Annotated in this window: 115 protein-coding genes (1 of these 115 running past the window's edge); 42 read left to right on the top strand and 73 right to left on the bottom strand. The window is 35.3% G+C overall.

Going from position 1 to position 108724, the window contains the following annotated elements; translation table 11 throughout:
- The coding region (locus tag ACFQ1K_RS06515; protein WP_386133980.1) for a PKD domain-containing protein at positions 1 to 3408 on the bottom strand (3408 nt) is incomplete at its 3' end.
- 12 nt (positions 3409 to 3420) lie between these two features.
- Positions 3421 to 3882 carry a hypothetical protein gene (locus tag ACFQ1K_RS06510; RefSeq protein ID WP_320555921.1) on the bottom strand — a complete coding sequence of 154 codons (462 nt, stop codon included), beginning with the start codon at positions 3880 to 3882 and terminating at the stop codon, positions 3421 to 3423.
- Positions 3883 to 4077: 195 nt separating this feature from the next.
- On the opposite strand from ACFQ1K_RS06510, the gene folE reads away from it, so the two are divergent.
- The 6 genes from folE to ACFQ1K_RS06480 all read left to right on the top strand — a co-directional run bounded on the left by folE (position 4078) and on the right by ACFQ1K_RS06480 (position 8425).
- Positions 4078 to 4755 carry a GTP cyclohydrolase I FolE gene (gene folE, locus ACFQ1K_RS06505; protein ID WP_320555920.1) on the top strand — a complete coding sequence of 226 codons (678 nt, stop codon included), beginning with the start codon at positions 4078 to 4080 and terminating at the stop codon, positions 4753 to 4755.
- A 58-nt stretch (positions 4756 to 4813) separates the two neighbouring features.
- The gene (gene cysS / locus ACFQ1K_RS06500; protein ID WP_320555919.1) at positions 4814 to 6295 is read left to right on the top strand and encodes a cysteine--tRNA ligase; all 1482 of its coding nucleotides are present in this window, start codon (positions 4814 to 4816) and stop codon (positions 6293 to 6295) included.
- 2 nt (positions 6296 to 6297) lie between these two features.
- Positions 6298 to 6531, top strand: a complete 234-nt coding sequence (gene yidD, locus ACFQ1K_RS06495) for a membrane protein insertion efficiency factor YidD (protein WP_320555918.1) — start codon at positions 6298 to 6300, stop codon at positions 6529 to 6531.
- Between the two features lie 65 nt (positions 6532 to 6596).
- A complete protein-coding gene (lgt, locus tag ACFQ1K_RS06490) occupies positions 6597 to 7433 on the top strand; it encodes a prolipoprotein diacylglyceryl transferase (protein WP_320555917.1) in 837 nt (278 codons plus the stop codon).
- A complete protein-coding gene (locus ACFQ1K_RS06485; RefSeq protein WP_320555916.1) occupies positions 7433 to 7930 on the top strand; it encodes a DUF192 domain-containing protein in 498 nt (165 codons plus the stop codon). Before lgt ends, ACFQ1K_RS06485 begins: the two co-directional genes overlap by 1 nt.
- Positions 7931 to 7999: 69 nt before the next feature.
- A complete protein-coding gene (locus tag ACFQ1K_RS06480; protein ID WP_320555915.1) occupies positions 8000 to 8425 on the top strand; it encodes a hypothetical protein in 426 nt (141 codons plus the stop codon).
- A 72-nt stretch (positions 8426 to 8497) separates the two neighbouring features.
- Here ACFQ1K_RS06480 and secDF read toward each other — a convergent pair whose 3' ends face one another.
- The 12 genes from secDF to asnB all read right to left on the bottom strand — a co-directional run bounded on the left by secDF (position 8498) and on the right by asnB (position 23170).
- Complete coding sequence (secDF, locus tag ACFQ1K_RS06475; protein WP_320555914.1) at positions 8498 to 11545, bottom strand: protein translocase subunit SecDF; 3048 nt, start codon at positions 11543 to 11545, stop codon at positions 8498 to 8500.
- A gap of 152 nt (positions 11546 to 11697) precedes the next feature.
- Positions 11698 to 12309 (bottom strand): hypothetical protein, encoded by a 612-nt coding sequence (locus ACFQ1K_RS06470; RefSeq protein ID WP_320555913.1) that lies wholly within the window; start codon positions 12307 to 12309, stop codon positions 11698 to 11700.
- A 68-nt stretch (positions 12310 to 12377) separates the two neighbouring features.
- Positions 12378 to 13034: a DUF4412 domain-containing protein gene (locus tag ACFQ1K_RS06465; protein WP_320555912.1), complete on the bottom strand. Its 657-nt coding sequence runs from the start codon at positions 13032 to 13034 to the stop codon at positions 12378 to 12380.
- 84 nt (positions 13035 to 13118) lie between these two features.
- Positions 13119 to 14045, bottom strand: coding sequence for a malate dehydrogenase (gene mdh, locus ACFQ1K_RS06460; RefSeq protein ID WP_320555911.1), 927 nt, complete (start codon positions 14043 to 14045; stop codon positions 13119 to 13121).
- A 140-nt stretch (positions 14046 to 14185) separates the two neighbouring features.
- Positions 14186 to 15202 (bottom strand): DUF6588 family protein, encoded by a 1017-nt coding sequence (locus tag ACFQ1K_RS06455; protein ID WP_320555910.1) that lies wholly within the window; start codon positions 15200 to 15202, stop codon positions 14186 to 14188.
- A 153-nt stretch (positions 15203 to 15355) separates the two neighbouring features.
- Positions 15356 to 17293 (bottom strand): DNA topoisomerase (ATP-hydrolyzing) subunit B, encoded by a 1938-nt coding sequence (gene gyrB, locus ACFQ1K_RS06450; RefSeq protein WP_320555909.1) that lies wholly within the window; start codon positions 17291 to 17293, stop codon positions 15356 to 15358.
- Between the two features lie 324 nt (positions 17294 to 17617).
- On the bottom strand, positions 17618 to 18376 hold the full coding sequence (locus tag ACFQ1K_RS06445) for a DUF6090 family protein (protein ID WP_320555908.1): 759 nt from the start codon (positions 18374 to 18376) through the stop codon (positions 17618 to 17620).
- An 8-nt stretch (positions 18377 to 18384) separates the two neighbouring features.
- Positions 18385 to 19086 (bottom strand): DUF6090 family protein, encoded by a 702-nt coding sequence (locus ACFQ1K_RS06440; RefSeq protein WP_386133976.1) that lies wholly within the window; start codon positions 19084 to 19086, stop codon positions 18385 to 18387.
- 35 nt (positions 19087 to 19121) lie between these two features.
- Positions 19122 to 19814, bottom strand: a complete 693-nt coding sequence (locus tag ACFQ1K_RS06435) for a DUF6090 family protein (protein WP_320555906.1) — start codon at positions 19812 to 19814, stop codon at positions 19122 to 19124.
- Positions 19807 to 20598 carry a DUF6090 family protein gene (locus ACFQ1K_RS06430; protein WP_320555905.1) on the bottom strand — a complete coding sequence of 264 codons (792 nt, stop codon included), beginning with the start codon at positions 20596 to 20598 and terminating at the stop codon, positions 19807 to 19809. Before ACFQ1K_RS06430 ends, ACFQ1K_RS06435 begins: the two co-directional genes overlap by 8 nt.
- Complete coding sequence (locus ACFQ1K_RS06425; RefSeq protein ID WP_320555904.1) at positions 20591 to 21358, bottom strand: DUF6090 family protein; 768 nt, start codon at positions 21356 to 21358, stop codon at positions 20591 to 20593. Before ACFQ1K_RS06425 ends, ACFQ1K_RS06430 begins: the two co-directional genes overlap by 8 nt.
- A gap of 150 nt (positions 21359 to 21508) precedes the next feature.
- A complete protein-coding gene (asnB, locus tag ACFQ1K_RS06420) occupies positions 21509 to 23170 on the bottom strand; it encodes an asparagine synthase B (protein WP_320555903.1) in 1662 nt (553 codons plus the stop codon).
- A gap of 234 nt (positions 23171 to 23404) precedes the next feature.
- On the opposite strand from asnB, the gene ACFQ1K_RS06415 reads away from it, so the two are divergent.
- Entirely contained in the window at positions 23405 to 23953 is a 549-nt protein-coding gene (locus tag ACFQ1K_RS06415) for a DUF2911 domain-containing protein (RefSeq protein WP_320555902.1), read from the top strand.
- A gap of 51 nt (positions 23954 to 24004) precedes the next feature.
- On the opposite strand, the gene ACFQ1K_RS06410 is transcribed toward ACFQ1K_RS06415, so the two are convergent.
- Positions 24005 to 24637: a 7-carboxy-7-deazaguanine synthase QueE gene (locus ACFQ1K_RS06410; protein ID WP_320555901.1), complete on the bottom strand. Its 633-nt coding sequence runs from the start codon at positions 24635 to 24637 to the stop codon at positions 24005 to 24007.
- Positions 24638 to 24690: 53 nt separating this feature from the next.
- A complete protein-coding gene (locus tag ACFQ1K_RS06405; RefSeq protein WP_320555900.1) occupies positions 24691 to 25140 on the bottom strand; it encodes a Rid family detoxifying hydrolase in 450 nt (149 codons plus the stop codon).
- 55 nt (positions 25141 to 25195) lie between these two features.
- Here ACFQ1K_RS06405 and ACFQ1K_RS06400 point away from each other — a divergent pair, with 55 nt between their 5' ends.
- The 6 genes from ACFQ1K_RS06400 to ACFQ1K_RS06375 are packed head-to-tail and all read left to right on the top strand — an operon-like array spanning position 25196 to position 29741.
- Complete coding sequence (locus tag ACFQ1K_RS06400; RefSeq protein WP_320555899.1) at positions 25196 to 26734, top strand: helicase HerA-like domain-containing protein; 1539 nt, start codon at positions 25196 to 25198, stop codon at positions 26732 to 26734.
- An 18-nt stretch (positions 26735 to 26752) separates the two neighbouring features.
- Positions 26753 to 27310, top strand: a complete 558-nt coding sequence (locus tag ACFQ1K_RS06395; protein ID WP_320555898.1) for a hypothetical protein — start codon at positions 26753 to 26755, stop codon at positions 27308 to 27310.
- Positions 27311 to 27329: 19 nt separating this feature from the next.
- Entirely contained in the window at positions 27330 to 27698 is a 369-nt protein-coding gene (locus tag ACFQ1K_RS06390; RefSeq protein WP_320555897.1) for a cupin domain-containing protein, read from the top strand.
- A gap of 1 nt (position 27699) precedes the next feature.
- On the top strand, positions 27700 to 28530 hold the full coding sequence (locus ACFQ1K_RS06385) for an alpha/beta hydrolase (protein ID WP_320555896.1): 831 nt from the start codon (positions 27700 to 27702) through the stop codon (positions 28528 to 28530).
- 21 nt (positions 28531 to 28551) lie between these two features.
- Positions 28552 to 29313, top strand: a complete 762-nt coding sequence (gene rluF / locus ACFQ1K_RS06380; RefSeq protein ID WP_320555895.1) for a 23S rRNA pseudouridine(2604) synthase RluF — start codon at positions 28552 to 28554, stop codon at positions 29311 to 29313.
- A gap of 8 nt (positions 29314 to 29321) precedes the next feature.
- On the top strand, positions 29322 to 29741 hold the full coding sequence (locus ACFQ1K_RS06375) for a VOC family protein (RefSeq protein WP_320555894.1): 420 nt from the start codon (positions 29322 to 29324) through the stop codon (positions 29739 to 29741).
- A 12-nt stretch (positions 29742 to 29753) separates the two neighbouring features.
- On the opposite strand, the gene ACFQ1K_RS06370 is transcribed toward ACFQ1K_RS06375, so the two are convergent.
- From ACFQ1K_RS06370 to ACFQ1K_RS06360, 3 genes are all read right to left on the bottom strand, one after another.
- On the bottom strand, positions 29754 to 30638 hold the full coding sequence (locus ACFQ1K_RS06370; RefSeq protein ID WP_320555893.1) for a bifunctional 5,10-methylenetetrahydrofolate dehydrogenase/5,10-methenyltetrahydrofolate cyclohydrolase: 885 nt from the start codon (positions 30636 to 30638) through the stop codon (positions 29754 to 29756).
- A 22-nt stretch (positions 30639 to 30660) separates the two neighbouring features.
- Positions 30661 to 31992: a signal recognition particle protein gene (ffh, locus tag ACFQ1K_RS06365; RefSeq protein ID WP_320555892.1), complete on the bottom strand. Its 1332-nt coding sequence runs from the start codon at positions 31990 to 31992 to the stop codon at positions 30661 to 30663.
- Positions 31993 to 32198: 206 nt separating this feature from the next.
- Complete coding sequence (locus ACFQ1K_RS06360; protein WP_320555891.1) at positions 32199 to 34169, bottom strand: hypothetical protein; 1971 nt, start codon at positions 34167 to 34169, stop codon at positions 32199 to 32201.
- Between the two features lie 97 nt (positions 34170 to 34266).
- Here ACFQ1K_RS06360 and ACFQ1K_RS06355 point away from each other — a divergent pair, with 97 nt between their 5' ends.
- Genes ACFQ1K_RS06355 through ACFQ1K_RS06345 form a run of 3 tightly spaced genes read left to right on the top strand, consistent with a single transcriptional unit; the run spans position 34267 to position 38022 of the window.
- Positions 34267 to 34782: an RNA polymerase sigma factor gene (locus ACFQ1K_RS06355; RefSeq protein WP_320555890.1), complete on the top strand. Its 516-nt coding sequence runs from the start codon at positions 34267 to 34269 to the stop codon at positions 34780 to 34782.
- 56 nt (positions 34783 to 34838) lie between these two features.
- Positions 34839 to 35732, top strand: a complete 894-nt coding sequence (locus tag ACFQ1K_RS06350; protein ID WP_320555889.1) for a FecR family protein — start codon at positions 34839 to 34841, stop codon at positions 35730 to 35732.
- Positions 35725 to 38022 carry a TonB-dependent receptor plug domain-containing protein gene (locus tag ACFQ1K_RS06345; protein WP_320555888.1) on the top strand — a complete coding sequence of 766 codons (2298 nt, stop codon included), beginning with the start codon at positions 35725 to 35727 and terminating at the stop codon, positions 38020 to 38022. Before ACFQ1K_RS06350 ends, ACFQ1K_RS06345 begins: the two co-directional genes overlap by 8 nt.
- A gap of 11 nt (positions 38023 to 38033) precedes the next feature.
- On the opposite strand, the gene ACFQ1K_RS06340 is transcribed toward ACFQ1K_RS06345, so the two are convergent.
- Together ACFQ1K_RS06340 and argS are read right to left on the bottom strand one after the other, a co-directional pair.
- Entirely contained in the window at positions 38034 to 39329 is a 1296-nt protein-coding gene (locus ACFQ1K_RS06340; RefSeq protein ID WP_320555887.1) for a carboxypeptidase-like regulatory domain-containing protein, read from the bottom strand.
- Between the two features lie 121 nt (positions 39330 to 39450).
- Complete coding sequence (gene argS / locus ACFQ1K_RS06335; protein WP_320555886.1) at positions 39451 to 41232, bottom strand: arginine--tRNA ligase; 1782 nt, start codon at positions 41230 to 41232, stop codon at positions 39451 to 39453.
- 576 nt (positions 41233 to 41808) lie between these two features.
- Between argS and ACFQ1K_RS06330 the strand changes: the two genes are divergently transcribed.
- Positions 41809 to 43854: a tetratricopeptide repeat-containing sensor histidine kinase gene (locus ACFQ1K_RS06330; RefSeq protein WP_386133969.1), complete on the top strand. Its 2046-nt coding sequence runs from the start codon at positions 41809 to 41811 to the stop codon at positions 43852 to 43854.
- Here the strand turns inward: ACFQ1K_RS06330 and ctlX are convergent, their stop codons facing one another.
- Entirely contained in the window at positions 43855 to 44787 is a 933-nt protein-coding gene (gene ctlX / locus ACFQ1K_RS06325) for a citrulline utilization hydrolase CtlX (protein WP_320555884.1), read from the bottom strand.
- A gap of 110 nt (positions 44788 to 44897) precedes the next feature.
- Here ctlX and ACFQ1K_RS06320 point away from each other — a divergent pair, with 110 nt between their 5' ends.
- A complete protein-coding gene (locus tag ACFQ1K_RS06320; protein ID WP_320555883.1) occupies positions 44898 to 46637 on the top strand; it encodes a M14 family metallopeptidase in 1740 nt (579 codons plus the stop codon).
- On the opposite strand, the gene ACFQ1K_RS06315 is transcribed toward ACFQ1K_RS06320, so the two are convergent.
- Positions 46629 to 47210 (bottom strand): NUDIX hydrolase, encoded by a 582-nt coding sequence (locus ACFQ1K_RS06315; RefSeq protein WP_320555882.1) that lies wholly within the window; start codon positions 47208 to 47210, stop codon positions 46629 to 46631. The two genes, ACFQ1K_RS06320 and ACFQ1K_RS06315, sit on opposite strands and share 9 nt — an antisense overlap.
- A gap of 114 nt (positions 47211 to 47324) precedes the next feature.
- Between ACFQ1K_RS06315 and pyrE the strand changes: the two genes are divergently transcribed.
- Positions 47325 to 47969, top strand: a complete 645-nt coding sequence (pyrE, locus tag ACFQ1K_RS06310) for an orotate phosphoribosyltransferase (RefSeq protein ID WP_320555881.1) — start codon at positions 47325 to 47327, stop codon at positions 47967 to 47969.
- Positions 47970 to 47994: 25 nt separating this feature from the next.
- Positions 47995 to 48390, top strand: coding sequence for an SRPBCC family protein (locus ACFQ1K_RS06305; RefSeq protein ID WP_320555880.1), 396 nt, complete (start codon positions 47995 to 47997; stop codon positions 48388 to 48390).
- On the opposite strand, the gene ACFQ1K_RS06300 is transcribed toward ACFQ1K_RS06305, so the two are convergent.
- Complete coding sequence (locus ACFQ1K_RS06300; RefSeq protein WP_320555879.1) at positions 48387 to 49118, bottom strand: biotin--[acetyl-CoA-carboxylase] ligase; 732 nt, start codon at positions 49116 to 49118, stop codon at positions 48387 to 48389. The genes ACFQ1K_RS06305 and ACFQ1K_RS06300 overlap by 4 nt on opposite strands.
- A gap of 94 nt (positions 49119 to 49212) precedes the next feature.
- Between ACFQ1K_RS06300 and rsfS the strand changes: the two genes are divergently transcribed.
- From rsfS to ACFQ1K_RS06270, 6 genes are all read left to right on the top strand, one after another.
- On the top strand, positions 49213 to 49584 hold the full coding sequence (gene rsfS / locus ACFQ1K_RS06295) for a ribosome silencing factor (protein WP_243471111.1): 372 nt from the start codon (positions 49213 to 49215) through the stop codon (positions 49582 to 49584).
- Between the two features lie 16 nt (positions 49585 to 49600).
- Positions 49601 to 51544 (top strand): ATP-dependent zinc metalloprotease FtsH, encoded by a 1944-nt coding sequence (gene ftsH, locus ACFQ1K_RS06290; protein WP_320555878.1) that lies wholly within the window; start codon positions 49601 to 49603, stop codon positions 51542 to 51544.
- Positions 51545 to 51646: 102 nt separating this feature from the next.
- Positions 51647 to 52255: an LUD domain-containing protein gene (locus tag ACFQ1K_RS06285; protein ID WP_320555877.1), complete on the top strand. Its 609-nt coding sequence runs from the start codon at positions 51647 to 51649 to the stop codon at positions 52253 to 52255.
- A complete protein-coding gene (locus ACFQ1K_RS06280; RefSeq protein ID WP_320555876.1) occupies positions 52255 to 53076 on the top strand; it encodes a phosphatidate cytidylyltransferase in 822 nt (273 codons plus the stop codon). Before ACFQ1K_RS06285 ends, ACFQ1K_RS06280 begins: the two co-directional genes overlap by 1 nt.
- Positions 53066 to 53719 carry a phosphatidylserine decarboxylase family protein gene (locus ACFQ1K_RS06275; protein ID WP_320555875.1) on the top strand — a complete coding sequence of 218 codons (654 nt, stop codon included), beginning with the start codon at positions 53066 to 53068 and terminating at the stop codon, positions 53717 to 53719. Before ACFQ1K_RS06280 ends, ACFQ1K_RS06275 begins: the two co-directional genes overlap by 11 nt.
- Positions 53720 to 53986 carry an acyl-CoA-binding protein gene (locus ACFQ1K_RS06270; RefSeq protein ID WP_320555874.1) on the top strand — a complete coding sequence of 89 codons (267 nt, stop codon included), beginning with the start codon at positions 53720 to 53722 and terminating at the stop codon, positions 53984 to 53986.
- Here ACFQ1K_RS06270 and ACFQ1K_RS06265 read toward each other — a convergent pair whose 3' ends face one another.
- Positions 53987 to 55285 (bottom strand): hypothetical protein, encoded by a 1299-nt coding sequence (locus tag ACFQ1K_RS06265; protein ID WP_320555873.1) that lies wholly within the window; start codon positions 55283 to 55285, stop codon positions 53987 to 53989.
- Between the two features lie 202 nt (positions 55286 to 55487).
- The gene (locus ACFQ1K_RS06260) at positions 55488 to 56186 is read right to left on the bottom strand and encodes a hypothetical protein (protein WP_320555872.1); all 699 of its coding nucleotides are present in this window, start codon (positions 56184 to 56186) and stop codon (positions 55488 to 55490) included.
- A 143-nt stretch (positions 56187 to 56329) separates the two neighbouring features.
- On the opposite strand from ACFQ1K_RS06260, the gene ACFQ1K_RS06255 reads away from it, so the two are divergent.
- The 6 genes from ACFQ1K_RS06255 (at position 56330) to ACFQ1K_RS06230 (ending at position 61387) form a co-directional block, all read left to right on the top strand.
- Positions 56330 to 57343 carry a hypothetical protein gene (locus ACFQ1K_RS06255; protein WP_320555871.1) on the top strand — a complete coding sequence of 338 codons (1014 nt, stop codon included), beginning with the start codon at positions 56330 to 56332 and terminating at the stop codon, positions 57341 to 57343.
- Positions 57340 to 57801 (top strand): nucleoside-triphosphatase, encoded by a 462-nt coding sequence (locus ACFQ1K_RS06250; RefSeq protein ID WP_320555870.1) that lies wholly within the window; start codon positions 57340 to 57342, stop codon positions 57799 to 57801. Before ACFQ1K_RS06255 ends, ACFQ1K_RS06250 begins: the two co-directional genes overlap by 4 nt.
- Before the next feature lie 98 nt (positions 57802 to 57899).
- On the top strand, positions 57900 to 59120 hold the full coding sequence (locus ACFQ1K_RS06245; protein WP_320555869.1) for a sulfite oxidase: 1221 nt from the start codon (positions 57900 to 57902) through the stop codon (positions 59118 to 59120).
- A complete protein-coding gene (locus ACFQ1K_RS06240) occupies positions 59120 to 59587 on the top strand; it encodes a monoheme cytochrome C (protein ID WP_320555868.1) in 468 nt (155 codons plus the stop codon). The genes ACFQ1K_RS06245 and ACFQ1K_RS06240 overlap by 1 nt, the downstream gene beginning before the upstream one ends.
- Positions 59571 to 60497, top strand: coding sequence for a sulfurtransferase (locus ACFQ1K_RS06235; RefSeq protein ID WP_320555867.1), 927 nt, complete (start codon positions 59571 to 59573; stop codon positions 60495 to 60497). The genes ACFQ1K_RS06240 and ACFQ1K_RS06235 overlap by 17 nt, the downstream gene beginning before the upstream one ends.
- A gap of 14 nt (positions 60498 to 60511) precedes the next feature.
- Positions 60512 to 61387 (top strand): sterol desaturase family protein, encoded by an 876-nt coding sequence (locus ACFQ1K_RS06230; protein WP_320555866.1) that lies wholly within the window; start codon positions 60512 to 60514, stop codon positions 61385 to 61387.
- Between the two features lie 12 nt (positions 61388 to 61399).
- On the opposite strand, the gene ACFQ1K_RS06225 is transcribed toward ACFQ1K_RS06230, so the two are convergent.
- From ACFQ1K_RS06225 to rpsL, 36 genes are all read right to left on the bottom strand, one after another.
- Complete coding sequence (locus ACFQ1K_RS06225) at positions 61400 to 62311, bottom strand: dimethylarginine dimethylaminohydrolase family protein (RefSeq protein ID WP_320555865.1); 912 nt, start codon at positions 62309 to 62311, stop codon at positions 61400 to 61402.
- Between the two features lie 63 nt (positions 62312 to 62374).
- A complete protein-coding gene (locus ACFQ1K_RS06220) occupies positions 62375 to 63661 on the bottom strand; it encodes a citrate synthase (RefSeq protein WP_320555864.1) in 1287 nt (428 codons plus the stop codon).
- A 162-nt stretch (positions 63662 to 63823) separates the two neighbouring features.
- Positions 63824 to 65116 carry a phosphopyruvate hydratase gene (gene eno / locus ACFQ1K_RS06215; protein WP_320555863.1) on the bottom strand — a complete coding sequence of 431 codons (1293 nt, stop codon included), beginning with the start codon at positions 65114 to 65116 and terminating at the stop codon, positions 63824 to 63826.
- Positions 65117 to 65266: 150 nt separating this feature from the next.
- A complete protein-coding gene (gene carA, locus ACFQ1K_RS06210) occupies positions 65267 to 66370 on the bottom strand; it encodes a glutamine-hydrolyzing carbamoyl-phosphate synthase small subunit (protein ID WP_320555862.1) in 1104 nt (367 codons plus the stop codon).
- Positions 66371 to 66484: 114 nt separating this feature from the next.
- Positions 66485 to 66961: a 50S ribosomal protein L17 gene (gene rplQ, locus ACFQ1K_RS06205; protein WP_138434813.1), complete on the bottom strand. Its 477-nt coding sequence runs from the start codon at positions 66959 to 66961 to the stop codon at positions 66485 to 66487.
- 76 nt (positions 66962 to 67037) lie between these two features.
- Positions 67038 to 68030, bottom strand: a complete 993-nt coding sequence (locus ACFQ1K_RS06200; RefSeq protein WP_320555861.1) for a DNA-directed RNA polymerase subunit alpha — start codon at positions 68028 to 68030, stop codon at positions 67038 to 67040.
- Between the two features lie 95 nt (positions 68031 to 68125).
- Complete coding sequence (gene rpsD, locus ACFQ1K_RS06195; protein ID WP_320555860.1) at positions 68126 to 68731, bottom strand: 30S ribosomal protein S4; 606 nt, start codon at positions 68729 to 68731, stop codon at positions 68126 to 68128.
- 169 nt (positions 68732 to 68900) lie between these two features.
- Positions 68901 to 69284 (bottom strand): 30S ribosomal protein S11, encoded by a 384-nt coding sequence (rpsK, locus tag ACFQ1K_RS06190; RefSeq protein WP_294073563.1) that lies wholly within the window; start codon positions 69282 to 69284, stop codon positions 68901 to 68903.
- Positions 69285 to 69388: 104 nt separating this feature from the next.
- Positions 69389 to 69763, bottom strand: a complete 375-nt coding sequence (gene rpsM, locus ACFQ1K_RS06185; protein ID WP_320555859.1) for a 30S ribosomal protein S13 — start codon at positions 69761 to 69763, stop codon at positions 69389 to 69391.
- 96 nt (positions 69764 to 69859) lie between these two features.
- Positions 69860 to 69976 carry a type B 50S ribosomal protein L36 gene (ykgO, locus tag ACFQ1K_RS06180; RefSeq protein ID WP_008269159.1) on the bottom strand — a complete coding sequence of 39 codons (117 nt, stop codon included), beginning with the start codon at positions 69974 to 69976 and terminating at the stop codon, positions 69860 to 69862.
- Positions 69977 to 69999: 23 nt separating this feature from the next.
- A complete protein-coding gene (infA, locus tag ACFQ1K_RS06175) occupies positions 70000 to 70215 on the bottom strand; it encodes a translation initiation factor IF-1 (RefSeq protein WP_007094967.1) in 216 nt (71 codons plus the stop codon).
- Between the two features lie 72 nt (positions 70216 to 70287).
- Positions 70288 to 71652 carry a preprotein translocase subunit SecY gene (secY, locus tag ACFQ1K_RS06170; protein WP_320555858.1) on the bottom strand — a complete coding sequence of 455 codons (1365 nt, stop codon included), beginning with the start codon at positions 71650 to 71652 and terminating at the stop codon, positions 70288 to 70290.
- Positions 71653 to 71662: 10 nt separating this feature from the next.
- Entirely contained in the window at positions 71663 to 72115 is a 453-nt protein-coding gene (gene rplO / locus ACFQ1K_RS06165; RefSeq protein WP_320555857.1) for a 50S ribosomal protein L15, read from the bottom strand.
- 16 nt (positions 72116 to 72131) lie between these two features.
- Positions 72132 to 72311: a 50S ribosomal protein L30 gene (rpmD, locus tag ACFQ1K_RS06160; protein WP_320555856.1), complete on the bottom strand. Its 180-nt coding sequence runs from the start codon at positions 72309 to 72311 to the stop codon at positions 72132 to 72134.
- A gap of 11 nt (positions 72312 to 72322) precedes the next feature.
- Positions 72323 to 72847 carry a 30S ribosomal protein S5 gene (gene rpsE, locus ACFQ1K_RS06155; RefSeq protein ID WP_320555855.1) on the bottom strand — a complete coding sequence of 175 codons (525 nt, stop codon included), beginning with the start codon at positions 72845 to 72847 and terminating at the stop codon, positions 72323 to 72325.
- Positions 72848 to 72853: 6 nt separating this feature from the next.
- Positions 72854 to 73210 (bottom strand): 50S ribosomal protein L18, encoded by a 357-nt coding sequence (gene rplR, locus ACFQ1K_RS06150; protein WP_320555854.1) that lies wholly within the window; start codon positions 73208 to 73210, stop codon positions 72854 to 72856.
- A 10-nt stretch (positions 73211 to 73220) separates the two neighbouring features.
- The gene (gene rplF, locus ACFQ1K_RS06145) at positions 73221 to 73763 is read right to left on the bottom strand and encodes a 50S ribosomal protein L6 (RefSeq protein ID WP_320555853.1); all 543 of its coding nucleotides are present in this window, start codon (positions 73761 to 73763) and stop codon (positions 73221 to 73223) included.
- Positions 73764 to 73775: 12 nt separating this feature from the next.
- The gene (gene rpsH / locus ACFQ1K_RS06140; RefSeq protein ID WP_076620347.1) at positions 73776 to 74174 is read right to left on the bottom strand and encodes a 30S ribosomal protein S8; all 399 of its coding nucleotides are present in this window, start codon (positions 74172 to 74174) and stop codon (positions 73776 to 73778) included.
- 104 nt (positions 74175 to 74278) lie between these two features.
- The gene (gene rpsN / locus ACFQ1K_RS06135; RefSeq protein WP_076620346.1) at positions 74279 to 74548 is read right to left on the bottom strand and encodes a 30S ribosomal protein S14; all 270 of its coding nucleotides are present in this window, start codon (positions 74546 to 74548) and stop codon (positions 74279 to 74281) included.
- Between the two features lie 2 nt (positions 74549 to 74550).
- Positions 74551 to 75102 (bottom strand): 50S ribosomal protein L5, encoded by a 552-nt coding sequence (gene rplE, locus ACFQ1K_RS06130; RefSeq protein WP_320555852.1) that lies wholly within the window; start codon positions 75100 to 75102, stop codon positions 74551 to 74553.
- Between the two features lie 2 nt (positions 75103 to 75104).
- The gene (gene rplX / locus ACFQ1K_RS06125) at positions 75105 to 75416 is read right to left on the bottom strand and encodes a 50S ribosomal protein L24 (protein ID WP_320555851.1); all 312 of its coding nucleotides are present in this window, start codon (positions 75414 to 75416) and stop codon (positions 75105 to 75107) included.
- A 12-nt stretch (positions 75417 to 75428) separates the two neighbouring features.
- On the bottom strand, positions 75429 to 75797 hold the full coding sequence (rplN, locus tag ACFQ1K_RS06120; protein WP_173281854.1) for a 50S ribosomal protein L14: 369 nt from the start codon (positions 75795 to 75797) through the stop codon (positions 75429 to 75431).
- Between the two features lie 2 nt (positions 75798 to 75799).
- Complete coding sequence (rpsQ, locus tag ACFQ1K_RS06115) at positions 75800 to 76057, bottom strand: 30S ribosomal protein S17 (protein ID WP_076620340.1); 258 nt, start codon at positions 76055 to 76057, stop codon at positions 75800 to 75802.
- 17 nt (positions 76058 to 76074) lie between these two features.
- Entirely contained in the window at positions 76075 to 76266 is a 192-nt protein-coding gene (gene rpmC, locus ACFQ1K_RS06110) for a 50S ribosomal protein L29 (RefSeq protein ID WP_320555850.1), read from the bottom strand.
- A 12-nt stretch (positions 76267 to 76278) separates the two neighbouring features.
- The gene (gene rplP / locus ACFQ1K_RS06105; RefSeq protein ID WP_320555849.1) at positions 76279 to 76698 is read right to left on the bottom strand and encodes a 50S ribosomal protein L16; all 420 of its coding nucleotides are present in this window, start codon (positions 76696 to 76698) and stop codon (positions 76279 to 76281) included.
- 20 nt (positions 76699 to 76718) lie between these two features.
- On the bottom strand, positions 76719 to 77432 hold the full coding sequence (gene rpsC / locus ACFQ1K_RS06100) for a 30S ribosomal protein S3 (RefSeq protein WP_320555848.1): 714 nt from the start codon (positions 77430 to 77432) through the stop codon (positions 76719 to 76721).
- Positions 77433 to 77441: 9 nt separating this feature from the next.
- Positions 77442 to 77849 carry a 50S ribosomal protein L22 gene (rplV, locus tag ACFQ1K_RS06095; protein ID WP_294073528.1) on the bottom strand — a complete coding sequence of 136 codons (408 nt, stop codon included), beginning with the start codon at positions 77847 to 77849 and terminating at the stop codon, positions 77442 to 77444.
- Between the two features lie 5 nt (positions 77850 to 77854).
- Entirely contained in the window at positions 77855 to 78133 is a 279-nt protein-coding gene (gene rpsS, locus ACFQ1K_RS06090; RefSeq protein ID WP_008269180.1) for a 30S ribosomal protein S19, read from the bottom strand.
- Between the two features lie 10 nt (positions 78134 to 78143).
- Entirely contained in the window at positions 78144 to 78971 is an 828-nt protein-coding gene (gene rplB / locus ACFQ1K_RS06085; RefSeq protein WP_320555847.1) for a 50S ribosomal protein L2, read from the bottom strand.
- A 10-nt stretch (positions 78972 to 78981) separates the two neighbouring features.
- A complete protein-coding gene (gene rplW / locus ACFQ1K_RS06080) occupies positions 78982 to 79272 on the bottom strand; it encodes a 50S ribosomal protein L23 (protein ID WP_138434828.1) in 291 nt (96 codons plus the stop codon).
- A gap of 7 nt (positions 79273 to 79279) precedes the next feature.
- On the bottom strand, positions 79280 to 79909 hold the full coding sequence (gene rplD, locus ACFQ1K_RS06075) for a 50S ribosomal protein L4 (protein WP_320555846.1): 630 nt from the start codon (positions 79907 to 79909) through the stop codon (positions 79280 to 79282).
- A complete protein-coding gene (rplC, locus tag ACFQ1K_RS06070; RefSeq protein WP_320555845.1) occupies positions 79909 to 80526 on the bottom strand; it encodes a 50S ribosomal protein L3 in 618 nt (205 codons plus the stop codon). Before rplC ends, rplD begins: the two co-directional genes overlap by 1 nt.
- 139 nt (positions 80527 to 80665) lie before the next feature.
- The gene (gene rpsJ, locus ACFQ1K_RS06065; protein ID WP_007650482.1) at positions 80666 to 80971 is read right to left on the bottom strand and encodes a 30S ribosomal protein S10; all 306 of its coding nucleotides are present in this window, start codon (positions 80969 to 80971) and stop codon (positions 80666 to 80668) included.
- A gap of 12 nt (positions 80972 to 80983) precedes the next feature.
- Positions 80984 to 83113: an elongation factor G gene (gene fusA / locus ACFQ1K_RS06060; RefSeq protein ID WP_320555844.1), complete on the bottom strand. Its 2130-nt coding sequence runs from the start codon at positions 83111 to 83113 to the stop codon at positions 80984 to 80986.
- 5 nt (positions 83114 to 83118) lie between these two features.
- Positions 83119 to 83595, bottom strand: coding sequence for a 30S ribosomal protein S7 (gene rpsG, locus ACFQ1K_RS06055; RefSeq protein ID WP_320555843.1), 477 nt, complete (start codon positions 83593 to 83595; stop codon positions 83119 to 83121).
- A gap of 21 nt (positions 83596 to 83616) precedes the next feature.
- Complete coding sequence (gene rpsL / locus ACFQ1K_RS06050; RefSeq protein WP_008269190.1) at positions 83617 to 83991, bottom strand: 30S ribosomal protein S12; 375 nt, start codon at positions 83989 to 83991, stop codon at positions 83617 to 83619.
- Positions 83992 to 84169: 178 nt separating this feature from the next.
- Here rpsL and ACFQ1K_RS06045 point away from each other — a divergent pair, with 178 nt between their 5' ends.
- From ACFQ1K_RS06045 to rlmB, 3 genes are read left to right on the top strand one after another with little or no spacing between them, the layout of a single operon-like run.
- Positions 84170 to 85855 carry a POTRA domain-containing protein gene (locus ACFQ1K_RS06045; RefSeq protein ID WP_320555842.1) on the top strand — a complete coding sequence of 562 codons (1686 nt, stop codon included), beginning with the start codon at positions 84170 to 84172 and terminating at the stop codon, positions 85853 to 85855.
- Between the two features lie 48 nt (positions 85856 to 85903).
- A complete protein-coding gene (locus tag ACFQ1K_RS06040) occupies positions 85904 to 87535 on the top strand; it encodes an aryl-sulfate sulfotransferase (RefSeq protein WP_320555841.1) in 1632 nt (543 codons plus the stop codon).
- 60 nt (positions 87536 to 87595) lie between these two features.
- Complete coding sequence (rlmB, locus tag ACFQ1K_RS06035; protein ID WP_320555840.1) at positions 87596 to 88333, top strand: 23S rRNA (guanosine(2251)-2'-O)-methyltransferase RlmB; 738 nt, start codon at positions 87596 to 87598, stop codon at positions 88331 to 88333.
- Here rlmB and ACFQ1K_RS06030 read toward each other — a convergent pair.
- Positions 88330 to 89079 carry a rhomboid family intramembrane serine protease gene (locus ACFQ1K_RS06030; protein ID WP_320555839.1) on the bottom strand — a complete coding sequence of 250 codons (750 nt, stop codon included), beginning with the start codon at positions 89077 to 89079 and terminating at the stop codon, positions 88330 to 88332. The two genes, rlmB and ACFQ1K_RS06030, sit on opposite strands and share 4 nt — an antisense overlap.
- Positions 89080 to 89196: 117 nt before the next feature.
- Here ACFQ1K_RS06030 and ACFQ1K_RS06025 point away from each other — a divergent pair, with 117 nt between their 5' ends.
- Positions 89197 to 90474: a replication-associated recombination protein A gene (locus tag ACFQ1K_RS06025; protein ID WP_320555838.1), complete on the top strand. Its 1278-nt coding sequence runs from the start codon at positions 89197 to 89199 to the stop codon at positions 90472 to 90474.
- On the opposite strand, the gene ACFQ1K_RS06020 is transcribed toward ACFQ1K_RS06025, so the two are convergent.
- Genes ACFQ1K_RS06020 through radC form a run of 4 tightly spaced genes read right to left on the bottom strand, consistent with a single transcriptional unit; the run spans position 90471 to position 93963 of the window.
- On the bottom strand, positions 90471 to 91244 hold the full coding sequence (locus tag ACFQ1K_RS06020; protein ID WP_320555837.1) for a hypothetical protein: 774 nt from the start codon (positions 91242 to 91244) through the stop codon (positions 90471 to 90473). The two genes, ACFQ1K_RS06025 and ACFQ1K_RS06020, sit on opposite strands and share 4 nt — an antisense overlap.
- 4 nt (positions 91245 to 91248) lie before the next feature.
- The gene (locus ACFQ1K_RS06015) at positions 91249 to 91935 is read right to left on the bottom strand and encodes a YjjG family noncanonical pyrimidine nucleotidase (RefSeq protein ID WP_320555836.1); all 687 of its coding nucleotides are present in this window, start codon (positions 91933 to 91935) and stop codon (positions 91249 to 91251) included.
- The gene (locus tag ACFQ1K_RS06010; RefSeq protein WP_320555835.1) at positions 91925 to 93226 is read right to left on the bottom strand and encodes a polysaccharide deacetylase family protein; all 1302 of its coding nucleotides are present in this window, start codon (positions 93224 to 93226) and stop codon (positions 91925 to 91927) included. The genes ACFQ1K_RS06015 and ACFQ1K_RS06010 overlap by 11 nt, the downstream gene beginning before the upstream one ends.
- A 38-nt stretch (positions 93227 to 93264) precedes the next feature.
- On the bottom strand, positions 93265 to 93963 hold the full coding sequence (gene radC / locus ACFQ1K_RS06005; RefSeq protein ID WP_320555834.1) for a RadC family protein: 699 nt from the start codon (positions 93961 to 93963) through the stop codon (positions 93265 to 93267).
- Between the two features lie 61 nt (positions 93964 to 94024).
- On the opposite strand from radC, the gene ACFQ1K_RS06000 reads away from it, so the two are divergent.
- From ACFQ1K_RS06000 to ACFQ1K_RS05980, 5 genes are all read left to right on the top strand, one after another.
- The gene (locus ACFQ1K_RS06000) at positions 94025 to 94477 is read left to right on the top strand and encodes a DUF1569 domain-containing protein (protein ID WP_320555833.1); all 453 of its coding nucleotides are present in this window, start codon (positions 94025 to 94027) and stop codon (positions 94475 to 94477) included.
- Between the two features lie 78 nt (positions 94478 to 94555).
- On the top strand, positions 94556 to 95146 hold the full coding sequence (locus ACFQ1K_RS05995; RefSeq protein WP_320555832.1) for an FMN-binding negative transcriptional regulator: 591 nt from the start codon (positions 94556 to 94558) through the stop codon (positions 95144 to 95146).
- 39 nt (positions 95147 to 95185) lie between these two features.
- Positions 95186 to 96073: a dienelactone hydrolase family protein gene (locus ACFQ1K_RS05990; protein ID WP_320555831.1), complete on the top strand. Its 888-nt coding sequence runs from the start codon at positions 95186 to 95188 to the stop codon at positions 96071 to 96073.
- Positions 96074 to 96186: 113 nt separating this feature from the next.
- A complete protein-coding gene (locus ACFQ1K_RS05985; protein ID WP_320555830.1) occupies positions 96187 to 98031 on the top strand; it encodes a cystathionine beta-synthase in 1845 nt (614 codons plus the stop codon).
- 86 nt (positions 98032 to 98117) lie between these two features.
- Entirely contained in the window at positions 98118 to 98735 is a 618-nt protein-coding gene (locus ACFQ1K_RS05980; RefSeq protein ID WP_320555829.1) for a hypothetical protein, read from the top strand.
- Between the two features lie 151 nt (positions 98736 to 98886).
- Here ACFQ1K_RS05980 and ACFQ1K_RS05975 read toward each other — a convergent pair whose 3' ends face one another.
- The 6 genes from ACFQ1K_RS05975 to ACFQ1K_RS05950 all read right to left on the bottom strand — a co-directional run bounded on the left by ACFQ1K_RS05975 (position 98887) and on the right by ACFQ1K_RS05950 (position 106483).
- The gene (locus ACFQ1K_RS05975; protein ID WP_320555828.1) at positions 98887 to 100239 is read right to left on the bottom strand and encodes a UDP-N-acetylmuramate--L-alanine ligase; all 1353 of its coding nucleotides are present in this window, start codon (positions 100237 to 100239) and stop codon (positions 98887 to 98889) included.
- Between the two features lie 58 nt (positions 100240 to 100297).
- The gene (locus ACFQ1K_RS05970) at positions 100298 to 101701 is read right to left on the bottom strand and encodes a TolC family protein (protein WP_320555827.1); all 1404 of its coding nucleotides are present in this window, start codon (positions 101699 to 101701) and stop codon (positions 100298 to 100300) included.
- Between the two features lie 3 nt (positions 101702 to 101704).
- On the bottom strand, positions 101705 to 103060 hold the full coding sequence (locus ACFQ1K_RS05965) for an HlyD family secretion protein (protein WP_320555826.1): 1356 nt from the start codon (positions 103058 to 103060) through the stop codon (positions 101705 to 101707).
- 11 nt (positions 103061 to 103071) lie between these two features.
- Positions 103072 to 104733 carry a peptidase domain-containing ABC transporter gene (locus ACFQ1K_RS05960; protein WP_320555825.1) on the bottom strand — a complete coding sequence of 554 codons (1662 nt, stop codon included), beginning with the start codon at positions 104731 to 104733 and terminating at the stop codon, positions 103072 to 103074.
- A complete protein-coding gene (locus tag ACFQ1K_RS05955; protein ID WP_320555824.1) occupies positions 104720 to 105412 on the bottom strand; it encodes a TetR/AcrR family transcriptional regulator in 693 nt (230 codons plus the stop codon). The genes ACFQ1K_RS05960 and ACFQ1K_RS05955 overlap by 14 nt, the downstream gene beginning before the upstream one ends.
- A gap of 117 nt (positions 105413 to 105529) precedes the next feature.
- Positions 105530 to 106483: a tetratricopeptide repeat protein gene (locus tag ACFQ1K_RS05950; protein WP_320555823.1), complete on the bottom strand. Its 954-nt coding sequence runs from the start codon at positions 106481 to 106483 to the stop codon at positions 105530 to 105532.
- Positions 106484 to 106636: 153 nt separating this feature from the next.
- Here ACFQ1K_RS05950 and ACFQ1K_RS05945 point away from each other — a divergent pair, with 153 nt between their 5' ends.
- Positions 106637 to 108724: the start of an alpha-2-macroglobulin family protein gene (locus tag ACFQ1K_RS05945; RefSeq protein ID WP_320555822.1), read on the top strand. It continues 4029 nt past the right edge of the window; the window shows 2088 of its 6117 coding nt (coding positions 1-2088); the start codon lies at positions 106637 to 106639; its stop codon lies off the right edge, out of view.

Here is a 108724-nt window from a genome sequence, read left to right as displayed (position 1 = left end):
CGAATAGCCCGGGTTGTTGCCCGTTACCTCACCGTTCTTCAGGCTAAGGTCTATCTCCGTCAGTCCGTCAGGCGTGCCATCATCACATACCTCCAAGGCCGTCGGAGCCACCAATAAAGGTAAGGGGTTAGCCGTAAACGTAACGATGCTACTGCTAGGACAAACACCAGCAGTCACATATTCGATTGTATAGGTCTCACCTGGTGTTCCGTTTGTAACGTCACCTGTATTGATATCAATAACTGCTGCATCAATAGGAGCAATATTAAAACTAAACGTACCACCAACTGTTCCGGTAATCGTAACTTCACCACCATCGCAAGTCGGTACAACATCAAAACTAGCATCATCTTCTATTAACACATCAAATGTTTCTATTTGTGTATCCGAACAAACACCACCTGTTGTATAAGAAATGGAGTAAGTGCTTCCAGATGTACCTCCGGTAACCTCACCAGTTGCCGAATCAATGATAGCACCATCACCAGGGTCAGGGTTAAAACTGAAAGTACCTCCAACTGTCCCTGTAATTATAACTGTTCCACCATCACACGTTGGTGTAACTGTAAAACTGGCATCATCTGAATCTAAAACTGTAATATCTTGAGTTGCGGATTGCGGACAGTTACCGTTGGTGGTATATTCAACTGTGTATGTTGTCCCAGAAACTCCATTGGTTATCGTTCCTGTGTTTGCATCTATTACCGCACCATCTGTAGGTAATGGATTAAAACTAAAAGTACCTCCTGTATCACCGTTTATGGTAGCTGTTGCTCCATCACAAGTAGCTGTTAGTATAAAACTTGGATCATCTAAATTTAAAACCGTAAGATTTTGTGTACTTGAAGCTGGACATACTCCTGCAGTCATATATTCTATGGTGTATGTAGCTCCTGGTGTACCACCAGTTACTGTTCCATTAACAGGGTCTATTATGGCTGCATCTCCTGGAATTGGATTAAAACTAAAAACACCGCCTAAATCGCCTGTTACAGTGGCAGTACCACCATCACAGGTTGGAGTGACCGTAAAGCCAGGATCATCGGTTTCAATTACATCGAAGCTTTGACTACTTACAGTAAAACAAACTCCATTTGTTGTATACTCAATCGTATAAGTACCGCCTGGTGTAGCACCAGTTACTTCACCTGTAGTTGGATTGATTACAGCAGCATCTGTTGGCGCAGGGTTAAACGTGAAGGTGCCTCCTGGGACAGCAACATTAGTTATCGTCGCACCATCACAAGTTGGGGTTATGGTAAAAGATCCATCATCTCTTGGATCTACTACAAGATTAAAAACTGGATTAGCAGATGCATTATAACAAGTCGAATCACCCACACTTTCAATCCTAACATATATAGGTTGTGGGTTATTGACATTCGTATATGCTTCTGGCAAAACACCTGTTCCTGCATCAGCATCGGCAAAACTCAAATGGTAAGTCACATTAAAATCCGTTTCTGCCTGAGGTCCTAAAATACCCAAGGTTTGTGCACTAAGATTAAATTCTTCAAAACCATCATTGGATATATCATCACATAACACTAAATCTGGTACCGGATTAATGTTAGGTTGTCCTGAAACATTTAATGTAAATGGCAATACCTCATAACAACCAGAATTTAAGTATTCAACCCTTATATAAATTATTTCACCATCCGTACCTGTATAGGTATTTAAACCTGCAATAGCACCCACATCTGCATCTGCATCTGCTTGCGAATTATGATAGGTAACCTCTAAGTCTCCTGCATTTGTTGCACTTGCAAGAACAACCGCTGTATTAGTTTCCAAGTCAAATATGTAAGGTGGTGCACCTGTATCACATATAAATAAATTATTTGGTGCTTCTGTAACTATTTCCGGTAGAACGTCGATACATACCTCTTCAGTATATTCACAACCAAAATCATCCGTAGCTCTATAGGTGTAGCAATATTGACCTGAATCTGGTGGTGTCACTGTGATTACATTTCCAGTAGTATTGGTGATTGATGGATCCGCATCCCAAGCCTCTGATGTTATCATGGGTGTAAATGACAGTTCTGGTGGTTGAATAGCAGGATCGAAATTTAAAAACCACTCGAATATATAGCCATTGTCTATTGACAGGTTATCTACTATTCTTATACACCAATCACCATTTAATGGGCTTCCCACCAATCCGTTAAAACTCTCAAAAGGTAAGTATGTCCCTGGAACCCATGAATTATTAGGAGGATTTGTACCATTTATTTCTGTTGGGGCATCTTCTAATAAAATAGCGGCACTCATAGAGAAACAATACTGTTCTCCAGTACCTGGTGTATTTGAGTTGTCATCATTAGCACCTCCAAAATAAGTACCACCACCAGCTTGATCGAATAGCCTAATCTCTTGTCCGTTTGGACTTTGAATGAAAATATCCAAATCACCAGAATATGAATGTTCCATATTAACACAAACCTCTATCAATTGATTGGGGTCGGTTAGTGTCTGTGCAGAATCAAAACAATCTACAGTAATACAAGTTTCGTATTGGGCACCAGAACCATCAGGTAAAAAGGTTGTACCACTTACGGGTGGTGTACAATCGTTTATAAACTGTACTGAATTTACAACTCCTGTTATATCGGTACTCTCTCCATAACATATAGTAGTCTCTGCCGCACTAGTACCAGTAAAATCTGGTTCTGTTGCGACCTGAATGACCTGATTAATAAGGTTTGTATTAGGGCATCCTTCTGGATCTACCGTTGTATTAGCGTCTCTAATGTTTAAATTTACAATGTAAACCCCAGGGTCTGGATAAGAAAACACAGCAGTTTGTCCAGCAATTGTATTTCCATCTCCTAGATCCCATTCGTAAGTTGCGCCAATCCCATCAATTTCAAAATTTCCACTTCCAGTCAATGTAATTTCTTCATTTGGACAAACTCTAATATAACCATCACCATTAGGTGCCGGTGTTGCTGTATCAATTTGAGATGTGATTACCTGACATGGGGTAAGACATGAAATATTAGCAGCCCAACCGCTTCCGCTTCCCGAAGCATTAGACACAAATTCTATTGTTAAACACCCACTTGTATTTGCTTCAGTTGCCGTAACTAAACCAGGGGATGTCGCACCAGAAAACTGACCAAAGGCTTCTGCCGGATCATTAGTATCACTATTATATATTGTTAGGATATCTGCATTTAGTTGTGTACTAAACTCTGTGAAATCTAATTGCACTCTCTGGCCTGGGTTTTCAGGACAAATCGTTAGAATAAAACTTTCATCATTACCATAATTTCCAAATTCTCCCCCAGAGTCGTAAAAAACACCACCACACTGACTGACTGTACCATTTTGCATATTAACATCTTGAGCCAACAATACTGATGAAAATACTACTGTAATTAAAGTGAATAAATACTTCATGCGCTGTAATTTTTAGTGATATTGGGACTCTATGGTTATAAAATAATTGGTATTGTCGACTTGATAAATGGTCGATCCCTTAGAGTGGAAGGCGAAATTGTATTTCAAAGGATTAAAATTTTGAGGGTCAAAAGTCTTATCTCTTTTCAAATCAGGAACAAAACTGTTCAACACAGGAATTTCAGAGAGTTTTTGGCAATCTTTTTGATCTCTTTTATTAGTTATGAGTTTTATAACAACTCTGTTTCGTAAAATGTCCTTGATACAATTCAAACGAAACGCATTGCTATAAATATACTTTTCGGCATATGGACCATATACCTCATCAATCTGACGTCTTTCCTTTACTGTTAATGGTAAATCTACATTATCTTTAAATTCAATGACTTTGAGAGGAATTTTATTGCCTTTTTCCTGGCCAGAAGAACAAAATGGCAAGAGCAACAAAATGAAAATTGTAAGAAATTTATACATAGCTTAACCTAGTTTTAAAGTTTGGAAAATTAAGAAAATTTTATAAAAACCATTGTTAATTCGCCAATGATATTAACATTTTAACGGTTTTAAATATATAACAGTCATAATTGTAAAACTCCTACCATTATCATCCTATTTTTATTACGTATCTTTGCAACTTTCTTTTAAAGATTGATTAATAATTATTTAACTATGAAAATCGATAACGATTTTAACGATATAGATGCCTTAGGAGACAATCACATTGGATCTGCGAGTGATACTCCCATGAGAGCCGATGCCTTTGATTTGTCAAAAGAACAAAAGATTGATATCATAAAGGATGACGTTAGACATATCATGGAGACCTTAGGATTAGACCTCACTGATGACAGTTTACAAGGCACCCCAAACAGAGTAGCAAAAATGTTTGTAAATGAAATTTTTGGTGGGTTAGATCCTGCTAAAAAACCTAGTGCATCCACTTTTGAGAATAAATATAAATATGGCGAAATGCTTGTAGAAAAAAATATCACTGTTTATTCTACTTGCGAGCATCACTTGTTACCCATAGTTGGTAGAGCACACGTCGCCTACATTTCGAATGGCTCAGTGGTTGGTTTATCTAAAATGAACAGAATTGTTGACTATTTTGCAAAACGCCCACAGGTACAAGAACGTCTTACTATACAAATTGTGAAAGAACTTCAAAAGGTATTAAACACAGAAGATGTTGCCTGTGTCATAGACGCTAAGCACTTATGTGTTAATTCTAGAGGTATCAGGGATATAGAGAGCAGCACGGTGACCTCTGAATTTGGCGGAAAATTTAAAGAAAAGGAGACACGAAGAGAATTCTTGGATTACATTCAGTTAGACACACAATTTTAGTTTGTTTAGTCTTGCTCTGTTAATTAGTTTTGTTTAAACAATTTCTGAATTTTACAATATGCCTTTATACGATACCCAAACCATAAAAATTTATAACTCTTTATCTGGTGAAAAAGAAGTTTTCAAACCAATTAATGAGGGTTATGTTGGTATGTACGTTTGTGGTCCAACGGTTTACAGTAATGTGCATTTAGGCAATGTAAGAACTTTTATGTCTTTTGATATTATATTTAGATATCTAAAGCATTTGGGGTACAAGGTAAGATATGTCAGAAATATTACTGATGCAGGCCATTTGGAGAATGATGCAGATGAAGGTGAAGATCGCATTGCTAAAAAAGCCAGATTAGAGGCTATAGAACCCATGGAAGTTGTACAACGTTATACCGTAGACTTTCACAACATCTTAAATAGGTTTAACTTTTTACCACCTAGTATAGAGCCAACAGCAACGGGTCATATTATTGAACAAATAGAAATCATAAAATCCATTATTGATAATGGGTTGGCTTATGTCGTTAATGGTTCTGTTTATTTTGATGTCCATAAATACAACGAATCCAAACCTTATGGTATTTTAAGTAAGCGCAAACTTGAGGATTTAATTCATAATACAAGAGCACTTGACGGTCAATCGGACAAGAAAAACCCGCAAGACTTTGCACTTTGGAAAAAAGCTGAGCCACAGCACATTATGCGTTGGCCTTCACCTTGGAGTGATGGCTTTCCAGGATGGCATTTAGAATGTACCGCTATGAGCACCAAATATCTAGGAGAGCAGTTTGATATCCATGGAGGTGGAATGGATTTAAAATTTCCGCATCACGAATGTGAGATTGCTCAGGCAGAAGCTTGCAATAATCATTCACCTGTGAACTATTGGATGCACGCCAACATGCTTATCATGAACGGTAAAAAGATGGCTAAGTCTACTGGAAATTTCATTCTTCCAAATGAAATTTTTTCTGGACAAAATCCTCATATCACGAAAGCTTATGACCCTAGCGTTGCTAGATTTTTTATGCTTCAGGCACACTACAGAAGTATTTTAGATTTTACCAATAATGGTTTGCTGGCCAGTGAGAAAGGGTTTTTCCGATTAATGGATGCCATAAATTTACTGGATGATTTAAAAGCAAGTAGCGTTTCATCTGTTAACATCAATGAATGGAAACAGAAATGTTATGACGCTATGAATGACGACTTTAACACACCTATCTTAATAGCGAATTTATTTGATGCCGCAAAATTCATCAACCAAATTAAAGACGGTAGTGCTACAATCACCAAAGACGATCTGGAATTATTAAAAGAGACCTTAAAAGCTTTCACTTTTGACGTTTTAGGATTAGTTAATGTCTCAAAAGAAAGTACCGGTTCAGATAAGTTATCTGGTGCTGTTGAAATATTGATTAATCTTAGAAAGGAGGCTCGACAAAATAAAGATTTTGCACTGTCCGATAAGATAAGGGATGAACTCGCTGAAGTAGGTATTCAACTAAACGACAGTAGGGAAGGCACAACATTTACGACCAATTAATCGTGAAAAAAATACTTGCATATCCTTTTTTATTTTTGATTAAAATTTACCAGATTTTTATATCTCCAATTACACCTGCTACTTGCAGATATCAACCCACATGTTCAAACTATGCCAAGGAAGCCTTGGAAGTTCATGGCTTTTTTAAAGGTGGTAAATTGGCGTTGAAACGGATTTTTAGTTGTCATCCCTGGGGAGGAAAAGGTTATGATCCTGTACCACCAAAAGACCATTAATATTACGTTAATCCTATTTTCACTCTCTCACAAAATAGTATATTTACAGCGAAAAGATTAAAAATATGCACGCATTAAAAATATACTGGGATCCCATTAAATCTATCGATCTTGGTTTTTTTGAACTTCACTTCTATAGTGTTATGTGGATCATTGCCTTTATACTTGGCTTCTACATCACCAAAAAGATATGGAAAAATGAAAATCAATCGAACGAATCATTAGACTCTTTGTTTATATATTCTGTTTTGGGAATTATGATCGGTGCCAGGTTAGGTCATGTGATTTTTTATCAATCTGAATTAATCAGAGAGGATTTCTTTAGCATCTTTTTGCCTTTTAGTTTTAAAGATGGCATACGCTTTACAGGTTTTCAAGGTCTGGCGAGTCACGGTGCCGCTATAGGGATGATCATTTCCATGTACTTATTTAATAAGAAGGTTTTAAAGAAAACCATTCTTTGGATATTAGACCGCGTTGTTGTAGCTACCGCACTCGGTGCTGTATTTGTTAGAATTGGTAATTTTATTAATTCAGAAATTATTGGCAAGTTTACCAATAGTGATTTTGGTGTCGTATTTAGACAACTCAGTGAAACAGAACCAAGGCATCCCGCACAGTTGTATGAAGCGTTCTGTTATGTATTTGTATTTATAACCTTACTTTATTTCTATTGGAAAACCAATAAATCTAAACAAGAAGGATTCTTGTTTGGGCTATTCCTCGTATTTTTATGGACCATAAGATTCTTTGTTGAATTTGTTAAAGAACCCCAAGGAGATGAAGATTTAGCTGCTTTCTTTGGCAACGTTCTTAATAACGGCCAGCTTTTGAGCATCCCTTTTATTCTCATTGGTCTTTATTTTATGTTTGTTTACAAACCAAAAAATAAAGTTGCTTAATGTCCACAAAGCTATTTTTAAAAACCCTGGTTGTTTCACTGTTGTTACTCATTTTTTTCAATTGTAAAAATGAAAAAGATTCTTCTGCCAACGATAAGGTAGAAGTAAGATTTACAAAAGAAGGCATTTTGAATCTTAAAAAAGGAACTACGGATTCAATCATAAAAACACTGGATATAGAGTTGGCAGAAGATAGCTATGAAACCCAAACTGGATTAATGTATAGAACCCAACTCGGCACTAACCAAGGGATGTTGTTTATATTTCCAGATGAGCAAATGCGTAGTTTTTATATGAAAAACACTAAAATTCCTTTAGACATTGTTTACATTGATAAAAACTTACAAATAGTAAGCTTTCAAAAAAATGCCAAACCTTTTGATGAAACTTCGTTACCATCTGAAGCTCCTGCTAAATATGTTTTAGAAATCAATGCTGGACTGTCTGATGAATGGCAGCTTGAAGTGGGAGACAAAATCGATTACCTAAAAAACTAGGCTACCTATTTTTAAGCTTATAAAGTCTAAATGACATATATTGTGGGAATAATTTAAATTCCCAACCATATGAAGTTACTAAAACGGCTTTCCATTTTATTCTTATCGTTTATCCTATTCAGTGCTTTTACGCTATTTGAAACACCGGATTATGTTGGTAAATGGCGTGGTGAGGACAAAGGAGATATTGGCTATGTTACTTTTACTAAAGACGGTTATGCAATATTTGAATTCGACGGTCAAATAATGGGTGGCAAATCATTTGTACGTGATGGTGTTGAAGCTTCTATGCAGTATGAGGTTAATAAAAAGGAAGGTTTTTATAATGTAGACTTCATCGTTAAAGATTTAGCAACAGGTAAAACCAAGGGTAAACTTCTTGGCATTTTTAAAATGACCTCTGATACCGAAATGGTTTTAGCTATAGGATTTGATGAATCCTCAAGGCCTACAAATTTTGAAACCAACCAAATTATCCTAAGGAAAATCGATTAATAACATAATTGATAACATAAAAAAGCCTTTCTTATTAGAAAGGCTTTTTTTATTCTATAGCAAATTGACGTTTTATTCGTCGTCTTCTTCTTTTACTTTCTTCTTTAATGACTCTGCAGCATCACCTTTCTTAGCTGTATCGTACATTAATGGTGTAGCAATGAACATAGAAGAATAGGTACCAACTATGACACCTACTATCAATGCAAATAACAATCCTCTAAGAGATTCTGCACCAAAAATAAACATTGCCAATAATACTACTAAAGTCGTTACAGACGTGTTCAATGTTCTACTCAATGTACTATTTAGCGACGCATTAATGGTTTTACCAAATTCCCATGAGGTATGCTCATTTAAGAACTCTCTAATTCTATCAAACACTACCACGGTATCATTTAACGAGTAACCAATAACCGTTAAGATTGCTGCAATAAACGCTTGATCTATTTCCATGCTAAACGGCATGAACTTCCATGTTAAGGAGAAGATTCCCAATACAATTAAAACATCATGGAACACCGCAGCAACGGCACCCAATGAAAACTGCCATCTTTTAAATCTAAATAAGATGTATAGGAATACCACCACTAAAGACCCTAAAACTGCCCAGAAAGATGATTTCTTGATATCATCTGCAATCGTAGGACTCACTTTACTAGAGAGCATTTTACCAATTTTAGCTTCACCTGAACCATCTAAGAACTCCGCATAAGTCATTCCATCTGGTAAGTAAGGTTTAAGGGCTTCAAACAATCTAGATTGTACTTCTTCATCAGCTTCAACTGAGTTATTCTCCACTCTATATTTGGTCGAAATCTTTAATTGATTTGCTGCACCAATAGTTTTAACCTCAGCACTACCAAAAACATTAGGATCATTTAGTACACTTGTAATTTCTTCAGTACTTACTGGTTGCTCAAAACGTATCTGATAGGTTCTACCACCAACAAAGTCGATACCTTGGTCTAATCCTGTGGTAAACAGAGAACCTAAACTAGCTAAAATTAAAGCTCCAGATATCACATAAGCAATCTTACGTTTCTTTAAGAAGTTGATATTTACATTTTTAAAGAGGCCTTTGGTCATCACCGTAGCAAAATCCAAAGTTCCTCCTCTATTTGCCCACCAGTCGATCAACAAACGGGTGATAAAAATAGCTGTAAATAAAGATGTTAAGATACCAATGATTAAGGTGGTTGCGAAACCTTTTATTGGTCCCGTACCAAACACGAATAAAATCAATGCTGTTAAACCAGTAGTAATATTGGCATCTAATATAGATGATAAAGCATTTGAGAAACCATCCTTAATAGATTCCTTTTGCGATTTTCCTTTTGCTAATTCTTCCCTAATACGCTCAAAGATAAGTACATTGGCATCAACCGAAATACCTATTGTAAGTACAATACCTGCAATACCTGGCAAGGTTAACACAGCACCTAAACTCGCTAATACACCAAATATTAATAAGATATTCAGTAATAAAGCAATATCAGCAAAAATACCAGCTTTACCATAATAAAATACCATCCATAGGACCACAAAAGCTAATGCAATTAAGAAAGACATCATTCCGCTATCAATAGCCTCTTGCCCTAGAGATGGACCCACCTCATCTGCCTGAACAATCTCTGCAGATGCAGGTAATTTACCAGCTCTTAATACATTGGCTAAATCTACAGCTTCATTAAGCGTAAACGCCCCTGAGATCTGAGATCTACCTCCTGCAATTGGACCTGAAGTTACACTCGGTGCTGAATAGACTATATCATCTAAAACGATAGCAATAAATCCTCTTGTCTCATAAGCTACCTTGGTCATTTCCTCCCAAGTTTTAGAACCTTTAGCATTCATTTGCATGCTTACGGCTGGCCTACTTAGTTGGTCATAATCTTGTCTTGCGTCTGTAATAACAGCACCACTTAACTGAGGTATTCCATCTCTATTGCTTTTTATTGCATAAAGCTCTGAAAACTCTGAATCCTTAGCTTGTATACCCCAAACAAATTTTGCATAACGCATCTCTGCAGGTAATAAGGCTCTGTTTTTAGGGTCATTTAATGCTTCCATAACTTTCTTCTTGTCCTTCGCCAAGAAGCTAGCTATCATAGGTCCACTGCCTGGTCCTTGAATACCTAAAGGATTGATATTTGCGACATCTGTTGTATCACTTTCAATTTGACCAGTTAACTCATCAATAGTACTTGTAGTAGAATCTTGTTCAGTCTCAGTAATTTCAGCTACTTCATTAACATTCTCGTTATCTTTATTGGCTTCAACCATTGCTTGGTTAACTTGAAACACATAAGGTAGCATCTCTTCAGCCTTATATGTTTCCCAGAATTGTAATTGTGCCGTTTTAGTAATGATATCTACTACACGCTTTTTATCTCTTGCACCAGGTAATTCTATTAGAATACGACCTGAGTTTCCTAAACGCTGGATGTTTGGGGACGTAACACCAAAACCGTCAATACGATTTCTCAATACCTCAAAAGCCGAAACGATTGACTCATCTATCTTTCTTTCTAAAATACTTTTAACCTCGTCATCTGACATATCAAAATTTATATCATCCATGAGGTCTCTTGTTGCAAAAATATCTGGCGACGCTAACTTGGTATCACCTTTAATGGCATCAAACGCTCTAAAAAAGGACTCTAAATAGGATTCCTGAGCATCCTTCTGTAGCTCGTCTGCATCAGCCAAAGCCTTATTAAATACAACGTTTTTACTATTATTAGCCAAACCTTTCAAAATATCCTTTACAGATATTTGGATTATGGCATTAATACCACCTTTAAGGTCTAAACCTAGTTTCATGGCATTGTTTTCAACTTCTGTATACGTGTACTGAGAAACTCCTAAATCATACACTTCGATAGGCTCAAACTTATCTCCTACCTGAATCTTAGAAGTTTTTAAAGAATCCAAGTAATTGATCTCTGCTTGTGTTCTTAGGTCTTGATAACCTTCTACTGTTTCGTCATACTTTGCAATAGCAGCCTGTTGTGCTTCTTCTTCAATTTGATTTGCCTTAAATGTAAAAGACAATTGGTAGATACTCACCAAACCAAATAGTAGTGCAAACAGTTTAATTATTCCTTTGTTTTGCATTTTGTTTTGTTTTATGTCTAATTTTAACGCGCAAATATAGGATTTACCATAAAATCAGACAATTGAATTTTTATGTTATTAAATTATTTTGCGTCTTTTGATTGATTCAAAAGTAAAACGGTAAGTTGTTGGAATTATCTAATGTAAATTCCCTATACAGAAGGCCCTGCCCTTACTTCGGGAATTGTATGTGTGAGTTTATCCTCTAAACATAGTGGCCCTGAATGTATGATAAGAGCAACTTTAACCAAATTATTCGTAATCTCTGATTGGTAATGATAATTTGGAAAATCCTTTTTTAGACTGTTAAGTCTATCCCCTTTTTGAGCATATTCTACAATTTGGATACCGTCGAAGCCCCAATCATCATTCCCATTATTTTTTTGAATATCTGAAACATTGAGCTTGTAGTCCCTTAGTATATCTTTCTCAGAATTTCCTTTTGAATGATTATTAATCCCTAATGAATAGTTCACATCATCGTGCTGGGAAAGAAGTTTTTGTATTTGTGCAGCGTTGGTGTAAGAATAATAGGCTATTATAAGGTTGCCCTTTTTGTCTTGATCCACATGAAGATTCTCAGCTCCTATGTTCTGTAGCCTTAGTTGAATACCCTCAGCGATATGCGCTCTTTCAATTTCAGAAATATTAGCATCTGAAAACTGAATAATTATTTGCTGATTGGGTATGGCCGAATTATCTACAAACTTGCCGAGAAGGATAAGTAGTATTATTAAAAAACCAAAATGTAGTTTGGATCGCATCGCGCAAATATAACAAAATAAAGACCGCATTTCTGCAGTCTTTACCTTAAAATCAATATGATATTATTTTACATACCTTCCATCTTGGTATAGCCTTCCGGAGGTGTTAAACTAAAAAGGTCATCTGAAACTTCTGTTTTATCAATTTTAGTAACCTCATTAGTTATTGTCATTTGCATTCCCATTTGGTTCATCTCAATTTCTGTAAGCATTGGAAACCCATTAATTTTTTCATACAATACTAAATTATTGCTAGACATTACAGGTTCTATTTGATCAGTTACATACATAGACATTTTCATCTCGATACCATTCTGATTCATCGTCACGATATACTGTTTGCATTCATACCCTAAAATTATCTTTGTTTCACTACCCTCTTCAACAGTAATGTCTTTTAAAAGCTCATCTTCATTTTCAACTTTGGTTTTCATATACTTTTTTCCCATAGCACTGTCCATAAGAGTAAGTGAAGTCATACTCTCAGCATCGACTATAGCAACAATATCTCCTGACATTGGGTTACTCATCTCTGCTCTGGATTTTTTACCTTTTAAATAGGTTTTAGTTGTCATTTCACCCATGGCATCAAAGGTCGCCTGCATTTGTTCATTATCAGTAGACATTGTTTGCTTAGATATGAAGATACCTTCTGTAATCTTTTCTTGTGCTGTGACTATACAACTCAGTGTAAATAACACAACAAGCATTAGTGTTTTTTTCATTTTTGTTTAAATTTTGTGTTGTAAGATAAAAAAACCTCGCCAACTTATTTGCTGACGAGGAAATCTTTTAAATTTATTCATAAACTAAAGTTCTAAAAGACCGTTGGTCTTTTTTACACCTTCAGCACTTTCTGCCAAATGTTGCTTTTCAGCATCACTTAACGGCACATTTACTATTTTTTCTATACCATTTTTTCCTAGTATTACAGGAACACCAATACAAAGATCGCTTAATCCATACTCACCATCTAATAAGGTAGAACATGGAAACATTTTCTTTTGGTCGCAAGCAATGGCTTGAACTAGTCCACTCACAGCAGCACCAGGTGCATACCAAGCAGATGTTCCTAACAACTTAGTTAAAGTTGCACCCCCAACCTTGGTATCTTCTTTTACTTGATCTAAACGTTCCTCTGATAAATACTCTGACACTTTAATACTATTTCTTGTAGCATGAGAAGTTAACGGCACCATACCCTTATCGCTATGACCACCGATAACCATACCATCCACATCACTGATAGGAGCATCTAGTGCTTCCGCTAATCTGTACTTAAAACGAGCAGAATCTAAAGCACCACCCATTCCAATAATTCTATGTTTTGGTAATCCGGTAGTTTTATGAGCTAAATAAGTCATGGTATCCATTGGATTGCTGACCACAATTAATATGGTATTTGGTGAGTGCTCAACTAAATTAGCAGTAACCGTTTTTACGATTCCTGCGTTTATCCCAATAAGCTCTTCGCGTGTCATTCCCGGCTTTCTTGGTATACCAGAAGTCACAACACAAATATCACTATTAGCCGTTTTACTGTAATCGTTTGTACTTCCTGTTATTTTTGTGTCAAACCCGTTTAAAGATGCACATTGCATAAGGTCCATAGCTTTACCTTCTGCATATCCCTCTTTTATATCCAAAAGAACGACTTCTGAAGCAAAATTTTTAATTGCAATATATTCGGCACAACTTGCACCAACGGCACCAGCACCAACTACTGTAACTTTCATATGTGTATGTTTTTAAGATTTATTTAAGTGATGCAAATTTACGGTTTTACAATCTAAATTCCATGATTTATATCATCTATTGCCACTAATAAAAAAGCAGCCTTAACACGGCTGCTTTAATTATTTATTTTTTTCTGTGTTTATCTAAATCCAAAATTTACACCGACTGAAAAGGCATCGAATTCAGAAAGATGGTATTCTGCATTTAATCGAAAGAATCCAAGCTTCAACTTAGCTCCTACCGTACCTCTTACTGCTGAAACATCACTAGAAACCGAAAAAGGATCTACAATAGTCTGTGACGTTAATATACCATCGGTCACTCTATAAGTACCCAATAAATCAGATTCTGATTTACCACTTAAATAACCCAATCCACCATAAAGATTAAATACTGGTAATTTTGTAGAAACCAACAATTGAAACAACCAAGTATTCGTCTTGTTTTCCAGTCTTTGATTTTCGCCCTCAATACCCGAAGATTCTGTAAGATTATAGGAACCATCAATATGGCTATATGCTACTAAACCCGAAAGTGCTACAGGCCAAATTTTATCAGCGGGCAACCATTTCGTAAATTCCAGCTGTAATGCCGCACCATACATGTTAAAGGTTACTTCATCGGTATCTATTTTAGGAAGATAACGCGCTTTAACCTCTGCACCACTACCTAAACCCACTGCACCCTGTAATGTTGCAGAAGGAATTAAATTATAACTGTCCTCACCTATACCCTGAGGTAACTCTATTTCAGTGGTTTGAGAGCCAAAAATTGGATCGTCATAGCTTACTTCGACAAAAATTGATGGGTCGTTCTCCCCTAATACTGTTGCTACATTCTGTATACTAGGCCCTGTTACGAATTGTACATTGTTATAGTCTGCAGTATTTAAATTAAACATTTTATCTTCATCATTTATTAAAGCGGCATTAGCTATAACTGAAATTTCAAATCCACCTAATGGCTTTACTTTGGCTGAATTGAACCAGTTGGCGTTCATACTGTGCATTACCCCATTGGTTCCAGGAGCTAAATAATCTGAAGCAAACCGTTGAGCATCCTCAACACCTGCCGATAACAAGACATCTAAATCATTTTGGGCTTTTATTGAAAAAGCACAAAAAATAAAGGTTAGAAGTAAAAAGATCTTTTTCATAATAGGTTAAGTTTTGATATTGAAACAAATATATTAAAATAATACCAAGTGTGTATTTTAACGATATAAAACGCACTTTAACGACCTATTATTGCAAAAAAAAGCAATTACTTAAAATCGTAATTGCTTTAACTAAAATATTATTTGTTCTATCTACGCATCAATATTCGCATAAATAGCATTCTTTTCAATGAACTCTCGACGAGGTGGTACCTCATCTCCCATGAGCATAGAGAAAATTCGATCAGCCTCACCTCCATTATCAATATTTACTTGGCGTAATGTTCTAAACTCAGGGTTCATGGTTGTATCCCAAAGTTGTTCGGCATTCATCTCACCCAACCCTTTATAGCGCTGAATTTTAGAATTATCACCAAACTCTGCTACGATAGCATCTCGTTCTTTATCTGACCATGCATATTGCTTTTTAGCACCCTTCTTCACTAAGTATAAAGGTGGTGTTGCAATATAGACGTAACCATTTTCGATAAGCTCTCGCATATACCTAAAGAAAAATGTTAGAATCAACGTTGCAATATGGCTACCGTCAATATCGGCATCACACATGATAACCACTTTATGGTATCTTAACTTTGAGAGATTCAATGCTCTCGGATCCTCTTCAGTACCAATGGTTACCCCTAATGCCGTAAAGATATTTTTGATTTCCTCGTTTTCAAACACTTTGTGTTGCATAGCTTTTTCAACATTAAGAATCTTACCTCTTAATGGCAAAATAGCTTGAAACTTTCTGTCACGACCTTGTTTTGCAGTACCCCCTGCAGAATCACCCTCTACTAAGAATACTTCACATTGTGCAGGGTCTTGCTCAGAACAGTCTGATAATTTTCCCGGTAACCCACCAATACTCATTACCGTTTTTCGCTGTACCATTTCACGCGCTTTCTGAGCTGCATGGCGTGCTTGAGCCGCTAATATTACCTTTTGAACAATAGTTTTAGCATCATCTGGATGTTCCTCTAAGTAATCCGTTAACATTTCTGATACCGACTGGCTGACAGCTGCAGAAACTTCCCTATTACCTAGTTTTGTTTTAGTTTGACCTTCGAACTGAGGTTCCGCAACTTTTACGGAAACAATAGCCGTTAATCCTTCTCTAAAATCGTCTCCGGAAATATCAAACTTCAACTTGTCTAACATACCAGACTCATCAGCATACTTTTTTAGGGTATGTGTTAGTCCACGACGGAAACCTGTTAAATGTGTACCTCCTTCGTGAGTATTAATGTTATTAACATAAGAATGTAGATTCTCCGCATAAGATGTATTGTATACCATAGCAACTTCAACGGGAACCCCATTTTTCTCTCCTTCAAAAGATATTACATCATTCATTAAAGGCTCTCTATTACCATCTAAAAATTTCACGAATTCTGGAAGTCCATTTTCTGAAAAGAATGTTTCACCTTCAAAAGAACCATCTTCTTTTTTATGTCGTCGATCTACCAAATGAATTGTAATCCCTTTGTTAAGATAGGCAAGCTCTCGCATACGACTTGCTAAAGTGTCGTAGTTATATTCTAAGGTTTGCTGAAATATTTGTGGATCTGGCTTAAAGGTTACTATAGTCCCAGTTTTGTCAGACTCACCAACCACTTTAACTGGATACATGGTTTTACCGCGCTCATACTCTTGTTCCCATATTTTACCTTCGCGATAAACTGTAGCTTTTAAATGCTCAGAAAGCGCGTTGACACAACTTACACCAACACCATGTAAACCACCTGATACTTTGTAGGAGTCCTTGTCAAACTTACCACCTGCACCAATCTTAGTCATTACAACTTCTAATGCTGAGACCCCTTCTTTCTTATGAAGACCAACAGGAATACCACGACCATCATCCTCAGTGGTTATAGAGTTATCCTCATTTATGGTTACAGTAATGTTATCACAATGCCCTGCTAAAGCTTCATCAATAGAGTTATCAACTACTTCATAAACTAAGTGATGTAAACCTCTTACTCCGACATCACCAATATACATGGATGGACGCATACGAACGTGCTCCATACCCTCAAGGGCCTGAATACTATCCGCACCATACTGTTTTTTGTTTTCTTCGCTCATTTCTTATTAAAAAAATTTAGTTCTTGTTTTTACAGCAAAAAAGACGCCTTCTGCGTCTCTTTTGAGTACTTTCAAAGATACAAAAAATTGAGGCCAAATATTAGGATTTTACAGTCTAAAAGCAATAATTATCAACAATTGTTAAAAACACAAAAGTGGCTTAAAACGGCTAAAAAGTACCTTAAATTAGATTTTGATAATTTTTATACATGGTCTAAAATTGAATTTTACAAAAACCGCTTAGAAGTTAAATTTTGATAGATTTTAAACTTTAATATAATGCGTTTTGATTACATTATCCTGCTGATATTTGACCTTAAATAATTACTGAATGTTCTTTTCTAACTTTTCAATTTCTGCCACTATGGATTTAAAGATAATATCCATTCTTTTGAGTTCTATAGTATAACCAGATAACCGATAGAGAAAATCATCTAATAGATTTTCATATTGCATATCCCTAAATATTAAAGTTTTATCATTATCTAATTTTGACTTTTCTTTCCAGGCCAAACGCCCATAACTATCCACATCCCTTAATGGGTAGTTTAACGTAAGGTAAGGCACCAGATCGTCTTCAATTTTATCGTCTAATCCAGAAAATTGGTCCTCTGCCCCTTTTTTAGCCCTGGTCCATTGGTATAAAAGACTTTTGAGATACTCATCACTAATTAAATTTAAACGACCGGATTGTAATAAGTCTGCCAATGCGTTTTCGGAAGGATTAAATTGAGCATACTCAAATCCTTGAAAGAGTAAACTATCGGTATCTATTTCCCTGATTTTTTCGACATCATTGCCTATGAGGTTCATAATAAATCGACCGGTTTCCATGCATTTTTCATTCATTGTAATGGCACCAGAAAGCTCCTTTCTATTTTGTTGAAATTCACTTTTTAAATTGGCTAAAATCTTTCGTTCATCCTCTTTTGCAATACGCTTCTGGTTCCAAGTATTAATTTGAAGTGCTATTAAAATACCAATAACAACAAGTACGATTTCTCCAATAGCATATAACAGATATTTTCTGAACTGATTTTCAGTGATTAATCGTTGACGTATTTTTCTAAAGAATTTAATCATCTAAGCTATTATTGTTTTTGTTGATCAATTACCTTTATTAGAGATTCTATATGGCTTTTCGTATCCTCAAGAAATCCGTTCTGCATATTTATAAGATAACGAATACCAAATAGATCGGATAGTAGCTTTTGATCATGATGCAGAGCAAATTCTTTCAAAGTAGGAAGTTCCGTATCTAAGTTTAAGTTTTTCTTAGTGTATTCTCTTGTAAAGAATTTAGGAAAGTTCTCGTCTATTACCTTCCGGTTCATTGTTTTTATGCGCTCTTGTATGGATCCTTCATAATTAGGGTTGTAATATTCCATAAGTTTAATCCGCAAGTTTTTGTTCTTTATTAAATTGATATTCTCAGAAGCTATCAAGTTATCCCATGTTGTACTGTTGGGTGTAAAAAACTCATAAGATGTAAAGGGTGTACTATATTTTTCAATAAGCTCAAAACGCTGCTCATTATTTAATTCAGATTTAAATATACCCATAAGACCAAAGACGATACTGTCTTTTTTTATATTAAAAGCAAGAACATCATCAATCTTTTCTATGTCTTTTTTGAGACTGGTTTGCAGTTCTGACAGATAGGTCATTTCTTTTTTTCTATCCAAACGATTTTGATTCCAATTATTAATCTGAAGGGCAATTAAAATACCAATAACGACTAGGATGATTTCGCCAATGGCGTATTTAAAATAACGGCTAGTTTTATTTTCCATAACTAAAGATTGGCGGATGTGACGGAAGAATTTAATCATTTTAATTTTTTCAATAGTTTCATTATTTCAGTTTCAGTTTCATTTAGAAGGTTATAGTACCAATTCAATTGAATGTAGTGAAAGTGAAAATCATCCAACAACGAGATGTAATTTGAATTGTTGATATCCTCAAAAGAATTAACCCTACGATTATGAATGTACGTTTCACTCAACTTCCCCCAGCGTTCATCAATGATTTTTCCGTTATCAATAAGCCTATCGTAAAAACTCCCGTATAATTTTATAATGTCTTGAATCAGATTTTTTTGGCTGTAGGTATTGATTTCATTTCCAGCTAATGCCGATTTAAAAGAACCCGAAACGGGGTAAAATGTTCTCTGCCCAGAAAAGAGGTATATGCCCAGTAATGAATCTATTTTTGTTTTATTCTTGCCGTAGTCGTTAGGAAATTGTGTGTTCAACCTTTTAAAAACATTTAGCTTAGGTTCTGTATAGGATCTTACATAACGTATAAACTCTAGGTCTTGATTGAGGTCATATGCTATCCCTTTATAGAACTCCTTTTCGGATTTGTGGTGCTTTCTTTCTTCATTCCAATTATTTACTTGCAGAGCTAAAAGGATTCCAATCATTACCAAGATGATTTCTCCTATGGCATATTTAAAATATTTAGATGTTTTATTATTCATAATTAAGGATTGACGGATATGACGGAAGAATTTAATCATTGTTCAATTCACTTTGTATTAAAGACAATATCTTTTCTATTCGGTCTCTAAGCGCAACGGACTGACCATTGGTTATTTTATTAAAAAGAATACATGAACTTGCAGCACCCTGCAATTCCTTTGAACTATCGTTTAATGCGTGAACTAAATCCACATTGTTAGGTGTAATATGATAATTTAGTTGCGTACTTTTATTAAATGCATGATCTGGTGTATAGCCATTATTCAATAAATAGGCGATGGTATTTCTTGCAAAGTCCTTCTCAATAAAGATGGGTATAACAACATCGTTTCTTACTTGTTGCCAGCTTGCTTCTAATTCCTGAACTTGATAAGCATCGGATGTCCAGTTTGATAATAAAATTTTGAGACTATCGTTTTTAATCATCCTGAGTTTTCCTGACACAGCAAGATCATTTTCAATAGGGTCAAACGTTGGTTCTTGGGTAAGTCTAAATATGTAATATAGCAGACTGTCTTTAACAATGATTTCTGGATTATCTATATAATTCAAAAGCCCTTCACTTGCCAAGGTCATTTTATTTCGCATATAGATTTTCTCATTGAGTTGATCTAAATTTTTCTCAAACTCATTTTTAAGCTGTACCAATATTTTCTGTTCTTCATAACTATCTTTTCTCTCCTCATTCCAATTATTGATTTGTAGAGCTATTAAGATTCCTATTACAACAAGAATTATCTCGCCAATAGCGTATTTAAAGTATTTTCCCATTTTGTTTTGTTCCAAAAGTGATTTGCGGATATGTCTGAAGAATTTAATCATACTCTATGTTTTCTTCTAATAAGTTTAAAACTTTAAGAATGTAAGCCTCAATTGATGCTTCATTGATGGTCACAAATTTTTGATTGACATATAAATCGTATATGACCCCATCAACTTCTAATGAGTTTAAAAAGATATTATAATTTTTTGCAGGTACTTCAATCCTTTCGATTATAACATCACTATGATAATCTGATCTATATTGGGCTTCGTTCATGTTTCTTAAGGGAATATATTTTCTAAATAGTGTTGATGCATTGTGTATCCAGTAATCACGTCTAATGACAACATCTTCTTGTAAATCATTTAGTTCCCCCGTCCATTGACTTAAATGATTTTTTAGTTCGTCACTTTTAATTAAAGCGAGTTTACCAGATGCAATGGCTTCGCTAATAATCCCTATACGAGCATCAAAGGTTGCAAAGTTTAAAGCTTTTCCTACAAGGCTATCTAATTGCTTAGGACTATAATTAACTCTATTTTCTTGCAGTAAAGCTAAAGCTGCGCTTTGAGAGGCAACATTTATTTTATGGTCTCTTTGCAACTCCTTTAAATTAAGTTTAAACTCTTGCTTTAAACTCAAAAGCAAGTTCTGCTCTTGCTGGTTTTCTATTCGTTTAGTATTCCAATTATTGATTTGTAATGCGATGAGAATACCTATGACCACCAGCACAATTTCACCAATAGCATAGAGTAAATACTTTGAAATTCGGTTTTCGCCAAGAAGCCGTTGGCGCATTCTTCTAAAGAATTTAAACATTAACTTAGAGTAATTGCAAGCAGGAAATTATAAAGTAGAGATGGTTGGTTATAGCTATTGGTTTATAAATGTAATGAATTGTTACAAATTAAAACACAAAAAAGCCAGCTTAAAAACTGGCTTTCAATCCTTTGAATTCTAAATAATATCTCAGTATGCATCATCATGAACTTTAGCTACAGCCCTGCCACTCGGATCATTCATATTTTTAAAGGCCTCATCCCATTCTAAAGCAATTTTTGTGCTACAGGCTACACTTGGCTCTTGCGGAACGCTCATGGCAGCTGCATCACTTGGAAAATGTCCTTCAAAAATAGTTCTGTAGTAATATTCTTCTTTGTTTTGCGGTGTCTGTATAGGAAAACGGAAATGCGCATTTGCCATTTGTTCATCAGTTACTTCTTCATTAACCAACGCTTTTAAAGTATCTATCCAACTATAGCCTACGCCATCACTAAACTGTTCCTTTTGTCTCCAAGCTACACTTTCTGGTAGCATATCTTCAAATGCTTTACGTACCACCCATTTTTCTATTCTGCCATCCTTAATCATTTTATCTTCTGGGTTTAGTCGCATGGCTACATCCATAAATTCTTTATCCAAAAACGGTACGCGTCCTTCAATGCCCCAAGCCGCTAGACTCTTGTTTGCTCTTAAACAATCATACATGTGTAGTTTACTCAACTTACGCACTGTTTCTTCGTGAAACTCTTTTGCATTTGGCGCTTTATGAAAGTATAGATACCCACCAAATAATTCATCTGCACCTTCACCTGATAGTACCATTTTTATGCCCATCGATTTTATAACACGCGCCATTAAGTACATAGGTGTGCTTGCTCTAATGGTTGTAATGTCATAAGTTTCTAATTGGTAGATGACATCTTTGATAGCATCCAAGCCTTCTTGAATGGTGAATTTAATTTCGTGATGCACTGTTCCTATATGATCTGCTACCTTTCTTGCTGCAACTAAATCTGGTGAGCCTTCCAAACCTACAGAGAAACTGTGCAATTGTGGCCACCAAGCTTGTTCTTTATCATCGGCTTCTATACGACGTTTTGAATATTTTTTTGCTATAGCCGAAGTTACTGAAGAATCCAATCCACCAGACAACAACACTCCATAAGGAACATCACTCATCAATTGTCGGTGTACGGCATCTTCTAAAGCTTGTCTTACTTGTGCAACACTAGTTTCGTTATCTTTTACAGCATCAAAATCTTCCCAATCACGCTTGTACCATTGTACCAATTCACCATCTCGACTGCTCATATAATGTCCAGGTGGAAACAACTCAATCTTGGTACAAACACCTTCCAAGACTTTTAATTCTGAACCAACATAGAACGTACCATGTTTATCCCAACCCATATATAATGGAATAATCCCCATATGGTCTCTTGCAATGAAATACTCATCTTTCTCCACATCATAAATCGCAAAACCAAAAATACCATTCATTTCATCCACAAAGTCGTGACCCTTTTCCTTATACAATGCTAAAATGACCTCACAATCACTTTCAGTTTGAAACTTATAATCTGGAAATTGTGCTCGTAAGGTTTTATGGTTATAGATTTCTCCGTTTGCTGCGAGAATCAATTTTTTATCCTCACTAAATAATGGTTGTTTTCCTGAGGCAGGATCGACTATGGCTAAGCGCTCATGAGCCATAATCACTTTTTCATCACTATAAATACCACTCCAATCTGGCCCTCTATGTCTAATTGACTTTGCCATTTCTAATACTTGAGGTCTTAGGTCTTCTGGTTTCTGTTTTATATCAAATGCACATACTATACCGCACATAACTTATAATTTTTATTATTAATTTGATACAAATATGAAATTAAACTTTCATTTATTAAATACAAAAGCTCTTAATGCCATTATATTGTAACTTTATAATTTTATTTTATTATTATTTGTAAGTCAAAATACTCTATTCCTTCTGTTTACCTTTTAATCTGTAAATTTTAGGATAATTTTTCGACCACTTGAAGGATTAAAACCTAATTTTAACCAAACCAAAAACCGAAAAACATGAAAACAATACGACTAATTTCAACAATGGCCTTTGCCGTAGCACTCCTTTTATCATTTAATGCAGAAGCTCAAAAATTTTCTGACTTGGACAAAAGTCCAATGGATGCGGCATCTTTTCCTAGCAGCTATAAAGAATCGAACAAACTTATAAAGATAGTATACAGTAGACCTCAGTTAAAAGACAGAGAAGTTTACGATTTAGCTGAGCCTGGAAAGGTTTGGAGATTTGGTGCAAACGAAGCAGCTGAACTCCATGTTTATACTGATATGGAACTAAACGGGACAAAAATTAAAGAAGGTACCTATACCGTTTATGCCATTCCTGGCAAAGAAAAATGGACAATTATTATAAGTAGCGACCTTAATGTTTGGGGCAGTTATTTCTACGATGAAAAAAATGATGTGGCCAGAATAACCGTTCCTACGAGCACAGATGAAACCTCTCTAGAAGCTTTTTCTATTGCTTTTGAGGAATCTGACAAAGGTGTAGACATGCATTTAGGTTGGGGAACCGTGAGAGTTGCCGTTCCTTTTTATAAATCTTAATTTAATTAGAAAGCAAACAAAAAACACCTTGAAGTCTCAAGGTGTTTTTTCTTATGGAATATTCAAATATTTATGCGTTTGCAAGGATACTTTCCATTTAGGATTGGCCATAACATAATCTACAATCTGTGGCATCATTTTTTCGCGCTTGCTCCACTCAGGCTGCAAGTATAAAATGCAATCCTTATTTACCTTTGAAGCTTGTTCTTCGGCAAACCTAAAATCGTCTTTATTATAAATAATACATTTTAGCTCGTGCGCCTTTAAATATATTTCTTCCGTTGGTAATTTTACTTTTTTAGGGGATAAACAAATCCAATCCCAGACACCTGTTAGTTTATAAGCTCCAGAAGTTTCTATATGTGTTTGCACACCTTTGGCCTTCAATTGCTCTGTTAATGGTCCCATATCCCAAGTTAATGGTTCGCCGCCAGTAACTACAATGGTCTTACTATATTTTATGGCGTTGGCAACAATCTTTACGGTCTCGGTCGGTGGATGCAATTCTGCCAGCCAGCTCTCCTTTACATCGCACCAATGACAACCCACATCACAACCACCAATTCTTACAAAATAAGCTGCTGTCCCTTTATGATAACCTTCACCCTGAATCGTATAAAACTCTTCCATTAAAGGTAACAATAGACCTTTGTCTATCAATTCTTGTCGTTCTCTTCTCGTCATAGTGCGCAAAGATAGTTTTAAAAGTTAGAAGTACGAAGCTAGAAACATTAAAGCTATTTGGCAGCAATAACATCAATCTCAATACTTGCACCTCCTGCCAATCCTGATGCAGCAAAAGTTGTGCGCGCTGGTTTATTGGTAAAATAAGTAGTATAAACTGAATTAAAAGCTTCAAAATCATTGATATCCTTCAAAATGACTGTACACTTAACCACGTTGTGCAAAGAAAGATTGTGGTACTCCAAAACGTCCTTAATATTTTCAATAACCTGCATGGTTTCGGCCCCTATACCACCTGATACTAATTCGCCTTTCTCGTGATTTTTTCCAATCTGTCCTGTGAGAAACAATAAATCTTTAGTTTCAACAGCATCACTAAAAGGCACATTAGCACGATTTGGCTCGTGTGATTTATGAAATGTAATTTTCGATGTTCCTTCGGCGCAGGACTGAAAACCAATAAAAACCCAAAAGCATATAAGTATAAATAAAAGTCTCATCATATCTTGTTTTAAACTTGTATAAAATTACAGTATTTTTATGCAAACTTTTTGATTGATGAGTGCTACTGACAAATTCATAAAAGACATTACGGACGGCAATACATTTAAAGGTGATTTTATAACGCTAGGAGCGGCAATGCTAGAAGGTGAAACCAAAACCAATGCCTTTGTAAATGTGCCTTTAAAAACTATGAATCGCCACGGATTGATTGCTGGTGCAACAGGAACAGGAAAAACAAAAACCTTACAAGTCTTGGCAGAAAACCTTTCTGAAAAAGGTGTACCTGTTTTACTTATGGACATTAAAGGTGACTTAAGTGGATTGGCAAAACCAAGTCCGGGGCATCCTAAAATTGACGAACGCCACGAAAAAATAGGACTACCATTTGAGCCAAAATCATTCCCTGTTGAAATACTAACCTTATCTGAGCAAGATGGTGTCCGACTTCGAGCAACAATTAGCGAGTTTGGACCTGTTCTCATCTCAAGAATTTTAGGTGTTACAGAAACACAAGCTGGTATCATTTCCGTCATTTTTAAATATTGTGACGATCACAAACTTCCACTATTAGACTTAAAGGATTTCAAGAAAATTTTACAATATGCCACAAATGAAGGCAAAGAGGAGTTCGAAGAAGCCTACGGTAGAATTTCTACGGCCTCAACAGGCGCAATTTTAAGAAAAATAATAGAGATTGAGCAACAAGGTGGTGATTTGTTCTTCGGTGAAACTTCATTTGACACTCAAGATTTATTAAGAATAGACGAAAATGGCCGAGGTTATATTAATATCATAAGACTTACGGATATTCAAGACAAGCCAAAACTATTTTCAACGTTTATGTTAAGCTTGTTGGCTGAAATTTACTCAACCTTCCCAGAACAAGGAGATAGTGGAAGACCAGAACTCATCATGTTTATAGATGAAGCCCATTTAATTTTTAATGAAGCTTCAGATGCGCTTTTAAATCAAATTGAAAGTATTGTTAAACTTATTAGAAGTAAAGGTGTAGGCCTTTATTTTGTTACTCAAAACCCAACCGATGTCCCTGAGGCTGTTCTTGGGCAACTTGGTTTAAAAGTACAGCATGCCTTAAGGGCATTTACTGCCAAGGATAGAAAAGCCATCAAACTAACGGCTCAAAACTATCCAGATACCGAATATTATGACACGGCCGAAGTACTAACATCTTTAGGTATTGGTGAGGCCTTAGTGTCTGCTTTGGACGAAAAAGGAAAGCCAACCCCATTGGCTGCGACCATGATGCGTGCCCCTATGAGCAGAATGGACATTTTAACCGAAAGCGAACTTGGACAACTATTGGCACAATCTCAACTCGCAAAAAAATACAATAACGAAATTGACAGGGATAGTGCATACGAAATGCTAAATGAAAAAATAAAACAAGCTGAAGCAGAAGAAGCCAAAAGAAAAGCCGAAGAAGAGAAGGCCGCTTTGAAAAAAGCAGAAAGTAGCAGAAAAACAAGTTCTAGCAGAAGTCGCAGCAGTAGACAAAACCCAATAGTTAAAGTACTCTCAAGTCCAACGGTCATTAGAAGTGTGTTGGGAATACTAACTAAAATGCTTAAATAATACCCCTAAATCATAGATATGAAAAACACGATCTTTACAATTTTAATTGTAATTATGCTCATAACGAGTTGCTCAAAAGAAAAACCAACAGACCCGTTTTTAATTAAAAAGCACCATATTGGATTACTTACCGATTCTACCACCGTAAAAGAATTAGATGCCGTTTTTAGCAATGATTCCGTTGTGAGATATGTTGCAGGTGATGAATTTACGGGCTCGGTCAATATCATTGAAATATTTGATAAAAGTGGCAAAAAACTTTTAGACCTATCACCAAAAGAAGCTTTGGACTCTACTTCAGTAATCTCTAGTGTACGTATTAATGATGAACGTTACAAAACGGAAAAAAATGTTTCTTTACTAAGTACCTTTAAGGACATTAAGGACAACTATAAAATTTCAAAAATTGATAATCTCATCAATACAGTCGTTGTTTCGGTTAATGAAATAAATGCCTCATTTACCATTGACAAGAAAGAATTACCAAGCAGTTTAAGGTTTGATATGGAAGCCACCATAGATCCCATACAAATACCAGAGAAGGCAAAGATTAAATATTTTATGATTCATTGGTAAAGCACAACTAAAACAGTAAATGAAAAAGAAATATACTATCCAAAACGCACCATTTGTTGTACCGACAGATGATGGCAAAGTCATTAAAGAACATTTTGGTAATGCATCAGATGGTAACTCGGAAATAAGTATCGCCCACATGGTTGCGCCTCCAGGATGGAGCGAACCCTTTCAGACACCTGAATTTGATGAATACACCTTTATCATTAAAGGTAAAAAACAATTCATAATTGAAGATGAAACCATTATTTTAGAGGCAGGACAATCTATTAAAGTTGAAAAAAACACAAGACTGCAATACTCTAATCCGTTCAACGAGCCTTGTGAATATATCGCCATTTGTCTCCCCGCATTTTCTATGGAAGCTGTAAACAGAGAAAATAAATAACATGAGTAGTTTTGTTATAAAATCTATTGGAAACGCATTAAATGCCACAAGCTTAATTTCTTCAAAATATGCGTCAAAAAAAGCATTGCATTTGTTCGCTTCACCTCGCAAAGGTCGATATACTGAAGATCAGAAAAAAATAGTGGATTCTGCTGAATTTGAACTCCTTTCTTATCATGGCCATAACATTGCCACCTACCGTTGGGCTGGAAGCGGTAAGACTGTATTATTAGCCCATGGATGGGAAAGCAATGCTTCTCGTTGGAGCTATATCCTCAACACTTTAAAAGCTCAAGATTACAACATTATAGCATTAGATGCACCTGCACATGGTCACTCGGACGGAAGACAATTTAATGCTATACTATATTCAGAATTTATTAATATAGTTGCAGAAAAACACCTACCAGAAGTCGTTATTGGGCATTCCGTAGGTGGTATGGCCACTGTATTTTTTATGCACAAATACCATTTACCTTCTGTTAAAAAGTTAGTATTATTGGGAGCACCTGCGCATTTCACTGGAGTTTTCTCAAGGTACAAATCCATGATGGGCTATAATGAACGAATTTCAAAAGGCCTAGATACTATTGTTTATGAACGCTTTGGTAAACCTGTAGATTATTTTTCGGCAGCGAATTTTACTAAATCCATCGAGGCCAAAGGTTTGATTATTCATGACAAAAAAGATAAAATTATTCCGTTTGAAGATGCCTTGTTATTTGCTAATCGTTATCAAAATTCCAAACTAATAGAGACTCAAGGATTTGGACATGGGTTAAAGGACAAGTCTTTAACACCAAAGATTATTGAGTTTATTAATAATAGTTGACCTTTGTTGTAATTTTGTAATATGTCTGATAATCTCACAAGATTAAATAAATACCTCAGCGAAGCTGGTTACTGCTCACGTCGGGAAGCCGATCGCTTAATTGATGCTGGTAGAGTAACCATAAATGATGCCGTTCCTGAAATGGGCACTAAAGTTGCACCTGAGGATGTGGTAAAAGTAGATGGCGAAGTTATTGGTGAGCGAAAACAAGACTTCGTTTATTTGGCCTTTAATAAACCAGTTGGTATTGTTTGTACCACAGATACTCGTGTTGAAAAAGATAATATCATAGACTACATCAATTACCCAAAACGCATTTTTCCAATAGGTCGTTTAGACAAACCAAGTGAAGGCTTGATTTTACTTACAGATGATGGTGATATCGTTAATAAAATTTTACGTGCCAGCAACAATCATGAGAAAGAATATATTGTAACTGTAGATAAACCAATTTCACAAACGTTTATTCAGCGTATGGCTGGTGGTATCTATATCGAAGAACTAAAACAGCGTACTAAAAAATGCGTAGTTAAAAAAATAGACAAGTACACCTTCAGCATTATATTAACACAAGGCTTAAACCGGCAAATTCGTAGAATGTGTGAGTATTTAAACTACGAAGTTCAGACCTTACAGCGTATAAGAATAATGAATATTAAACTCGACATGCCTTTAGGATCATACCGAGAATTGACCGAAGAAGAGTTTAAAACGCTTAGCGAATTAATCAGCGACTCAAAAAAAACATTTCAACCCAAGCAACGTAGAACCCGTAAAAAATAATACAGACCATGCCATTATCTCCTTTTCACTTAGCAATTCCCGTTCATAATCTTACGGAATGCAGAATTTTTTACACAACTATTTTAAATTTTGAAGAAGGAAGAAGCAGTGACCACTGGGTAGATTATAATTTTTTTGGACATCAGTTGGTTATTCATTACAAGCCTAAAAGCGAAGAAGATACTCATACCAACCTAGTTGATGGTAAGGATGTGCCCGTACCTCATTTTGGTGTGGTTTTACCTTGGGAAGATTTTCAGAGCTTTGCATCTTTACTGAAAAGCAAAAACATTAAATTCATCATAGAGCCCTACATACGTTTTGAGGGTCAAGTTGGTGAACAAGCTACAATGTTTTTTAAAGACCCTTCAGGTAATGCTTTAGAATTTAAAGCCTTTAAGGATATGAGTCAGCTGTTTGCTAAATAGGACTACTCTCTATTAACCTCTAAGTTTTCTATGCTGCTCTCTTGCTAAAAGTGTATTCTTAAGTAGCATTGCAATGGTCATAGGTCCTACTCCACCTGGAACTGGAGTTATGAAACTTGCCTTTTTACTCACATTTTCAAAATCCACATCTCCAGTGATGTGATATCCTTTCTCAGAATCGTCTGGTACACGAGTGATACCTACATCAATAATAACTGCATCATCTTTAACCATTTCGGCCTTTAAGAAATTAGGAATACCCAGTGCAGAGATAATAATATCAGCTTGAGATGTTATTTGAGTTATATTCTTAGTATGGCTATGTGTTAAGGTTACGGTAGAGTTACCTGGAAATCCCTTACGGCCCATCAGTATACTCATAGGACGACCCACAATATGCGAGCGACCAATGATAACGGTATGTTTACCATCTGTTTCTACATTATATCGCTCCAATAATTCTAAAATACCAAAAGGTGTTGCAGGAATAAACGTAGACATATCCAAAGCCATTTTCCCAAAATTTGTTGGATGAAAGCCATCCACATCCTTATTAGGGTCTACAGCCATTAATACTTTTTGGGTATTGATTTGACGTGGTAATGGCAACTGAATAATGAAACCATCGATATCATTGTTATTGTTAAGTTCTTCAATTTTATCCAATAGTTCAATTTCACTTGTTGTACTGGATAAACGCACCATGGTCGATTGAAATCCTACGCGCTCACAAGCTCTTACTTTACTACCAACATAGGTTAAACTGGCACCATCATTACCAACAATAACGGCTGCAAGGTGAGGCACTTTTTCACCATTAGCCTTCATTTTATCAACTTCGGCCTTTATTTCATCCTTTATGTCCTTGCTTGTTTTTCTTCCGTCTAGAATTGTCATGGTGTTGGTTTTAAAATTTATATTATCGTGGCATATTTTTCATCATCTGCATCATGCGTTTGCCTCCGCCACCTTGCATCATTTTCATCATTTTACTCATTTGAGTAAATTGTTTTAAAAGTTGATTAACTTCTTGTACGGATGTACCAGAACCCTTTGCTATTCTTTTTTTACGACTAGCGTTAATCACAGAAGGATTGCTACGCTCACCTGGTGTCATAGAATGAATAATTGCTTCAATACCTTTGAAGGCATCATCATCTATATCAATACCTTTCATCATTTTACCAGCCCCAGGTATCATACCAAGTAAATCCTTCATATTACCCATCTTTTTAATTTGCTGAATCTGCTTTAAGAAATCATCAAACCCAAACTGGTTTTTAGCAATCTTCTTCTGAAGTTTTCGAGCTTCCTCTTCATCAAATTGTTCTTGGGCACGCTCTACAAGAGAAACAACGTCTCCCATCCCAAGAATACGATCTGCCATACGTGATGGATAGAAAACGTCGATGGCCTCCATTTTCTCACCAGTACCAATAAATTTAATCGGTTTGTTTACAACAGACTTGATGGATATTGCAGCACCACCTCGTGTATCTCCATCTAGTTTTGTAAGAATGACACCGTCAAAATTTAAAATATCATTAAATGCCTTTGCTGTATTTACCGCATCCTGACCAGTCATAGAGTCTACCACAAATAAGGTTTCCTGAGGTTGAATAGCTTTATGAATGTTTGATATTTCGGTCATCATGGCTTCATCCACAGCCAAACGACCAGCGGTATCTATAATCACCACATTATGACCATTAGCCTTTGCATGAGCAATACCTGCCTGTGCAATAGCGACAGGGTCATTGTTGCCTTTATCACTATAAACCTCCACGTTGATTTGGTCTCCAACCACGTGAAGCTGATCTATCGCTGCTGGACGGTAAACGTCACAGGCAACTAAAAGTGGTTTTTTGGTTTTCTTATTTTTTAAATAGTTAGCCAGCTTACCAGAAAAGGTGGTTTTACCAGATCCCTGTAGACCTGACATTAAAATCACACTAGGATTACCAGATAGGTTTATCCCTTCTGCATCACCACCCATAAGTTCGGTTAGCTCGTCCTTAACGATTTTAACCATTAACTGCCCAGGCTGAAGTGTTGTCAATACATTTTGACCTAGTGCTTTCTCCTTTACTTTATTGGTAAATTCTTTGGCTATTTTAAAGTTAACATCGGCATCTAAAAGCGCACGTCTTACTTCTTTTAAAGTCTCAGCTACATTGACCTCAGTAATACTACCATGACCTTTTAAGACATGTAACGCTTTATCTAACTTATCACTTAAATTATTGAACATAATCTTTATCTCTTTTTTGAAGTTGCAAATTTAAGAATTTATGAGTGATATACGAATTAGAAATTCAGATTTACGACTTGATTTTCTGAAAGACAGAAGTTTCTAAATGACTATATGTTAAAAAAGAAAAGAGCTGCCAAGCGGTTGGCAACTCCTTTCATCAACTTAAACTTACTAAAATTACTAACCTAGCGGTTCGTTTAATATTATTCACATGTTCTTTCTAAGACTAAAAAATCATTATCCCTAATTAATTGTAATCGGTTTTCTTCACACTCTACAACGAGCCATTCACCTGTGATAGCCTGTATATTAGGACCGGCTACATTAGTAAAAGTGACCATAACTCCTTCTTCTGATTGTGATGTGGTCCATGTAGCATCAATTGTAGATTCGTTATTATAAATTACTACGGTTTGGCTATTGGGTTCGAAATCAAAATTCCAGTTCATTAAATTGTCGCTACCATTAAAATTAACAGCATTCCAGATACATGTTACTAAAAAATTGTCAACATCTTCTTCCGTGCAACCTGATGGGTTACAATCCTCTAGGAAAAGACCCATTTCTAAAACTTGAAAAATATTTGGATTTGCGACCACTTCTATTCTTACATAAACCGTTTGAGGGTTGGTTACATTGCTGTAAGATGTCACTTCTGGCAATGGGTTTGTAGCATTCTCTGCATCCGCTAACGTCTCATGGTAGCTTACGTTTACTGGATCAGTTACTACACAATTTTCCACTTCATACAAACCTTCATAAAGATTGAAATTCTCAATGCCATCATTATTCTCATCGCACAAAACAATATCTGTTGTTTGCAAGCAACCCAGGACATTATTGCACTCTTGGGCTATAAGATAAATGGTGAAAATCTCATAATTTCCGGTTTCAGATTCTATTCTTAAATATACCTGACTTGTTGATGACCAATACGATTCTGTATCTGCTATAGCATTAAGGTTAGCTTGCGCATCTGCTTCCGTGACATGGAAAGATGCAAAGAAAGAAAATGGACAGTCTACCAAGCCAATAGTACTTGCACCAAGATTAAACTCTGCTTCATTGTTAGGCCCTAGACATTCCTCAATCTCAAAATCACCAAAACAATTAAATACATCTTCACCTATGTCACAATTCAATTCTAAACGCATTGTTACTAACCCTTCATTAGTCTCTTTCGTAAAATCCAATCCGTTACCTTCACAATCCGTCAATAGCCAAAGTCCATTAGCAACTCCAAATGTTTCAAACCCTTCAATAACAAGTTTATAACCTAACTCTGTTTCTATAATATCCCATTCGCCAGTTTCAACAACTGTTGGGTCACCTGTGGCTGTTACTGTACCTGATGTATTAAACTGCAGTTGAAGCGTATTGGTTAAATTGCTGTTAGCACTGTAAAACTCTGCATCAAAACCACACTCTAACAATATATTTTCAAGTTCTTGTAAGCTAATGTCACATTCCTCAATATTGTCTTCGCAATCCATTTCGGCAGCTTCAATGGCATCTGAAAGTTCTTGGTTTGAATTTACCTCCACCGTTTCACCATTGGCATAAACTAAAGTTACCGGATAATTAAGACTTACTACTAAGGCATTATCGTCATCTGATAGCTCTTCGAGAAAATTGTAGAGTGCTTCATCACTTTCTATGATAACTGTATCAATGATGTTAAAATTCGCATTAAACACCGAAAACGAAATCGGATATACAAAATCCACACATTCTATAACCTCATCTTCTTCAATTTCACAATTTGAAATAAAGGTCTCTAATTGCTCTTCATTTTCAATAATCACTTCAGTGTAATCATTAAAAATGATGGTCAATGGAAAAACAAAATCAAAGAAATCCTCCTCATTTTCATATTGAGAAAATAAATCTTCAACCTCATCCAAATCATCTAAAGTTTCTATGACAATGGTTATATCGCCTAAAATAATCGTTACAGGTAATTCTAAAGAAAAACAGCTGGATTCGTCTAAAAAATTATCGTACTCACCATAATTCGCCGTTACATTGCCCATAGATCTGGCCAATTGTGAATCAGCTACAATCATTTCCTGTTCTTCGGGATTGTTAATTTCAGTTGTTTCATCCTGACAAGCAGTAAAAAATATAAGGGCAAAAAAGGTGTAAACTAATAGATGGTTGACATTGATTTTCATAACATTCAGAACTATGCGATTTTATTATATAACAAGTACAGTTTTGAATCTCCTACCCTTGCAATAAAAATTTATTTATAATTTGTAGCCCAAAATCATGAAACAACCTATACAGGAAAATATATGCGAGGAACAGTTGTTTGAGCGTTTGTACAAAAAACACTCAAAGAACCTTCATGATTTTTTGTATTACAAGTTTGGTGACCACTTAAATCCTAGAGACCAAGTTCAAGAGGCTTTCATAAAACTATGGCAAAACTGTAAGAAGGTTTCACCTGAAAAGGCTAAAAGCTTTTTATTCACAACAGCCAATAACCTTATGCTCAATGCCGTGGCACATCGTAAAGTGGTTTTAAAATATAATAAATTACCTCAAAAAAAATCGACCAATGAATCTCCAGAGTTTGTTTTGCAAGAGAAAGAGTATCAAGAAAAACTACAAAAGGCAATTTCAAAATTAACCGAGGCGCAACGTGTTGCTTTTTTAATGAATCGAGTTGAAGGCAAAAAATTTAAAGAGATTGCGGCCATCTTGGATATTTCTGTCAAAGCTGTAGAAAAACGAATTTATGGTGCTTTATCAAAACTGCGAAAAGATATTGATGAATTATAAAAACCATTAGGGTAGGATTTTTTAGAACTTAACTGTTCTATTACTGAAATGCAATTATGAATAGAGAAGAACTCATACGAAAGTGGTTAGACCATAACCTAAACTCCGAAGAACAAAAAGCTTTTGAGCAATTGGAGGACTATAAAGATTTAGTGCAACTAGACGGTGCATTACAATCTTTTAAGTCACCTGAATTCTCTGTGGATAAAAATTACGAGATTCTAAATGAGAAATTAAAAACAAAACGTTCTTCACAATCTTGGTACAAACCAATTCTTAAAATTGCGGCCATACTAGCTTTATGTTTTAGTGTTTATTATTACACTACGACCTTAGATACTACGTTTAGAACTGAAATCGCAACCAAAACAACTTTAGAGCTGCCAGATGCTTCGGAAGTAATTCTTAATGCGAAATCCACCTTGGTATTTAACAAAAGTCATTGGGAGAACAAACGTGAAGTAAAACTGAATGGTGAGGCCTTTTTTAAAGTTGCAAAAGGTGAAAAATTTGATGTAGTCACTAACGATGGAGTAATCAGTGTTTTAGGTACTCAATTTAATGTAAAGCAACGTGATAATTATTTTGAAGTGAAATGTTACGAAGGTCTAGTTGGTGTAAAAACCGAAGATCATTTTACTGAGCTAAAACCTGGAAAAGTATTCAAAATAATTGATGGGAAATTTTTTGCAGATGAAAAAGAAATCACTGCGCAACCAAATTGGTTGCGTGGTGAAAGTACCTTTAAAAACACCCCTTTAAAATATGTTATTGCTGAGCTAGAAAATTATTATAACATATCTATAAAAGTAAATCATAAAGACGCTACACGCTTATATACAGGTGGTTTTAACCACAAAAATTTGGATTTGGCATTGCAGTCTATTACAATACCACTAAATTTAAGCTATAGTAAGTCTGGAACGTCTATTGTACTAAAGCGTGAATAAACTATTACAACGTGTTGTTTTACTTTTTCTAATTCTTTTTCTCTCCCATTTGGGCTATTCCCAAAAAGAGAAACCACAACAACTCGTTCAAATTCTAGAGGTATTGGAAAAACGATACGATATTAAGTTCTCGTTTGAAACTAAAACCATACTTAATATTGAATTAAGCCCTTTAAATCCAGAATTTTCCTTAGCGGAAGCACTTGACAAACTGAGAGCAACTACCGCGCTCAATTTTGAAGTTTTGAGTAGGCGTTTCATTGCAATTTCACCCAATAACGAAACCATACACAGACTCGAGGAAGTTGTGGTTAACAATTTCTTATCTAAAGGAATTTCTAAAACCAACAACGGAACGATAACTATAGATGCTAATGCGTTTGACATTTTACCAGGTTTAATTGAACCTGATGTTTTGCAAATCGTGCAAAATTTACCAGGAATCGTGAGTGTGGACGAACGCATTTCCAACATTAATGTTAGAGGAGGTACCAACGACCAAAACCTCATTCTTTTTGAAGGGATACGCATGTATCAATCCGGACATTTTTTTGGATTAATTTCAGCATTTAATCCCTACCTCTCAGGAGATATACGCATTTCTAAAAACGGCACGAGTGCACTTTATGGTAATGGTGTCTCAAGCACTATCAATATTAAAAATTCCGACGACATTGATAACAAGTTGAAATTGGGATTAGGAGCTAACCTTCTAAACGTTGATGGTTTTGCAAAAGTACCTTTAAGCGAGAAAACTGAATTGCAATTATCAGCTAGACGCTCTTTTACCGATGTTTTGGTATCAAAAACCTATGATGCTTATTTTGATAGAATCTTTAACGACTCAGAGCTCAACGCCACCAATGACGTCAATACCTTACTTGCGCTTGATGAGCGTTTTCTGTTTTATGATTTGAATGCCAAATTTTTATATGATATTGATGACTCTTCGAAATTGAGAATTAACCTTTTGAATATTTACAATAATTTGGATTACAACCAGACTTTTGTTAATTCCAACAACGATTTTCAGGAAACAAGAAGTGCACTCAATCAAATCAGTTATGGTGTTAGCGCTAGCTACTCAAAAGTTTTTAAAAACAAGGTTTCGGCCAAAGCACAACTTTATTATTCCAATTACAACCTCGACGCACAAAACAATGATATCACCAATAACCAACTGCTGAAACAAGAAAATAGGGTTGACGATTATGGTTTACGCTTAGACATTAAAAAAACTATTGATAACAATACTGAAGTTAGAGGAGGTTATCAGTTTAATGAGGTAGGCGTTACCAATTTTGAAGATGTATCTAATCCAAACTTTACACGTTTCGTAAAAGAGATTATAAGAACTCATGCATTTTTTGGCGAAACAGAACGCTACTCAAAATCTCGCAACACATACATACGTTTAGGTGCGCGTATTAGCTATTTTGAGAAGCTCAAAGAATTGATACTTGAACCGCGGTTTGCTTTTAACCAAAAACTATCTGACCAACTGCGACTGGAGATTTTAGGTGAATTAAAGAGCCAGTCTATTTCACAGGTTATAGATTTACAGCAAGATTTTTTTGGTATAGAAAAGCGTCGATGGCAATTGTCTAACTTAGATGATGTTCCTCTTGTAAAAAGTCAGCAAATATCACTTGGATTAAGTTATAACCAAAATAATTTATTGGTCTCTCTTGAAGGATATTATAAAAATGTAGAAGGTATAACTGCCCAAAGTCAAGGATTTCAGAATCAGTTTCAATTTATAAACGATATCGGTGCTTATACCATTACTGGGCTAGATTTTCTTATTAATAAACGCTTTGATAATTTTAGTACATGGTTGAGCTATACCTTAAGCAATAACGACTATAAATTTGACACCATAAATGAAGGGAATACTTTTCCTAATACGGTAGATTTAACCCATGTTGCCAATGCCTCGCTCACCTATAGTTTAAAAAATTTAAAACTAGGCATAGGGCTAAATTGGCATTCAGGTCGAGCCTACACTAAGCCTTTAGACATGCAGAATACCAATAACTCGGTCATCGAATATCATAATCCCAACAGCTCAAGATTGCCAGATTATTTTAGAGTCGATTTATCGGCCATTTATAAGTTTCAACTTTCCAGAGTCATCAAGGCTGAGCTAGGTGCTTCCGTTTGGAATATGTTTAATAACGACAATATCATAAATCGTTACTACACACTAGACACAGAAAGTAATATTATAGAAATAGACAACCAGTCTTTAAGATTTACGCCAAATTTAAGTTTTAGAGTCAATTTTTAGCAGCTCAAAACTTAAGGTGTACCACTCATAGCGCGCTCCTCATTCGCCTTCTGTTTTTCAATACTCTTTTTTATTTTCTCTATTGCAGACTCTATGGATTTATCGGGTTCAATAAGATTATATTCTCCCCAAAAATCTGGATCTGAAAATCCTGAAATAGCATCTGTTATGATAACAGATGGTCGCAACCTGTTTTTCCCTTTAATCTTTCGATCGGTTGTATTGATTTCCCAATCGGTTACAGCCATTTCGCTAGATAAGGAATAGACCTTGTTAAAAAGCTCACGCTTCTTGTTTACTTTAAATTTCAGAAATAGATTAGAGTAACTGTAATACCACTTTCCCTCTTTCTCTTTATAATTAACTTTATAATTGGCCTCTAAGGGATAAACAATAACATTGCTCGGTTTCTTTTTTACCAGAAGATTTTTGCTTCTGCTTTTATTACTAAGATCTAAAGTATAGTCCGCGCTGACTAGCGCTAATGATTCTACATCAATAAATAATTTACCGTTGTAACTATAATTTAAAGCATTGTTTTTTGGACTAAAGTTTACCACATAAACGTTTCTATTATTGATATTTGAAGGTGTATCAAATGAAAAATTATAACTATTGATGGTGGCATCCGTAAAGATGTATTCAGGATACTTCATAATATCCAAATATATTGTTGAAAATGGCCCACCTTGCAGTTTTACCGAAACGGTATCAAGCCTTTTATAATCCGTACTCTTTCTTGCCTTGTTAAGTGCTATAGCATCCGCAACAGACGATCTGTTAGGATATTTTAGAATATTAACAACAGCTTCAGTAAGCGATACATTTCTATTTCTTCGTTTAATGGTTTCCCTATAAAAAGCCGTCATATAAACAGATTCGTTTTGGTGGGTCTTATCACGCTTTTCAAATACCTTCCGGATAAGGCTTTCTGCAGTTTTAAAAGCTGAGATATTTACTTCAGATAATTCGGTAACCGCCTTGAAAATCTCGATTGTATTTCCTGTTTTAGATAGTTCTGATAATGGAATAACTCTTGTATTGTAGCCTAAAAAACTAATAATAACCTTTGAGTCTAAATAAGCATTTGGAACTTTCAAAACAAACTCGCCTTCAGAATTTGTAATAGTACTTATATTAGTTTCATTAATATTAAGACTAACAGCCTCGAGCTCATTATTTGATTTACCATCTACAACTTTACCACTGAATTCTGAAAAATTTTCTTGTCCGTTTACAGTTAAGGATGCCAACAAAAGCAGAAGAAATGTGTTGGCTAAAGATCTAAAAAATAAGGTTGTTTTCATAGCATCATTAATTAATAATTAACCACCCCCTAAGATACTTAAAAAGAGTTAAAAGATTGCTTAGCAATTTGTTAAAACTACTGCTATCACTAAGTTCAGTAAGGTATTTCTTAATAAAAATTTACATGCGCTCTGGCACATCAATACCTAAAACGTTAAATGCATTTTTTATGGTCTGACCAACTGTTTTAGATAGCTGAACTCTGAACATTTTTTCGTTGTCCTTCTCCGCACCAAGAATAGATACATTTTGATAGAAGGAGTTAAACGCTTTGACCAAATCGTATGTGTAATTAGCAACCAAAGCAGGACTATGTTGTTCTGCCGCATTCTGAATGATTTCAGGGAATAACTCTAATTGCTTTAATAGGTCGCGTTCCTTTTCATGAAGTAATATCTGATCTGCACTTAAGGTTACATTTTCCTTAATGTTTGACTTACGCAAAATGGATTGTATTCTAGCATAAGTGTACTGTATAAAAGGTCCTGTATTTCCTTGAAAATCTATGGATTCCTTAGGATCGAACAAAATTCGTTTTTTAGGATCTACTTTTAAGATAAAATATTTGAGTGCACCCAAACCAATGATTTTGTAAAGTGCCTTTTTATTTTCTTCAGAGTAATCGTCTAGCTTTCCTAGTTCTTTAGAAATTTCTTCGGCCGTATCTGCCATTTCTTGAATTAAATCATCTGCATCGACTACCGTACCTTCCCTACTTTTCATTTTACCGCTTGGTAAATCTACCATACCGTAACTAAGGTGGTAAAGATTTTTAGCCCAGTCAAATCCTAATTTCTTTAGTATTAAAAATAAGACTTTAAAGTGATAATCTTGCTCATTTCCAACGGTATACACCATTCCACCAACATCTGGATAGTCTTTAATACGCTGTATAGCCGTACCTATATCTTGAGTCATGTAGACTGCGGTACCATCTGCTCTTAATACGATTTTTTCATCAAGACCATCCTCTGTTAAATCACACCATACAGAGCCATCTTCTTTTTTGTAGAAAACTCCTTTTTTTAACCCTTCTGAAACAAATTCTTTACCTAATAGATAGGTTTGACTTTCGTAATAATATTTATCAAAATCAACACCAATGGCTTTATATGTTTCCTCAAAACCCTCATAAACCCAGCCGTTCATTTTTTCCCATAGCGCTACAACTTCTTTGTCACCTGCTTCCCATTGTCTAAGCATTTCTTGAGCTTCTAAGAGAATAGGTGCGTTTTTCTTAGCTTCCTCTTCGTTTTGACCTTGAGCAACTAATTCAGAAATTTCTGCTTTGTAGGCTTTATCAAATTCCACATAATAATTACCAACTAGTTTATCACCTTTTAGCCCTGTAGATTCAGGTGTTTCTCCACTGCCATAGCGCTTCCAAGCTAACATGCTTTTACAAATATGAATCCCTCGGTCGTTAATAATTTGCGTCTTATAAACCTTCTTGCCTGACGCCTTTAAAATCTCAGAAACAGAGTAGCCTAAAAGCACATTTCTCACATGTCCCAAATGCAAAGGTTTATTGGTGTTGGGAGAAGAATATTCTACCATGACGGCTTTGTCATCCTTCAGCTCGGCAAAACCGTAATTAGTTTGAACTTTAATGGTATTGAAGAAATCGATGTAATAGGAATCATCAATTTCAATATTTAAAAACCCTTTAACTATGTTAAACCCTTTAACCAACTCAACATTATCTTTCAGATATTGTCCAATCTGTTCACCAACAACAACAGGATTACCTTTTACTACACGCAACATAGGAAAAACCACAACAGTGATATCTCCTGCAAACTCTTTACGAGTAGCCTGAAATTCAACTGATTCTAGATCTGCTTGAAATAATTTCTTTACAGCTGCTTTTACGTGTAATTCTAAAGTATCCTGAAGCTTCATTCTCTGAGTTAATTTTACTTTTAAAAACGCATGCAAAGATAGCAGTTTTATTATTCTATTAACACTTTAAGATGTCATTATTGGTAGATTTTAAAGATTCTTAAAAACACAAATTGAAAACGTCATACTTTCTAACATTTTAGGTTATTTTGATCTGTGATTATGTTTGGTTCTTCTCTAAAAAATAGAATCTAGTTTTTATCTTAATCATTCATTAAAATATTATATAAAATACTGATTATCAAATTTTTAAACGAATCTTGCATTTCGTCGATAAAATGGTCGTTTTCCTATGATTTTTGCCGTTAATCGATTCAACTTTTTTTTAGTGAATTTCATCTGTCATTTCATCTAAAATATTAGCATTAAATCCCATTAATTAGCGTTTTTCAGTGCATTATGTCATTTTTGGTAGGCTATTAACAAATGTCCCAAACATTAAATGAGGCTTTATAATCAAACATTAACCGCGTTGTTTTTGTTTAGTGTTGACTTACTTTTTACATCTCTCAATAAAAGTTACGTAAACCAAAACATTACACTTCGTCTATCAACCGTTAAATGATGAAGCAGTTAATGACATTAACTGTTTGTCTTCTCACTTTCATTGGATTTTCACAAAATGAAAGAATAGACGACCTTACCGTAAAATTAGCATATCAAGAGGCTGATTCTACCAAGGTTGATCTGTCGTTAATGCTCATTGATGAATTATACACCGTTAAGGATTACGATAAAGCGTTGCTTTATGTCAACCAGACTGCAAAACTTTCGGAAAAACTAAATTACACCAAAGGGCTGGCAGAGAGTACCTATTTTAGAGCGTTGATCTACACACAACGCGATGATTATTTTAACGCTATTGACAATTACGATAAGTCTAGAAAATACTACTTGCAAATTAGCGATACTTTAGGTGTTGCCAAAGTGAGCAACAGTATTGGACTTTTAGAAATACAACGTGGCAACTACGCTATAGGACTTCAAAATTCCTTGGCAGCTATTGATGTTTTTGAAAAACAAAACCTTGTCGACGAACTCAGCTCCGCTTATAATAATTTGGCAGAAGCATATTTTAAAACCAATCAGATCGATAAGGCTATAGATTTTAATTTTAAAGCATTGGACGTTGGTAAAAGAATAAATGATAGAAATGGTATTATAGCGTCGACAAAGAACATAGCAGACCTCTACGCGCTTAGAAAGGAACATCGTAAGGCCATTGAATACTACGAGAATGTTCTGGAAATGCTAAACCCAACCAAAGACCAAAACCTTCGAGGTGAAATATTACCAAAGTTAGGTAGCCAATATTTAGAATTTAAAGAATACGACAAAGCTGCAGAATTCTTGGTAGAAGGTCTAAAATACAATAGAAAGCAAGACAACCAAGAAGGTATACTATTAGCGTTAAACGCCATTGGTAACTTAAACTTGCAGAAGCGCAATGTAAAGCTAGCAGAGATTCAACTTAATGAAGCTTACAATATTGCTCAAAAAACTGATAATAAAGCAGCGCTTTTAGAAAATTACAAACTTCATATTGCATTAGACTCAACACGTGGTTATTTTCAAAATGCCTTTTTTTGGCAAAACAAATACTACGATTTAAAGGAAGAAATTGATCAAATTGACCAACCTGATTTCTCTAGCGATACGGATCCGATGGACTTAATTCAAGCCAATTCCATTGAAGAAGAAATGAATAATTTTGAGGAGCAAAACAACAGTAGTGAAAAGAAAACCTGGCTAAACAATCCTTTGGTTTTATATATCGCTCTCGCTGCCACGGCTATTCTACTCACACTTTTGTTACTTTATATTTTAAAAAATAAAGCATATAAAGAAACCTTAATTGAGCAAAAGGAAAAACTAAAGCAAGAACAAATAAGAAATGAAGCCATCTTAGAGCAAACTCACCATCTTGAAGAAGTAAATCAGGTAAAAGACAAGTTGTTTTCTATAGTCTCCCATGATTTAAAAGATTCCATTTCCTCTATAAAGGCGTTTTTAGATTTGTTGAAAGAAGACAGTATTTCTAAAGAAGAATTTAGGGAATTAATACCTGAGCTAAGTGAAAATGCCAATAATGCGTCTTCACTTTTGTTTAATCTATTGAATTGGTCTAAATCGCAAATGCAGAATTTAGAGCCAAATCCGGAGCTATTTAATATTCAGGAGGTATTTCATACTAAAATGGCACTAGTAGAGCAAAAAGTGGAAGACAAACGTATTGTTCTTATTGATGAATCTCAACGTGATTTTGTGTATGCTGATAAAAGCATGGTTGAAATAGTGATTCAAAATTTAATAACCAACGCAGTTAAGTTTAGTCGGACAGGTGATGTGATTACAGTATCCAATCAAGATGTTAATGGCAAAGCCCTAATCTGTGTTGAGGATACAGGTGTTGGTATTTCTGAGGAAAACATCAAAAAACTTTTTAACGCCAATAAAAACTTTACAACTGTTGGTACGAAAAACGAAAAAGGTACTGGACTCGGACTAACCATAGCAAAGGATTTGGTAGAATTGAATAACGGCCGTATATGGGTTGAGAGTACAGAAAATGTTGGCAGCAAATTCTTTATTGAACTCCCTAAATCTGCACCAAAAAGCTAATTAAGCTTTTTGCAAAAATACTTCTGCCATCATACAACGCGCACTTCCTCCGCCACAAGTTTCTATGGTTTCTAATGAGCTTGAAATGATTGGGCAATGCTTCTCCATTCTTCTAACTTGGTCTTGCGTTAAACTATTTCGAGCCGTATCGCTCATTATTAAATAACGCTCATCATCCTTACCTCGAAGTTGCAGCATATTGCCTGCAAACCGATGCATTTGAGCCTCAGAAATAGCAATGATTTCCTTGCCATCCTCTTTTAAATGCGCCACTACATTCTTTCGTTCCTTTTTATCATCAATGCACTCTAAGCAGATGACAGCAAAGGTTTCCGCCAAGCACATCATCACATTGGTATGATATATTGGTAAACGTTTTCCTTCTACGGTTTGATTAGCAACAAAAACAACAGGAGTATATTCAAAATCCTCACAGAACTCAATAAATAAATCTTCATCCGCTCTTGGTGATAATGCACAATAGGCTTTTCTGTTAACTCTATCTAATATAAGACTGCCAGTGCCCTCCAAAAACACACCTTCTTCTTCTGCGGCAGTGTAATCTACAATATTTTCAATCTTAAAACCTTCCTCTTCCAGTCTTAAAAATACTTCGTCTCGTCGTTCCTTTCGTCGGTTTTCGGCAAACATTGGATATATAGCTACGTCGCCATTACTATGAAAACTCACCCAGTTATTAGGGAAAATAGAATCTGGCGTGTCATTCAATTCGTCATCACTTTCTACAATAACATTAATACCTACAGCCCTTAACCTCTTAACGAAGGCATCAAATTCATCCTGCGCCTTAGCATTGATTTCTGCATTTTTTAGATTGGTCTCTTCTTGAAAATAATTGTTTACAGCGGTCTGTTCGTTCATCCTAAAGTTAACAGGACGAATCATTAAAATAGTATCTGTAGTTTGTTGCATTATTCAATTTTTAAAAGTGATACAAAATTAGGATTTTACTTTTTGAAATTTACCTTATTAACACTTTTTACGTTTAAAATCTTTAAGTTTGGATGACCATAATTTTAGACATGAAAAAACTTGTTATTCTACTATTAATACTCACCTCCTGTTCTGAAAAAAGTACAAAATCAGAACAGAAAGATTTTATTACAGTTTTTGAAAAAAGCGAAGGAACTGAAACTGCAACATACGAGGAAACCATTCAGTATTACAAAGATTTAGCTGATAGCTATTCAGCAATTTCAATAAGGGAATATGGCGAAACCGATGCTGGTGAACCTCTACATATTGTCATCTATAATCCAAATGAAAGCCATAATGATTTTGATCTTTTAAGAGAAAAGAACAGAATTATACTTATTAATAATGGCATACATCCCGGAGAATCCGATGGTATTGATGCCACAATGATGCTCTACAGAGATTTAGCTGAAGGTAAGATAGACACACCAAAACAGACCGTTTTAGTAACCATCCCTATTTACAATGTTGGCGGAAGTCTTAATAGAAATTCTGGGACACGTACCAATCAGAACGGTCCTAAAGAATACGGTTTTAGAGGAAATGCTCGAAACTACGATTTAAATCGAGATTTTATAAAATGTGATACCAAAAATGCAAAAACGTTTGCTGAAATTTTTCATGTCGTACAACCCGATGTGTTTATCGATAACCATGTGAGCAATGGTGCAGATTACCAATATACATTAACACATTTGTTTACCCAACACAACAAATTAGGTGGCCGTTTGGGTGCTTATCTTCAATTAGAAATGATGCCTAAATTAGAGCAAAAACTGGCGGATGAGGATTGGGATATCACACCTTATGTGAATGTGTTTAATCGTACTCCCGAGTCTGGTTTTTCGCAATTTTTTGACTCCCCACGCTATTCCACAGGTTATACCACTTTATTCAACACACTAGGCATGATGGTAGAAACGCACATGTTAAAACTTTACAAACAACGTGTAGAAGGCACCTATCAGTTAATGAAAAGCATGATAAAAATTACCGAAGAAGATGGAATAAAAATTGCTGAGCTACGAGAGGCTCAACAAAGTAAATGGAAAGTAGGTGACATCTATCCTATTGCATGGACGGTGGACACCACCAAATCAACAACACTGAAATTTAAAGGCTATGAAGGAGAAATGATTCCTAGTGAATTAACAGGTGCTCAACGCCTAAAGTATGACCGAAGCAAACCTTTTGTTAAAGATGTGGCTTATCAAAACTTTTTTATGCCAACAGATTCGGTGACTATTCCAAGGGCATACATCATTCCACAAGGTTGGCATAATGTTTTAGATTTACTTAAACTGAATAAGGTAGAATTAACTCCGTTTAAAAGAGATACCACCTTTACCGTAGAATCTTATAGAATTGATGATTACAAATCAAGAACATCACCTTACGAAGGGCATTATCTGCATTACAATGTAAAAGTAAAAACCTCTAAAGAAGATATCACCTTTAGACAGGGGGATTATTTGGTAAAAACAGACCAAAAAGCACTACGCTACCTCATTGAAACTTTAGAACCTACTGCACCAGATTCGTTTTTTAACTGGAATTTCTTTGATACCATTTTACAACAAAAAGAAGGATTCTCACCTTATGTTTGGGAAGACAAAGCAAAACAAGTACTTAGAGAAAACCCAAGACTACAAATAGAGTATAACGTTAAAAAAAGTTACAATAAAGACTTTGCTAAGAACTGGTACGCACAACTCGACTGGTTACATAAAAAGAGTAAGCACTACGAAAAAGCACATTTACAATACCCTATTTATAGATTAAATTAAGTTTCTAATATTGGCATAACTATTCTCTAAGGCTTCTTGGGCAGCTTTTTGGTCTAGCCACTCTACCTTTGTGATACCTTCCTTTTCTTGAGGATAGAGCTTACCATCAAATTTGGTTTTCATCTCAAACCAATAGGTAATTTTAATCCTGTGCTTCCCGTTACGTTTAAAGATATGATAAGTCGTGGGCAAAGGTTTGGTAATTTTTAACCCATCAACCCCTGTCTCCTCCTCCACTTCTCTTAAAGCCGTTTCTTCAATGGATTCCTTCCCCTCTATTTTACCTTTTGGTAAATCCCATTTATTATTTCGATATATAAATAAAACCTCATTCTTCGCATTATAGGCCTTACCACCACCTGCTACAACATTTGGTAGCAGTTTTAAAAAATGTTTTAAAAGCTTATCTGGATTATTATGAATTAAATGTACAGCTCTTAAATCCGTACTGTTCAGTATTTTTATAACTTTCCCGATATTAACAGATTTAAGAAGAAACGATTTGAAATCTGTTTCCTTTTCAACTTTGGTAGTTAAAATTATAGGCTTATCACCTACATAAATAGTATACATAGATTGGGTTAGTTATAACTTATCAATTGTAAAAGTATTATTTTTTATCAAACCACTTTTAACTTAGAATCAATTTAAAATTAAAAAAATCATAAAATTCACTAATTTTGCAAAATGATTTTTAACAAAGAAACCGCAAAAAAAACCGCAGAAGTTTTATTGCAAATCAACGCCATAAAACTACAACCTAAAGAGCCCTTCACTTGGGCTTCTGGCTGGAAATCACCAATATATTGTGACAATAGAATTGTCTTATCTTATCCTCTGATAAGAAATTATATTAGGGAGACCATGGCAAAACATATCGAAGCACATTATGGTAAGCCAGATGTTATTGCTGGTGTAGCAACAGGTGCTATTGGTATCGGAGCTTTGGTTGCAGAGTACTTAAACCTTCCGTTTGTTTATGTAAGACCCGAAGCAAAAAAGCATGGTCGCCAAAACCAAATCGAAGGCCATATCGAAAAAGGTCAAACCGTAGTCGTAGTTGAAGATTTAATAAGTACCGGGAAAAGCAGTCTAAATGCTGTAGCAGCATTAAAAGAAGCTAAGGTGAATATAAAAGGTATGGTTGCTATTTTTTCTTATGGTTTTGAAGTCGCAGAAAAAAACTTCAAGGATGCTAAAGTAGAATTGCACACCTTGGGTAATTACGAAAATCTTTTAGAACAAGCCCTTGACACCAACTACATAACACAAGCAGAACAAGACATTTTAGCACAATGGAATGCCAATCCTAGTGAATGGAACGCTGTTTGATGACACATTGTAAAAATATATTTAAATGAACTTAGAATCACCTAAAGTAACTATAGATAAATCGGCAGAAGAAACATTTAACTTTTTAGCAGATGTAAAGAATTTTGAACGTTTAATGCCAGAGAACATCAGCAAGTTCGAAGTACTCGAAGAAGATAAATTCCTTTTTGCTTTAAAAGGTATGCCTGAAATAGTACTTAAGAAAAAAGAAGCGATTTCACCTAATAAAATCGTTTTGGGTGCAGCAGGAGGAAAGTTAGATTTTTCACTTGTTGGCCATATTACAGAACTAGAAGAACACAAAAGCGAGGTTCAGTTAGCATTCAACGGAGAATTCAATGCTATGATGGCGATGATGATCAAAGGACCCATCAGTAAATTTATTGAGACCTTGGCAACAAACATGAAAACTACTGTTTAATATAGTAGGGCAATCTCTTTTAAATCAAAGGTTTTTATAATATCATCCTCTGTCCAGATACTGAGTTTGCCAGAATCTGTTACTCCTTTTATTATACCCGAAAAGGTATCAGCGTTATGGTTTTGAAATGTTGATGGTTTATCTTTCCTAAATAACAGTGACTCGTATTTCGATTTTATTTCCGAATAGCTTTTAGCTTCAAGAAGCGCAAAATAAGTTTGAAGTTCGGTCAATAGAGCTGATAAGATTTCATCTTTATTGTATACAATTCCCGTAATCAAACTCATAGAAGATGCTTTGGGTAATTTTTCAAAATATTTTTGGTTTACATTCAATCCAAAGCCAATGATAGAGCCTTTGAGTTGATTTTGCTTAACTACATTTTCTATGAGCGTACCACAAATCTTTTTGTTTGCTGACAAAATGTCGTTAGGCCATTTTATGCTCAATTTTGGTATTTTTAGCTTGTCGAGAGCGCTACAAATCGCTATAGCAACTACCATACTAATGTAAAACTGCCTCTCAACTTCTAATGTAGCTATGTCTTTAAAGACACTAACCGTCAGGTTTTTACCATCCATTGTTTGCCATGTTGTACCCATTTGGCCTCTTCCACTTGTTTGATGGTTGGCAACAACAACGGTAAAATCCTTAGGCAGGTTTACTGAAGTCAAACCTTTAAGGTAACTGTTGGTAGAGTCAATGGCATCAAGTTTGATAATGTACATATTAAAAGGAGTCTATTTTTATAGTTTTCTTATGACAAATAGCGTTTACAAGAACTAAAAAAATAATAACTTTGCATAAATTTAATTCAATTTAATGACGAAAGAAAAAACTAGTGCAGACCAACTCATTACAACAATCATTGCTGGAATAGAAGAGGTTAAAGGAAAAGAAATTACAATTTTAGATTTAAGAGATATTGAAAATACGGTTTGTGATTATTTTATAGTTTGTGAAGGTACTTCTAATACACAAGTTAACGCAATCGTCAATTCCATACAAAAGCTAGTAAGCAAAACCACCAAAGACAAACCTTGGCATGTAGAAGGCACAGATAATGCTGAGTGGGTCTTGATGGATTATGTAAATGTCGTAGTACACGTATTTCAAAAACATATACGTGAGTACTATGACATAGAAAGTCTATGGGGAGACGCTAAAATGACACAAATAGAAACAAGTTACTAAAAGAGAAAGGCTAATAATGGCAAACGACAATAAAAATTCAAATAAAAAACCTAAAGTTAATCCATATTGGATTTATGGGGTAATCATCGCTATATTTTTATCAATTCAATTATTCTCAGGTGGATTTGGAAGTTCTACAGGAATGCAGATTAATCCTTCCCAATTCCTTGAATATTTAGACAGAGGTGATATAGCCAAAGTAGAAATTGTAAATAAGCGTGAGGCACGCGTCTATTTAACAAAAGAAGCGCAGCAGCTTGAAGTGCATAAAAAATCGAAGCCTAATACAATTTTACCTTCCGTTACTGCGGCACCTAACTACAAATTTGAGTTTGGTGATTTACAGAATTTCGAAAAAGACATTAAACAAAGTATTGATGACAACAATCTCAATACGGTTGTTGAATACGAAACAGAACAAAATGTTTGGGGAGATTTCTTACTCACACTTTTACCATTCATACTTATTATTGCGGTTTGGATCTTTATCATGAGACGTATGTCGTCTGGTGCCGGTGGAGGTGCTGGCGGACAGATTTTTAACATTGGAAAATCAAAAGCCAAACTTTTTGATGAAAAATCAGACACTAAGACATCGTTTAAAGATGTTGCAGGTTTGGAAGGAGCAAAAGAAGAAGTCCAAGAGATCGTAGACTTTTTAAAGTTCCCAGAAAAATACACATCACTTGGAGGTAAAATTCCCAAGGGTGCATTACTTGTAGGCCCTCCAGGAACTGGTAAGACGTTACTAGCAAAAGCAGTTGCTGGTGAAGCAAAAGTTCCGTTTTTCTCCTTATCAGGTTCTGATTTTGTTGAAATGTTTGTGGGTGTAGGTGCATCTCGTGTTAGAGACTTATTTAAGCAAGCCAAAGAAAAATCACCATCAATTATCTTTATCGATGAAATTGATGCAATTGGTAGAGCAAGAGGTAAAAACAATTTCTCTGGTTCTAATGACGAAAGAGAGAACACCCTTAATCAGTTATTGACAGAAATGGATGGTTTTGGCACAAACACCAATGTAATTGTACTGGCAGCTACGAACCGAGCAGATGTTTTGGATAGTGCACTTATGCGTGCTGGACGTTTTGATAGACAGATTTACGTTGATCTTCCAGACGTTAGAGAACGTAAAGAAATTTTTGAAGTACACCTTCGTCCACTTAAAAAGGAAGAAACGTTAGACGTTGATTTCTTGGCAAAGCAAACCCCTGGATTTTCTGGAGCAGATATAGCCAACGTTTGTAATGAAGCTGCACTAATTGCAGCCAGAAAAGGCAAAAAAGCAGTTAATAAACAGGATTTCTTAGATGCTGTAGACCGTATCATTGGAGGTTTAGAGAAAAAGAATAAAATTATAACACCTGAAGAAAAGCGTGCTGTAGCCTTCCATGAAGCTGGACACGCCACTGTGAGTTGGATGTTAGAACATGCGGCACCTCTAGTAAAAGTTACTATAGTTCCTAGAGGACGTTCGCTTGGTGCGGCTTGGTATTTACCTGAGGAACGCTTAATTGTAAGACCAGAGCAAATGCTTGACGAAATGTGTGCTGCCTTGGGTGGTCGCGCTGCTGAGCAAGTGATTTTTGGTAAAATATCTACTGGTGCACTTAGTGACCTAGAAAAAGTGACCAAGCAAGCGCGTGCCATGGTTACGGTTTACGGACTGAGTGACAAAGTAGGTCATCTCACGTACTACGACTCATCAGGTCAATCTGAATATGGATTCACAAAACCTTACAGTGAGCAAACTGCAGAACTTATTGATAAAGAGATCTCGGAAATCATAGAGAAGCAATACGAAAGAGCTGTAAAACTTCTTGAGGACAATAAAGATAAACTTACCGAACTAGCAGAAGTGTTGTTGGATAAAGAGGTTATTTTTAAAGATAATCTTGAAAAAATCTTTGGTAAGCGTGCTTTTGACAAAGAGGAAGCTATTATTGAAGAAGAGGAATAATCCATTGTATAATCATATAAAAAGCTTAAATTGACTTCTTGTTAGTTTAAGTTTTTTTATATTTGAGAAAACGCACTAACCTAGGATTAATAGTAGCAGTGAATGAGCTTATTTCGTAAACTCTTCGGAAAAAAATCAAATCCATCCGAAGAACAAATACCAAATCAAGAGCGAGGCAAGTATATGCCCGAAATTAAGTTGCCTGCTGATGAACGTTTTACCATAAACTTCAAAGCAAATGGTGGCAAGTTCTTGTATTGCGAAAATATGGATGAGGTCAAAGAAAGCCTAAATGCAATTTTAGATGAGAACCAGTGGCATGATGATAAGGTTTTTGTAATTGATGAGAGACTTTTAAACCTTTTTAAGGATTTTAATCTCAACAGTACAAATAAGATCTCAGAGAGCAAATATTTTTTATCTACCTGTGAATATCTTATCTCAGACGATGGTTCTCTTTTGATATCTTCTAACCAAATAGCCGAAAAAAAACTAAAAGAGCTACCTGAGCATTTTATTATTTACGCTACAACCAGTCAGTTTGTAGAAAATATTGGTGAAGGGCTAAAAGGAATAAAGGCCAAAAGCAAATCTAAAATCCCTACTAATATTACCACAATAAAGCATTTTAAAACTGCCGACGATAAAGATTTCCTTACCTATGGTAGTAGTGCAAAAGATTTATACCTACTTCTTTTAGAAGACTTGTAATGAAAGAATTATCTATAAGAGCTATTTCTGGCACTATATATGTACTACTACTCATTGGATCCCTTTATACGCAAAACGCGCTTACGGCGCTCCTTTTAGTATTTGGAATACTAAGCTTAGTTGAATTTAGCAAACTAATAAATCTTAAGTCTTTTGCCCAATATATTATTTTCATAATTCTCTTTGGTATTTTTTGGTATTTATGCCTTTGGAATTTTAAATCTGCTGGTAGTGATGAGGCGATTCAGATTTTATTAGTGACCACCATATTCGTAAATCTTATTCTTTTAAAAGACTTATTTACAACAAAACGAATTCCCATTTTCAGCTCAAAAAGCTTTATTGTAACTACTTTTTACCTCACTAGTGGCTTTATTTTTATGCTACTCATAGCAAACTATAAAAACGAATTCACACCACTTTTATTATTGGGAAGCTTTATTCTTATCTGGGTGAATGATAGTGCTGCTTATTTAGTTGGCAAAAATTTTGGGAAGCAAAAGTTATTTCCTAGTATTTCTCCTAAAAAAACGGTAGAAGGATTTCTTGGCGGATTATTTTTTGCGTGCATAGCGAGTTACTTTATCACAAAATATACTGAAACCTTAAGCTTTACAAGTTGGCTTATAATGGCTATTATTGTGAGTGTTTTAGGTACATTTGGAGATTTAATAGAATCCAAATTTAAACGTCAGGCAGGCGTAAAGGACAGTGGAGTTATCATGCCTGGGCATGGAGGCCTTTTAGACCGCCTGGATAGCATTATTTTTGCGTCACCATTTATATATTTATTTTTAAGAATATTAAGCTATGTTTCATAAAGAGGGTCATAAAATCATATTCATCACTTTAGTCTTTGTGGTGAGTTCATTTTTTTTAATTGATGAATTCATTACCAATGAATGGATTAGAAAAGGCTTAATGATTGCCATTCTTATCTTTTTTCTTTTGATTCTCCAGTTTTTCAGAAATCCAAAGCGACATACTCATATAAACGAAAAGCATGCGCTTTCGCCAGTTGATGGTAAGGTTGTTGTGATTGAAGAGGTCATGGAGAATGAAGTTTTCAAAGATAAGCGTATACAGGTTTCTGTTTTTATGTCTCCCATAAATGTGCACGTTACTAGATATCCTATAAGTGGGAATATAAGCTTTAGTAAATATCATCCTGGTAAATATTTGGTAGCATGGCATCCAAAAGCTAGTGAAGAAAACGAGCGAACTACAGTTGTTGTTGAAAATCAAAGTTTTGGCAAAGTACTTTATCGTCAAATAGCAGGTGCATTGGCCAAACGAATTGTTAATTACGCTATGGTTAACTCAAAGGCAATACAAGGTGAAGACTCAGGATTTATTAAATTTGGCTCTAGAGTAGATTTATTTTTACCTTTAGAAGCCGAGATCAAGGTTAAGCTCAACCAAAAAGTAAAAGGAGGAGAAAGTATTATTGCCGAAATGAAATAAATGACATCCGCTGAACTAAATAAAGAGTTTGAAGATGCTGTAGAGCGCATAAACGCACATACAGAGCCATTTCCTGCCGACTTTTTACTTCGTTTATATGCCTATTACAAAAAAGCCACAAATGATTATGGCAGACCGAGTAGCCGTAAACCCATCATCAATGCCTTTAAGACCAATGCGCTTTTTCAAGTTCAGGATATTAGTCCTGATGAAGCCAAAAGAGAATATATTAGCTTAGTAAATAAGTATTTCTTATACAGGAAATAGTTAGAAAATAGTAAAGGATGCATTAATTGCAAAGCCTTTCATATTCACCTGATAGTCATCACTTAAACTTAGGCCTAACGAGTAGTAATTTATATCCAATGCATATTTTTCTAGGAAAGTTAATCCAATACCCAAAGAGCCACCTGAATTACTTTCCTTTCCTCGGTTTGCTCTTGAAACTAAACTATATGGCCTTGAAGAAGTAGCTACATCATTTATTTGTGTACTATAATCAGACGCTAACACAAAATTCTGTGAATAGCTCACATGCACATAGATTTCTAAATTTCCACTTACATCAAAATAATGTCTAATCCCTACAGGAACTTGCATGAATGAATATGACAGACTGGAGAATACTTCTGCATTAGTAACATTAGGTTCTGAGAAACTTTCCTTTCCCTCTATTTTAGATACACTATGAAATGCTGGGGATAAAAACACACTCCAATTATTTTGACCAAATGGCAAACGTGCCTCCAATTCTATACCAAAGAAAAAATTATTTTTTACTTTATAATCTTTCACACCATCAAATGTCTTAACCACATCTTCTCCTTCTGGATTACCAGAAAAAGGTGGTATAGTATAAGAAAGCACATAAGAATTTGCATTATTGTTGATGAGGCTAGAGTTTAAATTCATTCCTCCCCTAACCTTTAATCTTAATTTAGGTTTTGTTCTTTTGCTATGCAAATTAATATAGTCAGATCCAGAGCAATTATTATATTCAGAAAAGAAGTCTGATAAGTTAGTACTATTATATCTTAAACTAGAATAATCCTTTACAGTAAACTCCTTACATTTAAAATTATCAAAAAGTTGTCTCTTAAACTTTGCATTCTCTCTTACAATATTATTTTCATCAACTGTTTTCTTATAATCTAAAAAAACCAACTCATCTTCACTTTCATAAAAAAAATAATATCTGCCATTATTATGAAATTCCAATAAGTCAACATGACCATCAACCAAGACTCTAAGTAATACTGAGTCAGTTTCTAACTGCATTTCTTCATAAAATGATCCAACGATATTCTTACTAATTGTATATCTTTTAAAAAAATTATCGGTCCCTAAGATTCTAAACTCTTTTAGTTGATTAAACAATAACGTTTCTTCTGATGAACTATCATTTAGTTTATAAGTCAAATAAGTTGGACTTTTTTTCCAATCATTATTTTTAATGAGACATTCAAACTTATTATTAGAGTTATCAATTATATACCCTTTTTGAAAATCAACTTGAGCATTTGTAACAATAGTAAATAAAAAGAAAATAATTATTTGAGGCTTCATATCAGTAATTTTTAAGGCCCAAAAATATTACTTCTTAGCAAAAAAAAAAGCAATTTACCCTGAATTAATCTAAATTTAATTAGATATAAGACCCCCAATTTTAAATTTGTTTAAAAGAAACTTGTCAAATAATAGATCCTTATCTAGAAATCGAAATTTGTATTTAGTAGTTAAAGCAGAAACTACTTTGTTCAAAATGCAATTAGAAATTTGAACTGGATACCTTCGGTAGGTTTAACCCTTGTTGCAAGATGACTACTCCCATTGCAATTAACCAAACCACCTTAACATGAAAGAGCGGCTTATAAACTTCAAAATTATCCGGTATACTAAGAATTATTCCCATAGCGGCCAATCCTAAAAGTAAGGTAAACCATCCTAACCACTTGCTTACGATATGCCATTTTAAGAAAGCAAATCCCAGTAATACCAATCCAACACCAGAAAATATTCTACCAAAACGAATAAAACAGGTTACATACTGGTTGGTAAACAAAATATCATTCATGAATGCGTTGATTTCTGCAGCTGTCATACCAGCTGTTTGACCAACTCCCCAAGCACCAAAATTATAGTAGTAGGCATTTGCAATGGCCAAAGAAAATGTCCCAATTATAACCATTCCAGAGCCTGGTAAAATAAGAACTCTAAACGGTTTTCTTGCTGTAACAGAAACCAAGGCAAATAAAGCAATACCCATAGTTACCCAACCAAATATATGAACGCGATACATCCAAATCCAAGTCCAAACATTCTCACCTATAGCTTCAAAATCTGAAGCTTTGATATACTCTCCTATATGATGTGGCGATAACGCCCATCCTAACCATAATAAAAGGGCTCCTAATATAAATGCCCAACCTGTAAATCTAGTTTCAAAATCTTTTTGGATTTGTTTCATGATCGTATTCTTTTTTCTATTTAACAAATCAAGTTATATATACAACCTTTAATTTTATGTAACAATTGTTACATAGATGATCATATTGATATGATTATCTTTCAAATTAAAGAGGTATTTTTAGCTTGTGACAGTAAGAGTATATGACAAATAACCAAAATTATATCATTACTAGACTAACCGCATTATGGGCATTAAATGAATGCGGTTTGGGAGGGTTTATGCATGCTTTAGGATCACCATTTACAGGTATTTTAGTTGGAGGTATTTCTGTTTTACTAATCACCCTTATTGCCTCAAATAGCCGTAATATCAAGAATTCAATAATAAAGGCGTTGTGCATCGTTTTATTAGTGAAATTAAGTGTTAGTCCACACTCACCTGTAACAGCTTATTTTGCCGTTTCTTTTCAAGCATTTTTAGGCATTATTTTATACAGTTTATTTTCCATCAATCAATTGACTGTTATAGGTTTAAGCATGCTAACCTTTTTTGAATCTGCGGTACAAAAAATTTTTACGCTAACTGTCATTTATGGAAGATCATTATGGTTGGCTATAGACACTTATCTAGACTGGATAACTTCCAATTTTAATATAACGTCATTAAACGTATCTTCAAGTTTCTTGGCTATTACTTATATATCATTCTATGTTCTTTCTGGTTTAATAATAGGTATCATAATTGTAAAAATTATTAAATCTATTGATACAATAGATCCTAAAAAGTTAGATTTTAAACCTATTAATGAGGCAACTAATAGTAGAGCTCGAAAACGGTCTAAACTTCCTACCAGATTAGCGATATTTTGGTTCATCACTATTTTAATTATTCTCTTACCGCTATTCTTTTTTAGTGGTCAAGACTTTGGCTGGAAAGCTGGGTTTTACATTATAGCTAGAAGTTTAGTTATTATCGGATTATGGTACATGGTACTTGCACCAATTATCATGAAAGGTATTAACAACTTTTTAGGCAAACGTGAAACAAAATATAAAGCAGAAATTAATGAAGTTCTCAAGCTTTTACCCTATCTAAAGTCTATAATAGGCTATGCTTGGCAGGATAGTAAATCTTTAAAAGGAATCAATAGAGTCCAGAGTTTTTTGGCTAAAAGTATTGTTTACAGTATTCATTATAAACCTTCCAATCATTGATCTATATAGTTTCTGGTAAAATTGAATCTGGCAAAAGTTCGTTTCTCCATAGTTGGATAGAAAATAAATCCAATATAGGAGGCATACTTTGCCTTAAAGATTCAGCCAGTAAGAGACATATCTATGACATTAAATCAAAAGACATATTTAAAATCCAGACAAATAAAGCTGACGAATCCAGTATAGCAGTGGGTCGCTTTCATTTTTTAAAATCTGCCTTTCAAAGAGCAAACTCAATACTTAAAGCAGCTTGTACTAGCCAGGACTCTGGATACATAATAATCGATGAGCTTGGTAAATTAGAACTGAAGGATTCTGGTTTACATGAATCTGCTAAACTTATAATAGAAAAAACCAGAAATAATAAGGCCTTACACAGTATTCTTGTTATTAGAACATCGTTATTAGACACTGTAATAAAACATTATAAAATTACACACTACCTGACATTAAAATAGCACATCAATAGATGTGGAATAGAAATGTAACATTGGTTACATAGCATTTAGTACAAAAAATGTAATTTGTATGATTACAATACCAATACTTTAAAATTTTGAAAAGAAGAGATTTTGTAAAAAAAGGAACCTTAGGATCTATAGCTGCCTTAATTGGTGCAGAAGTGGTTTTTGGTTCTAAAATGCCTGCGAATTACACACCTTTAGCTATTCAAGATCCTGACCCATACAAACTCTTTAATAAACATAAAGATATGGTTGTCTTGAACGATAGACCATGGAACATTGAAGCTCAGGCACATCTATTGGATGATAAAGTGACTCCTAATTCATCAATGTTTATAAGAAATAATGGCTTAGTACCAGAAGGTATTGATGCCAAAACTTGGACGCTCACCATAGATGGTGAATCCGTTAAAGAAAAAAAAGCTTATACGCTTGATGAGTTAAAATCAAAATTTAAGAAGCATACTTACCAACTTACCATTGAGTGTGGTGGTAATGGCCGAGCCGAATTTGATCCACCTGCAAAAGGTAATCAGTGGACAGTTGGTGCTGTTCATTGCGCATCTTGGAGTGGAGTTAGGCTTCGTGATGTTTTAGAAGATGCAGGCATTAAAAATGATGCCGTTTACATTGGTTATCACGCAGTAGATCAACATCTCAGTAGAGACCCAAAAAAAGAACCTATATCAAGAGGTTGCCCAATGTCTAAAGCCCTTCAAGACGAAACCTTATTAGCCTATGAAATGAATGGTAAAGAAATACCATTAATTCATGGTTACCCGCTTCGACTAGTAGCCGGTGGTTGGCCGGCTTCTGTTTCTGGTAAATGGATTAACAGAATAAGTATAAGAGATAAAGTTCATGATGGCCCAAAAATGACGGGTTCAGCATACCGAGTTCCTTGTGAAACAGTCGCACCGGGAGAAAAAGTGAAGGATGAAGATATGTGTATTATTGAATCTATGCCTGTTAAATCATTAATTACATATCCAAAGTCCGGAGCCATAATCAATGATGGAAAAACACTGAACATAAGAGGTCATGCTTGGGCTGGCGAATTAGAAGTTAAAAAAATGGAGTATTCTATTGATTTTGGTTCTACATGGACCACTTGTGAGGTAGAACCACCTGTGAACAGACTGGCTTGGCAACATTTTAAGGCTTCGATAAATTTCCCTAAAAAGGGATATTATGAGGTTTGGGCAAAAGCAACAGACTCTAATGGAGTAGCACAACCTATGCTTTTACCAGGATGGAATCCAAAAGGATATCTCAATAACGCATGTCATCGTATTGCAGTTAAAGTTAAATAATGGACAAGGAAAACACATTTAGCAATCAAGTAAAATCGCTACACCAAACTCTTTTCATGTTATTGGTGCTTTTTATAGTTGCTAGTGGTGGCCTCTTATATTATGCAAATAATCCTGATGTCTTTAGGAATACATCTCAAGATATGGTTAGTGTGCCAGAAATAGAAGATGAGGATCGAATTGAAAATGGCATTCATGTAAGAACAGGTTTAGTAGATGCAGAAGGTTTAATGGTTGTAGTAAATAATTGTACCAATTGCCATTCAGCTAAATTAGTCACACAAAATAGGATGACAAAAGAGAGATGGAATGCTACCATAAAGTGGATGCAGGAAACTCAAAATTTGTGGGATTTAGGTGGAAACCAAGAAATTATTGTGAATTATTTGGTTACTAATTATCCACCCAAATCAAAAGGAAGACGCATGAGTTTAACCAATATAGAATGGTATGAATTGGAAGATTAATATTATTCTAATTGTAGTTTTATTTTGGTCTTGCCAAGATGTAAAAGTGACCAAAGCAAATGATTTGGAAATTGGTTCTATAATAGATGTTAGCACCTTAAAAAAATATTTGGATGAACCTCAAGTAAAATTAATTGATTTTAGGAAAAAAGAGGACTACAGAAAAGGCCATATCCCAGGAGCTATAAACCTATGGCGTACAGATATTGAAGACGCATCTTTTCCTTATGGTGGAATGATGGCGAGTAGACAACAGATAGAATCTTTGTTTCAAAACCTTGGAATTAATTCAGAAGATACCATTATTGTTTATGATGACAGAGGTATGTGCGAGTCAGCAAGGCTTTGGTGGGTTTTAAAAAATTATAATTTCAAAAATATTAAGCTTTTAAATGGTGGTATTTCGGCCTGGATGGAAATTAAAGGAAGTTTAGATACCCTTACACCTGTCTTAAAACCAACAGTTTTTAAGCTAACTGAAAACCACGGTATGGAACATTACATATCTAAAGAAAACCTCTTGAGATCCTTGGGTACAAACGTGACCATTATAGATACAAGATCTGAAGATGAATTTTCAGGAAAATTGCTTAAAAACGGAGCAAAACGTGCTGGTCGAATCCCAGGAAGCATTCATCTAGATTGGGCCAATTCCATTGATTATCATGGTAGTAAAAAGCTAAAATCTTATGATGATATAGAGTTAATTTATAATAAACTAAATATAAAAAAAACCGATTCCATAATTTTGTATTGCCATAGTGGCGTGCGTTCTGCACATACCACTTTTGTTTTATCTGAATTACTGGGATATGAAAATGTAATGAACTATGATGGGTCATGGACAGAATGGAGTCATTTTGATGACTTACCGATAGAGAATGACCATATCACAAAAACTAAGAATTAAAACTAAAAATTAAAATGGAAAAGTATTTAGACGCATTTGTAAACGCATTTGAAGGCACACTGAACTGGACTTGGAAATCTATCATTTTTGAAGTACCATGGTATACCAATTATTTTTGGGGACTTATCGCTATATCAATTTTTGTATGGTTATTGGAGATTGCCTTTCCCTGGAGAAAAGACCAGTCTATTTTTAGACGCGACTTTTGGTTAGACGCATTTTATATGTTTTTTAATTTCTTCATGTTTTCCATTGTTATCAGTGGTTTTTATAAAGTTTTAGAGTTACTATTTGCTGAAGTCAATATTACAGCAAAAAGTCTAGCATTAATAGATATGTCTAATTGGTCTATGGGAATACAATTGCTCGTATTTTTTATTGTCCTGGACTTTGTGCAGTGGTTTACACACGTCCTTCTTCATAGATATAAGTTCTTGTGGAATTTCCATAAAGTACATCATAGCGTAAAAGAAATGGGGTTTGCTGCTCACTTAAGATTCCATTGGATGGAAAATATTTTGTATAAACCGCTCAAGACCTTTGGTGTTATGCTTATTGGTGGTTTTGAACCAGAACAAGCTTTTATTGTACATTTTATAGCTATCGCTATAGGTCACTTTAACCACTCAAATATTAAAATAACGTGGGGCCCAATAAAATACATTTTTAACAATCCAGTAATGCATTTATATCATCATGCTTATCACTTACCTGAAGGCAAACATGGTGTGAATTACGGGATTAGTCTAAGTCTATGGGATTATATCTTCAAAACAGATTATGTTCCTGAAGATAGTGGAACAATAGAAATAGGATTTAAAGGTGATGATAAATTTCCTCAAGATTTTATCGGTCAGAACACATACGGCTTCGGGAAAAATAAAAATTGATTATACGAAGAACTAGTCCCTTATTAAAGGCATTGTAGAACAACGAAGTAAGCCTTCTTGTTTTGCAATCTCCGCATAAGGGACTTCCTCCACTGTAAAGCCATTATTTCGTAACCAAGTATTTAATCTTTTAAAGTTTTGTTCAGAGATAACAACATCTTCGGATATTGAAAAGACATTGCTATACATATCATACATTTCATCCTTAGTTATTTCAAAAATATTATCTTCTCCAAAATAATCCACAAGCCATTGGTATTCGCTTTCTATCAAAAATCCATTTTTATGGATTATGGCCTTATTTTTTCCAATAGGTTGAAAACAACAATCTAAGTGTAGTGCATTCTCTCTTGGGTCTGTATTAGACTTTCTCAATTCAAAAGATTTCACTGTTTTATGAGGAAATAAATTTTGAATAGCCTCTACTGCTGCTTTATTAGTGCGTGCAGTTATATAGTTCGAATAATCTTCCCCACTGTAAGTACCAATGAAAATGTAATCATTCCATGGCATCACGTCACCACCTTCTACGTGGCATTCTTCTGGAAGAATAATCCTGTTGGATTTATCCACTTGCCTCCAAACATATTCAATTGCATCGACTTCCCGTTCACGATCTGGAAGGATATTGGCTATTATTATTTTATCTTCAATTACAAACGATATGTCTCTAGCGAAAATTTGATTGTAGTCCTCAATTACTTTAGGTCTATAAACGGTAACATCATACTTCTCTAACACTTTAGATACAGCTTCCATTTCCTTTATCATATCTGCTTCTAAAGGGTATGTACCGGCAAGTACGTGTTGTCTACTTTTTGGATCGTAGCAATCTTCTACCTTTGGAGTTGGCCCATTACTTTCTGCCGTACCTAAGATTACAGCTCTAAGTCGAGAAGTTTCGTTTTGTATGTTTAGTTTCATATTTAAAAACATAAAAAAGCTTCATAAGTTTTATGAAGCCTTTTTGTTATTTGATTCGATAGATTATCTATTGTCAATGGACTTAAATGGTCTATAAGTTTCACCGACATACAATTGTCTCGGTCTTCCAATAGGTTCCTTACGTAAACGCATCTCGCGCCATTGTGCAATCCAACCTGGTAAACGGCCTAAAGCAAACATTACTGTAAACATTTCAACAGGAATTCCCATAGCTCTGTAGATAATTCCAGAATAGAAATCTACATTCGGATATAATTTTCTATCCACGAAGTATTGATCTTCTAAAGCCTCTTTCTCTAGACCTTTAGCGATATCAAGGATAGGATCTTCTACACCTAAATCACCCAGCACTTCGTCTGCAGCTTTTTTAATAATTCTTGCTCTAGGATCAAAGTTCTTATATACACGATGACCAAAGCCCATTAAACGGAAAGGATCATCCTTATCTTTTGCCTTTGCCATGTATTTCTTTGTGTCTCCACCATCTTCCTTAATAGCTTCAAGCATTTCTAATACAGCCTGGTTGGCACCACCATGAAGTGGGCCCCAAAGTGCCGAAATACCAGATGCCAATGAGACAAATAAACCAGCGTGTGACGAACCTGCTATTCTTACTGTTGAAGCAGAACAATTCTGCTCATGGTCTGCATGTAAAATAAGTAGCTTATCCAGTGCATTTACCAAAATAGGGTTTTGAATATACTCGCTATTTGGTTTTTTGAACATCATTTTTAGAACGTTTTCTACATAACCCAAATTATCATCGCCATATTCTAAAGGTAAACCGTGCTTTTTACGCATGGTCCATGCCACAAGAATTGGAAACTTAGCCAAAATTCTAACTATAGCGTTATACATAGCTTCTTCTGAGTTAACATCCACAGAAGAAGGATAAAAAGCTGTTAGAGCACTTGTTAAGGAGGATAGCACACCCATTGGATGAGCCGACTTTGGAAACGCATCTAAAATCTTTTTCACATCGTCATCCACCATTGACTTGTCTTTTATGTCTGCTTCAAACTTATCTAGTTGTGTTTGTGTTGGTAATTCACCAAAAATTAAAAGATATGCAACTTCTAAAAAGTCTGCCTTTTCAGCCAGCTCTTCAATTGAATAACCCCTATACCTTAGTATTCCTTTTTCACCATCTAAAAATGTTATGGCACTTTCGCAACTTCCTGTATTTTTATAACCAGGATCTATAGTAATAACACCTCCTGTTGCACTTCTTAAGGTTTTTATATCAATGGCAACTTCTTTCTCTGTTCCTACTTTTAGTGGTAACTCATACTTTTCACCATAAATTTCTAAGGTAGCTTTATCTGACATATTTTTTTACTTGTTTTTGTGAATTTTTAAGGAACGCTAATTTACGAAATATCAAACGATTTCGGAAGTCAATTTATCATGGATTTAACAAGTTATCTTTTAAAAAACAAAAGCGATTATCTATTGGATAATCGCTTAGTTATAATTCATAAATATTAACTTCTACTTCACTTTAAAAGCATTTTCCTGTGGAAAATAAGCCACATCTCCAAGCTCCTCTTCAATACGCAATAACTGGTTGTATTTTGCCATACGATCACTACGTGACGCAGAACCCGTTTTAATCTGACCAGTATTTAAGGCTACAGCTAAATCTGCAATTGTATTATCTTCTGTTTCACCAGATCTGTGTGACATTACAGAGGTATAGCCTGCGTTGTGGGCCATGTTCACTGCTGAAATTGTTTCTGATAAGGTACCTATTTGGTTTACCTTAATTAATATAGAATTTGCAATGCCGTTTTCAATACCAAGAGACAAACGTTCAACATTAGTTACAAATAAATCGTCACCGACCAATTGTACTTTATCTCCAATTTTATCGGTTAAGACTTTCCAACCGTCCCAGTCGTTCTCATCCATTCCATCTTCAATTGAAATGATTGGATATTTAGATGCCAAATCCGCTAAATACTCAGCCTGCTCTGCAGAGGTTCTTACTTTACCAGACTCCCCTTCAAACTTTGTATAATCATATTTACCATCTACATAAAACTCTGCTGCTGCGCAATCTAGAGCGATCATAACATCCTCACCAAAGGTATATCCTGCTTTCTCTACAGCTAATTTAATGGAATCTAAAGCATCTTCTGTACCACCCTCTAAGTTGGGTGCAAAACCACCTTCATCACCCACAGCCGTGCTTAAACCTCTATCATGTAATACTTTTTTAAGGTTATGGAAAATCTCTGTTCCCATTTGCATAGCATGTGTGAAATTCTTTGCCTTCACTGGCATAATCATAAATTCCTGAAATGCAATTGGTGCATCACTATGTGACCCACCATTGATGATATTCATCATTGGTACTGGCAATGTATTTGCAGAAACACCACCTACATACCTATACAACGGCATTCCTAATTCATTAGCTGCCGCTTTTGCAACAGCCAAAGATACACCTAAAATAGCATTGGCGCCTAAGTTGCCCTTATTTTTAGTACCATCAATCTCAATCATTAATTGATCTATCATGTTTTGTTCGAAAACAGAAATACCTAATAATTCTTGTGCGATGATTGAATTCACATTTTCAACAGCCTTTAACACGCCTTTACCCATATAAGTATCTCCACCATCTCGTAATTCTACAGCTTCGTGCTCACCAGTAGAAGCTCCAGAAGGCACAGCTGCTCTTCCCATAATTCCACTTTCCGTAAGAACATCTACCTCTACTGTAGGATTACCTCTAGAATCTAAAATTTGTCTTGCGTGTACATTAACTATAATGCTCATTTCTTTATATTTTTATTGTTGATTATCCCAAAATTACGAAAATATAGACCGTAATTCAGAACAAAAATCATAATTACGATTAATATTTACTATAATGTTTTCGAAACTAAAAAAACGCAACAAATTTCAAGTTTTGTTGCGTTTTATCTACTAGCTATTTTTAATGTTTTCTATAAACTGGTCAAATAAGTATACAGAATCGTTTGGTCCGGGGCTCGCTTCTGGATGGTATTGTACCGAAAAACAATTCTTATCTTTAATTTTAATTCCAGCTACGGTATTGTCATTAAGATGCACATGTGTTATTTCAACATTATCATTGGCTTCAGTTTCTTCTCTGTTAATTGCAAAACCATGATTTTGAGACGTTATTTCACCCTTTCCAGTAATTAAGTTTTTCACAGGGTGATTTATTCCTCTATGCCCATTGTGCATTTTATAGGTCGAAATTCCGTTTGCTAACGCAATTACTTGATGTCCTAAACAAATGCCAAATAACGGCTTATTCCTAGCGATTATTTCCTTTGCTACGGATTGTGCTTCTACCAGAGGTTCAGGATCACCAGGTCCATTTGATAGAAAATAACCATCAGGATTAAATGCTTCCATATCTTCAAATTTTGAATTATATGGAAATACTTTTATGTAGGCATCTCGCTTTGCTAGATTCCTAAGAATATTCTTCTTAATCCCTATATCTAATGCAGCAATTTTATAAGTTGCATTTTCATTACCAAAATAGTAGGGTTCTTTAGTAGACACTTTTGAAGCTAACTCTAAACCTTTCATATTTGGCTGTTCTGCCAATTGTTTTTTAAGTACATCAATATCATCTACCTCTGTAGAAATAACGGCATTCATTGCTCCATTATCTCTTATATAACTTACTAAAGCCCTCGTATCTACATCTGCGATAGCCAGCGTATTATACTTTTCAAAGAAATCTTCTAAAGAACTGTCTGCGGCGGGACGTGAGTATTCAAAACTAAAGTTTTTACAAATTAGACCTGCAATTTTAATATTCTCAGATTCCATTTCATCCTCTTTGGTACCGTAATTTCCAATATGCGCATTGGTAGTTACCATTAACTGACCGTAATAAGAAGGGTCGGTAAAAATTTCTTGGTATCCAGTAGTACCTGTATTAAAGCAGACTTCACCAAATGCAGTACCGTCTTTTCCTATAGATTTACCGTAAAAGATAGTACCATCTTCTAATAGAATTATCGCCTTTTTTCTTTGTTTGTATTTCATGTGCAATGTTTATGAGATATTTGCTTTCGCAATAAAGTTGTACAAAATTCCAAAAAAAAAGGATAAACTTAAAAAGTCTATCCTTTATATTTATTAATGATTATTAACATCATTTTATTCTTCTTCGTTTGAAGCTTGAGTTTCTACTGGTGGAACAGCGGTTGTACTCTTTTTACCACCTCTTCTACTTCTACGCGTTGATTTTTTAGCAGGCTTACCAGCATTGTATAGCTCGTTGTAATCTACTAACTCAATCATTGCCATATCAGCGTTGTCACCTAAACGGTTTCCTAACTTAATGATACGTGTGTAACCACCTGGACGATCACCAACCTTAGCTGCTACATCTCTAAACAATTCGGCAACCGCTTCTTTTTGTCTAAGTCTTGACATCACAATTCTTCTATTGTGTGTTGTATCTTCTTTAGACTTTGTAATTAATGGTTCTACAAATTGCTTTAAAGCTTTAGCTTTAGCAGTTGTCGTGTTAATGCGCTTGTGCTCAATTAATGAACACGCCATGTTAGCTAACATTGACTTTCTGTGCGCTGATTTTCTACCTAAATGGTTGAATTTTTTTCCGTGTCTCATGACTCTTGTTTTATCATCTTGCTACCAAACTCTTTATTCTGAGGAGCAAAATATGATTAATTAATATTAGTGAAAATTAGTCTTTGTCTAATTTATATTTACTTAAATCCATTCCGAAGTTAAGACCTTTAACATTAACGAGTTCTTCTAACTCAGTTAAAGATTTCTTACCAAAGTTTCTGAATTTCATTAAATCGTTTTTATTGAATGACACTAAATCACCTAAAGTATCAACCTCTGCAGCTTTTAAGCAATTAAGCGCACGTACAGAAAGATCCATATCTACTAGTTTGGTCTTCAATAATTGTCTCATGTGAAGCGATTCTTCATCATAAGTTTCTGTTTGTGCAATCTCATCAGCTTCTAATGTAATACGCTCATCAGAGAATAGCATGAAGTGGTGAATTAAAATCTTAGCTGCTTCAGTTAAAGCATCCTTAGGATGAATAGAACCATCTGTTAAGATTTCGAAAACTAATTTTTCGTAATCCGTTTTCTGCTCAACACGGAAGTTCTCGATACTGTACTTAACATTCTTAATTGGAGTATAGATAGAATCTGTAAAGATGGTTCCCATTGGCGCTGAAGCCTTTTTATTTTCTTCAGCAGGTACATAACCTCTACCTTTCTCTATTGTTAACTCCATGTTGATGTTAACTTTAGGATCTAAGTTACAGATAACTAAATCTGTATTTAAAACTTGGAAACCTGAAATAAACTTTTGGAAATCACCAGCAGTAATTTGCTCTTGCCCAGAGATTGAAATTGTCACTGTTTCGTTATCAACTTCATCTATTTGACGCTTAAAGTTAACTTGCTTTAAGTTTAGGATTATTTCAGTAACATCCTCAACTACACCAGAAATTGTAGAAAACTCATGATCTACACCTTCTATTCTTACAGATGTTATTGCAAAACCTTCTAAAGAAGATAATAATACACGTCTCAATGCATTACCTACTGTTAATCCGTATCCTGGTTCTAAAGGTCTGAATTCAAACTTACCTTCAAAATCAGTTGAATCAATCATGATTACTTTATCAGGCTTCTGAAAATTTAATATTGCCATTTTATTCTTCGTTTTGATTGTTGTTTAGTTGCGCGGTCTAAAAGTTTGAAGAAGACTAACAGACCCTTTGGCCAAACACCAATGTGATTAATTTATTATTTAGAGTAAAGCTCGACGATAAACTGTTCGTTGATCTGCTCAGGAATTTGGATTCTTGCAGGAACAGAAACATAAGTTCCTTCCATTGTATCGTTATTCCAAGTGATCCATTCATAAACATTGCTAGAGTTAGCCAATGAATTTTGAATAGCTTCTAAAGATTTAGATTTTTCTCTTACACCTACAACATCACCAGCTTTTAATTGGTAAGAAGGGATATTAACCTTTTCACCGTTTACTGTTATGTGTCTGTGAGATACTAATTGTCTTGCAGCACTTCTACTAGGCGCTATACCCATTCTGTAAACCACATTATCTAAACGAGACTCACAAAATTGTAATAATACTTCACCAGTAATACCTTGAGCTGCTGTTGCTCTTTTAAACATGTTTCTGAACTGACGCTCCAATATACCATAAGTATATTTTGCTTTTTGCTTTTCCATTAACTGGATTGCATATTCAGATTTCTTACCTCTTCTTCTGTTAGCACCGTGCTGTCCAGGAGGGTAATTTCTTTTTTCGAAGGCTTTATCGTCTCCGTAGATAGCTTGTCCGAATTTACGGGCTATTTTAGTTTTAGGACCAGTATATCTTGCCATTTTTAATAAATTATGAGAGTGATTATAAAATTAAGGTCTTAAGCTTATCCTTCTATAACCGTTAATCTCTCGTTGATACATGTTTTAATTTTTCAGTTTGCAAATGTACGTATAAAAAAGCAAATACCAACCGAATAAACAGTTGATATTAACTTCCTATATTATAAAATTATACGCGACGTCTCTTTGGAGGACGACATCCGTTATGTGGCATTGGAGTTACATCGATAATCTCTGATACCTCAATACCTGCATTATGTATAGATCTGATAGCAGATTCTCTACCATTACCAGGTCCTTTAACGTATACTTTTACTTTTTTCAAACCAGCTTCTTTTGCTACCCCTGCAGCATCCTCTGCAGCTAATTGAGCTGCATAAGGAGTGTTCTTTTTTGAACCTCTAAAGCCCATTTTACCAGCTGACGACCAAGAAATGACGTCACCTTTTTTATTTGTTAAAGAAATAATGATATTGTTGAATGAAGCTGTGATGTGAGCCTCACCAATAGCATCTACTATTACTTTGCGTTTTTTTGAACTTGACTTTGCCATATTTTTTAGTTTCTAGTTGTTAGCTTTTAGTTGTTAGAATCCTAAACCTTTCGATTTCGAACAGATTCATCTAACGTCTAATTACTAATGACTACTGTCTGTTATTATTTAGTTACTTTTTTCTTGTTAGCAACTGTTTTTCTTTTACCTTTTCTCGTACGAGAGTTATTCTTAGTACGCTGACCTCTTAATGGAAGTCCTGCTCTGTGACGAATACCTCTATAACACCCAATATCCATTAATCGCTTAATGTTCAATTGAGTTTCAGAACGTAATTCACCTTCAATTTTGAACTGTCCTACTGCTTCACGAATAGCTCCGATTTCATCATCAGTCCAGTCTTGTACTTTAATACTTTCGTCTACTTTAGCAGTTTCTAAAATTTCTTTAGCTCTGCTTCTACCTATTCCATAAATATAGGTTAAGGATACTACTCCTCTTTTTTGTTTTGGTATGTCTACACCTGCAATTCTTGCCATATAATTTAGTTTTTAGCTGTTAGTTTTTAGTTGTTAGAATCCTAAACCTTTCGATTTCGAACAGATTCATCTAACTACTAATACTAATGACTTTTTTTATCCTTGTCTTTGTTTGAATCTAGGATTCTTTTTGTTAATTACGTAAAGTCTTCCTTTACGACGTACTAATTTACAATCAGCACTTCTCTTCTTAACTGATGCTCTAACTTTCATCTGTTTCTGTTTTAAAATACTTACTAGTATCTATAGGTTATACGAGCCTTAGTTAAATCATAAGGACTCATTTCTAATTTTACTTTATCGCCAGGTAACAATTTTATATAATGCATACGCATTTTACCAGAGATATGTGCCGTTACAATGTGGCCGTTCTCTAGTTCAACGCGAAACATTGCATTAGATAATGCTTCTATAATTGTTCCGTCTTGTTCTATTGCTGCTTGTTTAGCCATAATATATTTATAATGTTCAGTTCTTTATGTTAACTAATACTTTTCTGTTACCTGAACATTGTTGTTTTATCATTATGAGGTAACAGATTTTCTGTTTTTACCTGTTTTCATCAAGCCGTCGTAATGCTTATTTAACAAATAAGAATTAATTTGTTGCATTGTATCAATAGCTACACCAACCATAATTAAAAGTGATGTACCACCAAAAAATAATGCCCATCCTTGTTGAACTCCTACTAATTGGTACACAAATGCAGGGAATATCGCAACTAAGGCCAAGAAAATAGATCCTGGAAGTGTAATTTGAGACATTATTTTATCTAAATATTCAGCAGTTTCAGTGCCTGGACGAATACCAGGAATAAATCCACCACTTCGCTTTAAATCGTCAGCCATCTTGTTAGTAGGCACCGTTATTGCAGTATAGAAATACGTAAATATGATAATCAATAATGCAAATACTAGATTATACCAAAAACCAAATATATCTTGGAAGTTGGTTTGCATCCATTGTCCTACACCACTATCTGGGCCAAATAATTTACCAATATATGCTGGAGCAAACATTATTGCTTGAGCAAATATAATTGGCATTACACCAGAAGCATTTAACTTTAATGGTAAAAACTGACGTGATCCAAATACATTTTTCTCATAACCACCAGAAGCTGTTCTTCTTGCATACTGTACAGCAATTTTACGCACTGCCATTACCAAGAATACCGATCCTAAAATAATTAAGAACCAAATCACTAATTCAATTAATATCATCATAAATCCACCATTACCACCTTCAAGCCTTGAGAACATGTTTTGTGCAAAGGACTGTGGCATTGTAGCGATGATACCAACCATAATTAACAATGAAATACCATTACCAATCCCCTTATCTGTGATTTTTTCACCTAACCACATTGCGAAAACACAACCTGTTACAAGTATGATTACGGATGAAAAATAGAATACGCTTTCAGAAAAGCCTGGAATAAGCATTTGACTGATAGAGTTAAGTCCAGATAAGGATGGTATTGTACCTAAATAAGCTGGTGCCTGCACCAAACAAATTCCAATAGTTAACCAACGTGTTATCTGGGTAATCTTCTTCTGTCCACTTGCTCCTTCTTTCTGAAGTTTCTGCAAATAAGGAATTGCTATACCCATAAGTTGAACCACGATAGATGCGGATATATATGGCATAATACCTAATGCAAAAACTGATGCCTTGGAAAAACCACCACCAGTAAATGCATTAATTAACCATAATAAACCACCTTGGGCTGCAGAACTTTGAAGTTCTGCTAACTTTGGAAAATCTACACCTGGTAAAACTACCTGAGCTCCAAAACGGTATACTAAAAGTAACCCTAACGTTAGAACAATTCTATCCTTAAGCTCTGTAATTTTCCAGACATTCTTTAATGTTTCTATAATCTTCATTCTTATAGTCTTATAAAGTTACGGCTTCACCACCAGCAGCCTCAATAGCAGCTTTTGCTGTAGCAGTAAATTTATGCGCAGTTACTGTTAGCTTTGCTTTTAATTCACCTCTACCCAAGATTTTAACTAGATCGTTTTTTCCAGCTTTACCTAATGATACAAGTGTTTCAAAATCTACAGTATCCTTAATTTTCTTTTCGTCTACTAACTGTTGTAATGTGTCTAAGTTAACACCTTGATACGCTACTCTATTAATGTTAGTAAATCCAAACTTAGGAACACGTCTTTGTAAAGGCATCTGACCACCCTCAAAACCTAATTTCTTAGAGTATCCAGAACGTGACTTAGCACCTTTGTGTCCTCTTGTCGCAGTACCACCTTTACCAGATCCTTGACCACGTCCAACACGTTTCCCTTGATTTTTAACTGAACCTTCTGCAGGTTTTAAATTACTTAAATCCATTGTTAAGTTTATATTTTTAAGCTTCTTCTACAGAAACTAAATGTTCAACTTTCTTTACCATACCAAGGATGTTTGGTGTGGCATCGTGCTCTACTACTTGACCGATCTTTTTAAGACCTAAAGCTTCTAATGTTTGCTTTTGTCTTTTAGTACGGTTAATTGCACTTCTTACTTTAGTTACTTTAATCTTTGCCATCTTGTCCTAGATTATCCTTTATATACTTTTTCAAGTGAAATTCCACGTTCTCTTGCTACAGCTCTTGCATCTCTCAATTGTAATAAAGCATCAAAAGTTGCTTTTACAACATTGTGAGGGTTTGAAGACCCTTGAGATTTTGATAGTACGTCATGTACACCAACAGCTTCAAGTACTGTTCTTACAGCACCACCAGCAATAACCCCGGTACCAGGTGCAGCAGGAATAATATTCACTCTAGCACCACCGTATTTACCTTTTTGCTCGTGTGGTAATGTACCTTTTACAATAGGAATTCTAACTAAATTTTTCTTAGCGTCTTCAACAGCTTTTGCAATCGCTGTTGCCACGTCTTTAGATTTACCTAATCCATGTCCAACAACACCAGCTTCGTCTCCTACTACTACTATAGCAGAAAATCCAAAGGCTCTACCACCTTTTGTTACTTTAGTTACACGCTGTACACCTACTAAACGGTCTTTTAAATCTAAACCACCTGGCTTTACTAATTCTGCGTTTTTATATTTTTGATACATAATGTCTTAAAATTTAAGTCCTGCTTCTCTAGCACCTTCTGCTAATGATTTTACTCTACCATGGTACAAATAACCACCTCTGTCAAATGAGATTGTTTCTACACCAGCTTTCATAGCCTTTTCTGCAACAGTTTTACCTACTAGAGCAGCAATTTCAGTCTTATTTCCTTTAGACTTTGCTATATCTTTATCTCTTGAAGATGCAGCAGCTATAGTTACACCAGTTACATCATTTACGACCTGAGCATAAATTTCTTTATTACTTCTAAAAACAGTTAATCTTGGTCTTGCTTCAGTACCAGATACAACCTTGCGGATTCTGTTTTTTATTCTTATTCTTCTTTCGTTCTTTGTCAATGCCATAACTTAATTATTAAGCTGATTTACCTGCTTTTCTTCTAATTTCTTCACCAACAAACTTGATACCTTTTCCTTTGTAAGGCTCTGGCTTACGGAAACCACGAATTTTCGCAGCAACTTGACCAACCAACTGTTTGTCATGAGATGTTAATTTAACGATTGGGTTCTTACCTTTTTCTGATACTGTCTCAACTTTTACCTCTGGGGCAATGTCCATAACAATATTGTGAGAGAAACCAATTGCTAAATCTAATTTTTGTCCTTGATTTGATGCTCTATAACCAACACCTACTAATTCTAATTCTTTAGTAAATCCGTTAGAAACACCTTCTATCATATTAGCAATTAACGCTCTGTAAAGACCGTGTTTTGCTTTGTGATCTTTTTTCTCTGAAGGACGGTTCAACGTAATAGTACCGTCTTCAATAGTTATTTCAACATCAGAAAAAGTTTGGGTTAATTCCCCTAATTTTCCTTTTGCCGTAATTACGTTGTCTTTAATTTCTACAGTTACACCTTCAGGAACTGTTATTGGGCTTTTACCTATTCTTGACATAATTTCCTGTTTTTAGTAAACGTAACACAATACTTCACCACCAACGTTTTCTCTTTGCGCTTGCTTACCTGTCATCACTCCGTGAGACGTAGAAACAATTGCAATACCTAAACCATTTAAGATTCTTGGCATTTCGTTAGCACCAGCATATTTACGTAAACCTGGTTTACTGATTCTTTGAATTTTTTTAATGACTGACTCTTTAGTCTCTTTGTTGTACTTTAAGGCAATCTTAATTGTACCTTGTACGGTAGAGTCATCGAATTTGTAACTTAAAATATATCCTTGATCGAATAATATTTTAGTTATCTCCTTTTTTAAGTTAGAAGCAGGAATCTCAACCACTCTGTGGTTCGCTTTTACCGCATTTCTAACTCGCGTTAAATAATCCGCTATTGGATCTGTGTACATAGTTTAAAATTTTGGAAAATGGTTTTCGAATTTTTCGAACCTAAATTCCGATTATACAATAGTTATATTGATAATTGTACAGAAGCTAATTCGCTTCCTCAATGTTACCAACTTGCTTTTTTTACCCCAGGAATTAACCCTTTGTTAGCCATTTCTCTAAACATTACACGAGAGATACCAAACTGTCTCATATAACCCTTTGGTCTACCTGTAAGTTTACAACGGTTGTGCATACGTATTGGCGATGCGTTTTTAGGTAACTTTTGTAATGCTTCGTAATCTCCAGCTTCTTTTAAAGCTTTTCTTTTCTCAGCATATTTAGCTACGGTCTTTGCACGCTTCACCTCACGAGCTTTCATTGATTCTTTAGCCATACTTAATTCTTTTTAAATGGTAATCCTAGTTCTGTTAATAAAGACTTCGCTTCTTTGTCTGTTTCAGCAGAAGTCACAAATGTAATATCCATTCCTGAAATTTTATTGATTTTATCGATATCAATTTCAGGAAAAATGATTTGCTCTGTAACACCTAAGTTATAATTTCCACGGCCATCAAAACCAGTAGCTTTAATACCGTTAAAATCTCTTACTCGTGGTAAAGCAGTTGTCACTAATCTATCTAAGAACTCATACATTTGCTCACCACGTAAAGTTACTTTAGCACCAATAGGCATTCCTTTACGTAACTTAAATGAAGCAACGTCTTTCTTAGAAATTGTAGCTACAGCCTTTTGCCCAGATATTTTTGTTAATTCTTCAACAGCGTGATCGATTAACTTTTTATCTGCAACAGCAGCACCGACACCTCTGGAAATTACAATTTTTTCCAGTTTAGGTACCTGCATTACATTTTTATATCCGAATTCTTCCGTAAGAGCAGGAATTACCTTATCCTTATACTCTTTTTTTAATCTTGCAACGTAAGCCATAATTAAATTACTTCATTAGATTTTTTAGAAAATCTTACTTTATTGTCGCCATCCATTCTATACCCTACTCTCGTAGTTTCACCTTTGCTTGTTAATAAAGACAAATTTGAAATATGAATTGATGCTTCTTTCTCTATAATACCTCCTTGTGGATTTTGTGCACTTGGCTTAGTGTGTTTCTTCACCATATTTACACCTTCCACGATGGCTTTGTTCTTATCCTTTAATACTTTAAGTACTTTACCTTCTGATCCTTTATGATCTCCAGCAATTACCTTTACAGTATCTCCCGATTTTATTTTAAGCTTTGTCATCTTATTTATCAATTAAAGCACTTCTGGTGCCAATGATACAATTTTCATGAATTGTTTATCACGAAGTTCTCTTGCTACTGGACCAAATACACGTGTACCTCTCATTTCACCTTGTGGGTTTAATAATACACATGCATTATCGTCAAATCTGATGTATGATCCGTCCGGACGTCTTACTTCCTTAGCTGTACGCACAACAACGGCTGTAGAAACAGCACCTTTTTTGATGTTTCCGTTAGGTGTTGCATCTTTAACAGATACTACAATTTTATCACCAACAGAAGCGTATCTTCTTTTAGTTCCTCCAAGCACACGAATAGTTAATACTTCTTTTGCACCTGTGTTGTCAGCTACTTTTAATCTTGATTCTTGTTGTACCATAATTACTTCGCTCTTTCAATTATTTCTACTAATCTCCAACACTTAGATTTACTCATAGGTCTTGTTTCCATGATCTTTACAGTATCTCCTTCGTTGCAGTCGTTTTTCTCGTCGTGCGCAACATATTTTTTTGTCTTTAACACGAACTTTCCATACATAGGATGTTTTACTTTTTTTACTTCTGAAACAACAATAGATTTCTCCATTTTGTTACTAGTAACTACACCTATACGTTCTTTTCTTAAATTTCTTTTTTCCATCTTTCAGCAGAATACAATTATTGTCCGTCTCTTTTAGTTAATTCTGTAGCCAATCTAGCAACAGTTCTTCTTACAGTACGCAACTGTATTGGGTTTTCTAAAGGAGATATTGCGTGAGCCATTTTAAGGTCTGAATAACTCTTTTTAGTCTCACTAAGTTTTTCTTGTAACTCAGCTGTTGAAAGCTGTTTAATTTCTGATTGCTTCATAATTCTTATTTATTATGCTTCGTAATCTCTAGCAATGATAAACTTAGTTTTTACAGGAAGCTTCTGTGCTGCTAAACGCAATGCTTCTTGAGCAGTTTCTAGCGGCACACCACTTATTTCAAATAATATACGTCCTGGTTTTACAACAGCTGCCCAATATTCTACAGCACCTTTACCTTTACCCATACGTACTTCAAGAGGCTTCTTTGTAATAGGCTTGTCTGGAAATATCTTAATCCATAACGACCCTTCTCTTTTCATGTAACGTGTAGCGGCAATACGAGCTGCTTCTATCTGACGTGCAGTTATAAATGACGAGTCCAAAGATTTAATACCGAATGTTCCATTTGATAACAAATGTCCTCTTCCGGAATTACCTTTCATACGACCTTTTTGCTGCTTACGAAATTTTGTTCTTTTAGGCTGTAACATTTTTTCTTTTCTTTAAAAAATTACTTTCTACGACGTTGGTTCTTATTTCCTCCACGTCCACCTTTTCCTTGCTTTTTAGAAAGACCAACTAATGGAGAAAGTTCTCTTTTTCCATAAACTTCACCTTTCATAATCCACACTTTTACACCTAATCTACCATAAGTAGTATGTGCTTCAACTAGAGCATAATCAATATCTGCTCTAAATGTAGATAACGGAATACGTCCTTCTTTGTAGTGTTCAGAACGTGCCATTTCGGCACCGTTTAAACGACCACTAATTTGAACTTTAATTCCTTCAGCATTCATACGCATAGCGGCAGCGATAGCCATTTTTATTGCTCTTCTGTAAGAAATACGACTTTCTATCTGACGAGCAATACTTGCTGCTACTAAATGTGCATCTAGTTCTGGTCTCTTAATTTCAAAGATGTTCAATTGAACCTCTTTACCAGTAATTTTCTTAAGCTCTTCTTTTAGCTTGTCTACCTCTTGACCACCTTTACCGATAATAATACCAGGTCTAGCAGTAGTGATAGTAACGGTTACAAGTTTAAGCGTGCGCTCAATAATTACTCTACTCACACTAGCTTTAGATAAACGAGCATGGATATACTTACGGATTTTATCATCCTCTGCAAGTTTGTCTCCATAATCATTTCCGCCATACCAGTTAGATTCCCATCCTCTGATAATTCCTAAGCGATTTCCGATTGGATTTGTCTTTTGTCCCATATCTCTATCTTAGCTTTGTGTTTTATTTAATGAATCTATTACCACAGTAACGTGATTAGATCTTTTTCTAATTCTATGTGCTCTACCTTGAGGTGCTGGACGTAAACGCTTAAGCATTGTACCACCATCTACTCTAATTTCTTTGATAAATAGATTAGCTTCCTCAACATCAGCGTCCTCATTTTTAGCTTGCCAGTTTGCAATTGCAGACATCACTAACTTTTCTAAACGACGAGACGCTTCCTTAGGACTAAATCTAAGAATCTGAAGAGCTTTCTCGGCCTTTTCACCTCTTACTAAATCTGCTACTAAACGCATTTTTCTTGGAGAGGTAGGACAGTTATTTAGCTTTGCAAAAGCAACTTGCTTTTTCTCAGCCTTAATAGCTTCCGCCATTTGTTTTTTACGACTTCCCATGATTCTTATTTTTTACCTTTATTCTTAGCACCTGCATGACCTCTAAAAGATCTTGTTGGTGAAAATTCTCCTAATTTATGACCTACCATGTTCTCAGTCACATAAACTGGAACAAATTGACGACCATTGTGTACTGCTATAGTCTGACCAACGAAATCTGGTGAAATCATTGACGCTCTAGACCAAGTCTTAATAACGGTCTTCTTATTTGAAGCTACATTTTCTGCAACTTTCTTTTCTAACTTATAGTGGATATAAGGTCCTTTTTTTAATGAACGTGCCATACTATCTTACTTATTTCTTTCTACGTTCTACAATATACTTATTACTCGCTTTTGTCTTAGAACGCGTTCTATAACCCTTAGCAGGTATACCATTCTTAGATCTTGGGTGACCACCTGAAGACTTACCTTCACCACCACCCATTGGGTGATCAACTGGGTTCATTACCACTGGTCTTACTCTTGGACGTCTTCCTAACCATCTACTTCTACCGGCTTTACCAGATACTAGTAGTTGATGATCTGAATTTGAAACGACACCTATAGTAGCCATACACGTTGCCAACACCATTCTGGTTTCACCAGAAGGTAATTTTACAGTAGCGAACTTACCATCTCTTGCCATTAACTGAGCAAATGCACCGGCACTACGTGCCATAACAGCACCTTGACCAGGACGTAACTCTATACAAGAAATTATAGTACCTAAAGGTATTTCACTCAATGGCATTGCATTACCAATTTCTGGAGCTACACCTGTTTCACCAGATACTACATTCTGACCTACTTGTAAACCATTCTGAGCGATGATATATCTCTTCTCACCGTCTTGGTAGTTTAATAGCGCGATAAATGCTGTTCTGTTTGGATCATACTCTATTGACTTAACCTCTGCTGGAATACCAGTTTTGTTACGTTTAAAATCAATAATACGATACTTCTTCTTATGACCTCCACCCATATGGCGCATGGTCATTTTTCCTTGACTGTTTCTACCACCAGATCTTTTTTTCGGAGCTAATAAACTTTTCTCCGGCTTATCAGTAGTGATGGCGTCAAATCCATTTACTACTCTAAAACGCTGAGCTGATGTGATTGGTTTTAATTTTCTAACTGACATTTTAGTCTAATTACATGTTAGCGTATAAATCTATTGTTTCACCTTCCGCCAGTTGTACAATTGCCTTTTTAATAGCATTTGTTTTACCATGCTGAATACCCGTTTTTGTATAACGTGTTCTTCTATCTGGACGGACATTTATCGTACGAACTTTTTCAACAGAAACACCATAAGCAGCTTCTACCGCTTTTTTGATTTCTACCTTGTTCGCCTTAGTATTCACTTCAAATGCATATGCATTTAACAACTCACTTTGTGTGGTTGCTTTTTCTGTGATGATAGGTTTAATTAAGATACTCATCTGTGTTCTATTTACTTAAATTCGATTCAATTCCTTCTAACGCACCTTCTAAAAGAACTACTTTATTAGCGTTCATTATCTTATAAGTGCTTAATTCTGAAGCTGTTACAACTTCAGACCCTTTAAAATTGCGCGACGACAAATATACGTTATTATTTGAGTCACCCAACACAAATAGGGATTTTTTGTTGTCTATCTCTAATGCCTTCAATACATTGACAAAGTTTTTTGTCTTAGGAGCTTCAAAATTGAAGTCTTCTAATACTACTATTGACTTGTCATTTGCCTTAATGCTTAAAGCTGATTTACGTGCTAATCGTTTAAGGTTCTTATTTAATTTAAAACCATAATTTCTTGGTCTTGGACCAAACATACGACCACCACCTTTAAATACACCAGACTTAATAGAACCTGCACGTGCTGTACCAGTTCCTTTTTGCTTTTTGATCTTGCGTGTACTACCAGCAATTTCTGCTCTTTCTTTTGCCTTATGTGTTCCCTGTCTTTGGTTTGCTAAGTATTGTTTAACATCTAAATAGACAGCATGATTGTTAGGCTCAATAGCAAATACGTCCTTAGAAAGCTCAGCTTTTCTACCCGTATCTTTTCCGTTTATATCTAAAACTGCTACTTTCATTACTTCTCAATAATTACATAAGAGTTTTTATGACCTGGCACACAACCTTTCACAACAAGTAAGTTCTTTTCAGGAACAACCTTGTAAACTCTTAAATTTTCTACTTTAACTGTTTCTCCGCCCATTCTTCCGGCCATTCTCATTCCTTTGAATACTCTCGCAGGATATGAAGCAGCACCAATAGAACCTGGAGCTCTTAAACGGTTATGCTGACCGTGAGTCGCTTGACCAACACCGCCAAAACCATGACGCTTTACAACACCTTGAAAACCTTTACCTTTAGAAACTCCTGAAACATCCACGAATTCACCTTCGATAAACTCTTCTACCGTGATAGCATCACCTAATTTGTACTCCTTGTCAAAACCTTTAAATTCTACGACTTTGCGTTTTACAGAAGTACCCGCTTTTTTAGCATGCCCAATAGCAGCTTTTGTAGCGCTTTTTTCTGTCGCGTCATCGAAACCTAATTGAAGTGCATTATAACCATCCACTTCTTCAGTTCTGACTTGGGTAACGATACATGGACCTGCTTCGATTACTGTACATGGAATGTTCTTTCCATTTTCATCGAAAATGCTGGTCATACCGATTTTTTTTCCAATTAACCCAGACATATTTATTATTTATTAATTATTACTCTTTATTTAAAATTCAAGGCTGAAAAATACATTTCAGCCTTGAATTGTATTTTTTCCGTTTTTCCTTTGCTCGCAGCTCCGGACATGTTCTTGAGCAAAATTGCTCTAATTATAATTACACCTTAATCTCTACTTCAACTCCACTTGGCAATTCAAGCTTCATTAAAGCGTCAATTGTTTTAGAAGATGACGAGTAGATATCCAATAATCTCTTATAAGAGCTTAATTGAAACTGTTCTCTCGACTTCTTGTTAACATGAGGTGAACGTAACACAGTGAATATTTTCTTGTGTGTTGGTAACGGAATTGGTCCTGTTACTACTGCACCTGTGCTCTTTACAGTTTTTACAATCTTATCAGCAGACTTGTCAACTAAATTATGATCGTAAGACTTTAATTTTATTCTAATTTTCTGACTCATTTTCTATTAGTTTTAAGCTTCTACGCCTTTAGCTGCTTTGATTACTTCTTCTGATATATTTGATGGTGTCTCTGCGTAGTGAGAGAATTCCATTGTAGATGTAGCTCTACCTGAAGATAATGTTCTTAATGAGGTTACATAACCGAACATTTCAGATAATGGCACTTCAGCTTTAATTACTTTAGAGCCTGCTCTATCACTCATGTTATTAACTTGACCACGACGACGGTTTAAGTCACCCACGATATCACCCATATATTCTTCCGGAGTTAATACCTCTAATTTCATAATTGGCTCCATGATAACCGCTTTTGCAGCTTTTGCAGCAGCTTTAAAACCAAGTTTTGCAGCCAATTCGAATGATAACTGATCCGAATCAACATCGTGGTAAGAACCATCTGTTAACGTTACCTTCATCGCATCTACTTCGTAACCCGCTAGAGGACCATTAACCATTGCCATTTTGAATCCTTTCTCAACAGAAGGAACAAATTCCTTAGGAACGTTACCACCTTTAATTTCAGAAACGAATTCTAATCCAGTTTTTCCTTCTTCAGCTGGTTCAAGCGTAAATACAATATCAGCAAACTTACCACGTCCACCAGATTGCTTCTTGTAAACTTCTCTGTGCTCTGCACGTTGTGTTATAGCCTCTTTGTACTCTACTTGAGGTTGACCTTGGTTAACCTCTACCTTAAACTCACGTTTAAGACGGTCTACAATAATATCTAAGTGAAGCTCACCCATACCAGAAATAATCGTCTGACCTGAAGCCTCATCTGTTCTAACCGTAAATGTTGGATCTTCCTCAGCTAGTTTAGCTAAAGCCATACCTAACTTATCTACATCGGCCTTAGTTTTAGGTTCCACTGCGATACCAATTACTGGATCTGGGAAGTCCATAGATTCTAAAACTATTGGCGCCTTCTCATCAGAAAGGGTATCACCTGTTTTTATATCTTTAAATCCTACAGCAGCACCGATATCACCGGCTTCGATGTACTCAATTGCATTTTGCTTATTTGAGTGCATTTGATAGATACGAGAGATACGCTCTTTTTTACCAGATCTATTATTTAAAACATAAGAACCTGCATCCAAACGACCTGAATAAGCTCTAAAGAATGCTAAACGACCCACAAACGGATCAGTAGCAATTTTAAATGCTAATGCAGAGAACGGCTCTTTAACATCCGGTTTACGCGCTATTTCTTTATCAGTTCCAGGCTCAGTACCTATAATAGCATCCTTATCAACTGGTGAAGGTAAATAACGACATACAGCATCTAGTAAGAATTGAACTCCTTTATTTTTGAAAGCAGAACCACAAATCATAGGAATGATTGACATATCCATTACGGCAGCTCTTAAAGCAGCATGCACTTCTTCTTCCGTAATAGAATCTTCATCTTCCATGAATTTTTCAAGAAGGTTTTCGTCGTAACTAGCAACCTCCTCAATAAGTTGAGCTCTTAACTCAGCAGCTTCTGCTTTTAATTCTTCAGGAATGTCAATTACATCAAAAGTTGCACCTTGCGTTTCATCGTGCCAAACAATTGCACGGTTCTTCACTAAGTCAACAATTCCCTTAAAATCAGCTTCCTCACCAATGTTCATGACAATTGGCACAGCATTAGAACCTAACATATCCTTAACTTGTTGGCAAACTGCCATAAAGTTAGATCCTTGACGGTCCATTTTGTTAACGAAACCGATACGTGGTACTTTATAATTATCTGCAAGTCTCCAGTTAGTTTCAGACTGAGGCTCTACACCATCAACTGCACTAAACAAGAATACCAATCCATCTAATACACGTAAAGAACGGTTTACCTCAACAGTAAAATCCACGTGACCAGGAGTATCGATAATATTAAAGTGATAATCCTTAGTTTCTGGTAGAGGTTGTGCATTTTCCATTGGAAACTTCCATGTACAAGTCGTCGCAGCAGAAGTAATTGTAATACCTCTTTCTTGCTCTTGCTCCATCCAGTCCATAGTAGCGGCTCCATCATGTACCTCACCGATTTTGTGAGATACACCAGTATAATAAAGGATACGCTCTGTAGTTGTTGTTTTTCCAGCATCAATATGTGCTGCAATACCTATATTTCTTGTATATTTTAAATCTCTTTGTGCCATTCTAATTAAAATCTAAAGTGTGAGAATGCTTTGTTTGCTTCTGCCATTTTGTGAGTATCTACTCTTTTCTTAACAGCAGCACCTTCTTCTTTAGCCGCAGCTAAGATTTCTGCTGCTAAGCGTTGCGCCATAGATTTTTCATTTCTTTTACGCGAGTAGCTAATTAACCACTTCATCGCAGTAGAAACTTTACGGTCTGGACGAATTTGCATAGGAATTTGGAATGTAGCACCACCAACACGACGGCTACGTACTTCTACGTGAGGCATCACATTAGATAAAGCGTCTTTCCAGATTTCTAAAGCCGTTTTTTCGTCATTGTTCTTTTTCTCCTCAACAATATCAATTGCATCGTAGAATACTTTAAAAGCTACAGACTTTTTACCATCCCACATCATGTTGTTCACAAAACGTGTCACCAACTGATCATTAAATCTTGGGTCTGGTAATAGAGGTCTCTTTTTTGCTGCTCTTTTTCTCATGTCTTCTTCTTAAAGTTTAAATTACTTTTTAGGGCGTTTTGCACCATACTTAGATCTACGTTGGGTACGACCAGCAACACCTGCTGTGTCTAATGCACCACGAACGATGTGATATCTAACACCTGGTAAATCTTTTACCCTTCCACCTCTAACTAATACTATCGAGTGCTCTTGTAAGTTGTGACCTTCTCCACCGATGTATGCGTTAACCTCGTTTCCGTTTGTTAAACGAACCCTTGCTACCTTACGCATTGCTGAGTTAGGTTTCTTAGGAGTTGTTGTGTAAACACGAGTACATACACCACGTCTTTGAGGACACGAATCTAAAGCAGCCGATTTACTCTTCTTAGTTATTTTGGCTCTTCCTTTTCGTACTAATTGTGAAATTGTTGGCATATATTACTATATAAATATTTGTTAACCCTCGCTTTTGAGGGCTGCAAAGGTAGAAATATATATTTATAATTCAAACAGTTGAGAATTTATTTTTCAAAGAATTATTATAATTCATTTTATACATATATATAAAGGGCTATTTTTACGTTATCTTTTCAGTTATCTGATATTAATTTTGATGTCCATTTATAAGGCTTTCTTTTTTATTTGTTGGTTGGTTATTGTTAATCAAGTTTTTGGTCAATCTCTTTACTTAAACGTAAAAGGGGAAAATGAAACAAGAACCAAAACTATTGACTCAATAGGTTATATAAAATCCTTTGAAAACTATATCACCCTAGAAAATGAGATTGACAAATTAAAACATAAACTCGTAAGATTAGGATACATAGACACAACGGTTGATAGTATTGTAAGAAAAAATGATACACTTTACAGCGCTTATTATTTTATGGGTGAAAAAATTGAGAGGATAAGAATCGGATATACTCCCCAATTTAATAAAGCACTATTGAACTTTATTAATCACATTTCTGGTGACAACTATTTTGAGGTTGATATTAAAGACCTAGAAAACGTTTTGCGTACACTTAATTTAAAAATTGCCGAACAGGGTGATCCTTTTTCAACTTTACAACTTATTAATATTAGCAAACACGATTCTGCGTTTATTTCTGCTGAACTTAAAGTTGTAACCAACCAAAGACGTCAGATTGATAAAATTACAGTTAAAGGCTATGAAAAATTTCCAAAATCTTACCTCAAAAATTTTTTAAAATTAAAAACAGGAAAAACCTTTAATCTGAATGAAATCAAAGAAAAAGTAGAACGTCTTGAGGATTTGAGATTTGCAAGTAAAATAAAGGATCCTGAAGTCTTATTTACCCAAGATTCCACAACCTTGTATCTATATCTAGAAAAAACACGGTCCAATAATTTTGATGGTTTTCTGGGTTTTGGCACCAATGAAAACAACAATAAAATAGAATTTGATGGGTATTTAGATTTACGACTAATTAATAATCTTAATTATGGCGAGACCCTTAATCTTTTTTATAAAAGCGATGAGATAGATCAGCAAACGTTTAGAGTCGACACAGACTTACCATATATTTTTGGTTCTCCTATAGGTATACAATTGGGGTTAAATATATTTAGAAAGGACACTACTTTTTCTAATGCTAGGCAATATGCTAAAATCAATTATCAAATTAATTCGCAACATCGAGTTGCAGCTGGTATTTCATCAGTAAATTCTACCAACTTATTAAATGATGACACTTCTATACTAAATGATTACACAGCCAACTATTATACTCTAAGTTATAATTACACCAAGCCTCAATATTACGACCCATTATTTCCAATCAACTTTTGGTTTGATATTTCTACTGGTTTTGGTGACCGAGAAAACAATTTGGGTAAACAAAGCCAAGCTGTTATTAATTTGGATACCTACAAAATATTTAATCTCAATCCAAAAAACAGTATTTATACAAGACTTAACGGAGCTATTCTTAATTCCAATGATTATCTCGATAACGAACTTTTTAGATTTGGTGGTATTAATTCCATTAGAGGTTTTGAAGAAAACAGTTTAGTTGCTAATCTTTATGGTGTTTTAAACACTGAATATCGCTACAGGCTAAGCAGTAGTATTTACGTACATTCGGTTCTAGATGCTGCCTATTTTGAAAATCAAATTACTTCCACTAAAGAAAAGTTATTTGGTTTTGGTATTGGCTTAGGTCTTCTCACTAATGCAGGACTTTTTAGGTTAAACTACTCTAGCGGGAAATCTGAGAACCGACAATTTAGACTGTCGGATTCAAAAGTACATGTGAGTTTGACAGCAACTTTTTGATTACTTAAAATTATCTAATACTTTTGAAAACGCTTGAAAAAGAAAAATATGATTAAAAGATTACTCCTATTTGCCGTTATTATTTCGAATATTTCGGTATCTCAAAACACTATTGGCACCACTTTTATTTCAGAAGGTGTTTATGACGGATACACTTTATTTACAGTTAGCACTGAAACTTATCTAATTAATAATTGTGGCGAAGTGATTAACCAATGGACGAGTACGTTTCCACCAGGAAACTCTGTCTACCTGCTAGAAAACGGTAATCTACTTAGAGCTGGAAGAACGTCGTCTTCAGACATCACTTTTGGAGGTCAAGGTGGTGTGGTAGAACTTTATAATTGGGACGGTAATTTAATATGGCAATATTTTTATGATACTCCAATGATGCGACAACATCATGATGTATATCCCATGCCTAATGGTAACATCTTGATACTTGCAGCTACGGTTATGAGTAATAGCGAAGCTATTCAAGCCGGCAGAGACCCTTTACTACTAACTGAAACAGATTTGTACAACGAACAAATTATCGAAGTTACACCATTAGGTTTGGATAGTGTGAACATTGTTTGGGAATGGAATATAAAGGACCATCTAATTCAAGATTTTGATGCTACAAAAGATAATTTTGGCAATATTGGTCTTAACCCTAACAAGCTTGATATTAATTTTTTAAACGGAGGATCAGGAGGCTCTAATTGGCTACATATTAACTCTATACAATACAATGAAGAAAGAGATCAAATTATTTTGAGCTCCCGAAATTTAAGCGAAATATGGATTATTGACCATTCTACCACAACGGCAGAGGCAGCATCAGACACAGGTGGCACTTATGGCAAAGGAGGAGACTTATTATATCGTTGGGGAAATCCCGAAGCCTACAAACAAGGCACTAATGCCGACCGTACTTTGTTTGGGCAGCATACACCTTATTTTATACCCTCAAACCTGCCAAATAGTGGAAAAATCTTATTGTTTAATAATGGAATCGACAGGACTCCTTCTTATTCTCAGGTAGATATTATCTCACCTCCAGAAACTAGCTTGGGAGTTTATGACTACTCTCAAAACACCAAATATCTACCTAATAATACTGACTACACTTATGATGAATTTACAACAGGAAACTCAGACTTTTTTAGTCCTATTGTTAGTAGTGCCCGACAACTCCCTAACGGAAACATCCTAATCTGTGAAGGTAATCAAGGTCATTTTTTTGAAATAAACAGTAACGAAGAAAAAGTTTGGGAATATGTAAACCCAGTTAATAGCAACAATGGTAACATTTCCTCTCAAGGTGATCCTCCACCCAACGCCAATCTTACCTTTAGGGCCGAAAAATATCCAACAAATTATGCTGCTTTCGATGGAAGAGATTTAACGCCTGGAGATCCCATAGAATTAAATCCAGATTTGACACTATGTAACAGTTTAAGCGTATCGGAATTTGAGATTCACCCTATATCCATTTATCCAAATCCAACCAATGGTTCTTTTAAGGTTTCATCTACACAAAATATCAATAAAATAGAGGTGTATAACATTTTAGGAAAACGCGTTTTGGTCTCCTCAGGTACCACGATTGACTTATCATTTCAGTCAAGTGGTGTTTATTTGATAAAAATTCATTCAGATAAGAATAGCATCACCAAAAAGGTCGTTAAAAATTAATATTGTCTAAAAACAAATAACCATCCTAAGTAAGGATGGTTTTTTTATACCTTTACCGCCATGAAGAATGAAACTACCATATTTGGGATTAGAGCTATCATTGAAGCTGTAAAGGCTAACGAAACGATAGACAAGGTTTTTGTACAAAAAGGATTAAGAGGTGAGCTTTTCCAAGAGCTTGAAGCTCTACTACGTTCAGAGGGCATAAATTCGTCTTATGTGCCTGTTGAAAAATTAAACCGATTAAGTAAGGGCGGGAATCACCAAGGTGCCGTGGCTCATATTTCACCCATTGAGTTTCACAATATTGATGATTTGGTTTTAAACGTCATCGAATCGGGAAAAACACCATTGTTTCTACTTCTGGATCAACTTAGCGACGTCCGAAATTTTGGTGCTATTGTGAGAACTGCTGAATGTACTGGTGTTTCAGGTATAATCATTCAGAAAAAAGGTGGAGCTCCCATTAACGGAGACACCATTAAAACCAGTGCTGGTGCTATTTTTAAAATTCCAATTTGTAAAGTTGATCATATTAAAGACGCGGTTTTCCACATGCAGTCTTCGGGTATAAAGGTTATCGCAGCAACAGAAAAAGCAAATGACTTTATTTATGACGTTTCTTTCAAAGAACCTTGTGCTATCATCATGGGTTCGGAAGGAAAAGGTATTAACCCTTCAGTTTTAAAAGTTGTAGATGAACAGGTTAAGTTACCTATTTTAGGGGACATTGAATCGCTTAACGTATCCGTAGCTTGTGGTGCATTCCTATACGAAGCTGTAAGACAACGCATTTAAAGATTTTCATCTTTTGACCTCTTGAAAATATATGTATACTTGGTTCCTGAGTTTTGTTCCAAATCAGTGTCTGTTTCTTCTTCGGGCAAAGACTCAATAAAGTTTCCGTTTTCATCAAAATGTTTCATGAAAGGATCATCAGCTTCATTATAGTCTGGTTGTTGCCAAACGTAGCGTTCGGGTTTAGCTACTTTATTTCTAAATATCAGTGCGAAGAGAAAACCTGAAATCAAGCCACCTAAATGACCCTCCCAGGACATACCCTGTTTTATGGGAAACACATACCAAATCATACTTCCATACAAAAAAATTACCATTAAAGACAAGGCTATAAGTCTGTAGTGCTTCGCAAAAATTCCTTTAAAAAAAATGAAACTAAACAAGACATAGATTAATCCGCTCGCACCAATATGATTGCCCGACGTACCGATTAACCAAGTGAAAAATCCCGAAAGTAGAATACCAAACACAATCACCTTCCAGGCAATCTTATTATAAAAATAAAACAGAGCAAGAGATAATACTAATAATGGAAAAGAGTTGTTGTATAAATGATTTAAATCACCATGTAACAGTGGGCTTGTAAAAATCCCTAAAAGCCCTTCTAGTTTATGAGGTCGTATACCAAGAGACTTGATCCCGTAATCAACATTTGTTTGGTACCAAAACACCAACCAAATAAAAAGCAACATCATTAAGGGATAGATGATAACGCTATTCGTAAATTTAAATTGTTGTTTGGACATTGAAGGACTTTCTATACTGTCTTCAAATTTATAACCAAAATAGGATTGGCTGAAATATTGTCATAACTGTTCATAAAAATACAATTCAAATTAGAAGGTATTTTGTAATTTTCAACCATGAATATTCCATTAGCCGAACGTCTAAGACCTAAAACTTTAAACGACTATTTAAGTCAGCAGCATTTAGTGGGTAAAGATGGTATGCTGTACCAACAAATAAAAAGTGGCGTCATCCCCTCTCTTATTCTTTGGGGACCTCCTGGCATTGGAAAAACCACCTTGGCAAATATAATCGCCAACGAGTCTGAACGACCATTCTTTAAACTAAGTGCCATTAATTCTGGTGTCAAGGATATTAGGGATATTATCGATAAGGCCAAAAAAAGTGGAGGACTATTTACGGCTAAGAATCCTATATTATTCATAGATGAAATCCACCGGTTTAGTAAATCGCAACAAGACTCGCTATTAGAGGCTGTCGAAAAAGGCTGGGTCACCTTAATTGGGGCAACCACAGAGAATCCCAGTTTTGAAGTGATATCGGCATTATTGTCGCGCTGTCAGGTTTATACGTTGAATGCTTTCAGTAAAGACGATCTGGAAGCACTTCTTAAACGTGCCATGTCTGAGGATGATATACTTTCAAAATTAAAAATAGAACTAAAAGAGACCGAAGCCTTACTCAAGTTTTCGGGTGGTGATGCCCGAAAACTCTTGAATATTTTTGAATTGCTAGTAACTTCTTTCGAAAAAGATCCAATTATTATCACCAACGACCTTGTTATAAAACAAATACAAAGTAAGGCGGCGCGCTATGATAAAACCGGTGAGCAGCATTACGATATTATTTCAGCTTTTATAAAGTCTATTCGTGGCAGTGATCCAAATGCTGCAGTGTACTATCTAGCACGAATGATAGAAGGCGGTGAGGATGTAAAGTTTATTGCCAGACGTCTTCTCATTTTGGCAAGTGAAGATATTGGCAATGCCAACCCAACTGCCTTAGTTATTGCCAACAATACGTTTCAGGCAGTTTCAGTCATTGGCAATCCAGAATCTCGGATTATTTTAAGTCAGTGCGCCACCTATTTAGCAAGTTCACCAAAAAGTAATGCTGCCTACGAGGCTATTAATAAAGCCCAACAACTCGTTAAAGAGACTGGTGACTTATCTGTACCTCTATCCATTAGAAATGCTCCTACAAAATTGATGAAAGAACTTGGTTATGGTGATGAGTATAAATATGCCCACAACTATGAGAATAACTTTGCCAAACAGGAATTTTTACCTGAAGAAATTAAAAATACCACACTTTATAATCCTGGCAATAATGCTCGCGAACAGGCACAACGTCAGTTTCTAAAAACACTCTGGAAAGACAAGTACGGATACTAGAATTTGATATCTAACTTTTTTGGTGTTTTTAATTCCCCATTGTTTTCGGAATAATACCAAAAGCCATCTTCCTTATAAACTATTGCATTTTTATCTTTTACTATGAAGACATTTTGGGCAGACGTACTCAATAACTGCATGATTACGATCGGAGTTGCATCTACCACTTGATACCCATAGGGTTGTTCTTGTGCGTACAGGGTTGAATCCTTAGATTGAGTCTCAGTATTTTCAGTTGTTGACTTTAGCTCGGCCTCTTTAGTTTCTGGATCATCTTTGACTTCAGTATTATCTAATGTGAGCGTCTTTTCTTCATCTTTTGTTTCAAGTGCCTCATACGTATAGTCCATAAATTCTATAGAAGAAAACGCATTTCTTAAGGCCTCACTATATGCATTTTTGTATTCCTTCTCTCTACTTGTGCCTGTTTCCGTTCTGTAAACTTCCTTACCGAAACAATCTTTGAGGGTTATTTCTAACTTTGTAGAAAATAGACCGGATTTAACCTTTTCTACATTGGCATATAAAGCTTCACATCGATTGTTATCTAACTCAGTAGGGAATTCTTCTTCATCAAACAAGGCTTCAAAACCTTTTTGCTTGAATAAATATCTGGTCAATGTGTTTAGTCTATACTGATCTTTGTCGCCCAAAAATTCATATTTCAAGGGGATAACAACATATTTATAGTTATTGATATTTTTTTGTCCCTTTGCTGTTAAACCAATACTTAAAAAAAGCATCAAGACGATCAATCTTATTTTCATCATAGTTTTATAAGTAGTTTTTGATGGACCTTAACGTTGTAACTCTTTTAAAACCATTAGCATTGTTCAAATTTCTATAATCAAAATGTATGGTTTCCATACCAATGTTGTGTGCTCCTTCAATATCTGCTTCAAGACTATCGCCAATCATCACGCTTTCTTCCGGACGCGCCTTAGCGCTTTCAAGTGCAAAATTAAAGATTTTTGGATTTGGCTTTTTTACACCAACCATTTCAGAATTTGTTATGGTTTTAAAATAATCCCTTATGTTGGCGTTTTTCATCTTTCGCTCCTGAGCTTCTTCAAATCCATTGGTAATAATATGCAGGTGGTACTTAGTGCGCAAATAGTTAAGAATATCTATGGTACCCTCAAATAGATGGTTAAAGGTGGTAAGGTGGTCTATATAGGCTACAGACAATTGATCTATCACGTGGTCCTCCACTTCAACATCTATAGCATCAAATGCTTCCTTTAATCTGCCATATCGTAACGCTGGTTTAGTGACTTTTTCTTCTCTATAGAGCTTCCAATATTTCAAGTTGATGGGTTCATAAACCTCTAAAAAAGTCGAAAGCTCAACTTCTATTCCGTTAATTCCTAAAATCTTCTCAAACGTTAACCCAGAGTTTTTATCAAAATCCCATAAGGTATGATCTAAATCAAAAAACACATGTTTTATTTTATCCTTCATTAGCAGAATCTAATATTAACGTAAATAATGACCTAAAGCCATTCCAACGGTCTATATTACTAAATGTATAATTATGAAATACTGGTGTAAATGTACCATTAACTTCTTTGATTTCTTTGATAAGCTTTTGTAAATGTTCTCTTTTGTCCAGCTCTGAATGGTATTTTAAAAGAGCAAAGTCTAGACAATGATAGGGATTGATTTGTAATGGAGTTTGAACCTCAAAATCAAGATCATAAAACTGAAAAGGCGTGCACGTGCCTGCTCTAAAACCCAAGGTATCGATATAACCCATGGTATAATCACGATGAATTTCCAATTCAACCAAGTTTCTATAAGATTGCGGAAGATTAAGCTTAGAAAACGAATGCCTCACAGCCTGTAAGTCTCGATTGATTACAGCTTCCATCTTTAACTTCTCTTTCTTTAAAACAGAAATATCCTCTAATGCAAAGTAGGACGCTTTAATGCCCACATGACAATAATCTGCCATGGACTTTATCAGTGAAACAAAGTCCTTTTTATTAATGCTAATGTTTTTATCGTAGGTAGAATAATCTCCAATTAAAAACAAAACTATGAACTTAGAATCGCATTGTTTCTGCTTCGTCACGATCCACTTAAAAGTATCGTAGGGGTCGCGCTTAAAGCCCATAAGCACAGAGTAACGCTGATACAATTGTTTAAATCTAAATCTACCAATATCGGCAAGTGTACCACCTATGGACCGAAGTAATCCCTTTTTTCGAAAATAATAGGCCATGGGTACATCTATAACAGGTTGCACCTTGTAAGATCGGTTGGGAAAGTCAAATTCCGGGAAACGTTCTTGCAGCACATCTCTAAGCTTATAGGCCCAAATATCCACGACAGGCTGACTTAAAAACCGATGCTTATAAGCCAAACTCTCCTTTGCCATAAAACGACCGAAATCGTCCTTTACATGTGGCAAATATTCTTCGTACCTGCTTAATAAGTAAAAGGAGGCTGCAAATATATCAAAGGGCAAATCGCTACGCTCTCCTGTTGGGAAAAAACCTTTAGTATTTTCCCATTGTAGAACACTAATATCAATATCCGAAATCCCATGTTCAAATAATAAATGATGACTGCGAACAAACAACTCGTTACTCAATGGTTGCTTAGTATAAGACATTTTGAGACTGTCATGGGCTATAAAATCTTCTACCTTAGAAGTAAACTTTACATCCAAGCCTAAAATGCGCTTGCATATATGCTTAAAGGTAAACTTTAATCGAGGTGTAATCTTATGTGTGTAAACTAATAACATATTATGGTGCCGTAATCAGTTGCTGTTTATAGCCATGTCTAAAGTATATTCTCATCTGCAAAACTAAAATATGTTTTCTCAGTTATAATCAAATGGTCTAACACTTTTATATCTAAACTTTGAGCTGCGGTTTTTAATTTTTGGGTTATATCCTTATCTGCTAGGCTTGGTTTTAAAGTTCCTGATGGATGATTATGGCACAATATTAAAGCGGTTGCACCAAATTCCAATGCCGACTTAAGTACCAGACGTACATCAACCAAAGTTCCAGTGATTCCTCCTTTGCTCAATTGGTTTTTCTGTATGACCTTGTTGGAATTATTAAGATAGAGAATCCAGAATTCCTCATGCGGTAGTTCACCTAAAATAGGTTGCATAACCTCAAATACTGAGCGACTAGATGTTATTTTATCTAACTGTACTGTATCCTCTAATCGTCGTCTTCTACCCAATTCCAGGGCAGCTACAATAGTAATTGCTTTCGCTTCCCCAATACCTTTGAATTCCATTAACTGTGCTATGGTCAATTTACCTAAAGCATTAAGATTGTGATCTACACTAGCCAATATACGCTTGCACAAATCAACGGCACTTTCGGATCTACTTCCAGAACCAATAAGGATAGCCACAAGCTCAGCATCACTCAATACGGTCTTTCCCTTATCTCTTAACTTTTCTCTAGGTTGATCATCTTGCGACCAATTTTTAATAGAGAATGCATTTGAATTTTTGGACATGCTCTAAAGATAAAAAATTGTAACTTGAAGCATCTAGAATTTTAATTAAAATCAATCAAAAATGAAATCCATATTTGAAGAAAACGCTTATAATGAAATAAAAAACCGGCTTGAAAATCTTAGCGAAAATGCAAACGCTAATTGGGGAAAAATGAGTGTAGAACAAATGCTAGAACATTGCACAAAACCCATCGAGTTAGCGTTAGGCGAATCTGAAATCAAAAAACCCAATTGGTTAAAAAGAAGCTTGTTCAAGTTAATATCACCAAGTCTTTATAATGACAAGCCTTGGAAACAGGGACTGCCCACTGCAAAAGAATACATTATAACAAATAATCCCAATTTTAATGCTCAAAAAGAAAAATTAAGAACTAAAATTGAACAAATGAGGCAATCGAAAGATTTTTTTGAACCCAACAGAGAACATCCTTATTTTGGAACATTTACAGCCGAGCAATGGGGAAAAAGCGCATATAAGCATCTAGACCATCATTTTAGACAATTTGGTGTTTAACTTGCGCCTTAGTAAACAAGATTCAAGACCTATTTCAACGTAATCATAAGATGCTGAAAAAGTTCAGCCTTACAAAACATGAAGTACCCACCTAAACATCACCAAGACTCAGACCTCAACCACATACTAGAAGTGATTAAAACCTATCCTTTGGCGACCATTATTTCAGTAAAGGATAACGCACCTCATATCACACATTTACCTTTGGTTTATGAAAGAGGAAAACTCATTGGACATATAGATATTTACAATCCGCAAACCGAACTGTTAAAAAACAATAACGACATCACTGTTCTCTTCTACGGACCGCAATGTTATATTTCGCCAAGCATCTTTACAACTACACAATTGCCAACTTATAATTATATAAGAGTACATTTAAAAGGCAAAGTAAATGCTATTGAAGATAAAGAGGCTTTAAAACAATCCTTGATTTCAATGACCGAATTTCTAGAGGCACCAAATCCCAAATATACCTTAGAGCCAGACAATCCACGTTTAGAAGCCAATCTCAGCTATATTAAAATGTTTGAGATTAACATCACCCATTGGGAAGGTAAGTTTAAATTGTCTCAAGACAAACATCCAAAAGACACTAAAGCAGCACGAGAGGAATTAATCAAAAGAAGTCAAGAAAGTATTAAGCAATTTCTAGATAATTTATTCTGAAAATCAGTAACTTTAAAAGGAATTTTTTAATCTACTCCGATGAAGGACATAAAGAAAGAAGATATCAAACAAGAAGTGTTTGACCTCTATGACGACTACGCTCATAACAAACTCAATAGACGCCAATTTGTAGAGAAACTATCACTATATGCTGTTGGTGGTTTAACAGTGTCATCGTTATTAAGCTTTATGTCACCAAATTATGTGGATACACTTTTGGTTAAACCTAATGATCCTACTTTAGATTCCAATTTTATCGAATATGAATCACCAAAAGGAGGAGGAACCATTAAAGGCTTGTTGTCCAAACCTAAAAATTTGAATAAAAAAATACCAGGTGTTGTTGTGGTTCATGAAAATAGAGGACTCAATCCATACGTGGAAGATGTAGGAAGGCGCACTGCAAAAGCTGACTTTATCTCATTGGCTCCAGATGCACTGTCACCCTTAGGCGGTTACCCTGGCAATGATGATGATGGAAGAGCAATGCAGAAACAAAGAGATCGTTACGACATGCTAGAAGATTTTATAGCTGCTTATAACTACCTTAAAAATCATAAGGATTGCAATGGTAAAGTTGGTGTTGTTGGCTTTTGTTTTGGAGGCTGGATCTCTAACATGATGGCTGTAAAATTACCTGAGCTAGGAGCTGCAGTACCTTATTATGGGAGACAACCCGAAGCTGAAGATGCTAAACAAATCAAAGCACCACTCTTGCTACAATATGCGGAGCTAGATACAAGGGTCAACGCTGGCTGGCCAGACTTTGAAAAGATTTTAAAAGAAAATAATATCGATTATCAAGCTTATATTTATCCAGGTGTAAACCACGGTTTCCACAATAATACCACACCTCGTTATGACAAAGAAGCCGCACAATTATCTTGGGACAGAACCATTGCTTTTTTTAATAAGTATTTAAGATAGATTAAATACGTTATTCATTTTTAGGTTGACATCATTTAATTAACCCCACCTCTTTTATGGTTTTATAACCAAGACAACTCATGTATCTTTGTAATCCAATTTAAAATGAATTAATGAAAGATTTTCAAATGCTTAATTACATCAAAAATGTTATTAACAACATGCCAAGTGATTGGTTAAACCTAACCACACATAGATTAGATATTTATAACGAAAAATTAGCCAAAACACAATTTATTACAAAGTTTGAAAATCTTTTTAAAGCCAATGACTTTAGTAAAGAAGCCTTAAGCGAATTACCAACAGCTTACGATTACATTAGACTTGGTCATCCATTATCTTCGGTATTAGAATGGGTTATTGCCAAACTTGTTGGCCTAGATGCCGAAAATGTGATTAGCTTTTCTTCTGAAACCATGCCCATACTGGCTGTGTTGCGTACCAATTTATTAGAAAACAGAACGACCCGAATTCTATATACAGAAAGCTTACCACAAAACTTAAATACAGTGTTGTTAAAATCGGTTTATAACTATGATTTTGAAATTCAACAAATTGATGATGCAGAAAATATTGAAGCTTTTGATGGCACTACAATTCTAGTATCTAAGCATCAAACAGTTAAAACAAACCTTAAAAACGAGGCTATAGATTTTTATGTCAATGGTTACGAAGGGTTAGGTAGCGTATTATTAATGTCATCAAAATCAACCTCCAGTTTCATTTCGGACATTCAACATGTAAGGCGTCGTGAAACTATTGCCATGACACCTGCAAATTGTTTGGTTGCGCTAAACGCCTATATTCAACAAGCGAGATTCTCCCCTCAATCATTAGATACGGTAAAACATAAAGCAGAAGTTAAGGCCATTATTAATAACATCAATGCCACTTCTGGCGGAGCTTTAGTAGCTTCTAGCGGTTTATCTATGCAATATGCTATCATGATGGGGCTGATTGATGACGCTCAACAAAAACATCCCGGAAAAGCTATTAAATTTATTGTACCAACCAACTGTTATGGTGGCACCAATGATCAAGCCAGACGTGTTGCCGCCTGTTTGGGAAATGTTGCTATCGTTGATTTAGAAGTTGACGGTGATAATGACATGGTGACAAGTTTAGAAACCGTTTTACGGAGCGCAGCTCGAGAAGATGCCGTACCATATATTATTGCAGAGATTCCCACCAATCCTCGTGTTGAAGTACCTAATCTAGACGATCTTAAGGCTGTACTTACCAAAAAACGACAAGCCTCTAATGGACAAACCGCAATCGCACCTGTCTTTATTTTAGACCAAACCTTTTGCCCTAATGTACAGTTTTTAGGCAATGACGGTATTCTCTCTAATATAAAAACCATTGCCTATGTCAGTGGGTCTAAATTTCCTAGCGGAGGTAAGTGTACAGCTGGTTACTGTGTTGCCAATACTAAGGCAGAAGGATTGATTGAGCTCATATCTGCACACCTACAGCTTTGCGATAATGAAGCCACCAATTTACAGTACAAAATTTTGGCGGAGCAAATGCCTTCGATGCTTACACGTATCGCCATGGCTTACAAAAATACCAGAGCATTTGTAAACTATATTCACAGTGTATTACCGGATGCAAAGATCAATTTCGTGTCGGAGGTACTAGCTGCTCAAGGCTTTACACCTTCTGTCTTTTCATTGGATTTACCCACTAAAGGCAAAACAGATGAAGAGCGAGAAGCTTACAAACGTGCCTTAAACCTTAGGCTTATTAATATGATGATTGCGGAGATTCCCAATGAGAGTAAATACTGTGTAAGTTACGGACAGCTAAAAGGTTGTTACTGGACGGTGCCTGCCACCTCAACCCAAGGCACCACTAAAGAAAACCATAAAGATTATATTGCTCGCGTTTCGGTATCACCAGATTTAGACTTAGAAAAACATAAAGCCGTGTTTTTGGAGTTTGTTGAGAATCTCTAGTTTGACTTTCTCAAAAATTTCAGCGAATTTCGCTATCGTCTGATATAAGCCATGGAAACGAACTTATATCATTAAATTTGTATATAATGCGAAAAATCATCTTACATATTATCTATTTAAGTTGCTTTATTGTTGTTGGACAAAGCACAAAAGATGATTATGATATCTTCTCAAAAACTATTGATTTTGGAGTTGCAAGTTTCGATACTGACATCGAATTCTACAATTTTGGAGATAGTCGAATGAAGCCATTTAAAACAGTTGTTGTAATGGAAAAATTGGACTTTGAATTTAAAAAGGATCATCTGATGTTAAAGGATATGAAAAGCGTTAAGAATAAAGATTTTATTGACTCAGTACCAGATTTAGATTCAACATTTACTGATCATCCAAAAATAAATATAGACTCACTAAATATAAAATCATTAGAAGTTCATTCTTTGTCAAACAAGTCATTTAAGGAACTACTTGATAATTCAACAAATTCTTATGGAAGGCGTTGGAGAAAAATAAATCGGAAATTTAAACATAGTCTTGCAATCGGATTGTCGAAAATAAAATATTCTGGAAATTATGCTTCACTCTATTATTGGGTTGATTGTGGAAAATTTGGCTACTGCAAGAATGAATACATAATAGTATTTGAAAAGGTTGATGAAGAATGGACAATACTCGAAAATATAACTCTTTGGATAAGTCCATAAAAACAAAAAGCACTATGTACAACACCGTGTATAGCTCATTGCGGCTGAATTCCTAATCGGAATTCATTGCAATTTACTATCTTTCGGTTACGGCGGAAAATCATAGTTGATTTTCAGCAACGAGCCATATAAAAACCGATAGCGAAACTCTCTAAAACAACCCTTTTACTGCATCTAAATCCAAACCACCATAATTTCCAGAACTCATTAGTAACAAAGATTTATTATCAAAGTTTTGAGAAAACAGGAAGTTTCTAAATTCTTCTGGATTAGTGTAAATTATTAAATCATCACGCTCAAAGGCATTAGCAATTTGATCCTTAGTAACCTCCTCCAGTTTTTTAATTTCCACGGCGTGTGGAGAATAAAACACCACAGCTACATCTGCCGCATCTAAAGCACCCTTATATTCTTTTAAAAACTCGGCATTTAGGCTACTGTAGGTGTGTAATTCTAAACAGGCCACCAAAGTTCTGTCACTATACTGCGCCTTTACTGCTTTGGTTGTGGCCTCTACCTTACTTGGCGAATGTGCAAAATCCTTGTAAGCTACGCTATTTGAAGTTTCAGCAATTTTTTCTAAACGTTTACTCGCGCCTTTAAATGTAGCAATGGCTTCATAGAAATCATCCTCATCAATACCCATGTGCTGGCAAATCCATTTGGCACCTGCCAAATTATTCAAATTGTGTGCACCGAAAATTTCAATTGGCATAGGTCCTTCCGGAGTTTCCAACAGTGTTTCACCATCTTCAACTGTATATTCTGGTGTACGATATGGTATTTTACGAATTTGATTTTCCGAGGCTTCAACAATTTGTTTTAAGTCTTCGTCTTCTTCATTGTAGTTAATGCTTCCACCTAATACTATAGAATCAACAAAGATTTTAAATTGTTCTACATAGTTTTCATAAGTAGGAAATACATTGATATGATCCCATGCGATACCACTTAACAAAGCTATATTGGGTTTGTATAAATGAAACTTTGGTCGTCTGTCTATAGGTGAACTCAGGTATTCATCACCTTCCAAAACTATAAAATCATTGTCTTCGGTAAGTTTTACCATGACATCAAAACCTTCAAGTTGCGCACCAACCATATAATCTACATCCCTATCATGATAATGCATCACATGTAAAATCATTGAGGTAATAGTGGTTTTACCATGGCTTCCACCAATAACGACTCTGGTTTTGTTTTTGGATTGTTCGTACAAAAACTCCGGATAGCTATAGATTTTCAGACCCAATTCTTGAGCCTTTAATAACTCAGGGTTATCGGCTTTAGCGTGCATACCTAAAACCACCGCATCCAAATCTGAAGTGATTTTCTCAGGAAACCAACCAAAAGTTTCAGGTAAAAGTCCCTTCGCTTCTAATCGTGATTTTGAAGGATTGAAAATTTCATCATCGCTTCCCGTTACCTTATATCCTTTATTATGTAGCGCTAACGCCAAATTGTGCATTGCGGCACCACCTATAGCTATAAAATGTACATTCATAAAACAAATATAAATTATAGCTAAGAGATATTAGACTAGAGATAAGAGAAAATATCTGCTAAAAATCAGGATTCACAGCAAGACTATTAAATAGTTTGGCTTTAGTACTAAAAAACTTGTACTGCACTTCTATGGCCTTAAGTTGACCGTCTATAAGTTTAGACTCACGCGAGTTAACCAAGAACAGTGAACTTTCACCTAGAATAAATTTACGTTCCTCAGCCTCTAACATTCTTGAGTAGTCGGTTACCATCTGCGATACTAACTCATTTTGCGTGACATAAGAATCCAGTTCCTGTCTTATGGCATTAATCTTATTCTGAAGATTAACACGGGTTGCATTAATCTCAAATTCTGTATCCTGCATCTTTAGTTTAGCCAATCTTAAGTCGCCTCGCTCCTTACGCAAAAACAAAGGAAAACTTACATTGAGTCCACCTTTATATTCTGCTGTATTAAACGAACGTGCCACTTCAGGAACTTCAGTGATGAAGTTGTATTCCACATCGATTTTGGGTAATAATTTATTAGCCTTTAATCGTGTATCTACCTCTAAACTCTGCAACTTATAATCCAATGATATCATTTTTGGATGGGTCTCTACAATGACTTCATCCTCTCTCAACTGGTTAATGTTAAACGTAGTATCCACAATGGGTTCAGAATCCACATCGGGAATCACATTTGGTTGTAGTTCTACAGGAACGTTATTTTCTAACCAAAGAAAGGTTGACAACTCTAATGCTGCTTTCATCAACTTTACTTTAGATTGCTCTAAACTCAATCGTCGTTGATTGATGGCAATTCTAGCTTCCACCACATCGATATCTGCACGTTCACCGACCTCTGCACCACGCTCAATACCTCTGTATCGCAACTCGGCATTGGTTAAAAAGTTTTCAAAAAGCTTCAATTCGTTGTAAGCCTGCAACCATTTAAAATACGATAAGGACGCTTCATAAAGAATATTGTTGACAAAAATATCCCTATCTGCTTTAGCCTGCTCCCTAAAAAGCTTGGCCTGTTTTAGAGAAGCCATTCTATCATTAATCAAAAGACCTTGTGCTACAGGTACTTTCACACCTGCCGAATACAATCCATCTTCTGGCACAAAACCTTCAGGGTTTAGATATTCTCCTGAATTTTCCTCAAATGTGGCTTTAAGCTCAATGCCATACCATGTTGGGATTTTAAATAACCCATTAAGTTTATCGTAATATTCGGTACCACTAAACTTTTTGCGGTCATAATCTACCTCAAACTTAGGGTCAAAAGCTCCACGTGATTTTAAGAGTTTTGCCTGGCTTTCATCTATAACCAGTTCCGCTTGCTTTACGATAGGATGGAACTTTTTGACATAGCCCAAATACTCATCAAATCGCAACACCTCTTTAATGCTATCTGTTTGGGCAAAGCTTGGTAAACCTATGCTGATAAAAAGTAATATACTTAAATACTTCATCTTTTACTTTTTAGCTTTTGTTGCTTTACCACCATCTAATGGTTGATAGTAATTAGGTGGGAAACCATTGAGTTGCCTCCATAACTCAAACCAAATAGGCACATCGTCTAATAACGCCATTGTGAATGCTCCTGAGCCTGCACGAACATCTTGCGGCCAAGGATGATCTTCTGGATCAGGCTTTAATAAAACCCTGAACTTACCATTATCACTAATGAAACGCTCTACAGCAACAACCTCAGCTCCATAGGTCCCATAAGATACATTTGGCCATCCACTAAAAACAATTGCAGGCCAACCATCAAACTGCACACGAACTTTCTCACCTTTATGGATTAACGGTAAATCTATGGGCTCTACAAAGGTTTCTACAGCCAAATCTACATTGTCTGGTATGATACCTACTAATTCTTCGCCCTCCTTAAACGTCACACCAACTCCACCTCGTAAGGCCTTGTTTATGAAACCATCATAGGGTGCTGTTACATATAATAAGCTGTTACGAATCTTGTAGTTTGAATATTGATTCTCTAGTTTTTGTACCTCAGCTTCAGAATTAAACTGACTTGACTGTGCCGAAAATTTATCACTTTCAGCCTTAGAGATTTTATCGGAGTACTCTGCTTTTATTCTAGAAATTTCAACCTGTGCATTAATGACCTCGTTTTTACTTGCCAATAATTTCGCTTCTTGAGAAATACGCTTGGCCTGAGTTTCCTGTAACTTAACGCGGGCATCTTCCACATTTTTCAAGGCTGTAAAACCATCTTTATACAAGGTGTCAGCACGATTGTATTTGGTCTGGGCGATTCTTAAATTAGTTTCTGCAGCCTGCAAATCAATACTGTCTGCCTGAACCTTTAGCCTTGCTTGTAAAAGCTTGTTTTTTGCTTGCTCGAGCTTTAAGGTTCTCTCGTTCTGTAATGCTGCAATTCTCACGTCTGTGGCTTTCACTTTCTGCTCATAAGATTTCACAGAGAATGCCTTAGCATCACGCTGCTGAGCAGTACGCTCAACCAAATTAGGATCAAAATACTCACTCTTTACCTCTGAGATTTGCATGATGGTATCTCCCTTTTTAACGTGATCTCCTTCCCTAACATACCACTTTTCAATTCTACCAGGTATTTGCGATTGAATAGTTTGTGGTCTTTGATCTGGTGTCAACGTGGTCACGTTACCTCTTCCTGTTATATTTTGTGTCCATGGTAAAAACAAAACGATAACTCCAATGATGGCAAATGCACCCAAGAATCGGTTAAAATACTTGTAATACGCTTTATCAAAAACACGTTTGCTTGAGCTATAGGTGGATAAATCAACCGTTTTATTTAGTGGATTTTTAGATATGTTCAACATAGCGTTTGGTTTTAGATAATTTCACCATTATTTAGGGTTATGACTTCAGTGCATTCACTGGTCCAATCTTTATTGAAACTGGCTACTATTAAAGCCCAAGGGTTTTCTGTTGCCGTTAGAGCTTTAATAATTCCTTTGGCTTCGGTTGCTTCAAAATGCTCAAGTGGTTCTTCTAAGACAAGAACCTTTGGTTTTTTGAGAATAGCTCTTGCCAGAATCAGTTTCTTAGCCACTGTGAAGGACATTTGTTTGCCTTCAGGATAAATAATTGTATCCAATCCCTTTTCGGTTTCCTTGAGATAATCCCGAAGACCTACAATGGCTATCGCCTTATTAATCTCCTGTTCAGTGATATTTTTATTCTTGAGGGTTAAATTGTCTCTGATACTACCTTCAAAAGGAGTTTCTTCTGCCAAAGACAATCCTAAACAGGACCTGTAATTATTGAGGTGAATATTTTGAATGGACTCATCATTGACAAAAATTCTTCCCTTAGTAGGTTCAATAATTCCAGAAATCATGCGGAGTAATGTGGACTTTCCTGCACCACTAGGACCTTTAACCAAAATTCTACTTGAAGGATTAATGGTCATTGATATGTTATTTAAAATCGGTACTCCGCGATTTGGTACTTCGTAAGTTACCTTATCGAGTTCTATTTTAAGACTCTCGGCCTGATCTACTTCAATACCATCTTGAGATTCCAACCTTTTATCAACCACTTGGCCCATTTTTTCCAATGAGGTTAAAACATCATAAAACGATTCTAAGCCAAGTATCAACTTTTCTACCGAGGCTATGACTAAAAGGATTATAATCTCAGCAGCGACAAATTGCCCGATATTCATTTCTTGATTCAATACCAACAAACCTCCAATAATGAGTAAGCCAGCTGTGACAATCACTTTAAAGCCAACCATCTGTATAAACTGAATTACCAATATTTTAAAGTGGCTTTCTCTTGCCTTTAAATATCCATCTACCAACTTATCATTTTTCTCTAAAGCCAGGGATGTTCTGCCGGAAATTTTAAAACTTGTTATGGCTCTGGCCACTTCTTGTATCCAGTGAGCTACCATATATTTTTTCTTGGACTCCTTTAAACTCGTTTCCATACCTTTTTGAATAGTAAACTTAAACACGATATAAATAAGCATGATTAAAAGAATACCAAATGCTATAAAAAAGGGATGGTAGAAGGACAGTAATATCAAGGCAAATACAATTTGCAACACTGCAGCTGGCACATCTAAAAGTAATTTGGCCAAACCCTTTTGAACCGTTAACACATCAAAAAAACGATTGGCTAACTCTGGCGGATAATAATTGCGAAGCTCATTCATTTTAATTTTTGGGAAGCGGTAGGTAAACTCGAAAGACGCTCGCATAAATATACGTTGTTGAACGGTCTCAATAATTCGCATTTGCATAAGCTGTAAAACACCTACAAACACAACTCCTAAGGTCACCAAAACAACAAGGACAATCCACGACGTACTCACTTGAGCTCCTTGAATTAAATTAATAATAGCCTGAATTCCCAAAGGTAGAGTTAAGCTAATAAGTCCAGAAAAAACGGCATAATAAATGACTTGAATCAAGTCCTTTTTTTCGAGCCTTAAAATCCCAATAAAGCGTTGCCAAGGGGTTAAAAGTGGTTTATTTTGATTCATTTGATGTAGACTTTAATACGTTTAGAGTTAGATTGAGAAAAAATTCGGTAGGTGTTACCTCCGTTCCACAGTCTGTTATTGAGCTAAAATGTGCCTTTAAAAAATGCTGATGTAAAGCACCTTCTACAACTGTACTTGCCAAACTAGAAGGAAATTCATAAGATGGGTTTACAGCTTGTATGATTTCACTTAAGCGCTTGACAACACGTTTATAAGCGACAAAATAGCCTTCTTTATTTTCACTATCGACCTCTTTGGTTAAGTACGATTTTGAATATTCGTTGATGATAATTCTATTTAAAATGACCTCATTAATATGTGTAATTGTAACATCCTCCTTAATAGTTTGGGTAATAACTTCAATAGCTTTAAAGAGTTGTTCTTTGGCATGTGGGACATTATGTGTTGCAAATACCATTTGATACTCTATCCATGCCCAATACCATGAGGTTAGGTATAATAGTAACTTGTGCTTACTCTCAAAATAACGGTAAATAGAACTCTCATTAGAGCCTATCTTAGAACCTAGCTTTTTAAAGGTAAAACTATCAAAGCCTATCTCATCTATTAGCAAAATGCTATGCTCTATGATGCGCTTGCCAAGATCTGAGGATTCAGGATCTTTGATAAAAATCTTGTCGGGAACAGCAATCTTTAAATTTGACAGTAAATTTATCATACTTAAAATATTTGGTTGCAAATATAATAGTATTACTATCATTTTTGCACATTTAACAAATATTTAAGCTATTAATATTTTTAATAGTTTCTATAAATAATATTTATATGAAGTTGATTAAAGTTTAGAAATCAAGACTTTTTCGTCTTGAAAAACACCTATATCTGGTAAACCCGCTATGGCTTTATCTATCCATTTTAGAGCTTCCGTCTTATTCTTCTTATGCTTGTAGATCTGTGCAAGTCGGTAGTAAGCCCAAGCTTTAGGCACACCATCTTTGGCTGAGTGGTTTGATAAATACACCTTTAAGCATTTCTCACCTTTTTCGAGTTGTATATTGTAATCGGCACATACTTTACCAATTTGATAATGCATAGCATTACGCTGATGCTTTCGTTGGGCTTGTTCAAGATTTCCTATAGCTTTATCTGGCTTATTTTGAGCTTCGTAAAAATTGGTTAATTTCTCGTAACACGTTATAGAACCTCCAACTTCAATAGCAAGCTTATAGTATTTCTCGGCTAACTCTGGTTCGTCATCGTACTCATACACATAACCTTTAGCTAAATAGCCATCTACTTTAGACAGCTGTTGTAGTTCATTAGCGTACTTTAAAGCTTTTGACATACTTCCACCTACTATTCCAGGAAGTGATACGTATAACTCTACCAATGCCCATCGTGTATCTATATGTTTTGGGTCTAGTTCTGCAGCCTTCAAAAAGGATTGTTTTACATCTCCAATAATACCGAGTGCTCTTATCTTACTGATGTTTAAGGCCTTCATACCCAAAGCACCACCATATTTATAATGGTAATTCGCATTATTAGGATAATTGTCTTTTAGTGTTTCATATTGTTCTATAGCGTTATCCCATTTTTTCTGATAACCATAGGCATCTCCTAACAGTTCAATAGCCTCAATATCGTCGGGATTGGCTTGGACAAAAGAAATCAATTCATGCTCTGCCTTTTCGTAATGTTTGTCCGTGATATAGGATTTAGCTTTTTCTTTTGAAGATTGGGAAAAACACAAACCCGAGACAATAAAAATCCAAAGAAATTTCTTCATGCTTTCAAGACAACTTTTTTACAAAAATACAATTTATTAACGTTCACGTTCACTAACAAATTGCTTACCTTAACTCACCCAAATAAGCCTTTGACGTTTTATAGCTTTGTTTGGAATAGCTTTTGAAGGTATTTTGTAAAAATTCAAGTTCTCATGAAAAACTATATACCCATACTAATGCTTATTTGCTTTGCTTCATTTGCCCAAGCCCAAAACAATTTTGATGACCAATGGAAAAAAGTTACACAACTTGAAAACGAAGGGCTAACTAAAAGTGCCGCAGAACTTGTTGATATGATTTACAAGGATGCCAAAACCTCTAAAAACAAACCACAGCGGATTAAAGCCTTACTCCATAAAAGCAAGTATATGCTTATTCTTGAAGAAGACGCGCAATTGAATATTGTCAACCTTTTTAAATCTGAAATTGAATCTTCAAAAAACATCCCTACAAAGCACCTTTTAGAAAATATGCTGGCCACCATGTATTGGCAATATTTTCAGCAAAACCGCTATAAATTTTACAATCGAACAAAAACCAATGTAAAAACAAGTGACGATTTTAGAACCTGGGATTTAGAAACCTTATTTCATGAAATTCATGTGTATTATCAGCGCTCCTTGCAGAATGGTTTGCTACTTCAACAAGAAGCTTTAGAAAACTATAGCACGCTTTTAAATGAAGCTAAAGATTCTAAAATTTACAGACCAACACTATATGATTTATTAAGTCATAATGCGCTTCAATTTTATAAAACCCCAGAAAACAGCATCAAACAACCTGCATATAAATTTAAAATTGAAGATCAAGCTTTTCTTGCAGACAGCGAGCATTTCATCAACTTAAACATCGTTTCGAAAGACAGTTTATCTCTGCAATTACATGCGCTTAAAATCTATCAGAATCTTACAAAATTCCATAGAAGCAATCCAGTTACAAAAGCATTTGTTGCTATCGATATTGAGCGATTAAATTATGTTGCGCAACATGCGACTTTCAACAGCAAAGAAGACCTATTAATTAAGGTGTTAAAAGTTAAGGCCAAGGAATTACAGGATACGCCACTATCAGCGCTGTATAATTTTGAAGTCGCTAAAGTCTATCGCGACCTAGGAAACAAATACGATCATAATAACGACACCAATGAACATCGTTGGAAACTTAAAGAAGCCATAGAACTATGTAATGCTGTAATATTTAGCTTTCCTGAAAGTGCAGGTGCTAAAAACTGTGAGATTTTAAAACAGCAGATCCTTCAGCCTAGTTTAAGATTGGAAGCTGAGGAATTCTTACCAATTAATTCTACTTCACGAATTTTAGTCACCTACAAAAACCTTTCTGATCTTAATTTCAAAATTTACAAGATTGACAGCAATCAACTTGAAACCTTCAACAGAACAAATAAAACAGAAGACAAGCTAAAATTCTTTAAGAAAATAAAGCCGCTTCATTCGTTTACCCGTAACCTGAAATCTGAAGGTGATTATCAAGAGCACAGTACTGAAGTCATCATTCCGCAATTGAGTAATGGTTTTTACCTTATTAAAGCTGAAACTCAAAAAGATAATGTGTTTGGTTTAACATCAATTCAAGTCACCGATTTAGCCTTATTAGAAAGTAATGAAAATGACAAAATAAACTACCAACTCATTAATAGAACTAACGGATTAGCTATTGTAAATGCGGTAATCAACATCACTTACAGAAACAATAGGGATCGATCTTTTTCTAAAAAATTATCGACTGATACCTACGGAAAATTCAGCTTCAAAAAAGATGGCAACTACTACAGGCAAGTAGAAATCAGAGCTAGTTATAAAGACGATACTGCATTTTTTGGCGACTATTACATCAGCAGAGCTTACCGCGAGAGAGAAAACAACGATACCCAATACAATGTATTTTTATTTACAGACCGAAGCATTTATAGACCAGGACAAACAGTTTATTTTAAAGGGATTGCCACAGTTACCAAAGACGATAAAACCGAAGTTTATGCTAACGAAAAATCCATGGTTATACTGAAAAATGTAAATGGTGAAGTTATTAATAAACTGGAACTCAAAACCAATGACTTCGGTTCGGTATCTGGGGAGTTTATTCTACCTAATGATGGACTAACCGGTAACTATAATTTACTAATGCATTGTGAAAGTACAGGGTATTCCTATTTTTCTGTTGAGGAATATAAGCGTCCAAAGTTTAAACCCGAATTTCAACCCATTACAGAAACGTTTAAA

Source organism: Winogradskyella aquimaris, from assembly GCF_042676105.1.
GTDB classification, from domain to species: Bacteria; Bacteroidota; Bacteroidia; order Flavobacteriales; family Flavobacteriaceae; genus Winogradskyella; species Winogradskyella aquimaris.
Note: the sequence above shows the minus strand (reverse complement) of the source record. Positions and strands in the feature narration are given on the sequence as shown.

Bases quoted from the DNA above. Each gene is read 5' to 3' on its own strand.
- ACFQ1K_RS06510 (WP_320555921.1), bottom strand. From the start codon at position 3,882: ATGTATAAATTTCTTACAATTTTCATTTTGTTGCTCTTGCCATTTTGT.
- folE (WP_320555920.1), top strand. From the start codon at position 4,078: ATGAAAATCGATAACGATTTTAACGATATAGATGCCTTAGGAGACAAT.
- cysS (WP_320555919.1), top strand. From the start codon at position 4,814: ATGCCTTTATACGATACCCAAACCATAAAAATTTATAACTCTTTATCT.
- lgt (WP_320555917.1), top strand. From the start codon at position 6,597: ATGCACGCATTAAAAATATACTGGGATCCCATTAAATCTATCGATCTT.
- ACFQ1K_RS06485 (WP_320555916.1), top strand. From the start codon at position 7,433: ATGTCCACAAAGCTATTTTTAAAAACCCTGGTTGTTTCACTGTTGTTA.
- ACFQ1K_RS06480 (WP_320555915.1), top strand. From the start codon at position 8,000: ATGAAGTTACTAAAACGGCTTTCCATTTTATTCTTATCGTTTATCCTA.
- secDF (WP_320555914.1), bottom strand. From the start codon at position 11,545: ATGCAAAACAAAGGAATAATTAAACTGTTTGCACTACTATTTGGTTTG.
- ACFQ1K_RS06470 (WP_320555913.1), bottom strand. From the start codon at position 12,309: ATGCGATCCAAACTACATTTTGGTTTTTTAATAATACTACTTATCCTT.
- ACFQ1K_RS06465 (WP_320555912.1), bottom strand. From the start codon at position 13,034: ATGAAAAAAACACTAATGCTTGTTGTGTTATTTACACTGAGTTGTATA.
- mdh (WP_320555911.1), bottom strand. From the start codon at position 14,045: ATGAAAGTTACAGTAGTTGGTGCTGGTGCCGTTGGTGCAAGTTGTGCC.
- ACFQ1K_RS06455 (WP_320555910.1), bottom strand. From the start codon at position 15,202: ATGAAAAAGATCTTTTTACTTCTAACCTTTATTTTTTGTGCTTTTTCA.
- gyrB (WP_320555909.1), bottom strand. From the start codon at position 17,293: ATGAGCGAAGAAAACAAAAAACAGTATGGTGCGGATAGTATTCAGGCC.
- ACFQ1K_RS06445 (WP_320555908.1), bottom strand. From the start codon at position 18,376: ATGATTAAATTCTTTAGAAAAATACGTCAACGATTAATCACTGAAAAT.
- ACFQ1K_RS06440 (WP_386133976.1), bottom strand. From the start codon at position 19,086: ATGGAAAATAAAACTAGCCGTTATTTTAAATACGCCATTGGCGAAATC.
- ACFQ1K_RS06435 (WP_320555906.1), bottom strand. From the start codon at position 19,814: ATGATTAAATTCTTCCGTCATATCCGTCAATCCTTAATTATGAATAAT.
- ACFQ1K_RS06430 (WP_320555905.1), bottom strand. From the start codon at position 20,598: ATGATTAAATTCTTCAGACATATCCGCAAATCACTTTTGGAACAAAAC.
- ACFQ1K_RS06425 (WP_320555904.1), bottom strand. From the start codon at position 21,358: ATGTTTAAATTCTTTAGAAGAATGCGCCAACGGCTTCTTGGCGAAAAC.
- asnB (WP_320555903.1), bottom strand. From the start codon at position 23,170: ATGTGCGGTATAGTATGTGCATTTGATATAAAACAGAAACCAGAAGAC.
- ACFQ1K_RS06415 (WP_320555902.1), top strand. From the start codon at position 23,405: ATGAAAACAATACGACTAATTTCAACAATGGCCTTTGCCGTAGCACTC.
- ACFQ1K_RS06410 (WP_320555901.1), bottom strand. From the start codon at position 24,637: ATGACGAGAAGAGAACGACAAGAATTGATAGACAAAGGTCTATTGTTA.
- ACFQ1K_RS06405 (WP_320555900.1), bottom strand. From the start codon at position 25,140: ATGATGAGACTTTTATTTATACTTATATGCTTTTGGGTTTTTATTGGT.
- ACFQ1K_RS06400 (WP_320555899.1), top strand. From the start codon at position 25,196: ATGAGTGCTACTGACAAATTCATAAAAGACATTACGGACGGCAATACA.
- ACFQ1K_RS06395 (WP_320555898.1), top strand. From the start codon at position 26,753: ATGAAAAACACGATCTTTACAATTTTAATTGTAATTATGCTCATAACG.
- ACFQ1K_RS06390 (WP_320555897.1), top strand. From the start codon at position 27,330: ATGAAAAAGAAATATACTATCCAAAACGCACCATTTGTTGTACCGACA.
- ACFQ1K_RS06385 (WP_320555896.1), top strand. From the start codon at position 27,700: ATGAGTAGTTTTGTTATAAAATCTATTGGAAACGCATTAAATGCCACA.
- rluF (WP_320555895.1), top strand. From the start codon at position 28,552: ATGTCTGATAATCTCACAAGATTAAATAAATACCTCAGCGAAGCTGGT.
- ACFQ1K_RS06375 (WP_320555894.1), top strand. From the start codon at position 29,322: ATGCCATTATCTCCTTTTCACTTAGCAATTCCCGTTCATAATCTTACG.
- ACFQ1K_RS06370 (WP_320555893.1), bottom strand. From the start codon at position 30,638: ATGACAATTCTAGACGGAAGAAAAACAAGCAAGGACATAAAGGATGAA.
- ffh (WP_320555892.1), bottom strand. From the start codon at position 31,992: ATGTTCAATAATTTAAGTGATAAGTTAGATAAAGCGTTACATGTCTTA.
- ACFQ1K_RS06360 (WP_320555891.1), bottom strand. From the start codon at position 34,169: ATGAAAATCAATGTCAACCATCTATTAGTTTACACCTTTTTTGCCCTT.
- ACFQ1K_RS06355 (WP_320555890.1), top strand. From the start codon at position 34,267: ATGAAACAACCTATACAGGAAAATATATGCGAGGAACAGTTGTTTGAG.
- ACFQ1K_RS06350 (WP_320555889.1), top strand. From the start codon at position 34,839: ATGAATAGAGAAGAACTCATACGAAAGTGGTTAGACCATAACCTAAAC.
- ACFQ1K_RS06340 (WP_320555887.1), bottom strand. From the start codon at position 39,329: ATGAAAACAACCTTATTTTTTAGATCTTTAGCCAACACATTTCTTCTG.
- argS (WP_320555886.1), bottom strand. From the start codon at position 41,232: ATGAAGCTTCAGGATACTTTAGAATTACACGTAAAAGCAGCTGTAAAG.
- ACFQ1K_RS06330 (WP_386133969.1), top strand. From the start codon at position 41,809: ATGACATTAACTGTTTGTCTTCTCACTTTCATTGGATTTTCACAAAAT.
- ctlX (WP_320555884.1), bottom strand. From the start codon at position 44,787: ATGCAACAAACTACAGATACTATTTTAATGATTCGTCCTGTTAACTTT.
- ACFQ1K_RS06320 (WP_320555883.1), top strand. From the start codon at position 44,898: ATGAAAAAACTTGTTATTCTACTATTAATACTCACCTCCTGTTCTGAA.
- ACFQ1K_RS06315 (WP_320555882.1), bottom strand. From the start codon at position 47,210: ATGTATACTATTTATGTAGGTGATAAGCCTATAATTTTAACTACCAAA.
- pyrE (WP_320555881.1), top strand. From the start codon at position 47,325: ATGATTTTTAACAAAGAAACCGCAAAAAAAACCGCAGAAGTTTTATTG.
- ACFQ1K_RS06305 (WP_320555880.1), top strand. From the start codon at position 47,995: ATGAACTTAGAATCACCTAAAGTAACTATAGATAAATCGGCAGAAGAA.
- ACFQ1K_RS06300 (WP_320555879.1), bottom strand. From the start codon at position 49,118: ATGTACATTATCAAACTTGATGCCATTGACTCTACCAACAGTTACCTT.
- rsfS (WP_243471111.1), top strand. From the start codon at position 49,213: ATGACGAAAGAAAAAACTAGTGCAGACCAACTCATTACAACAATCATT.
- ftsH (WP_320555878.1), top strand. From the start codon at position 49,601: ATGGCAAACGACAATAAAAATTCAAATAAAAAACCTAAAGTTAATCCA.
- ACFQ1K_RS06285 (WP_320555877.1), top strand. From the start codon at position 51,647: ATGAGCTTATTTCGTAAACTCTTCGGAAAAAAATCAAATCCATCCGAA.
- ACFQ1K_RS06280 (WP_320555876.1), top strand. From the start codon at position 52,255: ATGAAAGAATTATCTATAAGAGCTATTTCTGGCACTATATATGTACTA.
- ACFQ1K_RS06275 (WP_320555875.1), top strand. From the start codon at position 53,066: ATGTTTCATAAAGAGGGTCATAAAATCATATTCATCACTTTAGTCTTT.
- ACFQ1K_RS06270 (WP_320555874.1), top strand. From the start codon at position 53,720: ATGACATCCGCTGAACTAAATAAAGAGTTTGAAGATGCTGTAGAGCGC.
- ACFQ1K_RS06265 (WP_320555873.1), bottom strand. From the start codon at position 55,285: ATGAAGCCTCAAATAATTATTTTCTTTTTATTTACTATTGTTACAAAT.
- ACFQ1K_RS06260 (WP_320555872.1), bottom strand. From the start codon at position 56,186: ATGAAACAAATCCAAAAAGATTTTGAAACTAGATTTACAGGTTGGGCA.
- ACFQ1K_RS06255 (WP_320555871.1), top strand. From the start codon at position 56,330: ATGACAAATAACCAAAATTATATCATTACTAGACTAACCGCATTATGG.
- ACFQ1K_RS06240 (WP_320555868.1), top strand. From the start codon at position 59,120: ATGGACAAGGAAAACACATTTAGCAATCAAGTAAAATCGCTACACCAA.
- ACFQ1K_RS06235 (WP_320555867.1), top strand. From the start codon at position 59,571: ATGAATTGGAAGATTAATATTATTCTAATTGTAGTTTTATTTTGGTCT.
- ACFQ1K_RS06230 (WP_320555866.1), top strand. From the start codon at position 60,512: ATGGAAAAGTATTTAGACGCATTTGTAAACGCATTTGAAGGCACACTG.
- ACFQ1K_RS06225 (WP_320555865.1), bottom strand. From the start codon at position 62,311: ATGAAACTAAACATACAAAACGAAACTTCTCGACTTAGAGCTGTAATC.
- ACFQ1K_RS06220 (WP_320555864.1), bottom strand. From the start codon at position 63,661: ATGTCAGATAAAGCTACCTTAGAAATTTATGGTGAAAAGTATGAGTTA.
- eno (WP_320555863.1), bottom strand. From the start codon at position 65,116: ATGAGCATTATAGTTAATGTACACGCAAGACAAATTTTAGATTCTAGA.
- carA (WP_320555862.1), bottom strand. From the start codon at position 66,370: ATGAAATACAAACAAAGAAAAAAGGCGATAATTCTATTAGAAGATGGT.
- rplQ (WP_138434813.1), bottom strand. From the start codon at position 66,961: ATGAGACACGGAAAAAAATTCAACCATTTAGGTAGAAAATCAGCGCAC.
- ACFQ1K_RS06200 (WP_320555861.1), bottom strand. From the start codon at position 68,030: ATGGCAATATTAAATTTTCAGAAGCCTGATAAAGTAATCATGATTGAT.
- rpsD (WP_320555860.1), bottom strand. From the start codon at position 68,731: ATGGCAAGATATACTGGTCCTAAAACTAAAATAGCCCGTAAATTCGGA.
- rpsK (WP_294073563.1), bottom strand. From the start codon at position 69,284: ATGGCAAAGTCAAGTTCAAAAAAACGCAAAGTAATAGTAGATGCTATT.
- rpsM (WP_320555859.1), bottom strand. From the start codon at position 69,763: ATGGCAAGAATTGCAGGTGTAGACATACCAAAACAAAAAAGAGGAGTA.
- ykgO (WP_008269159.1), bottom strand. From the start codon at position 69,976: ATGAAAGTTAGAGCATCAGTTAAGAAGAGAAGTGCTGATTGTAAATTA.
- infA (WP_007094967.1), bottom strand. From the start codon at position 70,215: ATGGCTAAACAAGCAGCAATAGAACAAGACGGAACAATTATAGAAGCA.
- secY (WP_320555858.1), bottom strand. From the start codon at position 71,652: ATGAAGATTATAGAAACATTAAAGAATGTCTGGAAAATTACAGAGCTT.
- rplO (WP_320555857.1), bottom strand. From the start codon at position 72,115: ATGGATTTAAGTAATTTAAAACCTGCAGAAGGTTCAGTTAAAAATCAA.
- rpmD (WP_320555856.1), bottom strand. From the start codon at position 72,311: ATGGCAAAGATTAAAGTAACTAAAGTAAGAAGTGCAATTAACCGTACT.
- rpsE (WP_320555855.1), bottom strand. From the start codon at position 72,847: ATGTATCAAAAATATAAAAACGCAGAATTAGTAAAGCCAGGTGGTTTA.
- rplR (WP_320555854.1), bottom strand. From the start codon at position 73,210: ATGGCATTGACAAAGAACGAAAGAAGAATAAGAATAAAAAACAGAATC.
- rplF (WP_320555853.1), bottom strand. From the start codon at position 73,763: ATGTCAAGAATAGGTAAAAGCCCAATAACAGTTCCTGAAGGTGTAACT.
- rpsH (WP_076620347.1), bottom strand. From the start codon at position 74,174: ATGTACACAGATCCAATAGCGGATTATTTAACGCGAGTTAGAAATGCG.
- rpsN (WP_076620346.1), bottom strand. From the start codon at position 74,548: ATGGCTAAAGAATCAATGAAAGCTCGTGAGGTGAAGCGTGCAAAGACC.
- rplE (WP_320555852.1), bottom strand. From the start codon at position 75,102: ATGGCTTACGTTGCAAGATTAAAAAAAGAGTATAAGGATAAGGTAATT.
- rplX (WP_320555851.1), bottom strand. From the start codon at position 75,416: ATGACAAAGCTTAAAATAAAATCGGGAGATACTGTAAAGGTAATTGCT.
- rplN (WP_173281854.1), bottom strand. From the start codon at position 75,797: ATGGTACAACAAGAATCAAGATTAAAAGTAGCTGACAACACAGGTGCA.
- rpsQ (WP_076620340.1), bottom strand. From the start codon at position 76,057: ATGGAAAAAAGAAATTTAAGAAAAGAACGTATAGGTGTAGTTACTAGT.
- rpmC (WP_320555850.1), bottom strand. From the start codon at position 76,266: ATGAAGCAATCAGAAATTAAACAGCTTTCAACAGCTGAGTTACAAGAA.
- rplP (WP_320555849.1), bottom strand. From the start codon at position 76,698: ATGTTACAGCCTAAAAGAACAAAATTTCGTAAGCAGCAAAAAGGTCGT.
- rpsC (WP_320555848.1), bottom strand. From the start codon at position 77,432: ATGGGACAAAAGACAAATCCAATCGGAAATCGCTTAGGAATTATCAGA.
- rplV (WP_294073528.1), bottom strand. From the start codon at position 77,849: ATGGGAAGTCGTAAAAAACAAATGGCGGAAGCTATTAAGGCTGAGAAA.
- rpsS (WP_008269180.1), bottom strand. From the start codon at position 78,133: ATGGCACGTTCATTAAAAAAAGGACCTTATATCCACTATAAGTTAGAA.
- rplB (WP_320555847.1), bottom strand. From the start codon at position 78,971: ATGTCAGTTAGAAAATTAAAACCAATCACATCAGCTCAGCGTTTTAGA.
- rplW (WP_138434828.1), bottom strand. From the start codon at position 79,272: ATGAGTATCTTAATTAAACCTATCATCACAGAAAAAGCAACCACACAA.
- rplD (WP_320555846.1), bottom strand. From the start codon at position 79,909: ATGAAAGTAGCAGTTTTAGATATAAACGGAAAAGATACGGGTAGAAAA.
- rplC (WP_320555845.1), bottom strand. From the start codon at position 80,526: ATGTCTGGGTTAATTGGAAAAAAAATCGGTATGACCAGCATTTTCGAT.
- rpsJ (WP_007650482.1), bottom strand. From the start codon at position 80,971: ATGAGTCAGAAAATTAGAATAAAATTAAAGTCTTACGATCATAATTTA.
- fusA (WP_320555844.1), bottom strand. From the start codon at position 83,113: ATGGCACAAAGAGATTTAAAATATACAAGAAATATAGGTATTGCAGCA.
- rpsG (WP_320555843.1), bottom strand. From the start codon at position 83,595: ATGAGAAAAAGAGCAGCAAAAAAGAGACCTCTATTACCAGACCCAAGA.
- rpsL (WP_008269190.1), bottom strand. From the start codon at position 83,991: ATGCCAACAATTTCACAATTAGTACGAAAAGGAAGAGCCAAAATAACT.
- ACFQ1K_RS06045 (WP_320555842.1), top strand. From the start codon at position 84,170: ATGTCCATTTATAAGGCTTTCTTTTTTATTTGTTGGTTGGTTATTGTT.
- ACFQ1K_RS06040 (WP_320555841.1), top strand. From the start codon at position 85,904: ATGATTAAAAGATTACTCCTATTTGCCGTTATTATTTCGAATATTTCG.
- rlmB (WP_320555840.1), top strand. From the start codon at position 87,596: ATGAAGAATGAAACTACCATATTTGGGATTAGAGCTATCATTGAAGCT.
- ACFQ1K_RS06030 (WP_320555839.1), bottom strand. From the start codon at position 89,079: ATGTCCAAACAACAATTTAAATTTACGAATAGCGTTATCATCTATCCC.
- ACFQ1K_RS06025 (WP_320555838.1), top strand. From the start codon at position 89,197: ATGAATATTCCATTAGCCGAACGTCTAAGACCTAAAACTTTAAACGAC.
- ACFQ1K_RS06020 (WP_320555837.1), bottom strand. From the start codon at position 91,244: ATGATGAAAATAAGATTGATCGTCTTGATGCTTTTTTTAAGTATTGGT.
- ACFQ1K_RS06015 (WP_320555836.1), bottom strand. From the start codon at position 91,935: ATGAAGGATAAAATAAAACATGTGTTTTTTGATTTAGATCATACCTTA.
- ACFQ1K_RS06010 (WP_320555835.1), bottom strand. From the start codon at position 93,226: ATGTTATTAGTTTACACACATAAGATTACACCTCGATTAAAGTTTACC.
- radC (WP_320555834.1), bottom strand. From the start codon at position 93,963: ATGTCCAAAAATTCAAATGCATTCTCTATTAAAAATTGGTCGCAAGAT.
- ACFQ1K_RS06000 (WP_320555833.1), top strand. From the start codon at position 94,025: ATGAAATCCATATTTGAAGAAAACGCTTATAATGAAATAAAAAACCGG.
- ACFQ1K_RS05995 (WP_320555832.1), top strand. From the start codon at position 94,556: ATGAAGTACCCACCTAAACATCACCAAGACTCAGACCTCAACCACATA.
- ACFQ1K_RS05990 (WP_320555831.1), top strand. From the start codon at position 95,186: ATGAAGGACATAAAGAAAGAAGATATCAAACAAGAAGTGTTTGACCTC.
- ACFQ1K_RS05985 (WP_320555830.1), top strand. From the start codon at position 96,187: ATGAAAGATTTTCAAATGCTTAATTACATCAAAAATGTTATTAACAAC.
- ACFQ1K_RS05980 (WP_320555829.1), top strand. From the start codon at position 98,118: ATGCGAAAAATCATCTTACATATTATCTATTTAAGTTGCTTTATTGTT.
- ACFQ1K_RS05975 (WP_320555828.1), bottom strand. From the start codon at position 100,239: ATGAATGTACATTTTATAGCTATAGGTGGTGCCGCAATGCACAATTTG.
- ACFQ1K_RS05970 (WP_320555827.1), bottom strand. From the start codon at position 101,701: ATGAAGTATTTAAGTATATTACTTTTTATCAGCATAGGTTTACCAAGC.
- ACFQ1K_RS05965 (WP_320555826.1), bottom strand. From the start codon at position 103,060: ATGTTGAACATATCTAAAAATCCACTAAATAAAACGGTTGATTTATCC.
- ACFQ1K_RS05960 (WP_320555825.1), bottom strand. From the start codon at position 104,733: ATGAATCAAAATAAACCACTTTTAACCCCTTGGCAACGCTTTATTGGG.
- ACFQ1K_RS05955 (WP_320555824.1), bottom strand. From the start codon at position 105,412: ATGATAAATTTACTGTCAAATTTAAAGATTGCTGTTCCCGACAAGATT.
- ACFQ1K_RS05950 (WP_320555823.1), bottom strand. From the start codon at position 106,483: ATGAAGAAATTTCTTTGGATTTTTATTGTCTCGGGTTTGTGTTTTTCC.